General features: G+C 70.6%; 99 protein-coding genes, 3 tRNA genes, 2 pseudogenes and 1 riboswitch (1 of these 105 running past the window's edge). Of the genes and pseudogenes, 53 read left to right on the forward strand and 51 right to left on the reverse strand.

Translation table 11 applies throughout. The features are described 5' to 3' along the window. Window positions 1-173 carry the 5' portion of a chromosomal replication initiator protein DnaA gene (gene dnaA, locus C3492_RS22620; RefSeq protein WP_103813579.1) on the reverse strand. The gene continues 1,777 nt to the left of window position 1, outside the view, so 173 of the gene's 1,950 nt are visible here — the first part of the coding sequence; it begins with the start codon at window positions 171-173; its stop codon lies off the left edge, out of view. Window positions 174-570: 397 nt separating this feature from the next. On the opposite strand from dnaA, the gene rpmH reads away from it, so the two are divergent. From rpmH to C3492_RS22665, 9 genes are all read left to right on the forward strand, one after another. Further along, the gene (gene rpmH / locus C3492_RS22625) at window positions 571-708 is read left to right on the forward strand and encodes a 50S ribosomal protein L34 (protein WP_003956500.1); all 138 of its coding nucleotides are present in this window, start codon (window positions 571-573) and stop codon (window positions 706-708) included. A 21-nt stretch (window positions 709-729) separates the two neighbouring features. Continuing rightward, a complete protein-coding gene (gene rnpA, locus C3492_RS22630) occupies window positions 730-1,101 on the forward strand; it encodes a ribonuclease P protein component (RefSeq protein WP_078611778.1) in 372 nt (123 codons plus the stop codon). Then, the gene (yidD, locus tag C3492_RS22635; protein ID WP_030640154.1) at window positions 1,098-1,472 is read left to right on the forward strand and encodes a membrane protein insertion efficiency factor YidD; all 375 of its coding nucleotides are present in this window, start codon (window positions 1,098-1,100) and stop codon (window positions 1,470-1,472) included. Before rnpA ends, yidD begins: the two co-directional genes overlap by 4 nt. 3 nt (window positions 1,473-1,475) lie before the next feature. Further along, on the forward strand, window positions 1,476-2,747 hold the full coding sequence (gene yidC / locus C3492_RS22640; RefSeq protein WP_103813580.1) for a membrane protein insertase YidC: 1,272 nt from the start codon (window positions 1,476-1,478) through the stop codon (window positions 2,745-2,747). Between the two features lie 15 nt (window positions 2,748-2,762). Beyond that, window positions 2,763-3,275: a R3H domain-containing nucleic acid-binding protein gene (locus tag C3492_RS22645; RefSeq protein ID WP_103813581.1), complete on the forward strand. Its 513-nt coding sequence runs from the start codon at window positions 2,763-2,765 to the stop codon at window positions 3,273-3,275. A 118-nt stretch (window positions 3,276-3,393) separates the two neighbouring features. Then, entirely contained in the window at window positions 3,394-4,110 is a 717-nt protein-coding gene (rsmG, locus tag C3492_RS22650; RefSeq protein ID WP_030640149.1) for a 16S rRNA (guanine(527)-N(7))-methyltransferase RsmG, read from the forward strand. A 319-nt stretch (window positions 4,111-4,429) separates the two neighbouring features. Continuing rightward, complete coding sequence (locus tag C3492_RS22655) at window positions 4,430-5,503, forward strand: ParA family protein (protein WP_103813669.1); 1,074 nt, start codon at window positions 4,430-4,432, stop codon at window positions 5,501-5,503. Further along, window positions 5,500-6,600 carry a ParB/RepB/Spo0J family partition protein gene (locus C3492_RS22660; protein ID WP_103813582.1) on the forward strand — a complete coding sequence of 367 codons (1,101 nt, stop codon included), beginning with the start codon at window positions 5,500-5,502 and terminating at the stop codon, window positions 6,598-6,600. Before C3492_RS22655 ends, C3492_RS22660 begins: the two co-directional genes overlap by 4 nt. 222 nt (window positions 6,601-6,822) lie before the next feature. Beyond that, the gene (locus tag C3492_RS22665) at window positions 6,823-7,440 is read left to right on the forward strand and encodes a GNAT family N-acetyltransferase (RefSeq protein WP_103813583.1); all 618 of its coding nucleotides are present in this window, start codon (window positions 6,823-6,825) and stop codon (window positions 7,438-7,440) included. Window positions 7,441-7,507: 67 nt separating this feature from the next. Here C3492_RS22665 and trxA read toward each other — a convergent pair whose 3' ends face one another. The 7 genes from trxA to C3492_RS22700 all read right to left on the reverse strand — a co-directional run bounded on the left by trxA (window position 7,508) and on the right by C3492_RS22700 (window position 17,355). Then, on the reverse strand, window positions 7,508-7,840 hold the full coding sequence (gene trxA / locus C3492_RS22670) for a thioredoxin (RefSeq protein ID WP_103813584.1): 333 nt from the start codon (window positions 7,838-7,840) through the stop codon (window positions 7,508-7,510). A gap of 48 nt (window positions 7,841-7,888) precedes the next feature. Then, window positions 7,889-8,857, reverse strand: coding sequence for a thioredoxin-disulfide reductase (gene trxB, locus C3492_RS22675; RefSeq protein ID WP_103813585.1), 969 nt, complete (start codon window positions 8,855-8,857; stop codon window positions 7,889-7,891). 154 nt (window positions 8,858-9,011) lie between these two features. Beyond that, window positions 9,012-9,953, reverse strand: coding sequence for an anti-sigma factor (locus C3492_RS45935; protein WP_258055826.1), 942 nt, complete (start codon window positions 9,951-9,953; stop codon window positions 9,012-9,014). Beyond that, a complete protein-coding gene (sigM, locus tag C3492_RS22685) occupies window positions 9,950-10,699 on the reverse strand; it encodes an RNA polymerase sigma factor SigM (RefSeq protein ID WP_103813587.1) in 750 nt (249 codons plus the stop codon). Before sigM ends, C3492_RS45935 begins: the two co-directional genes overlap by 4 nt. Window positions 10,700-10,724: 25 nt before the next feature. Continuing rightward, window positions 10,725-12,446: a protein kinase family protein gene (locus tag C3492_RS22690; protein WP_103813588.1), complete on the reverse strand. Its 1,722-nt coding sequence runs from the start codon at window positions 12,444-12,446 to the stop codon at window positions 10,725-10,727. A 118-nt stretch (window positions 12,447-12,564) separates the two neighbouring features. Next, window positions 12,565-14,937, reverse strand: coding sequence for a murein biosynthesis integral membrane protein MurJ (murJ, locus tag C3492_RS22695; protein WP_103813589.1), 2,373 nt, complete (start codon window positions 14,935-14,937; stop codon window positions 12,565-12,567). Window positions 14,938-14,982: 45 nt separating this feature from the next. Beyond that, a complete protein-coding gene (locus C3492_RS22700; RefSeq protein ID WP_103813590.1) occupies window positions 14,983-17,355 on the reverse strand; it encodes a DUF6049 family protein in 2,373 nt (790 codons plus the stop codon). Window positions 17,356-17,611: 256 nt separating this feature from the next. On the opposite strand from C3492_RS22700, the gene C3492_RS22705 reads away from it, so the two are divergent. After that, complete coding sequence (locus C3492_RS22705; protein WP_103813591.1) at window positions 17,612-19,054, forward strand: CCA tRNA nucleotidyltransferase; 1,443 nt, start codon at window positions 17,612-17,614, stop codon at window positions 19,052-19,054. A gap of 111 nt (window positions 19,055-19,165) precedes the next feature. Here the strand turns inward: C3492_RS22705 and C3492_RS22710 are convergent, their stop codons facing one another. From C3492_RS22710 to C3492_RS22720, 3 genes are all read right to left on the reverse strand, one after another. Further along, window positions 19,166-20,428: an MFS transporter gene (locus C3492_RS22710; protein WP_103813592.1), complete on the reverse strand. Its 1,263-nt coding sequence runs from the start codon at window positions 20,426-20,428 to the stop codon at window positions 19,166-19,168. A gap of 100 nt (window positions 20,429-20,528) precedes the next feature. Continuing rightward, window positions 20,529-21,611 (reverse strand): inositol-3-phosphate synthase, encoded by a 1,083-nt coding sequence (locus C3492_RS22715; protein WP_014673757.1) that lies wholly within the window; start codon window positions 21,609-21,611, stop codon window positions 20,529-20,531. 43 nt (window positions 21,612-21,654) lie between these two features. Beyond that, window positions 21,655-22,338 (reverse strand): PadR family transcriptional regulator, encoded by a 684-nt coding sequence (locus tag C3492_RS22720; RefSeq protein ID WP_103813593.1) that lies wholly within the window; start codon window positions 22,336-22,338, stop codon window positions 21,655-21,657. Between the two features lie 783 nt (window positions 22,339-23,121). Between C3492_RS22720 and C3492_RS22725 the strand changes: the two genes are divergently transcribed. Together C3492_RS22725 and C3492_RS22730 are read left to right on the forward strand one after the other, a co-directional pair. Continuing rightward, on the forward strand, window positions 23,122-25,425 hold the full coding sequence (locus C3492_RS22725; RefSeq protein ID WP_103813594.1) for a transglycosylase domain-containing protein: 2,304 nt from the start codon (window positions 23,122-23,124) through the stop codon (window positions 25,423-25,425). Between the two features lie 129 nt (window positions 25,426-25,554). Continuing rightward, the gene (locus tag C3492_RS22730) at window positions 25,555-27,108 is read left to right on the forward strand and encodes a glycosyltransferase family 87 protein (protein ID WP_181140501.1); all 1,554 of its coding nucleotides are present in this window, start codon (window positions 25,555-25,557) and stop codon (window positions 27,106-27,108) included. 156 nt (window positions 27,109-27,264) lie between these two features. Here the strand turns inward: C3492_RS22730 and C3492_RS22735 are convergent, their stop codons facing one another. From C3492_RS22735 to C3492_RS22745, 3 genes are all read right to left on the reverse strand, one after another. Continuing rightward, complete coding sequence (locus tag C3492_RS22735; protein WP_030640115.1) at window positions 27,265-28,296, reverse strand: alanine racemase; 1,032 nt, start codon at window positions 28,294-28,296, stop codon at window positions 27,265-27,267. Between the two features lie 85 nt (window positions 28,297-28,381). After that, entirely contained in the window at window positions 28,382-29,500 is a 1,119-nt protein-coding gene (locus C3492_RS22740) for a peptidoglycan bridge formation glycyltransferase FemA/FemB family protein (RefSeq protein WP_103813596.1), read from the reverse strand. 120 nt (window positions 29,501-29,620) lie between these two features. Beyond that, window positions 29,621-29,935: a hypothetical protein gene (locus tag C3492_RS22745; RefSeq protein ID WP_103813597.1), complete on the reverse strand. Its 315-nt coding sequence runs from the start codon at window positions 29,933-29,935 to the stop codon at window positions 29,621-29,623. Between the two features lie 273 nt (window positions 29,936-30,208). On the opposite strand from C3492_RS22745, the gene rpsF reads away from it, so the two are divergent. The 4 genes from rpsF (at window position 30,209) to rplI (ending at window position 31,942) form a co-directional block, all read left to right on the forward strand. Continuing rightward, entirely contained in the window at window positions 30,209-30,499 is a 291-nt protein-coding gene (gene rpsF, locus C3492_RS22750) for a 30S ribosomal protein S6 (RefSeq protein WP_014673750.1), read from the forward strand. Window positions 30,500-30,579: 80 nt separating this feature from the next. Then, window positions 30,580-31,158 (forward strand): single-stranded DNA-binding protein, encoded by a 579-nt coding sequence (locus C3492_RS22755; protein WP_014673749.1) that lies wholly within the window; start codon window positions 30,580-30,582, stop codon window positions 31,156-31,158. An 82-nt stretch (window positions 31,159-31,240) separates the two neighbouring features. After that, window positions 31,241-31,477, forward strand: a complete 237-nt coding sequence (gene rpsR, locus C3492_RS22760) for a 30S ribosomal protein S18 (protein ID WP_003949403.1) — start codon at window positions 31,241-31,243, stop codon at window positions 31,475-31,477. An 18-nt stretch (window positions 31,478-31,495) separates the two neighbouring features. Further along, entirely contained in the window at window positions 31,496-31,942 is a 447-nt protein-coding gene (rplI, locus tag C3492_RS22765) for a 50S ribosomal protein L9 (RefSeq protein ID WP_030640106.1), read from the forward strand. A gap of 178 nt (window positions 31,943-32,120) precedes the next feature. Here rplI and C3492_RS22770 read toward each other — a convergent pair whose 3' ends face one another. Then, window positions 32,121-33,458 (reverse strand): MATE family efflux transporter, encoded by a 1,338-nt coding sequence (locus C3492_RS22770; RefSeq protein WP_103813670.1) that lies wholly within the window; start codon window positions 33,456-33,458, stop codon window positions 32,121-32,123. Between the two features lie 481 nt (window positions 33,459-33,939). Between C3492_RS22770 and dnaB the strand changes: the two genes are divergently transcribed. Next, a complete protein-coding gene (gene dnaB / locus C3492_RS22775) occupies window positions 33,940-35,418 on the forward strand; it encodes a replicative DNA helicase (RefSeq protein WP_103813598.1) in 1,479 nt (492 codons plus the stop codon). A gap of 106 nt (window positions 35,419-35,524) precedes the next feature. Then, window positions 35,525-36,910, forward strand: coding sequence for a serine hydrolase (locus tag C3492_RS22780; protein ID WP_103813599.1), 1,386 nt, complete (start codon window positions 35,525-35,527; stop codon window positions 36,908-36,910). Window positions 36,911-36,976: 66 nt separating this feature from the next. Here the strand turns inward: C3492_RS22780 and C3492_RS22785 are convergent, their stop codons facing one another. Then, a complete protein-coding gene (locus tag C3492_RS22785) occupies window positions 36,977-37,429 on the reverse strand; it encodes a GNAT family N-acetyltransferase (RefSeq protein ID WP_103813600.1) in 453 nt (150 codons plus the stop codon). Between the two features lie 9 nt (window positions 37,430-37,438). After that, window positions 37,439-37,897, reverse strand: coding sequence for a MarR family winged helix-turn-helix transcriptional regulator (locus C3492_RS22790; protein WP_014673743.1), 459 nt, complete (start codon window positions 37,895-37,897; stop codon window positions 37,439-37,441). 144 nt (window positions 37,898-38,041) lie between these two features. Here C3492_RS22790 and C3492_RS22795 point away from each other — a divergent pair, with 144 nt between their 5' ends. After that, window positions 38,042-39,250 (forward strand): MFS transporter, encoded by a 1,209-nt coding sequence (locus C3492_RS22795; protein WP_103813601.1) that lies wholly within the window; start codon window positions 38,042-38,044, stop codon window positions 39,248-39,250. 98 nt (window positions 39,251-39,348) lie between these two features. Beyond that, window positions 39,349-39,768: a heme-binding protein gene (locus tag C3492_RS22800; RefSeq protein ID WP_103813602.1), complete on the forward strand. Its 420-nt coding sequence runs from the start codon at window positions 39,349-39,351 to the stop codon at window positions 39,766-39,768. A 78-nt stretch (window positions 39,769-39,846) separates the two neighbouring features. Here the strand turns inward: C3492_RS22800 and C3492_RS22805 are convergent, their stop codons facing one another. After that, window positions 39,847-40,713 carry a GNAT family N-acetyltransferase gene (locus C3492_RS22805; protein ID WP_103813603.1) on the reverse strand — a complete coding sequence of 289 codons (867 nt, stop codon included), beginning with the start codon at window positions 40,711-40,713 and terminating at the stop codon, window positions 39,847-39,849. Between the two features lie 149 nt (window positions 40,714-40,862). Between C3492_RS22805 and C3492_RS22810 the strand changes: the two genes are divergently transcribed. Continuing rightward, window positions 40,863-41,495: an HAD family phosphatase gene (locus C3492_RS22810; RefSeq protein WP_103813604.1), complete on the forward strand. Its 633-nt coding sequence runs from the start codon at window positions 40,863-40,865 to the stop codon at window positions 41,493-41,495. A 64-nt stretch (window positions 41,496-41,559) separates the two neighbouring features. Here the strand turns inward: C3492_RS22810 and C3492_RS22815 are convergent, their stop codons facing one another. The 5 genes from C3492_RS22815 to C3492_RS22835 all read right to left on the reverse strand — a co-directional run bounded on the left by C3492_RS22815 (window position 41,560) and on the right by C3492_RS22835 (window position 45,266). Beyond that, the gene (locus C3492_RS22815) at window positions 41,560-42,042 is read right to left on the reverse strand and encodes an NUDIX domain-containing protein (protein WP_103813605.1); all 483 of its coding nucleotides are present in this window, start codon (window positions 42,040-42,042) and stop codon (window positions 41,560-41,562) included. An 87-nt stretch (window positions 42,043-42,129) separates the two neighbouring features. After that, on the reverse strand, window positions 42,130-43,035 hold the full coding sequence (locus tag C3492_RS22820; RefSeq protein WP_103813606.1) for a LysR family transcriptional regulator: 906 nt from the start codon (window positions 43,033-43,035) through the stop codon (window positions 42,130-42,132). Between the two features lie 212 nt (window positions 43,036-43,247). Beyond that, window positions 43,248-44,396, reverse strand: coding sequence for a cystathionine gamma-lyase (locus C3492_RS22825; protein WP_103813607.1), 1,149 nt, complete (start codon window positions 44,394-44,396; stop codon window positions 43,248-43,250). Next, window positions 44,393-44,884 (reverse strand): low molecular weight protein-tyrosine-phosphatase, encoded by a 492-nt coding sequence (locus C3492_RS22830; RefSeq protein ID WP_103813608.1) that lies wholly within the window; start codon window positions 44,882-44,884, stop codon window positions 44,393-44,395. Before C3492_RS22830 ends, C3492_RS22825 begins: the two co-directional genes overlap by 4 nt. A 4-nt stretch (window positions 44,885-44,888) precedes the next feature. Beyond that, window positions 44,889-45,266, reverse strand: a complete 378-nt coding sequence (locus C3492_RS22835) for a phage holin family protein (protein ID WP_103813609.1) — start codon at window positions 45,264-45,266, stop codon at window positions 44,889-44,891. Between the two features lie 103 nt (window positions 45,267-45,369). On the opposite strand from C3492_RS22835, the gene C3492_RS22840 reads away from it, so the two are divergent. The 4 genes from C3492_RS22840 (at window position 45,370) to C3492_RS22855 (ending at window position 47,719) form a co-directional block, all read left to right on the forward strand. Further along, entirely contained in the window at window positions 45,370-45,687 is a 318-nt protein-coding gene (locus C3492_RS22840) for a cupin domain-containing protein (protein WP_030640081.1), read from the forward strand. A gap of 133 nt (window positions 45,688-45,820) precedes the next feature. Continuing rightward, complete coding sequence (locus tag C3492_RS22845; RefSeq protein WP_030640080.1) at window positions 45,821-46,033, forward strand: DUF5326 family protein; 213 nt, start codon at window positions 45,821-45,823, stop codon at window positions 46,031-46,033. Between the two features lie 195 nt (window positions 46,034-46,228). Continuing rightward, window positions 46,229-47,182, forward strand: coding sequence for an IclR family transcriptional regulator (locus C3492_RS22850; RefSeq protein ID WP_258055827.1), 954 nt, complete (start codon window positions 46,229-46,231; stop codon window positions 47,180-47,182). Between the two features lie 99 nt (window positions 47,183-47,281). Continuing rightward, window positions 47,282-47,719, forward strand: a complete 438-nt coding sequence (locus C3492_RS22855; protein WP_103813611.1) for an SsgA family sporulation/cell division regulator — start codon at window positions 47,282-47,284, stop codon at window positions 47,717-47,719. 173 nt (window positions 47,720-47,892) lie between these two features. On the opposite strand, the gene C3492_RS22860 is transcribed toward C3492_RS22855, so the two are convergent. Further along, a complete protein-coding gene (locus C3492_RS22860) occupies window positions 47,893-49,308 on the reverse strand; it encodes a YibE/F family protein (RefSeq protein ID WP_103813612.1) in 1,416 nt (471 codons plus the stop codon). Between the two features lie 81 nt (window positions 49,309-49,389). Then, window positions 49,390-49,567: riboswitch (TPP riboswitch) on the forward strand. Between C3492_RS22860 and thiC the strand changes: the two genes are divergently transcribed. Both thiC and C3492_RS22870 read left to right on the forward strand, forming a co-directional pair. Further along, window positions 49,560-51,362, forward strand: coding sequence for a phosphomethylpyrimidine synthase ThiC (thiC, locus tag C3492_RS22865; RefSeq protein ID WP_103813613.1), 1,803 nt, complete (start codon window positions 49,560-49,562; stop codon window positions 51,360-51,362). Its footprint overlaps the riboswitch before it by 8 nt. A 90-nt stretch (window positions 51,363-51,452) precedes the next feature. Further along, the gene (locus C3492_RS22870) at window positions 51,453-52,835 is read left to right on the forward strand and encodes a VWA domain-containing protein (protein ID WP_103813614.1); all 1,383 of its coding nucleotides are present in this window, start codon (window positions 51,453-51,455) and stop codon (window positions 52,833-52,835) included. Between the two features lie 120 nt (window positions 52,836-52,955). Here C3492_RS22870 and C3492_RS22875 read toward each other — a convergent pair whose 3' ends face one another. The 3 genes from C3492_RS22875 to C3492_RS22885 all read right to left on the reverse strand — a co-directional run bounded on the left by C3492_RS22875 (window position 52,956) and on the right by C3492_RS22885 (window position 56,493). Beyond that, window positions 52,956-53,819: a hypothetical protein gene (locus C3492_RS22875; protein ID WP_103813615.1), complete on the reverse strand. Its 864-nt coding sequence runs from the start codon at window positions 53,817-53,819 to the stop codon at window positions 52,956-52,958. A 181-nt stretch (window positions 53,820-54,000) separates the two neighbouring features. Further along, window positions 54,001-55,080, reverse strand: a complete 1,080-nt coding sequence (locus C3492_RS22880; RefSeq protein WP_103813616.1) for a metallophosphoesterase — start codon at window positions 55,078-55,080, stop codon at window positions 54,001-54,003. Window positions 55,081-55,380: 300 nt separating this feature from the next. Then, window positions 55,381-56,493: a LacI family DNA-binding transcriptional regulator gene (locus tag C3492_RS22885; protein ID WP_103813617.1), complete on the reverse strand. Its 1,113-nt coding sequence runs from the start codon at window positions 56,491-56,493 to the stop codon at window positions 55,381-55,383. 453 nt (window positions 56,494-56,946) lie between these two features. Between C3492_RS22885 and hisC the strand changes: the two genes are divergently transcribed. The 4 genes from hisC to cydD all read left to right on the forward strand — a co-directional run bounded on the left by hisC (window position 56,947) and on the right by cydD (window position 64,681). Further along, window positions 56,947-58,026, forward strand: coding sequence for a histidinol-phosphate transaminase (gene hisC / locus C3492_RS22890; protein ID WP_103813618.1), 1,080 nt, complete (start codon window positions 56,947-56,949; stop codon window positions 58,024-58,026). 318 nt (window positions 58,027-58,344) lie between these two features. Further along, a complete protein-coding gene (locus C3492_RS22895; RefSeq protein WP_103813619.1) occupies window positions 58,345-59,853 on the forward strand; it encodes a cytochrome ubiquinol oxidase subunit I in 1,509 nt (502 codons plus the stop codon). Window positions 59,854-59,868: 15 nt separating this feature from the next. Continuing rightward, window positions 59,869-60,888, forward strand: coding sequence for a cytochrome d ubiquinol oxidase subunit II (cydB, locus tag C3492_RS22900; protein ID WP_103813620.1), 1,020 nt, complete (start codon window positions 59,869-59,871; stop codon window positions 60,886-60,888). A gap of 61 nt (window positions 60,889-60,949) precedes the next feature. Beyond that, on the forward strand, window positions 60,950-64,681 hold the full coding sequence (gene cydD / locus C3492_RS22905; protein WP_103813671.1) for a thiol reductant ABC exporter subunit CydD: 3,732 nt from the start codon (window positions 60,950-60,952) through the stop codon (window positions 64,679-64,681). A gap of 182 nt (window positions 64,682-64,863) precedes the next feature. Here cydD and C3492_RS22910 read toward each other — a convergent pair whose 3' ends face one another. The 5 genes from C3492_RS22910 to C3492_RS22930 form a co-directional block, all read right to left on the reverse strand. Further along, entirely contained in the window at window positions 64,864-65,736 is an 873-nt protein-coding gene (locus C3492_RS22910; RefSeq protein WP_181140503.1) for a Cof-type HAD-IIB family hydrolase, read from the reverse strand. Window positions 65,737-65,838: 102 nt separating this feature from the next. Beyond that, window positions 65,839-66,741: an LLM class flavin-dependent oxidoreductase gene (locus tag C3492_RS22915; RefSeq protein ID WP_103813622.1), complete on the reverse strand. Its 903-nt coding sequence runs from the start codon at window positions 66,739-66,741 to the stop codon at window positions 65,839-65,841. Window positions 66,742-66,923: 182 nt separating this feature from the next. After that, window positions 66,924-67,472 carry an RNA 2'-phosphotransferase gene (locus C3492_RS22920; protein ID WP_103813623.1) on the reverse strand — a complete coding sequence of 183 codons (549 nt, stop codon included), beginning with the start codon at window positions 67,470-67,472 and terminating at the stop codon, window positions 66,924-66,926. A 137-nt stretch (window positions 67,473-67,609) separates the two neighbouring features. Continuing rightward, a complete protein-coding gene (locus C3492_RS22925; protein WP_103813624.1) occupies window positions 67,610-69,358 on the reverse strand; it encodes an SDR family oxidoreductase in 1,749 nt (582 codons plus the stop codon). A 2-nt stretch (window positions 69,359-69,360) separates the two neighbouring features. Beyond that, the gene (locus C3492_RS22930; protein ID WP_181140504.1) at window positions 69,361-70,203 is read right to left on the reverse strand and encodes a M24 family metallopeptidase; all 843 of its coding nucleotides are present in this window, start codon (window positions 70,201-70,203) and stop codon (window positions 69,361-69,363) included. A gap of 204 nt (window positions 70,204-70,407) precedes the next feature. On the opposite strand from C3492_RS22930, the gene C3492_RS22935 reads away from it, so the two are divergent. The 6 genes from C3492_RS22935 (at window position 70,408) to C3492_RS44705 (ending at window position 74,912) form a co-directional block, all read left to right on the forward strand. Beyond that, window positions 70,408-71,367 (forward strand): ABC transporter ATP-binding protein, encoded by a 960-nt coding sequence (locus C3492_RS22935; protein WP_103813626.1) that lies wholly within the window; start codon window positions 70,408-70,410, stop codon window positions 71,365-71,367. Next, window positions 71,357-72,274 (forward strand): hypothetical protein, encoded by a 918-nt coding sequence (locus C3492_RS22940; RefSeq protein ID WP_103813627.1) that lies wholly within the window; start codon window positions 71,357-71,359, stop codon window positions 72,272-72,274. Before C3492_RS22935 ends, C3492_RS22940 begins: the two co-directional genes overlap by 11 nt. Window positions 72,275-72,326: 52 nt before the next feature. Beyond that, a complete protein-coding gene (locus tag C3492_RS22945) occupies window positions 72,327-73,238 on the forward strand; it encodes an ABC transporter ATP-binding protein (RefSeq protein ID WP_103813628.1) in 912 nt (303 codons plus the stop codon). A gap of 10 nt (window positions 73,239-73,248) precedes the next feature. Continuing rightward, window positions 73,249-73,968 carry an ABC transporter permease gene (locus C3492_RS22950; RefSeq protein WP_103813629.1) on the forward strand — a complete coding sequence of 240 codons (720 nt, stop codon included), beginning with the start codon at window positions 73,249-73,251 and terminating at the stop codon, window positions 73,966-73,968. Window positions 73,969-74,046: 78 nt separating this feature from the next. Continuing rightward, complete coding sequence (locus C3492_RS22955; RefSeq protein WP_103813630.1) at window positions 74,047-74,289, forward strand: hypothetical protein; 243 nt, start codon at window positions 74,047-74,049, stop codon at window positions 74,287-74,289. A gap of 470 nt (window positions 74,290-74,759) precedes the next feature. Then, window positions 74,760-74,912 (forward strand): hypothetical protein, encoded by a 153-nt coding sequence (locus C3492_RS44705; protein ID WP_181140505.1) that lies wholly within the window; start codon window positions 74,760-74,762, stop codon window positions 74,910-74,912. A 12-nt stretch (window positions 74,913-74,924) separates the two neighbouring features. Here C3492_RS44705 and C3492_RS22960 read toward each other — a convergent pair whose 3' ends face one another. The 9 genes from C3492_RS22960 to C3492_RS23000 form a co-directional block, all read right to left on the reverse strand. After that, window positions 74,925-75,725: an HAD family hydrolase gene (locus C3492_RS22960; protein WP_103813631.1), complete on the reverse strand. Its 801-nt coding sequence runs from the start codon at window positions 75,723-75,725 to the stop codon at window positions 74,925-74,927. After that, window positions 75,722-76,999 (reverse strand): serine--tRNA ligase, encoded by a 1,278-nt coding sequence (gene serS / locus C3492_RS22965; RefSeq protein ID WP_103813632.1) that lies wholly within the window; start codon window positions 76,997-76,999, stop codon window positions 75,722-75,724. The genes C3492_RS22960 and serS overlap by 4 nt, the downstream gene beginning before the upstream one ends. 599 nt (window positions 77,000-77,598) lie before the next feature. Then, window positions 77,599-78,531 (reverse strand): prephenate dehydratase, encoded by a 933-nt coding sequence (gene pheA / locus C3492_RS22970; RefSeq protein WP_103813633.1) that lies wholly within the window; start codon window positions 78,529-78,531, stop codon window positions 77,599-77,601. Window positions 78,532-78,636: 105 nt separating this feature from the next. Beyond that, a complete protein-coding gene (gene efeB, locus C3492_RS22975) occupies window positions 78,637-79,917 on the reverse strand; it encodes an iron uptake transporter deferrochelatase/peroxidase subunit (RefSeq protein ID WP_103813634.1) in 1,281 nt (426 codons plus the stop codon). An 8-nt stretch (window positions 79,918-79,925) separates the two neighbouring features. Beyond that, window positions 79,926-81,848 (reverse strand): copper resistance CopC/CopD family protein, encoded by a 1,923-nt coding sequence (locus C3492_RS22980; protein WP_103813635.1) that lies wholly within the window; start codon window positions 81,846-81,848, stop codon window positions 79,926-79,928. A 13-nt stretch (window positions 81,849-81,861) separates the two neighbouring features. Continuing rightward, window positions 81,862-82,326 carry a copper chaperone PCu(A)C gene (locus C3492_RS22985; RefSeq protein ID WP_103813636.1) on the reverse strand — a complete coding sequence of 155 codons (465 nt, stop codon included), beginning with the start codon at window positions 82,324-82,326 and terminating at the stop codon, window positions 81,862-81,864. Then, window positions 82,323-82,976: an SCO family protein gene (locus C3492_RS22990; RefSeq protein ID WP_103813637.1), complete on the reverse strand. Its 654-nt coding sequence runs from the start codon at window positions 82,974-82,976 to the stop codon at window positions 82,323-82,325. Before C3492_RS22990 ends, C3492_RS22985 begins: the two co-directional genes overlap by 4 nt. Before the next feature lie 103 nt (window positions 82,977-83,079). Beyond that, entirely contained in the window at window positions 83,080-83,802 is a 723-nt protein-coding gene (locus C3492_RS22995; protein WP_103813638.1) for a YcnI family protein, read from the reverse strand. A gap of 175 nt (window positions 83,803-83,977) precedes the next feature. Next, on the reverse strand, window positions 83,978-84,838 hold the full coding sequence (locus C3492_RS23000) for a hypothetical protein (RefSeq protein WP_181140506.1): 861 nt from the start codon (window positions 84,836-84,838) through the stop codon (window positions 83,978-83,980). A 186-nt stretch (window positions 84,839-85,024) separates the two neighbouring features. Here C3492_RS23000 and C3492_RS23005 point away from each other — a divergent pair, with 186 nt between their 5' ends. Beyond that, window positions 85,025-85,468 (forward strand): ATP-binding protein, encoded by a 444-nt coding sequence (locus tag C3492_RS23005; protein ID WP_103813639.1) that lies wholly within the window; start codon window positions 85,025-85,027, stop codon window positions 85,466-85,468. On the opposite strand, the gene C3492_RS23010 is transcribed toward C3492_RS23005, so the two are convergent. From C3492_RS23010 to C3492_RS23020, 3 genes are all read right to left on the reverse strand, one after another. Further along, window positions 85,458-86,855, reverse strand: coding sequence for a PLP-dependent aminotransferase family protein (locus C3492_RS23010; protein ID WP_103813640.1), 1,398 nt, complete (start codon window positions 86,853-86,855; stop codon window positions 85,458-85,460). The genes C3492_RS23005 and C3492_RS23010 overlap by 11 nt on opposite strands. Before the next feature lie 123 nt (window positions 86,856-86,978). Then, window positions 86,979-88,463 carry an aminopeptidase P family protein gene (locus C3492_RS23015; protein ID WP_103813641.1) on the reverse strand — a complete coding sequence of 495 codons (1,485 nt, stop codon included), beginning with the start codon at window positions 88,461-88,463 and terminating at the stop codon, window positions 86,979-86,981. A 157-nt stretch (window positions 88,464-88,620) separates the two neighbouring features. After that, window positions 88,621-90,006: a PP2C family protein-serine/threonine phosphatase gene (locus tag C3492_RS23020; protein ID WP_103813642.1), complete on the reverse strand. Its 1,386-nt coding sequence runs from the start codon at window positions 90,004-90,006 to the stop codon at window positions 88,621-88,623. A gap of 612 nt (window positions 90,007-90,618) precedes the next feature. On the opposite strand from C3492_RS23020, the gene C3492_RS23025 reads away from it, so the two are divergent. Continuing rightward, entirely contained in the window at window positions 90,619-91,284 is a 666-nt protein-coding gene (locus tag C3492_RS23025) for a bifunctional DNA primase/polymerase (protein WP_103813643.1), read from the forward strand. Window positions 91,285-91,456: 172 nt separating this feature from the next. After that, window positions 91,457-91,930 (forward strand): hypothetical protein, encoded by a 474-nt coding sequence (locus tag C3492_RS23030; protein ID WP_103813673.1) that lies wholly within the window; start codon window positions 91,457-91,459, stop codon window positions 91,928-91,930. A gap of 263 nt (window positions 91,931-92,193) precedes the next feature. On the opposite strand, the gene C3492_RS23035 is transcribed toward C3492_RS23030, so the two are convergent. From C3492_RS23035 to C3492_RS23045, 3 genes are all read right to left on the reverse strand, one after another. Beyond that, window positions 92,194-93,156, reverse strand: coding sequence for a DUF5926 family protein (locus tag C3492_RS23035; protein WP_103813644.1), 963 nt, complete (start codon window positions 93,154-93,156; stop codon window positions 92,194-92,196). A 145-nt stretch (window positions 93,157-93,301) separates the two neighbouring features. Further along, window positions 93,302-93,943 (reverse strand): ATP-binding protein, encoded by a 642-nt coding sequence (locus C3492_RS23040; protein ID WP_103813645.1) that lies wholly within the window; start codon window positions 93,941-93,943, stop codon window positions 93,302-93,304. Window positions 93,944-94,024: 81 nt separating this feature from the next. Then, complete coding sequence (locus C3492_RS23045) at window positions 94,025-94,852, reverse strand: glycerophosphodiester phosphodiesterase (protein WP_103813646.1); 828 nt, start codon at window positions 94,850-94,852, stop codon at window positions 94,025-94,027. Between the two features lie 240 nt (window positions 94,853-95,092). Between C3492_RS23045 and C3492_RS23055 the strand changes: the two genes are divergently transcribed. The 3 genes from C3492_RS23055 to C3492_RS23065 all read left to right on the forward strand — a co-directional run bounded on the left by C3492_RS23055 (window position 95,093) and on the right by C3492_RS23065 (window position 97,263). Beyond that, the gene (locus C3492_RS23055; protein WP_103813647.1) at window positions 95,093-96,529 is read left to right on the forward strand and encodes a S1C family serine protease; all 1,437 of its coding nucleotides are present in this window, start codon (window positions 95,093-95,095) and stop codon (window positions 96,527-96,529) included. 79 nt (window positions 96,530-96,608) lie between these two features. Continuing rightward, window positions 96,609-96,693 (forward strand) — tRNA-Ser (locus tag C3492_RS23060). 168 nt (window positions 96,694-96,861) lie between these two features. Next, complete coding sequence (locus tag C3492_RS23065; protein WP_258055828.1) at window positions 96,862-97,263, forward strand: hypothetical protein; 402 nt, start codon at window positions 96,862-96,864, stop codon at window positions 97,261-97,263. Window positions 97,264-97,286: 23 nt separating this feature from the next. On the opposite strand, the gene C3492_RS23070 is transcribed toward C3492_RS23065, so the two are convergent. Further along, window positions 97,287-98,159, reverse strand: coding sequence for a bifunctional DNA primase/polymerase (locus C3492_RS23070; RefSeq protein WP_103813648.1), 873 nt, complete (start codon window positions 98,157-98,159; stop codon window positions 97,287-97,289). 369 nt (window positions 98,160-98,528) lie between these two features. On the opposite strand from C3492_RS23070, the gene C3492_RS23075 reads away from it, so the two are divergent. From C3492_RS23075 to C3492_RS23090, 4 genes and pseudogenes are all read left to right on the forward strand, one after another. Continuing rightward, complete coding sequence (locus tag C3492_RS23075) at window positions 98,529-98,840, forward strand: hypothetical protein (protein ID WP_103813649.1); 312 nt, start codon at window positions 98,529-98,531, stop codon at window positions 98,838-98,840. Window positions 98,841-99,103: 263 nt separating this feature from the next. Then, a pseudogene (locus C3492_RS23080) lies at window positions 99,104-99,241 on the forward strand (lipid-transfer protein); the annotation flags it as partial. 147 nt (window positions 99,242-99,388) lie between these two features. Beyond that, complete coding sequence (locus C3492_RS23085) at window positions 99,389-99,946, forward strand: SigE family RNA polymerase sigma factor (protein ID WP_103813650.1); 558 nt, start codon at window positions 99,389-99,391, stop codon at window positions 99,944-99,946. 175 nt (window positions 99,947-100,121) lie between these two features. Then, complete coding sequence (locus C3492_RS23090) at window positions 100,122-101,798, forward strand: long-chain fatty acid--CoA ligase (protein ID WP_181140507.1); 1,677 nt, start codon at window positions 100,122-100,124, stop codon at window positions 101,796-101,798. 63 nt (window positions 101,799-101,861) lie between these two features. On the opposite strand, the pseudogene C3492_RS46935 reads toward C3492_RS23090, so the two are convergent. The 3 genes and pseudogenes from C3492_RS46935 to C3492_RS23100 all read right to left on the reverse strand — a co-directional run. Further along, window positions 101,862-102,758: pseudogene (locus tag C3492_RS46935) on the reverse strand (response regulator); the annotation flags it as partial. Window positions 102,759-104,199: 1,441 nt separating this feature from the next. Continuing rightward, complete coding sequence (locus tag C3492_RS46940; protein WP_374938361.1) at window positions 104,200-107,091, reverse strand: PAS domain-containing protein; 2,892 nt, start codon at window positions 107,089-107,091, stop codon at window positions 104,200-104,202. A 292-nt stretch (window positions 107,092-107,383) separates the two neighbouring features. After that, window positions 107,384-107,854 carry an SSI family serine proteinase inhibitor gene (locus tag C3492_RS23100; protein WP_103813652.1) on the reverse strand — a complete coding sequence of 157 codons (471 nt, stop codon included), beginning with the start codon at window positions 107,852-107,854 and terminating at the stop codon, window positions 107,384-107,386. 166 nt (window positions 107,855-108,020) lie between these two features. On the opposite strand from C3492_RS23100, the gene C3492_RS23105 reads away from it, so the two are divergent. The 6 genes from C3492_RS23105 (at window position 108,021) to C3492_RS23130 (ending at window position 113,895) form a co-directional block, all read left to right on the forward strand. After that, window positions 108,021-108,111, forward strand: a tRNA-Ser gene (locus C3492_RS23105). 204 nt (window positions 108,112-108,315) lie between these two features. Beyond that, window positions 108,316-108,388 (forward strand) — tRNA-Arg (locus tag C3492_RS23110). 512 nt (window positions 108,389-108,900) lie between these two features. Further along, a complete protein-coding gene (locus C3492_RS23115) occupies window positions 108,901-110,031 on the forward strand; it encodes a hypothetical protein (protein WP_181140508.1) in 1,131 nt (376 codons plus the stop codon). A 298-nt stretch (window positions 110,032-110,329) separates the two neighbouring features. After that, window positions 110,330-111,505, forward strand: coding sequence for a glutathione-independent formaldehyde dehydrogenase (locus C3492_RS23120; protein ID WP_103813654.1), 1,176 nt, complete (start codon window positions 110,330-110,332; stop codon window positions 111,503-111,505). Window positions 111,506-111,784: 279 nt separating this feature from the next. After that, window positions 111,785-112,723, forward strand: coding sequence for an SRPBCC family protein (locus C3492_RS23125; protein ID WP_103813655.1), 939 nt, complete (start codon window positions 111,785-111,787; stop codon window positions 112,721-112,723). Next, entirely contained in the window at window positions 112,720-113,895 is a 1,176-nt protein-coding gene (locus C3492_RS23130) for a zinc-dependent alcohol dehydrogenase (protein WP_103813656.1), read from the forward strand. Before C3492_RS23125 ends, C3492_RS23130 begins: the two co-directional genes overlap by 4 nt. The last annotated feature ends 457 nt before the right edge of the window (window positions 113,896-114,352 follow it).

Genomic DNA, 114,352 nt, shown 5'->3' on the forward strand with positions numbered 1-114,352 from the left:
GCGAATTCGTTCGGCACGGCGAGCAGAGCGGTGTCCGCGACCAGCGCGAGCGGTTGGCAGCGCCGGATCCAGTGCTCGTCCTTCGCCTCCACACCCTGTCCGCGGCCCTCTCCGAGGAGCTGCTCCAGTACTCGTGGCCACACTGCGGCAAGATCGGCAGGTACGTCAGCCACAGGGCACGCTCTCTCACAGGTCCCACGAACGTGTGGTTCAGGGACGGGTCGGGATGGAATCCGGGTGGGTGGACGGGGGGCAATCCCGCTCGGGTGGGGACAAGGGAACGAATCGGAGTTCAGCCACGGTAGTCAGCGCGGCGGGTACGGTTCAAGTTGTTGTCCCCAGCCTGTGGACAGTGTCCCCCGGTGACCCTCGGTTTGACCGGATGGCGCAGCCCCGCGTACCGTAACCAGGTCGAGTTGTCGATGGCTGCTGCCGCCTGCCTCCGATGGGCACAGATCACGTCAGGTGATCGGGAAGCGGTGCACTCGGGCGTGACGCGAGCTACTCGTGGGCGCACGGTGACAGCCAGGACGGCACCCCGCCACTACCGATTTCTTCTGGAGCCCCCGAGTGAGCAAGCGCACCTTCCAGCCGAACAACCGTCGTCGCGCGAAGACCCACGGCTTCCGGCTGCGTATGCGCACCCGTGCCGGCCGCGCGATTCTCGCGTCCCGCCGTAGCAAGGGTCGCGCCCGCCTGTCCGCCTGATCCCGATCAGGTCATGACGTCGTGCTGCCCACCGAGAACCGGCTGAGGCGGCGCGAGGACTTCGCGACCGCGGTACGACGAGGTCGTCGGGCCGGACGCCCGACCCTCGTCGTCCACCTTCGAAGCGGTGCCACGGACCCGCACGCGCCTGGGGAGAGCGCTCCCCCGACGCGTGCGGGTTTCGTCGTGAGCAAGGCCGTGGGTGGCGCGGTCGTGCGCAACACAGTGAAGCGCAGACTGCGTCATCTGATGCGTGACCGAGTCGCCCTGTTTCCCCCCGGTAGCCTGGTAGTCGTACGAGCGCTGCCCGGAGCGGGCGACGCAGACCACGCACAGCTGGCCCGAGACCTGGATGCCGCCCTTCAGCGGCTGCTGGGAGGGGGCGCGCGATGAAGTACCCGCTACTGGCTCTGATCAAGCTGTACCAGTGGACGATCAGTCCGCTGCTGGGGCCGGTGTGCAAGTACTACCCGTCGTGCTCCCACTACGGCTACACGGCCATCGACCGGCACGGTGCGATCAAGGGAACGGCACTCACCGCCTGGCGCATCCTCCGGTGCAATCCGTGGTCGCTCGGCGGTGTGGACCATGTTCCGCCGCGTAAGCGCCCGCGGTGGCACGAAATGCTGCGCAACGCGTGGCGCGCACGCAGGGGCGGGCCCTCCGCCGCCGAACCGGCCACCGAAGCGAAGCCCGAGAAGCCTGCTTCCGAGCTTCCTCCGAGCCCGGCCGCAGAGACCTCGTCCCATGCCCAAGGAGCATGATTAGTGGACACGATTGCCAGCCTCTTCAGCTTCATCACAACACCCGTCTCATGGGTCATCGTCCAGTTCCACACGGTCTACGGCGCCCTCTTCGGCCCTGACACCGGGTGGGCCTGGGGCCTGTCCATCGTGTCCCTGGTGATCCTGATCCGCATCTGCCTGATCCCGCTCTTCGTGAAGCAGATCAAGGCGACCCGGGCCATGCAGACGCTCCAGCCCGAGATGAAGAAGATCCAGGAGCGCTACAAGAACGACAAGCAGCGTCAGTCCGAAGAGATGATGAAGCTGTACAAGGAGTCGGGCACCAACCCGCTCTCCTCGTGCCTTCCCATCCTGGCGCAGTCCCCGTTCTTCTTCGCCCTGTACCACGTGCTCAACGGCATCGCGTCGGGCCACACCATCGGCGTCATCAACGAGTCGCTGCTGGCCAGCGCCCGTAAGGCGCACATCTTCGGGGCCCCGCTCGCCGCGAAGTTCAAGGACGGCTCCGGCACGATCCACGCCCTGGGCGCCTCGGTCACCGACGTCCGTGTCGTTACCGTGGTCATGATCGTCCTGATGTCGGCGTCGCAGTTCTACACGCAGCGCCAGCTGATGACGAAGAACGTCGACACGACGGTGAAGACGCCGTTCATGCAGCAGCAGAAGATGCTGATGTACGTCTTCCCCATCATGTTCGCCGTCTTCGGTATCAACTTCCCGGTCGGTGTCCTCGTCTACTGGCTGACCACCAACGTGTGGACCATGGGCCAGCAGATGTACGTGATCCACAACAACCCGACCCCGGGTTCCAAGGCCCAGGCCGCCTACCTGGAGCGCCTGACCAAGCACGTCACGCATCACGGCAAGGTCCGCCGCCGGAGCGAGAAGACCATCGTCAAGGCGATCGTCGCCAAGGGACGCGACCGCAACGAGTTCGAGCGCAAGTTCATCAACGCGCTGACCAAGGCCGGCCTCGCCGCCCAGAGCGACGGCACCGTGGTGAAGAGCACGGTCCACGCCGGTGCGCAGACCGAGGACGGTGCGCCCGTCGACACCACCACGGCCACCGCCGTGCGGCGCCAGCAGCCCAAGCGTCAGACCAAGGCCCAGCGCCAGTCCGGGCCCAAGCAGGCGGGCGAGCCCACCTCACTGGAGAAGTCCGGTGAGCCGCAGGACGCCAAGCCCGCCGCTGCCAAGCAGCCCCAGAAGCCCGGCTCCGGCACCCGCAGCAAGGCCCAGTCCGGCCAGCGCAAGGGTGGCCCGCAGCGGCCCAAGTCCCCGTCCAAGAAGTAAGAAGGAGCCCATCCCGTGACGGAAGGCACCACCTCCGCCGCTGCCGAGGGTGCAGACACCCTCACCCGCCTGGAGCAGGAGGGTGAGATCGCGGCGGACTACCTGGAGGGTCTGCTGGACATCGCCGACCTCGACGGCGACATCGACATGGACGTCGAGGCCGACCGCGCCTCCGTGTCGATCATCAGCGACACCGGCAGCCGCGACCTGCAGAAGCTGGTCGGCCGGGACGGCGAGGTGCTGGAGGCGCTGCAGGAGCTGACGCGCCTGGCGGTGCACCGGGAGACCGGCGACCGCAGCCGGCTGATGCTGGACATCGCGGAGTACCGGGCCAAGAAGCGGTCCGAGCTGTCCGAGCTGGGTGCCAAGGCCGCCACCGAGGTCAAGAGCACCGGCGAGCCCGTGAAGCTCAAGCCGATGACCCCGTTCGAGCGCAAGGTCGTGCACGACGCGGTCAAGGCCGCAGGGCTGCGCAGCGAGTCCGAGGGCGAGGAGCCGCAGCGCTTCGTCGTCGTGCTGCCCGCCTGATCGGCTCTCCCATTTCCACCGGCCCCGTCTGTTGAGCAGGCGGGGCCGAACTTTGTCAGCCTGGTAGTTCTGGTGGCCGGTGCGCGAAGCGCCGGCGCTGTACGGAAGGACGGTCCCCGTGACGGAGGCAGCGGAGCTTCCCCCCGCGCCCGAGCAGGCGCGCGAAGTGTTTGGTGATCGCTTCGCCGATGCGGTCCGCTATGCGGAGCTGCTCGCCGAGGCGGGCGTGCAGCGGGGCCTGATCGGCCCGCGGGAAGTGCCCCGTCTGTGGGAGCGGCACATCCTGAACTGCGCGGTGCTCTCCGAGGCGGTCCCCGAGGGAGTGACGGTCTGCGATGTCGGCTCTGGTGCCGGGCTGCCGGGCATCCCGTTGGCCCTGGTCCGCGACGACCTGAACATCACGCTGCTGGAGCCCCTCCTGCGGCGCACCAACTTCCTCACGGAGGTCGTCGAGCTGCTCGGCCTGGACCACGTCACGGTGGTGCGCGGCCGTGCCGAAGAGGTTCTGGGCAAGCTCCCGCCGGTCCATGTGGTGACCGCCCGGGCCGTGGCCCCGCTCGACCGCCTGGCCACCTGGGGCATTCCGCTGCTGCGGCCGTACGGCGAGATGCTCGCGCTCAAGGGCGACACTGCCGAGGAGGAGCTGAAGGCATCCGCTGCCGCGCTCAGCAAGCTCGGCGCGGTGGAGACGTCCATCCTCCACGTGGGTGAGGGCATCGTGGATCCGCTGTCGACGGTGGTGCGTGTCGAGGTGGGTGAGAGCCCGGGTGGTGTGCGCTTCGCCGCCAAGCGGGCGAAGGCGGCCCGGACGGGACGGACTCGCCGGCGCCGCTGATCCGTCCTGATGGCGAGACGTACTCCACACAAGCTGCCAAACCCGCGCAAGCCGGAGTGTCGCGACGGTCCGGTCGCCGCCGCTGTGCATCGTGTTTCACGTGAAACGTCGCTCACTGCTGCACGGCATCATCAGTCGTGGCCGCGCTGCGGCCGAACCTCGCGACCGGAAGCCTCTCGGTTCCCTCGGAGAGGCCCCTACCTCGCATGCTCCGGCCCCATCTCCGGCAACTTCGTCCCCCTCCGGGGGCACGGAGTTGTCCACAGAGGTGGATTTCTCCACAGAAGACCAGGCCTCACTGGTTCACGACCCCGAAGACATGGGAGGCTCTGTTCATTGCGAGCCTGAAGTCGAGGAGAGTGAATCCTTGCGGTCCGACGCCAATATCGCGGGACCGATGACCGATCCGGTCCCCGGTCCCCGCACCGAGTCGATGGGGGCGGATGTTTCACGTGAAACACCGCCTCCGATGGACGACACTCCCATCGGTCGTGCGGCCCAACTGGCGGTGGAGGCTCTCGGCCGCGCCGGCGAAGGCCTGCCCCGACCGGAGCAGACCAGAGTCATCGTGGTCGCCAACCAGAAGGGTGGCGTGGGCAAGACGACGACGACCGTCAACCTTGCCGCTTCGCTGGCTCTGCACGGTGCCCGCGTGCTGGTGATCGACCTCGACCCGCAGGGCAACGCGTCCACGGCCCTCGGGATCGACCACCACGCCGACGTCCCGTCCATCTACGATGTGTTGGTCGAGAGCAAACCTCTCGCCGAGGTCGTCCAGCCCGTCGTAGATGTCGAAGGTCTCTTCTGCGCCCCCGCCACCATCGATCTCGCCGGTGCGGAGATCGAGTTGGTGTCCCTGGTGGCCCGGGAGAGCCGGCTCCAGCGGGCCATCCAGGCGTATGAGCAGCCGTTGGACTACATCCTCATCGACTGCCCGCCCTCGCTCGGCCTGTTGACGGTCAACGCGCTGGTCGCGGGTGCCGAGGTACTCATCCCGATCCAGTGCGAGTACTACGCGCTGGAGGGCCTCGGCCAACTCCTGCGCAACGTCGACCTGGTGCGGGGGCACCTCAACCCCGCCCTGCATGTGTCGACCATCCTGCTCACCATGTACGACGGCCGGACGCGCCTTGCTTCCCAGGTCGCGGAAGAGGTGCGCAATCACTTCGGTGACGAGGTGCTACGGACGAGCATTCCCCGCTCTGTCCGTATCTCCGAGGCACCGAGTTACGGGCAGACGGTGCTGACTTACGATCCAGGATCGAGCGGCGCCCTCTCGTACCTTGAGGCCGCCCGAGAAATCGCGCTGAAGGGCATCGGCGTCAGCTACGACGCGAGCCAGGCCCATATCGGCGCGCAGAACGACCCAAGCATGGTGGAGGGGATCCAGTGAGCGAGCGACGGAGGGGTCTGGGCCGTGGTCTCGGCGCACTGATCCCTGCTGCCCCGACGGAGAAGGCACCGGCTCCGGCGGCGATGGGGGGCGGAGGATCCAGCGCCCCCGGAGCCGTTCCGGTGCTGGCGACTGACCGCGGAGTGGCCGCGGCGAAGGTGGCCACACTGCCGCCGGTTGCCCAGGAGACCGAGGCGGCTCCGGCGAGCCAGACGGCGGAGGCGCCCGCACCCCCGATGGGCGCCCACTTCGCCGAGATCCCCCTCGACGCCATCACGCCGAACCCGCGCCAGCCGCGTGAGATCTTCGACGAGGACGCGCTCCAGGAACTGGTCACCTCCATCAAGGAGGTCGGTCTGCTGCAGCCCGTCGTGGTGCGGCAGCTGGGGCCTGGCCGCTATGAGCTGATCATGGGCGAGCGGCGCTGGCGCGCCTGCCGCGAGGCCGGCCTGGAAGCCATCCCGGCCATCGTCCGGGCCACGGAGGACGAGAAGCTTCTCCTGGACGCGCTGCTGGAGAACCTGCACCGTGCGCAGCTGAACCCGATCGAAGAGGCCGCTGCCTACGATCAGCTGCTGAAGGACTTCAACTGCACGCATGACCAGCTGGCCGACCGGATCGGTCGCTCCCGTCCGCAGGTCTCCAACACTCTGCGTCTGCTGAAGCTGTCTCCGACTGTCCAGAAGCGGGTGGCGGCCGGAGTGCTCTCGGCCGGTCACGCCCGGGCGCTGCTGGCCGTCGAGGACTCTGAGGAGCAGGACCGGCTGGCGCACCGGATCGTGGCCGAGGGGTTGTCCGTCCGTTCCGTGGAAGAGATCGTGACGCTGATGGGCTCGCGGCCTCAGAAGGCTTCGCGCTCCCGGGGGCCCCGGGCCGGGTCGGTGCCCTCGCCGGCACTGAGCGAGCTGGCCACGCGGCTCTCGGACCGCTTCGAGACGCGGGTGAAGGTCGAGCTGGGCCAGAAGAAGGGCAAGATCACCGTGGAGTTCGCCTCCGCGGATGATCTGGAGAGGATCCTCAGCACGCTCGCCCCGGGCGAGAAGCTGGCCCTCCAGAAGAGCCTTCAGGAGGGCGACGGCGAGGAAACGCACGACTGACCCTTGGGCGGTGCCGCCCTGTGCAGCAGGGGAGCGGACCGTGTCCGGTGTGTACCGGAACACGGTCCGCTCTTTGCTTTGAGGCGGTATCGAGTGAATCCGATCGTGGATACGATGCGATCAGACAGGGCACATCCACCGGACAGCGTCTGCATCTGTGAGTGGAGAGACGGGGGCAGCCGCTCGCGATGCGGCGGGCGAAGGAAGCGAGGATCAGCCTTCATGGGGCGTCGGCTCGTGCCGCTCACACTGGACAACCTTCAGGATCTTCCCCACCGTTGTCGGTCGTGTGTCTTCTGGGAGCTGGACCCTGTCAGCGGCGAAGCGGCGGTGAAGGCGGGCACGGCCGCGCTGGAGAAGGAGTCCTGGATCTCCGCCGTCCTGCTGGACTGGGGGTCGTGCGGCCGGGTGGTGTACGTCGATGACGTACCGGCGGGCTTCGTCCTCTACGCTCCGCCGGCCTATGTCCCTCGCTCGACGGCCTTCCCCACGAGTCCCGTCTCGCCGGACGCCGTCCAGCTGATGACCGGCTTCGTCATGCCGGGATACCAGGGGCAGGGGTTGGGCCGGGTGCTGGTGCAGACGGTGGCGAAGGATCTGCTGCGCCGGGGCTTCAGGGCGATCGAGGCGTTCGGTGACTCCCGTTGGAAGGAGCCCGCCTGTCTGCTGCCTGCCGAGCATCTGCTGGCCGTGGGCTTCAAGACGGTCCGGCAGCACCCCACGCATCCCCGGCTGCGGCTGGAGTTGCGGTCCACGCTCTCCTGGAAGGAAGACGTGGAGATGGCGCTCGACCGGCTCCTGGGGGCGGTCCAGAAGGAGCCCGCGCTGAGGCCGCTGTAGCGGAGAAGGATCAACATGAAGGGGCCGACCCTTGCGGGTCGGCCCCCTTCATGTTTCACGTGAAACGTCACTCGGCGATGAACTCTTCGAGGTCACGGAGAAGCGCGGCCTTGGGCTTGGCGCCGACGATGGTCTTGGCAACCTCGCCGCCCTGGTAGACGTTCAGGGTCGGGATGGACATGACGCCGTACTTGGCGGCCGTGCCGGGGTTCTCGTCGATGTTGAGCTTGACGATCTCGATCTTGTCGCCGTGCTCGGCGGCGATCGCCTCCAGGGACGGGGCGATCTGACGGCACGGGCCGCACCACGCCGCCCAGAAGTCCACGAGGACGGGCTTGTCGCTCTTGAGGACCTCCTGATCGAAGGAGTCGTCGGTCACAGTCTTCAGGTTGCCGGCCACGGTGGGCTCCTTACCTTGGTCGTGCGGTGGGGTGAGGGAGAGGGAAGGTCAGACGGCGGTCTTCTCGGGCTCCGCCTTCTCCTCGTCCGCGAGGGCGGCGAGGAAGCGCTCGGCGTCCAGGGCGGCGGAGCAGCCGGTCCCGGCCGCGGTGATCGCCTGGCGGTAGGTGTGGTCCACCACGTCACCGGCGGCGAAGACACCGGTCACGTTGGTGCGGGTGGACGGGGAGTCGACCTTCACATAGCCCTCCTCGTCCAGGTCCAGCTGGCCCTTGAACAGCTCGGTGCGCGGGTCGTGGCCGATCGCGATGAACAGGCCCGTCGCGGGCAGCTCGGACAGCTCGCCGGTCTTGACGTTGCGCAGCTTCAGGCCGGAGAGCTTCTGGTCGCCCTGGATCTCGGCGACCTCGCTGTCCCAGACGAACTTGATCTTCGGGTCACCGAAGGCGCGCTCCTGCATCGCCTTGGAGGCGCGCAGGGTGTCCCGGCGGTGGACGATCGTCACGGACTTGGCGAACCGCGAGAGGAAGGTGGCCTCCTCCATCGCGGTGTCGCCACCGCCGATCACGGCGATGTCGTGGTCCTTGAAGAAGAACCCGTCACAGGTAGCACACCAGGAGACGCCACGGCCGGAGAGCGCGTCCTCGTTCGGCAGACCCAGCTTGCGGTGCTGGGAGCCGGTGGTGACGATGACGGCCTTCGCCCGGTGGACCGTGCCCGCCGTGTCGGTGACGGTCTTGATCTCACCGGTCAGGTCGACGGAGACGATGTCGTCCGGGATCAGCTCGGCACCGAATCGTTCGGCCTGGGCGCGCATGTTGTCCATGAGCTCGGGGCCCATGATGCCGTCGCGGAAGCCCGGGAAGTTCTCCACCTCGGTGGTGTTCATCAGGGCGCCTCCCGCGGTGACGGCGCCTTCGAACACCAGGGGCTTCAGCGACGCACGGGCGGTGTAGAGCGCCGCCGTGTAGCCTGCGGGCCCGGAGCCGATGATGATCACGTTACGGACGTCGCTCACGGCTTGATTCCTCGTCTCTGGTCTGCGTCAGTCGACCGGTGGGAGCCCCTTTCGGGACTCTCACCCCACCCAACGGATCCTACGGGCCCCGCATTCCCGGTGTGCCACGGCACACGCGTGCCCTGCAACGGCCGAAGGAGTGTTCCAGCCCGGCTCAGTGACGCGCGACGGACTGCTTCAGCAGAACCGTGCCGGCCGAAGCGGTCTGCTGGTGCACACAGGCCGCGTCGACCACATAGGCGGTGACCCGCTTGCTGTCGTGTGTGTCGGCCACGACGACGAGATAGGCAGCCTTACCCGCGTACGTTCCCGTCTTGGCGCCCAGGACGTCAGCGTTCTGGTTGAGTGCTTGCCGGACACAGTCGGGGACCGGAACCGCGGTCTGGAGCAGGGTGTTGGGGCCCTCCGTCGAGCCGGGCGTGTCCGACCCGCCGTCCCCGCCCAGTCGAGGCTTCGCACTGTCCGGCAGCAGACCCTTCTTGGTGGTGAGGAGGGTGTGCACCTGGTTCTGCACGCTGTCACCGGAGAAGGTGTCGACGGATGCGGTCGGCGTCCCGTGGGCGGTCGTGTGGTCGGTGGTGTCCCCGAGCGACTTCACGATCAGGCCTCCGGCCCCCAGTACCGCGGCGGTCAGAACGGCGCTCAGGACGAGCCGGCCACGGCGCCGCCCAGGCTGTGGTCCCTTGCGGCCGGGTCCGGTCCCCGCGCGCGGGCGCCCTGCGGGGCGGTCAGCAGGGTGATCAGTGGCAGGGACGATGGAGTGGGGAGCGGGGTGCGCACTGACGTGAGCAACGGGGGGTGATGTTTCACGTGAAACATCGCCTGCGGTGTCTTCGCCGCCCGCGTTCAGTGGTGTCTCGGCTGCAAGGGCGACACCGATGCGCTCGACCACATCGTCCGGCATGCGTTCCGGCGCCGGCACGGACCCCAGCAGGCCGCGGATCTCCTCCAGCGACGTATATACGTACGCGCACTCCTCGCACACGCCCAGATGGCTCCGTACGGCGGTGCTGCGGTCCGGTGGAAGGAGGCCCTCGGTGAGGTCGGAGATCTCCGCGACGTCCGGGTGCCCGGCCGTGTCTGTCGTGGAAGTCACGCTCGCCCACCTCCGCCCTTCACTACGGCTGTATCGCTCGGTCCCGCGTCCTTGGAATGTCCGCTCGGTGACCCCGTTGCCGGTGGGACGGATGACCCCTGCCCCCGGTTCCGTTCCGGGCCGGTCTCTTTCCCTCCTCCGACACCGGCCGATCGCGCCTGCGGAGTGCCTTCGGGCCGTAGATGGGTGAGCAGCGGCAGCAGTCTTGCCCTGCCCCGGGCGCACCGGCTCTTCACCGTCCCCGTGGGGACATCGAGGATCCGCGCGGCCTCCGCCACGGGGTAGCCCTGCATGTCCACCAGGACCAAAGCGGCCCGCTGCTCGGGCGGAAGGGTGCCGAGCGCTTCGAGGAGCTGGCGGTGCACGTCCTTCCGCTCGGCCGGCGCCGAGGCGGACTCGTACGGCTCCAGCAGTTGCTCCAGCCGCTCGGTGTCGTCGACCGGAGCCGTCTTCCGCGAGGCTGCCTTACGCGCCCGGTCCAGGCAGGCGTTCACCGTGATCCTGTGCAGCCACGTCGTGACGGCCGACTGTCCCCGGAAGGTGTGGGCGGCCCGGTAGGCCGACACCAGGGCGTCCTGAACGGCGTCAGCGGCCTCCTCGCGGTCCCCCAGGGTCCGCAGGGCGACCGCCCAGAGCCGGTCCCGGTGGCGCCGCACGATCTCACCGAAGGCCTCGGGGTCGCCTTCGACGTGGCGGGCGAGCAGGTCGCGGTCGCCCACTCCGTCGTATCCGGCGCCCTCCGCCATCTGCCCCTCCGGTCCGGGTGAGACGTCAGCCCGTGAACTTCACTTCGCCGATGGCCTGCTTGTAGCCGGCGCTGGCGTACAAGGTGGAGTCGTACCCCGAGTTGGGCACGGCCGTCAGCCAGACGAGAACGTACTGCGTCTTGACCGACTTGGTGACCCTCACCGTGGCCGTGGTGCCCGTCGTCGTGGCGCTGCCGATCTTCGTCATGGAATCCAGCGAGACCGGGGACAGCGAATCCGCGGCGTACAGCTCGACCGTCGTGTGGTCACCGCCGTAGCGGAGGTCGATGGTGGCCGTACGGAGCTCCTTGGCCGAGCCGAGGTCGTACACGATGCCGACGCCCGGCTTGAACGGCGCGATCGTCGGACCTTCGTTGAAGCTCTTGGTCTTCCAGTACGTCGAGGTGTCGCCGTCGTACGTCTTGGGGACGTTACCGGGACTCTGGGCGTCGCCCTTGGCGACGAACTCCTGGCCGTTCTGGATCTTTATGGGGGTCGGCTTCGGCTTCACGGCGTTCTTGTCGCCGCCGTCCGTCGTCTGGCTCTTGTTGGTGTCGTCCGACTTCCCGCCCCGGTCCATCAGAGCGTCCGCCAGTTGCCAGCTGCCCAGACCCAGGGCCGCGATGAGCAGGGCCGACACCGCCCACTTCAGGGCCTTCCCGGTGCGGCTCTGCAGCGGGGGCGGCGGGGGAGCGATCGGCTGCGTGACCCCCGGGTGCGGGGCCGGGCGGCCGTAGGTGCCCTGCTGATAGGTCGTGCGCTGGTACTCCGGCGGTGCCGTGAACGCGGGCTCGGGCGGGCGGATGCGCGGCATCTCACCGATCGCCTTCACCAGCTCCTCCGGCGTGGTGCACGGAGCCTCGTGACGGGACGCCGTGGCACCGTCGTTGACGAGGGCGCGCATGGCGAGTTCGGACAGTCCGCGGTGCACACCGGCCCGCACCTGGTCCGGAGGGATGAGGCCGATGTCCTTGGGCAGACCGGACAGACCGTAGGCGTCGCTCTCGTAGGGCCAGCGCTGGGTCAGCGCCGCGTACAGCAGGGCGCCGATCGCCTCGGTGTCGGTGCGCTGCGGTGTGTCGGAGGTGACGCCCCGCAAGGCGGCGTTCACGGCGAGACCACGGATGCGCCACTGACCGGTGGAGGCGCGCAGCACGGCGTTCGGGTTCAGCCGCAGATGGGCGAGGCCCTCCCGGTGGGCGGCGGCCATGGCGGAGGCGACCTGACTGACCATCTGGTAGGCGTCGTGCGGTTCCAGCGGGCCGCCGGCGAGCAGCGTGGACAGTTCGGTGGCGTCGGGCAGCCACTCGTGGACGACGTAGACGAGGTCGTTCTCCTCGACGGCGTCGAGGACCTGGACGAAGCGCGGATCGCCGAGGAGTGCCGAGGATCGGGCGGCGGCGAGGACGGAACGGGCCCGGGCGTGGTCCGCGGGCAGTACATGGACGCCGACGGCACGACGGAGTTTCTCGTCGACCGCACGCCAACTGCTGAATCCGTCCAGACGGGTGACGCACTCCTCCAGCCGGTAGCGTCTGGCGAGCTTGTGACCGCTGTGCAACTCCGGAGGCGATGCCTTCCGTCCGGGACCTTCGGTTCCGCCGCTCCCCTGTGCCTCCACGCTGTCCGTGTCCCGCTCCGGGTTCTTGGCCACCCCGTCGGCCGTGGACTGGTCCGCCTTGGCGGTCAGCGGTTGCTCACCGCTGTTGTCTGCCACGTCGACGGCAGCCGTGCTCCGTTCCGCCACCGTCGTCCCTGCCTCCCCATCCGTTGCACGCTGTCCGACGCCGAAACCAATTGTGCCCACAGTCCGCCGCTATGCACGACACACAGCAGCGGACGATGGTTGTGCGCCTACCCCCGCCTCAACGCCCCAGACGCCCGCGCACCATACCGACGAGCGAGTTGAGTTCCTCGATGCGCATCCGGCGGGCGGCGACGAAGAAGACGCCGAAGAGAACGGCACCGCCGGCGAGCAGCGCGGCGAAGGAGCCCACGACGCCCAGGCCGAGGGTGTGTCCGATGCCGTAGCAGGCCGCGCCGCTGAGGAGGGCCGCCGGAACCGAGGCGATACCCAGTCGCGCGTAGGTGCGCAGCACTCGGGAGCCGTCCAGGTCGCCACCCAGCCGCTGGCGCAGCCGGCGCCAGGCGACGCCCACCCCGATGGCGTAGGCGAGGCCGTAGGAGGCTGCCATGCCGGCGACGGCCCAGCGCGCCGGCAGCAGGAAGTAGCAGAGGGCCGAGGCTCCGGCGTTGACCGCGGCCACCATGACCGTGTTGTAGAAGGGGGTGCGGGTGTCCTCGTAGGCGTAGAAGGCGCGCAGGACGACGTACTGCACGGAGTAGGGGATCAGACCGAGGGCGAAGGCCATCAGCATGTAACCCATGTTGGTGGCCGCGCCGGTGCCGGCGGAGCCGAAGATCAGCGTGCACATCGGGACGCCGAGCGAGACGAACCCGAAGGCGATCGGCACGATGGCGACCGCGGTGGTGCGCAGACCCTGGGAGATGTCGTCGCGGACGGCACCCGCGTCGCCCTCGGCGGCCGAACGCGAGATGCGCGGCAGCAGGGCGGCCATCAGGGAGACGGTGATGATGGCCTGCGGCAGGCCCCAGATCAGCTGGGCGTTGGCGTAGGCGGCGAATCCGGCGCCCTTGACCCCGGAGTCCTTGCCGGCGGCGGTGGACAGCTGGGTCACGACCATGGCGCCCGCCTGGTTGGCGAGGACGAACAGGACCGTCCACTTGGCGAGCATCGCGGCCTTGCCCAGGCCGTGGCCCTTCCAGTCGAAGCGCAGCCGGACCCGGAAGCCGGTCTCGCGCAGGTAGGGGATCATCGCCAGGGCCTGGACGACCAGGCCGAGCAGCACTCCGACGCCGAGCAGACGCTGGCCCTCCGGCGGGATGTTCTGGACCGTCATGTGCGAGTTCGCGGCGGTGCCGTAGACCCAGATGAACATGCCGAGCGTCACGATGATGACGATGTTGTTCAGGACCGGGGTCCACATCATCGCGCCGAACTTGCCGCGGGCGTTGAGGATCTGACCCATCACCACGTGGATGCCCATGAAGAAGATCGAGGGCAGGAAGTAACGGGTGAAGGTGACCGCGACCTCGTTCGCCGCCGGGTCGTTGGCCACCGGGGCGGCCAGCAGGCGCACCAGCAGCGGTGCGGCGAACATCGCGAGCCCGGTGAGTGCGGCGAGGGCCACCATCACGAGGGTCAGCAGCCGGTTGGCGAAGGCCTCGCCGCCGTCCTCGTCTTCCTTCATGGAACGCACCAGTTGGGGCACGAACACGGAGTTCAGGCCGCCGCCGACGGTGAGGATGTAGATCATCGTCGGCAGTTGGTAGGCCACCTGGAAGGAGTCGGCGAGGAAGCCGAGGCCCAGCGCGGCGGCGATCAGCGCGGAGCGGATGAAGCCGGTGAGCCGGGAGACCATCGTGCCCGCCGCCATGACCGCACTGGACTTCAGCAGCCCGCCGGCCCGCCCGCCCTTCTTGGCGGGAGCGGCCGTGTCACCGGCCGTGGTGGCTTCCGGCTCGCTGAGCCCCGGACCCGCGGGGCCCGGAGCGGCGGCCGGGGCGGGCACCTGGGACTGTGCCGCGTACCCGGTGGCGGACGGACCGGCCGGGTATCCGGCGCCGGTGTACGGGTGGCCCTGCTGCGGGCCGTGAGCGTGCGGCGGCGGGTACTGGCCGGCGGGGCCGTACCCACCGCCAGGTGCCGCGGCAGGTCCCGGAACGGCCGGGGGATCCATGGGCGCGTGGGCGCCGCCCTGCTGCTGGTCCTTGAAGAGGTGCGCGAAGGCGTCCGGCTCGTGGTACTCCTCGCCGGAGTGCGAGACCAGATCGTCCACGCCCACGAACTGGGTCGTGCGCGGGTCTTCGCCGTACGGCAGGTACGGGGACGCGCTCCCCGGCTCCGGTGCCGGGGTCTGCGCCCACACGTTCGGGTCGGGCGCGTAGGGCGACTGGGCGGGAGGGGCGTACAGCGGCTGCTGCTGGTCGTACGTGCCCGGGGGCGGCGGCGGGTGCGCGGCACGGTCGTACAGCGCCTCGGCGACCGGGTCCTGGGCGGCCAGGTCGTGTGCCCGGTAGGGGTCCTGCTCGTAGGCGTCCTGGAGATACATGTCCGCCGCGTGCTGCGGCGGTACCTGGCCGGGCTCGGGCGGCGGCTCGGGGTAGCCCGAGCCGGCCGCGCCCTGACCGCGGTCACCGTCGTACGGCGCGTTCATGCTTACCCCACCTCATCGTCCCGGGCCCACCGGCCACGACATCGCTCAACGGTCCACTCTCTCACCCGTCCCGGACGGGTCGGCGCTTTCCGGTGCGGTGTCCGGCGCAGGGTCACTCGGCTGCTCCGGGTCGTCTGCCCCGGAGGTGGAGTCGGACTCTTCCGGGAGACGGTCGCCGGGCGCTTCCGGGTTCCCGGGCTCGCCCGTGTTCTCCCCCGCCGTGCCGGGGCCGTCCTCGTCGGCCTGCCGGGCGGCCGCGCGCTTGCGCTGGGTGTACATGCGGAAGCCGGCGAGCACCAGGAGCAGGACGCCGCCCCCGATGACCAGCATCACGGTGGGCGTGACCTCGGTGACCTTCACATCGAAGCTGACGGCGTCACCGTAGGGCTTGCCGTCCTCGGTGTACAGCTGGGCGAGGACCGTCACCCGGCCGTTGGCGTTGGCGGAGGTGGTGAACTTCACCGACTGGCTGTGCCCGCCGGAGACCTCCACAGGCTGCTCGTCATAGGCCTTGCCGTGGATCTTCAGACGGGTCGGCATGGTGGAGGTGAGGCGCAGCACCAGGTGACCCACGGGCTGGACCAGGTTGTTCTGAACGGTCACCGGGATGGTGGCGCTCCGCCCCGAAAGCTTCGTCTCGGACTTGTCGATCAGCTTGACCTGTTGGGTCAGGTCGTCGATCCATGCCTCCACGCCATCGCGATAGCTGACCGCCTCGCCGCGCCTGCCCCGCCAGGACGTGGACATCTCGCGGTTTATGGCCCGCCCGAAGGGCGTGACCACGCGGGACTGGTCGGAGAGGATCACCCGGAAGTTGTCGAGCTTGTCCTGAGTGCGGGCGATCTGGTCGAAGACCGCCCGCGGCAGTTCCTGCCGGCGCAGCGAGGACGGGTAGGCGTACGTCGACGGGATGCGCGTGGTGGCGCCCGGGTCGGGCTTGTCCTTTGCCGCCGCGGAGAGGTCCTGGAACTGCGACCAGGTGCCGCCCTGGAGTGCCTTCAGCGCCACCGCCATCGCCTGCGCCTGGCTCGCCGTGGGCATGCGCTGCGGGGCGACGACGATGCTGCGCTGCTTGTCCGTCTGCGCGTTCAGCGCCAGGCTCTGGGCCAGGAACCGCTGGACGGCGAGGGTGGCCGAGCCCGCCTTCGTGAGGTCGCCCTCGAACGCCTTGGACAGCCGGGCGTCGGCGACCACCGCCGTGGTGCCTCCCCCGACCGGACGGGCGGCGGACGGCGTGTACGGCAGTCCGCCGGTCTCCTGGAGGCTGTCGCTGCGGGCGATCACCCGGTCGGCGCCGGCGGAGGTCGCGACCTTCATGATCGACGGGTCCACGGCACCGTTCACCGGCCAGGCGAAGTCGGTGCTCGGTGTGACATGGAGCACGGTCTTCACGGTGATCGCAGCGACGTCGGTGGCGTCCTTGAGGTGGCTGAGCGATCCGGTGACGCTGGTGCCGTTGTGTGCCAGGGAGGCCAGGTCCGGGTCGGCGAACGGCAGGGCGACGACCTCCTTGCCGGCCACCGCCTTCTGCAGGGCCGCCAGCCACTGCTTGGCGATCGCCTGGTGTTCCCGTGGACCGGGCGTGCTGGTGCCGTCGGCGCCCTGGAGCCGGTAGTTGCCCGCGGCCATCGCGTCGACCGAGGCGAGGAGGTCGGGATCGATCACCCAGGTGACGTCGAGGTCCTTGCCCAGGTCCACCATCTGGGCCAGCCGGCCGCCGGGGGCCAGCTCCTTGGCCAGGTCGTCGTCGAGGAACTCCGGCGTCTGCAGCTCGCCCGCGCCCGTCTTGGCCGTCATGTGGACCGTGGAGATCAGCGGCCACAGGAACGACGTCTTGGTCTTGGTGTCGGCCTCTGACGGCTGCCATGGCAGGAACGTCCGCTGGATGCCGAGCACCTGGTCCCAGGCCTGGGCGGAGGTCTGGCCGGACAGGGCGACCCCGAACTCGTAGACCCCGTCGTCCCCGAGGTCGAGCTTGTCCACGGGGACGGAGATCGTGAAGTGCTCGGCGACCCCGGGGGCGAGCTTGTCGAACTTCTCCTCGTACTTGTCGCCGACCTCCGTGCCGGTGCTGCCCTGAGGCTCGTCGGAGTGCCGGGCGACGGAATCGATCTCCGAGCGGCTGGTCAGCTCGGGGCCCACCCGCAGACCCACATGGGCGTCGGTGACGGTTTGCTTGCCGTTGTTGGTCACCGTGCCCGACACGGTCAACGTGTCGCCGTCCGTGGGGGCGCTGGGGCTGAGCGAGTCCACGGAGACGGACACCGTGCCGGACGAGGCGGCCTGAGCGGGCCCGGCGGCGGGCAGCTGGAGCACACCCGCCAGCAGTGGGGCCCCGGCGAGCAGTGCTCCGGCGCGCCGCAGCCACCGGCGGGCAGGTGAGGCACTGGTCCCCTGGAAGTCAGCCGCCTCGGCCACGCGCTCGCCCGTCCCTCGTCGTCGTCAGTGGTCGTCGGAATGTGCGTCCACGCATGGTAACGATGCGCGCTGAGGGGAAGTGCCGCGGTCTCCTCCACAAGATCGAAGGACAACCGTGACCCGTCCCCTATATCCAGTATCGAGGGGAGAGCGGCCGTACGCCGCAAGAGCAGCGCTTGCACGGGTATGCCGGGAGCTGTCCGTAGCGCGTTATGGGGGCGCCTCTGGCCACGCGGGGCACGTACCCTCTTCTGTTGTGCCGAACCCGAACGAAGACACTCCCTCTGCCCTGAGCCAGGCGCAGCAGCGCGCGGTCGCCGAGCTGCTGCGGGTGGCCCCGGTCGCCGACGACCTCGCCCGCCGATTCCAGGAAGCGGGCTTCTCACTCGCCCTGGTCGGCGGATCGGTCCGCGACGCGTTGCTCGGCCGGCTCGGCAACGATCTGGACTTCACCACCGACGCCCGCCCCGAGGACGTACTGAAGATCGTCCGGCCCTGGGCGGACGCCGTCTGGGAGGTGGGCATCGCCTTCGGTACGGTCGGCGCGCACAAGGGCGGCTACCAGATCGAGATCACCACCTACCGTTCCGAGGCCTACGACCGCACCTCGCGCAAGCCGGAGGTGTCGTACGGCGACTCCATCGAGGAGGACCTGGTCCGCCGCGACTTCACCGTCAACGCCATGGCCGTGGCGCTGCCGGCGAAGGAGTTCATCGACCCGCATGGCGGACTGGAGGATCTCGCGGCCCGTGTCCTGCGGACGCCCGGCACGCCCGAGGAGTCGTTCTCGGACGATCCCCTGCGCATGATGCGGGCCGCCCGGTTCGCCGCCCAGCTGGACTTCGAGGTCGCCCCCGAGGTCGTCACCGCCATGACGGAGATGGCCCGGCGGATCGAGATCGTCTCGGCCGAGCGGGTCCGGGACGAGTTGAACAAGCTCATCCTCTCCGCGCACCCGCGCAAGGGGCTGAGCCTGCTCGTCGACACCGGGCTCGCCGCACATGTCCTGCCCGAGCTGCCGGCGCTGCGGCTGGAGAGGGACGAGCACCACCGGCACAAGGACGTCTACGAGCACACGTTGATCGTTCTGGAGCAGGCGATCGCGTTGGAGGAGGACGGCCCGGACCTCACCCTGCGCCTGGCCGCGCTGCTGCATGACATCGGTAAGCCGCGCACCCGCCGTTTCGAGCAGGACGGCCGGGTCTCGTTCCACCACCACGAGGTGGTCGGCGCCAAGATGACCAAGAAGCGCATGACCGCCTTGAAGTACTCCAACGAGCTGGTGAAGGACGTCTCGCGGCTGGTCGAACTTCACCTGCGCTTCCATGGCTACGGAACCGGGGAGTGGACGGACTCGGCGGTCCGCCGGTATGTCCGTGACGCGGGCCCGCTGCTGGATCGTCTGCACAAGCTGACCCGTTCCGACTGCACCACCCGCAACAAGCGCAAGGCGGTGGCACTGTCCCGGGCCTACGACGGTCTGGAGGAGCGCATCGCCCAGCTCCAGGAGCAGGAGGAGCTCGACGCGATCCGCCCCGACCTGGACGGCAACCAGATCATGGAGATCCTGGGGATCGGCCCCGGCCCGGCTGTCGGCAAGGCGTACAAGCACATGCTGGAGCTGCGTCTGGAGAACGGGCCGATGGAGCACGACACCGCGGTGACGGCCCTCAAGGAGTGGTGGGCCGAGCAGGGCTGAGTCGGTCCGGGCGATGTTTCACGTGAAACAGTCGCCGGAGACGGAGGCGGAGACGGAGACGGAGACACCGAGGGGCGATGTTTCACGTGAAACATCGCCCCTCACTCTGTCCTAGCGGCGCGCGAAGCGAGCCAGCCCGACGGTGATCACGCCATAGAGGACGGCGACGAGGGTCACCAGCACTGTCGAGCGGCCGTCCGGCGGAAGCATCAGGGCCGCCACTCCCGCGGCGCCGACGAAAGCGATGTTGAAGAGCACGTCGTACACGGAGAAGACCCGGCCGCGGAAGCCGTCCTCGACGGAGGACTGGACGATCGTGTCCGTGGCGATCTTGGCGCCCTGGGTGATCAGGCCCAGAACGAAGGCCGCGACCATGAGTGGTGCGGTGGCGAAGGGCAGGCCAAGGGCGGGTTCCAGCACCATGGCCGCGCCGGAGCACACCATGATCCAGCGGATGGGGCCTAGCAGTCCTGCCGCCCACGGCGTCACCACGGCCGCCGCGAAGAATCCCGCGCCGGACAACGCCAGCGCAGGCCCGAGGAGCCGCAGCCCTTCCTCGGGAGTGTCGGCCAAGGCGTAGCGGCAGAGCATGAGCAGCAGGACGAGGAGGGCGCCGTAGCAGAAGCGCATCAGTGTCATCGCGCCCAGAGCCCAGGCCGCTTCTCTGCGCCTCGGTGCGGCCAGGTGTCCCATGGCCGCCAGCAGCTCGCGCGCCGTCGTGGCGAGCGCCGTGCCGAGGCGGGGCCGGGCCGGGTGTCGGTCGGGGCCGAGCAGGTCGGGTGCCAGGCGCATGGACGCGAGGCTCGCGCACAGGTACAGGAAGGCGCCGAGCAGTACCACCGCCGCGTCGGAATCCGATGCCACGATCCGCACACTGAAGGCCAGGGCTCCGCCGACGGTCGCGGCGAGGGTGCCGGCGGTCGGGGACAGGGAGTTGGCCAGCACCAGGCGCTCGGTGTCGACGACCCGGGGCAGGGCGGCGGACAGCCCGGCGAGGACGAAGCGGTTGACGGCCGTGACACACAGCGCGGACACGTAGAAGAGCCAGTCGGGAGCATGGCCGAGCATCAGCGCGGCGGTGGCCACGGCCAGCACGGCGCGCAGCAGGTTGCCGTACACGAAGACCTGCCGGCGGCGCCAGCGGTCCAGCAGGACACCGGCGAAGGGCCCGACCAGTGAGTAGGGGAGCAGTAGGACCGCCATCGCCGAGGCGATCGCGGCGGCCGAGGTCTGTTTCTCCGGGGAGAAGACGACGTACGCGGCGAGCGCGACCTGGTAGACGCCGTCCGCGCCCTGGGACAGGAGGCGGACGCACAGCAGGCGCCGGAAGTTCTCCAGGCGCAGCAGGACGCGCAGGTCACGGACGACGGGCATGGATCACACCCTCACACATGCGGAAGGTCCCCGGGTCGCGGGACCCGGGGACCTTCACAGCCCTGGCAGGAGCGTTCTCGTGCGAGCGGCGCCGGGCGCCTTAGCGCTCGACCTCGCCGCGGATGAACTTCTCGACGTTCTCGCGGGCCTCGTCGTCGAAGTACTGGACCGGCGGGGACTTCATGAAGTACGAGGAAGCGGAGAGGATCGGGCCACCGATGCCGCGGTCCTTGGCGATCTTCGCGGCGCGCAGCGCGTCGATGATGACACCGGCTGAGTTCGGGGAGTCCCAGACCTCCAGCTTGTACTCCAGGTTCAGCGGGACGTCACCGAAGGCGCGCCCCTCCAGGCGGACGTAGGCCCACTTGCGGTCGTCCAGCCAGGCCACGTAGTCGGACGGGCCGATGTGGACGTTCTTCTCGCCGAGGTCCCGGTCGGGGATCTGGGAGGTGACGGCCTGCGTCTTGGAGATCTTCTTGGACTCCAGGCGCTCGCGTTCGAGCATGTTCTTGAAGTCCATGTTGCCGCCGACGTTCAGCTGCATCGTGCGGTCGAGGATGACACCGCGGTCCTCGAACAGCTTCGCCATGACGCGGTGCGTGATGGTGGCACCGACCTGGGACTTGATGTCGTCACCGACGATCGGCACACCGGCCTCGGTGAACTTGTCCGCCCACTCCTTGGTGCCGGCGATGAAGACCGGGAGGGCGTTGACGAAGGCGACCTTGGCGTCGATGGCGCACTGGGCGTAGAACTTCGCCGCGTCCTCGGAACCGACGGGCAGGTAGCAGACCAGGACGTCGACCTGCTTGTCCTTCAGGACCTGGACGACGTCGACCGGCTCGGCGTCCGACTCCTCGATGGTGGCGCGGTAGTACTTGCCGAGGCCGTCGAGGGTGTGGCCGCGCTGGACGGTGACACCGGTGGTGGGCACGTCGCAGATCTTGATCGTGTTGTTCTCGGAGGCGCCGATGGCGTCCGCGAGGTCAAGGCCGACCTTCTTGGCGTCGACGTCGAACGCGGCGACGAACTCGACGTCGCGGACGTGGTAGTCACCGAACTGCACGTGCATCAGGCCGGGGACCTTGGACGCCGGGTCGGCGTCCTTGTAGTACTCGACTCCCTGCACCAGCGACGCGGCGCAGTTGCCCACGCCGACGATGGCTACGCGAACCGAACCCATTCCGGTTGCTCCCTGTGTGTACGAGTGAGGCCCTGACTGGGACTCACGTGGCGGTGTCGTCGGGCGTATCCGTCCGGGGAGTGTCCCCGGGACGGGGCAGGCCGCCCGTCGATCCAGTGGTGGTGTCCTGCTGAGCGGACCCCCCGGACGCGGAACCCCTCAGGTCCCGCCCGGCCCGCTCGCTTTCGATGAGCTCGTTCAGCCAGCGCACTTCGCGCTCCACGGACTCCATCCCGTGGCGCTGGAGCTCAAGTGTGTAGTCGTCGAGGCGCTCCCGGGTGCGCGCCAGGGAGGCGCGCATCTTCTCCAGGCGCTCCTCCAGGCGGCTGCGCCGGCCCTCCAGGACGCGCATGCGCACATCGCGCGAGGTCTGCCCGAAGAAGGCGAACCGTGCGGCGAAGTGCTCGTCCTCGTACGCGTCGGGACCGGCCTGCGAGAGCAGTTCCTCGAAGTGCTCCTTGCCTTCCGCGGTCAGCCGGTAAACGATCTTGGCGCGGCGTCCGGCCAGGGGAGCGGCGAGGGCGTCGTCGTGGTTGTTCCCGGGTTCCTCGATGAGCCAGCCGTTGGCGACCAGCGTCTTGAGGCAGGGGTACAGCGTCCCGTAGCTGAACGCGCGGAACACACCCAGTGACGTGTTGAGGCGTTTACGCAGCTCGTAGCCGTGCATCGGGGACTCCCGGAGCAGGCCGAGCACGGCGAACTCAAGGATGCCGGAGCGCCGGCTCATCGTCGCCTCCTCCCGGTCCCGCAGGTCCGTCCCGCAGGTCTCGCACCGCCTGGCAGCGTCTTTATCTCGTGCTGATGTATCGACTCGATACATCAGCACGATAGAACGGCCTACCGCACGCGACAAGAGGGACGGTGGTGAACGGGATCACATCACTGTTTCGTTGGAGGCAACTTGCCTGATTTGGGGTGAACTTCGGAGCTCGGCGCGTTTTGGTGGTGCGTAGTCTGTGCGGCATGCACACCACCGGGAACCGCGTGATGCCTGGGGAGCGTCGTCGTCCCCGGTGCAGTACGGGTGAATGCAGGACCGACCACATCCGTATTTCGGGGGGACCGGAAATCAGCCGCCGTTCCAGGCGCGCACGGGTGCGCCTGCCCGAGGAGTAATCGTTCGATGAGCGAGCACCGTCGCAAACCGCCGCAGCCGCAGGGAGGCGGACGTGCCGCTGCCCGACGCGGCCAGTCCGGTCCGTCCTCCGGCCGCCGTGCGGCACCGCGAGGCGCCACCGGGTCCCCTGCCGACTCCTATGGGTCAGGTTCCCCGGGGTCGGAGTCCACTGACCCGGGAAGTGAGGAGCGTTCCTACGGCGGCCGTGCCGAGGCCCGCCGTGCCGCGCAGAGAGGTGGCCGACGCAGAGCGGCCGACAACGCCGGCGGCCGACGCGGCGGCCCGGGCGGGCCGACCGGTCCCGGGCGCGGCGGCGGCCGCGCGACGACCGCACCCGGCAAGAAGCGGTTCATCGACTACCCGAGGGCCGGCAAGTACGGCTGGCGACGCTGGGTGCCGTCCTGGAAGCTGGTGAGCGGGCTGTTCATCGGCTTCGTCGGCAGCCTGGTGGTGATGGTCGGTGTCGGCTACGCGATGGTCTCGATCCCGAACGAGAACGACGCGGCCAAGTCCCAGAACAACGTCTACTACTGGGCCGACGGCAGCCAGATGGTGGCGACGGGCACCGGGGTGAACCGGCAGAACGTCACCATCGACAAGATCCCCGAGGCCATGCAGTGGGCCGTGATCTCGGCGGAGAACAAGAGCTTCTACGACGACTCGGGCGTCGATCCCATGGGTATCGCCCGCGCCCTGGCGAACATGGCCCGGGGCGGTCAGACGCAGGGTGGCTCGACGATCACCCAGCAGTTCGTGAAGAACACCTACCTGAGCCAGGAACAGACGGTCACCCGGAAGTTCAAGGAGATGTTCATCTCCATAAAGGTGGGCACGAAGCTCGACAAGAAGCAGATCCTGCAGGGCTACCTGAACACCTCGTACTACGGTCGCGGCGCCTACGGCATCCAGGCCGCCGCGCGGACCTACTACGGCAAGGACGCGCTCGACCTCGAACCGAGCGAGTGCGCCTTCCTGGCGGCGCTGCTGAAGGGTCCGACGTACTACGACCCGGCCGGCAACGCGGACCTCGACCCGTCGGCGAACGCGAAGGACAACCGGGAGCGTTCCGAGAAGCGCTGGGCCTGGATCCTCAGCGAGATGCACAAGGACAAGCACCTCACGGACGACCAGTACCAGCTGGCCAAGAGAAAGTACCCCGAGCCCCAGGACCGCAAGGCGACCAAGGGTATGACCGGCCAGATCAGCTACCTCGTCGACACGGCCAAGAAGTACGTCCTGAACCACTCCGACATTACCGAGGCGCAGTTCGACCAGGGCGGCTACCAGATCTACACGACCTTCGACAAGAAGAGCGTCAACGCCCTGAGCGCGGCCGTGAAGAAGGTCCAGAGGGAACACCTCGACCCGAAGCACCGTGATCTGGACAAGTACGTCCAGTTCGGCGCGGCATCGGTGGTGCCGAAGGACGGTGCGATCGTCGCGCTCTACGGCGGTGACGGGTACGAGAACGGACACTTCACCAACAACGCCGACACCTCCGGTGTCCCCGTCGGTTCGACGTGGAAGCCGTTCGTGCTGGCCGCGGCGATGGAGTACGGCACCTACAAGTCCGACGGTGAGGGCATCTCGCCGCTGAGCAAGTACAACGGCAACGACAAACTCAAGGTGAGGAACCAGGACGGAAGCTACGTCCTGAAGAAGGACGGCTCGGTCTTCTACCAGCGCAACGAGGGTCCCAAGCCCTGGGGCTACATCACGCTGCGCAAGGCCATGGAGCAGTCCATCAACACGCCGTTCGTGCAGCTCGGGATGGACGTGGGGATGACGAAGGTCCGAGACGTCGCGAAGGCCTCCGGCATCCTCGACGCAAGCTTCGCCGACCTCAACCCGTCCTTCGCGATCGGCACCTCGACGCCGAGCGCGATCCGTATGGCCGACGCTTACGCGACGTTCGCCGCGTCCGGCCAGCACACGGATCCGTACTCGGTGACGAGCGTCAAGAAGGACGGCCAGGAGCTGCGGGGCTTCACCAAACCCAAGCGGACGCAGGCGATGCCGGAGAACGTGGCCAACAACGTCACGGACACCCTGGAGAACGTGATCCAGAACGGTACGGGCCAGAACGCCAAGGCCCTGGGACGTACCGCCGCCGGCAAGACCGGTACCACCGACAGCAACAAGTCGGCCTGGTTCGTCGGCTACACCCAGCAGCTGTCGACCTCGGTCGCGATGTTCCGCGAGAACCCCAAGGACCATGAGCTGCTGTCCATGAACGGAACGGCGGGTGTGGACTCCATCCACGGTGGTGACATCCCGACGCAGGTGTGGACCGAGTACATGAAGGAAGCGCTCAAGGGCAAGAACGACCCGGGCTTCCCGGACCCCACCGAGATCGGCAAGGTCCAGGACGAGGTGGGCGCTCCCTCCCCGACCCCGAGCGTCACCATCACGCCCAGCCCGACGCCGAGCGACTCGCCGAGCCCGACGCCGAGCAAGACGACCACCTCACCGTCACCGACGCCGAGCCAGTCCTGCCAGCTCGGCTGGGACCCGAACTGCAACGGCAACGGCAATGGAACCGGCGGAGGCAACGGCAATGGCGCCGGAGGCGTGGACACGGGTGGTGTCGACGGGGGCGGAGGCGAGTCGCCGTCACCCACGGTCACGGACACGACCGGCACCGGTACCACCCGAGGAAACGGCAACGGGGGCTTCTTCGGGGGCCAGACCGGCTAGCCCGGTGATCTGACCGGTTGGCGGCCATATCGCCCGCCGAGGGTGTTTCACGTGAAACATGGGCCGCCGCACCCACCAGGTGCGGCGGCCCTCGGTGTTTTCCCACCCAGGTACGGCAGGATGTGCCCCATGCCCAGTGCAGAGATGACGCCCGCGAGCATGCACGAGCCCGAGTCCGTGCGGTCCGTCGCGGCCGAGCCGGTGCAGCCGACCAGGGAGGACGAGGTCGCCGCCGCCGGCAGTGAGCTGATCGGCGGCCCTCTGGGGCGGCACGCCCTGCTGGGGGCCTCCTGGTGGACCCCCGTGCGGGTCGTGGCGCTCGTGGCGATCGGCATGTTCGCCCTCGGCCTGGTCCAGAAGGCGCCCTGCTACCACAGTGGCTGGTTCTTCGGAGCGAGCAGTCAGTACACGCACGCCTGCTACTCGGACATCCCGCACCTCTACCAGGGTCGCGGGTTCGCCGACCATCTCGTGCCGTACTTCGACAAGCTCCCCGGCGACATGGACTACCTCGAATACCCGGTGCTCACCGGCCTGTTCATGGAAGTGGCCTCCTGGCTCACCCCGCACAGCGGCAGCATCCAGCACCAGGAGCAGTGGTACTGGTTCGTCAACGCCGGGATGCTGATGGTGTGCGCCGCCGTCATCGCCGTGTGCGTGGCCCGTACCCACCGCCGGCGCCCCTGGGACGGTCTGCTGGTCGCCCTGGCACCCGCCCTTGCGCTGACCGCGACCATCAACTGGGACCTGCTGGCCGTGGCGCTGACGGCCGCCGCGATGCTGATGTGGTCCCGGGGCCGCGCCGTCGCCTTCGGTGTCCTCCTGGGGCTCGCCACGGCCGCCAAGCTGTATCCCGTGCTGCTGCTGGGGCCGCTGCTGGTGCTGTGCTGGCGGGCGGGCGCGTGGCGCGCGTTCTTCCAGGCCGTGTGCGGAGCGGTGGTCGCCTGGCTCGTGGTGAACCTGCCCGTGATGATCACGCACGACGCGACGGGCTTCCACATCCGTGAGGGCTGGGCGAAGTTCTACACCTTCAGCAAGGAGCGCGGCGTCGACTTCGGCTCCTTCTGGCTGATCTGGGCGCAGAACTCCAGCAGTCCGCCCACCACCGAGTTCGTCAACACCGCCGCCACGGTGCTCGTGGTGCTGTGCTTCCTCGGCATCGCCGCGCTGACGTTCACCGCCCCGCGCCGACCGCGCTTCGCCCAGCTGGCCTTCCTGATGGTGGCTGCCTTCGTCCTCACCAACAAGGTCTACTCCCCCCAGTACGTCCTGTGGCTGGTGCCGCTGGTGGTCCTCGCCCGGCCCAAGTGGCGGGACTTCCTGATCTGGCAGGCGTGCGAGGTGGCGTACTTCCTGGGCATCTGGCTGTACCTCGCCTACACGACCAGCGGAGACGCCCACAAGGGCCTGCCCACGCAGGGCTACCACTGGGCGATCGTCGTGCACCTGCTGGGCACGCTGTACCTGTGCGCCATGGTCGTACGGGACATCCTCATGCCGGAGCGGGACGTGGTGCGCCGGTCCGGCGACGACGATCCGTCGGGCGGCGTGCTCGACGGCGCAGAGGACGTGTTCGTGCTCGGCGCGGCATCCCATCCGCCGCGCCACGCCACCGACTTCGAGGGGCCTCAGGTGGACTGGGGTCGGCCGGAGACGCTGGCCCACGACGAACGTTCGCTCTGAGCGAACACGCTCCAGGCCTCATCGGCACACCACAGGCCACACGCCCCACACCGCATCGGCACACGGCACGGCGAGCGTGCGTCCCGCGGGGGCGGTGCACACAGAAGGCCGTATCCGGGAGCACCGGATACGGCCTTCTCGGCGTTCTGGACGGGCTCAGCGGTCCACGAGACGGTCGAACTGGGTCGTGGTGTGCCGCAGATGGGCCACCAGTTCGTCGCCGACCTTCGGCTCGGGGGCGTCCGAGGGCACGAACAGGATCGACACCTGCATGTGCGGCGGCTCGGCGAACCAGCGCTGCTTGCCGCCCCAGACGAACGGGGAGAGGTTCCGGTTGACCGTGGCGAGCCCGGCCCGGGCGACGCCCTTGGCGCGCGGCATGACGCCGTGCAGGGCCTTCGGAGCCTCCAGACCCACCCCGTGCGACGTTCCGCCCGCCACGACCACCAGGAAGCCGTCCGAGGCCGCCTTCTGCTGCCGGTAGCCGAACCGGTCGCCCTTCGCCACGCGCGTGACGTCCAGGACGGCACCGCGGTACTCCGTGGCGTCGTGGTCCCCCAGCCACAGCCGCGTGCCGATGCGGGCGCGGAACCGGGTCTGCGGGAACTGCTGCTGGAGCCGTGCCAGGTCGTCCGCCTTGAGGTGGCTGACGAACATCGTGTGCAGCGGCAGCCGCGCCGCGCGCAGCCGGTCCATCCAGCCGATGACCTCCTCGACGGCGTCCGAACCGTCGGTGCGGTCCAGCGGCAGATGGATGGCGAAGCCCTCCAGCCGGACGTTCTCTATGGCCTGGTGCAGCTGGGGCAGGTCGTGCTCGCTGATGCCGTGCCGCTTCATCGAGGACATCACCTCGATGACGACACGGGCGCCCACGAGGCCGTACACGCCGTCGATCGAAGAGACCGAGCGGACGACCCGGTCGGGCAGCGGGACCGGCTCCTCACCACGCCGGTACGGCGTGAGCACCAGCAGGTCACCGCTGAAGAAGTCCTTGATGCGTGCGGCCTCGTAGGTGGTGCCGACGGCGAGCAGGTCGGCACCGAGCCGTGTGGCCTCCTCCGACAGCCGTTCGTGCCCGAAGCCGTAGCCGTTGCCCTTGCAGACCGGGACGAGTCCCGGGAACTGCTCCTGCACGTGCTTGTGGTGCGCCCGCCAGCGCGCGGTGTCGACGTAGAGCGTGAGCGCCATGGCCGGACCCGGAACCTTTCTCGTGGCTGCGGTGGATCAGAGGTGTGAGAGCTGTGAAGGCAATGGAATCAAACGCCCGCGCGGCTCAGCGGCGCGACATGTAGATGTCGAGCGCCTTGTGGAGCAGCTTGTTCAGCGGGAAGTCCCACTCGCCGAGGTACTCGGCGGCCTGGCCGCCGGTGCCGACCTTGAACTGGATGAGGCCGAAGAGGTGGTCGGTCTCGTCCAGCGAGTCGGAGATGCCGCGCAGGTCGTAGACGGTGGCGCCGAGCGCGTAGGCGTCGCGCAGCATCCGCCACTGCATGGCGTTGGACGGCCGGACCTCGCGGCCGATGTTGTCGGAGGCGCCGTAGGAGTACCAGACGTGCCCGCCGACGATCAGCATCGTCGCTGCCGAGAGGTTCACCCCGTTGTGGCGGGCGAAGTACAGCCGCATCCGGTTGGGGTCCTCGGTGTTGAGGGCCGTCCACATGCGCTGGAAGTACGACAGCGGGCGGGGCCGGAAGTGGTCGCGGACGGCCGTGATCTCGTACAGCCGCTGCCACTCGGGCAGGTCCTGGTAGCCGCCCTGGACGACCTCGACGCCGGCCTTCTCGGCCTTCTTGATGTTGCGGCGCCACAGCTGGTTGAAGTTCTTGTGGACCTCTTCCAGGGAGCGGTTGGCCAGCGGCACCTGGTAGACGTAGCGGGGCTGCACGTCGCCGAAGCCGGCGCCGCCGTCCTCACCCTGCTGCCAGCCCATGCGGCGCAGCTTGTCGGCCACCTCGAAGGCGCGCGGCTCGATGAAGTCGGCCTCCAGGTCGCGCAGACGCTTGACGTCCGGGTCCTGGATGCCCTTCTTGATCGTGTCGGCGTTCCAGCGGCGGATGATCACCGGCGGGCCCATCTTCACGGAGAAGGCACCCTGCTGCTTCAGGTGCGCCAGCATCGGCTGGATCCAGTCGTCCAGGTTCGGCGCGTACCAGTTGATGACCGGGCCCTCGGGCAGGTAGGCGAGGTAGCGCTTGATCTTGGGCAGCTGGCGGTAGAGGACCAGGCCCACGCCGACCAGCTGGCCGCTCCTGTCGAACCAGCCGAGGTTCTCCGAACGCCACTCCGCCTTCACATCTGCCCAGGCCGGGACCTGCATGTGGCTCGCCGCCGGCAGGCTCTGGATGAAGGCCAGATGCTGCTCGCGACTGATGGTCCTCAGGGTCAGGCTCATTCGGGGCGCTCCTCGGGCTGGTGTGTCCCCATGGGTACAGGGGCTCCGGCTCTCGCGCCGAAGCCTACTGCGCCTTGCGAGCGCCCCGACTGGGCGTACGGGGCTTTGAGCCCGGTGGGGTCAGCTGATGACCCCGCCGAACAGGCCGCCATGGGCCATGCCGATCAGGAAACCGACTCCGGCGGCGCCGAGACCCAGGATCAGACCGAACCGCTGCCGCGTGGTCACCGAGATCCACTGTCCGTACACGCCCGTGGCCAGTGCCACCAGGCCTGTCCACGAGGTCAGCAGGTGAAGGCTGTGGAAGAAGGACGTGATGAAGGACAGCAGGCCCAGGACGAACGTCACCGCCATCAGGGTGTCCTGAAGCGGATGGGGCTTGCCGTCCGTGGCGAAGAGGGAACCGGCGGTGTTGGGTCGCAATGCCTGTGCCATGGGCACCTCCTGCGGAAGGCGGCGCATCGTAGCGCCGTACACACCCGATGTGTACAGATTGTCGGGGTCGACGGCCGGATTTCAACCGGAAGCGTGTGTGCGGGTAGTCTGTACCGTCTGCACTGGTGTCTGCCCAGACCTGCCCAGGTCACACTGCCGGCTTCCCTGAAGGAACCCCGATTGTCAGTGGTGGCCGATACCGTTGCGTACGCATCACAACCCTCCTGCCACGGAACGACCGTGGCCGCTGAGTCCAAAGGAGGTGGGTTCCACATGCGTCACTACGAGGTGATGGTCATCCTCGACCCCGATCTCGAGGAGCGCGCTGTCTCCCCGCTGATCGAGAACTTCCTGTCCGTCGTCCGTGACGGCGGCGGCAAGGTTGAGAAGGTCGACACCTGGGGCCGTCGTCGTCTCGCCTACGAGATCAAGAAGAAGCCCGAGGGCATCTACTCGGTCATCGACCTGCAGGCCGAGCCTGCGGTCGTCAAGGAGCTCGACCGCCAGATGAACCTGAACGAGTCGGTCCTCCGGACCAAGGTCCTCCGCCCCGAGACCCACTGAGCTTTCCCGCTCAGCTGATCTCGGGATTCGAGTAGCAGCAACAAGCAGCCAGAGCAGCAAACCCGCCGAGAGGTTCCCCCATGGCAGGCGAGACCGTCATCACGGTCATCGGCAATCTTGTCGACGACCCCGAGCTGCGCTTCACCCCGTCCGGTGCGGCGGTCGCGAAGTTCCGCGTCGCGTCCACTCCCCGCACCTTCGACCGCCAGACGAACGAGTGGAAGGACGGCGAAAGCCTCTTCCTGACCTGCTCGGTCTGGCGCCAGGCGGCGGAGAACGTCGCCGAGTCGCTCCAGCGAGGCATGCGCGTCATCGTGCAGGGCCGGCTGAAGCAGCGGTCCTACGAGGACCGTGAGGGCGTCAAGCGCACGGTCTACGAGCTGGACGTCGAGGAAGTCGGCCCCAGCCTGCGCAACGCCACGGCCAAGGTCACCAAGACCGCCGGTGGCGCTCGCGGTGGCCAGGGCGGTTACGGCGGCGGTGGCGGCCAGGGTGGCGGCGGCTGGGGCGGTGGCCCCGGTGGCGGCCAGCAGGGCGGCGGCGCTCCGGCCGACGACCCTTGGGCGACCGGCGCTCCCGCCGGTGGCAACCAGGGTGGCGGCGGCTGGGGCGGAGGCTCCGGCGGCGGTGGCGGCTACTCGGACGAGCCCCCCTTCTAAGCCCTCGGGCCAGGCCCTTCCGGGCCGGTCCGGGTCGAGGGCGGGTCGTATCCCAACTTCTTGATCACACAGGAGAAACACCATGGCGAAGCCGCCTGTGCGCAAGCCGAAGAAGAAGGTCTGCGCTTTCTGCAAGGACAAGGTCACGTACGTGGACTACAAGGACACGAACATGCTGCGGAAGTTCATTTCCGACCGCGGCAAGATCCGTGCCCGCCGCGTGACCGGCAACTGCACGCAGCACCAGCGTGACGTCGCCACGGCCGTCAAGAACAGCCGTGAGATGGCGCTGCTGCCCTACACGTCCACCGCTCGCTAAGGGAAGGGTGACCGACTCATGAAGATCATCCTCACCCACGAGGTCTCCGGCCTCGGTGCCGCGGGCGACGTCGTCGACGTCAAGGACGGTTACGCTCGCAACTACCTGATCCCGCGGAAGTTCGCTATCCGCTGGACCAAGGGTGGCGAGAAGGACGTCGAGCAGATCCGCCGCGCTCGCAAGATCCACGAGATCCAGACCATCGAGCAGGCCAACCAGGTCAAGGCTCAGCTGGAAGGCGTGAAGGTCCGTCTGGCCGTCCGCTCCGGCGACGCCGGCCGTCTCTTCGGTTCCGTCACCCCGGCCGACATCGCGTCCGCGATCAAGGCTTCCGGTGGCCCCGAGGTCGACAAGCGCCGCATCGAGCTGTCCGCTCCCATCAAGACCCTGGGCGCCCACGAGACGTCCGTGCGTCTGCACCCCGAGGTTGCCGCCAAGGTCAACGTCGAGGTCGTCGCGGCCTGATCGCCGCGTGATCGCCGTGCTCGCTTGAGCCGGTGAACGGGGCCGCATCCTTCATTGGGTGCGGCCCCTTTCCCGTGGACGTGGCCAGCATGGACGTGGCCCGCATGGGTGTGGATCTCAAGGCCTTCCATGACCGGGCTGCCGTCAACGGGATGGCAGCGTGTTTCACGTGAAACGGTCAGCGGGTCGCGCCGGTCACGATCCAGCGGCCCGAGCGGGTCCGTAGCCACAGGGTCAGCATCCGGACTGCCATCATCAACGTCATCGCGCCCCACAGGGCGGTGAGTCCGCCGCCGAACGTGGGAACAAGCAGGGCCGCCGGAGCGAACACCAACAGGGTGACGACCATGGCCCAGGCCAGATAGGGGCCGTCCCCCGCGCCCATGAGGACCCCGTCGAGGACGAAGACGACGCCGCAGATGGGCTGCGACAGCGCCACGAGCAGCAAGGCCGGCAGAGCGGCGTCCTTCACCAGGGAGTCGCCGGTGAACAGCGGCAGGAAGAGCGGTCGTGCGGCCACCACGAGGAGACCGAGCACAACTCCGGTCGCGACGCCCCACTGGACCATGCGGCGGCAGGCTTCCCGGGCTCCCTGAGCGTCGTCCGCTCCGAGGTAGCGGCCGATGATGGCCTGTCCCGCGATCGCTATCGCGTCGAGTGCGAAGGACAACAGGCTCCACAGGGACAGCACGATCTGATGCGCGGCGATGTCGGCGTCACCGAGACGGGCCGCCACCGCCGTGGCGATCATGAGAATCGCCCGCAGGGACAGCGTGCGGACCAGCAGAGGGACGCCGGCCTGAGCCGAGGCCCGGATACCGGCGGCGTCCGGCCGGAGAGAAGCGCCGTGTCGGCGGGCCCCACGGACGACGACGGTCAGATAGACGGCCGCCATGCCGCACTGGGCGATGACCGTGCCCCAGGCAGAACCGGCTATACCGAGCCCGGCGCCGTAGACGAGCCCCGCGTTGAGGACGGCGTTGGCAATGAATCCCGCGACAGCGACGTAGAGCGGGGTCCGAGTGTCCTGCAGGCCGCGCAGCACTCCGGTTGCGGCCAGGACGATGAGCATGGCCGGGATGCCCAGCGCGGAGATGCGCAGATAGGTAATGGCGTAGGGGGCCGCGGTCGGGGACGCGCCGAAGAGGTCCACGATGCCGGGCGCGAGGGGCAGCACGACAGCGATGACGGCGAGACCGAGCAGCAACGCCAGCCAGATGCCGTCCATGCCCTGACGGATGGCTGCCGGGAGATCACCGGCGCCGACGCGGCGGGCCACGCCGGCCGTGGTGGCGTAGGCGAGGAAGACGAAGACACTCACGGCGGTGGTGAGGAGCGCCGAGGCGACGGCGAGACCGGCGAGCTGAGCGGTCCCGAGATGGCCGACGATCGCACTGTCCGCCATGACGAAGAGAGGCTCGGCGACGAGGGCGCCGAAGGCCGGGACGGCCAGCGCGACGATCTCTCGGTCGTGCCGACGCAGGGCGGCCTTGGGGATCTCTGGAGCCTGTGTCATGAGCATCAATGTAATCGTCCACAGGTAAGCGATGCAACCGGCGAGTGGCCCTTACTTTGAATCGCGGGTCGTGTCCTTTCGGGTGCCGTTCGAAGCGATCTTGGCCCGACTGGGGAAGTTTTTTCTCTGCACAGCCGGTGGATCGTAAATGTGCAGGTCAGAGGCTTGGTTTCGGTGGGATCGAGGGCTTGTTCACAGGGCTTTCCACCGGGTCGTGCACAGGTTTCGCCGAGTTCTCCACAGCATCCGGGCCGTCGTCCACATGGCCTGTGGATAACCAGATTGGCTGACGGTGCCGACGGGCCTACGGTGGTCCGGCGCCCGCTCCCTCACCGGGCTCCGAAGGTGTCCTTCTTCGGGCCGGGGAACCGTCACAAACCCGACGCGCATGAACCGGAGTTGGGCGTCTTATTTGTCAGTGTCGTGCCGTACAACAGAGGACACGGCGAGGTCCGCCGTGCGGACGGGAGGAGGTGGCTCGGTGAGCATTTCCGAGCCCTTGGACGATCCGTGGGCCGACAGTGGGCCCAGTGATCGTCTGCCGGCCTCCCGTCGGCGCGGTGACGTCGGCCGGGGTCGTGACGAGCAGCACGACCGGGGCCGGGAGAACGGCACCTGGGACGGCGGGGGTTCGTCCTTCGAGCGGGTGCCGCCACAGGATCTGGACGCCGAGCAGTCCGTGCTGGGCGGCATGCTGCTGTCCAAGGACGCCATCGCAGATGTCGTCGAGATCCTCAAGGGCCACGACTTCTACAAGCCCGCGCACGAGACGATCTACCAGGCCATCCTGGACGTCTACGCCAAGGGTGAGCCGGCCGACCCGATCACCATCGCCGCCGAACTCACCAAACGTGGTGAGATCAACAAGGTCGGCGGCGCCGCGTATCTGCACAGCCTCGTCCAGACCGTGCCGACGGCGGCCAACGCCGAGTACTACGCCGAGATCGTCCATGAGCGGGCCGTTCTGCGCCGCCTGGTCGAGGCAGGTACGCGCATCACGCAGATGGGATACGCGGCCGACGGAGACGTGGACGAGATCGTCAACCGCGCCCAGGCCGAGATCTACGCCGTCACCGAGCAGCGCACCAGTGAGGACTACCTCCCGCTCGGCGACATCATGGAAGGCGCTCTCGACGAGATCGAGGCGATCGGCTCGCGCAGCGGCGAGATGACGGGTGTGCCCACGGGGTTCACGGACTTCGACTCGCTGACGAACGGGCTGCACCCGGGCCAGATGATCGTCATCGCGGCCCGTCCCGCCATGGGTAAGTCGACCCTCGCCCTGGACTTCGCGCGGGCCGCCTCCATCAAGCACAACCTGCCGAGCGTCATCTTCTCGCTCGAAATGGGCCGCAACGAGATCGCCATGCGTCTGCTGTCCGCCGAGGCCAGGGTCGCCCTGCACCACATGCGGTCCGGCACGATGACCGACGAGGACTGGACGCGACTCGCCCGCCGCATGCCGGACGTGTCGGCCGCGCCGCTGTACATCGACGACTCCCCGAACCTGTCGATGATGGAGATCCGCGCCAAGTGCCGGCGCCTGAAGCAGCGCAACGACCTGAAACTGGTCGTCATCGACTACCTCCAGCTGATGCAGTCCGGTGGCTCCAAGCGCGCCGAGAGCCGTCAGCAGGAGGTCTCGGACATGTCCCGTAACCTCAAGCTGCTCGCGAAGGAGCTGGAGATCCCGGTCATCGCGCTCTCGCAGCTCAACCGTGGTCCCGAGCAGCGCACCGACAAGAAGCCGATGGTCTCCGACCTGCGTGAGTCCGGCTCCATCGAGCAGGACGCCGACATGGTCATCCTGCTGCACCGTGAGGATGCCTACGAGAAGGAGTCCCCGCGCGCGGGCGAGGCTGACCTGATCGTCGCCAAGCACCGAAACGGTCCGACGGCCACCATCACGGTCGCTTTCCAGGGCCACTACTCGCGTTTCGTGGACATGGCCCAGACCTGACCCACCGGACACGTCCGCGGCTATGGGCGGGGGTGCCGGCGGGCCCGGCCGGGGGAGCACGGCAAATGCATTCGACGCCTGCCTCCGCACCAGGTGGACTGGGCCCATGACGAGAACTCAGGAAGTGCTCCTCCCCGCCACCCGCAGGGCCTTGCTCCACCGGATCGCCGTCGCGCAGGCCGAAGGACGGGCTCCGTCATTGGTCGCCGCGGTGGTACGGGACGGGCAGGCCGTCTGGCACGGGGCACGGACCTCGGTGGACGGGCACGGACCGGACGAGACCGTGCAGTACCGGATCGGATCCATCACCAAGACCTTCACCGCCGTGCTGGTGATGCGGCTGCGGGACGAGGGCGTCCTCGATCTCGGCGACCCGCTGGAGAAACATCTGCCGGGCACCGGCGCGGGGGAGGCGACGATCGCGGAACTGCTCGCGCACACCGCGGGGTTGGCGGCCGAATCGCCCGCGCCCTGGTGGGAACGGACGCCCGGTTCCCTGCGGCCCGAACTGAGCGATGTGCTCGGAGAACAGCCCCACCTGCATCCCGTCGGCCGACGGCACCACTACTCCAACCCCGGCTACACGCTTCTCGGCGCCCTGGTGGAAGAGTTGCGCGGCGCCCCCTGGGAGGAGGTGCTGCGCGCGGAGATCCTGGAGCCGCTGGGCCTGCACAGGACGAGCACGCAGCCGGAACCCCCGCATGCGGGCGGATGGGCGGTGCACCCGTGGGCCGACGCGATGCTTCCCGAGCCGGCGGAGGACCTGGGCCGGATGGCACCGGCCGGCCAGCTCTGGTCGACCACCGGGGACCTGGCACGGTTCGCCGCCTTTCTGGCCCGGGGAGACGAGCGGGTCCTGAGTGCGGAGTCCGTCCGGGAGATGCGCACTCCGGCGGCGCCCGCCGAGGCCGCGGATGTGGTGGACGGGGCCACCTATGGGCTGGGCATGCAGATCCAGTGCCGTGACGGCCGGCTGCTCGTCGGGCACTCCGGTTCCCTGCCGGGTTTTCTGGCGAACCTCACGATCAGCGTGGAGGACGACGTGGCCGCGGTGGTACTCGCCAATTGCACCAGCGGTCCGCTGCTGGGCGCCGTGGGAGCGGACCTCGTCCGGATTGTCGCGGAGGCGGAGCCGCGCATCCCCGAGCCCTGGCGGCCGCTGAGGGAGGTCGACCCGGCCATGCTGGAGCTCGTGGGTCAGTGGTACTGGGGCACCCATGCCTTCGGCCTGCGTGCGACCGCCGACGGCCTGCTCGCGCTGGCGCCACTGGCGGGTGGCGGACGGAGGGCCCGCTTCCGTGCGAACGACGACGGCACCTGGACGGGCCTGGAGGGCTACTACGCCGGTGAGCTGCTGCGGCCCGAACGGCGCCCGGACGGGTCGGTGAGCCATCTGGATCTCGGCTCATTCGTGTTCACCCGTCAGCCGTACCACCCCGAGGCCCCGGTGCCCGGTGGCGTGGCGCCGGAGGGGTGGCGGGGCATCGGCTAGCCCCGATCCGCACAAGGGGTGTGTTTCACGTGAAACACCCCCCTTGTTCCGTTCTTCGGGCCATCGTCAAAGGCGCAGCTTGAAGCCCTCGTGTGAGGCGGTGAAGCCCAGCCTCTCGTAGAAACGGTGCGCATCGGTCCGCGTCTTGTCGGACGTGAGCTGGACCATCTGGCAGTCGAGCCGTCGCGAGGTGTCGATCGCCCACTCGATCAGCCGGCTGCCCAGCCCGCTGCCCCGCTCATCGGCGTGGATGCGCACGGCCTCGATGAGCGCACGAGTGGCCCCCTTGTGCGAAAGCCCGGGGATGATCGTCAGCTGGAGAGTCCCGATCACACGGCCTTCGCGTACGGCGACGACGACATGCTGGTTGGGGTCGGCGGTGAGGAGTTCCAGCGCTTTCCGGTACGGCGTGAGATCGCCGGGCGACTCGCGCTGGGCCCCGAGCGGGTCGTCGGCGAGCATCGCCACGATCGCCGGGAGGTCGTCGGCGGTCGCGGCACGTATCTCAAGATCGTCCATGGGCGCACCCTACGCGGGCACGTTCAGGGACTCCACCACCCGCACCAGCGGCGCCAGTTCGGGGCTCTGGGCGGCGCTGTCCAGGGCCTCGCGCAAGGCGGCGTCATTGGTGGGCCGTGCCTCCTCCAGCAGCCGCAGACCCGCCGGGGTGACGTTGGTGTAGATGCCGCGCCGGTCGGTGGGGCACAGGTAGCGCTCCAGCAGTCCGCGGTCCTCCAGCCGGGTCACCAGGCGGGTGGTGGCGCTCTGGCTGAGCACGACCGCGTCGGCGACCTGCTTCATCTGCAGGTGCCCACCCTCGCCTTCGTGCTGTCTGCTGAGGACGTCCAGCAGTGAGTACTCACGGACGCTCAGGTCGTGCTTGGCCTGCAGAGCGCGCTCGATGTGCGCCTCGATCCGTCCGTGCAGCGCAGAAAGGGCGCACCAGCCCTGCGCGAGGGCGGTGAGCGCGGGGTCCGTCGCTGTCATTGGCGTTTTCCTCCGTCCCGGAGTGACTCCATCAAGAGTAGAGCACTGTCGCAATAGACGTCGCTTGCATTTAGCCCGCGTCTGCAACTATTGTGAACGAACGCAACGCGCTCCTGCAATCGTCTCGGAAGGTGTACCCCTCTCATGCCTCTCGCGCTTCTGGCCCTCGCGATCGGGGCCTTCGGAATCGGAACGACCGAGTTCGTGATCATGGGCTTGCTGCCTGAGGTCGCGGGCGACTTCGGGGTCTCCATCCCCACGGCGGGCCTGCTCGTGACCGGCTACGCGCTCGGCGTGGTCATCGGCGCCCCGCTGATGACCGTGCTCGGCACCAAGGTCCCGCGCAAGCGGATGCTCATGCTGCTCATGGGCCTGTTCATCGCCGGGAACCTGCTCTCGGCCGTCGCCCCGGTCTTCGCGGTCATGCTGATCGGACGCGTGGTGGCCTCGCTCGCCCACGGTGCCTTCTTCGGCATCGGCTCGGTCGTCGCCGCCGACCTGGTGGCGCCCGACAAGAAGGCCGGCGCCATCGCCATGATGTTCACCGGTCTGACCATCGCCAACGTCGTCGGCGTCCCGCTGGGCACGTTCATCGGGCAGAGCGCCGGCTGGCGCGTCACCTTCGGGATCGTCGCGGCCCTCGGTGTCGTCGGCCTCGCCGGTATCGCCAAGCTCGTTCCCGAGCTGCCGCGGCCCGAGGGCGTCCACCTGCGCCATGAGCTGGCCGCCTTCAAGAACGCCCAGGTCCTGCTGGCCATGGCGATGACCGTCCTCGGCTTCGGTGGTGTCTTCGCGGCCATCACCTACATCGCCCCGATGATGACCCACATCGCCGGCTTCGCCGACGGCTCGGTCACCTGGCTGCTGGTCTTGTTCGGCCTCGGCATGGTGGGCGGAAACCTCATCGGCGGCAAGTTCGCCGACCGCGCCCTGATGCCGATGCTGTACGTCTCCCTGGGCGCCCTGGCCGTCGTTCTGGCGCTCTTCACTCTCACCGCCCACAACAAGATCGCGGCCGCGGTGACCATCGCCCTGATCGGCGCCCTCGGCTTCGCCACCGTGCCGCCGCTGCAGAAGCGCGTCCTCGACCAGGCGCACGGCGCCCCGACGCTCGCCTCGGCCGTGAACATCGGCGCCTTCAACCTGGGCAACGCCCTGTCCGCCTGGCTCGGCGGCCTCGTGATCGCGGCCGGTTTCGGCTACACGTCCCCCAACTGGGTCGGCGCTGCCCTCGCCGCTGCCGCTCTGGTCCTCGCCTTCCTCTCGGCGGCCCTGGAGCGCCGTGATGGCGCCCGCGGGACCGTGACCGCTTCCGGCACAGTGGCGGAGCAGCGGACGCCCGTCCACCACTGAGCGCCCGCAGTCCGGGCGCCTCACCCCACAGACCTCCGTACCGGGGCTCTCCCGGTACGGCAAGCACCCACCACAGCCCCACCCGAGGAGACACCTCCATGACCACCACCGCCGTCGCCCCGCTCACCATCGAGGACGCCGAGCTGCTGGTCGCCACCGCCCGCCGGGCGGCCGAGGACACCGGAGTCGCCGTCAGCGTCACGGTCCTGGACGCCGGCGGCCACCTGCTCGCCTTCCGCCGGGACGACCGTGCCGTGCTGATCTCCGGCGAGACCAGCACCCGCAAGGCCTACACGGCTCTTCAGCTGAACGCGCCCACCGCCGACCTCGTCGACGCCGTCCAGCCCGGCGGCCTCTTCCACACCCTCCCCACGGCGCTCGACCGGCCCCTGCTCTTCATCGCGGGCGGCATCCCGGTCCACCGTGACGGCCGGCTGGTCGGCGCGATCGGTGTCGGCGGCGGTGCTCCCGACCAGGACCATGGCTTCGCCGCCGCGGCCGTGCAGGCGCTCGCCTGAGCCACAGAGACAGCCCGGACCTCATGACACCGGCCCCGCCGCTTCGAGCGGCGGGGCCGGCCCGCGTCGTACGAGGACTCAGCCCGCGGCGACCGTCAGCGGTGCGAACCGCCGGGTCCAGTCCCCCGGCAGTTCGGTGATGCCACAGGCCATCACCGAGTTGAAGGCCACGGAGGCTAGGCCGCGCTCCTTCGCCCAGGTCAGCAGCTCTTCATGGCGCACATCGATGTCGGTCCGCAGCGGACGGTCCGTGTTGGCCGCCAGCGAGGCGATCAGTGCCTTGGCGGTCTCCGTGTCCCGGGCGATCAGCGGACCGACGACATGGGTGTCCATGTTGGGCCACGCGGCGGTGTAGCCAATAAGGCGGCCGCCCTCCTCGGCCACCCGGAGCTGATCGGCGAAGGCGGGCAGGCGCGTGATGAGAGAGGTGCGGTCGGCGCCGAACACCTCCTCGTCGAGGCGCAGGATCGCCGGGAGATCCTCTGCGGTGGCGGCGCGGGTGGCGACCTCGGGATCCCCGCCGCCGGGGGTGAAGTGGCCCATCAGCATCTCCGCCCGGGCCGTCACCTTGAAGCCCAGCTCCTCGTACAGAGGACGGCCGTACGGCGTGGCGTGCAGAGTCAGGGGAGTCGTCCCCATGCTGGACACGACATGCCGCATCAGACGGCGCCCAACGCCCCGGCGGGCGTGACGTTCGGCCACCAGAACCATGCCGATGGCGGCGAGATCCGGCCGCCCCCACGCGCCGTACTCCGTGACCACGCACGCGGCGACGAGGCCGCCCTCGGGGTCGTCGATGCCGAAGCCCTTCCCGGCTGTGAGAAGGAAGCCCCACTTGTGTTCCTCGCGTGGCCACCCCCGGTCTTCGGACAGGTCGGCGCAGGCGGTGAGATCGCGAAGCGTCAGACGGCGAATGGGTAGAGCGGTGAGGGAAGGAGTTGGCACGCAGGTCAGGCTGTCCGACCGGCACCCCCGCCGTCCACCCGTTTCGACGGTGACGTACGTGCTTTTGGCCATCTCGTGGCCCCGTGCATAGCCCGTGGACAGCTCTGCGTGTTTCACGTGAAACATCGGCAACCCACTAGCCTCGGGTCATGGCGAGACTTCATCTCTTCGATCTCGACGGCACCTTGCTGCACGGAACCACCGCTCCAGTGGAGATTTCACGCCAGTTGGGCTTGGAGACAGAGACGGTGGCACTGGACCGTGCGATCGCAGAGGGCCGGATCGGTCCGCCGCAGTACGCGGCCGAGGTGTACGACCTGTGGGCGGACCTGACCGAGGAGCATGTGCGGGCCGCGTTCGAGGCGGCTCCCTGGCTGGCCCGTATCCGTGAAGTCTGGGCAGCGATCAGAAGCGCGGGCGAGTACTGCGCGGTGGTGTCTCTCTCACCCTCCTTCTTCGTGGAACGCCTCCTCGACTGGGGTGCCCACGCGGCGCATGGGTCGCGTTTCCCGGCCGTGCCGTTCACCGAGCCCGTCGACCCCTCCGGGGCGCTCAGCGCAGCGGCCAAGGTGACCATTGCGAACCGGCTCTGCGCGGAGTTCGGGGTGGCACGAGCCGACTGTGTGGCGTACGGCGACTCGTCGTCGGACAAGGAGTTGTTCGCTGCCGTACCTGTTTCCGTGGCGGTCAACGCCGATGCGCACCTGGCCGGACTGGCGACCCACTCGTACAGGGGACGGGATCTGTGGGATGCCTATGAATTGGCCGGACCGGCCCGGTAATGGACCGACGTCGCCGCTCAGCTCAGCCCCGTTGTTCGAGGCGAGGGCACACCATGGAAATGGCCTAGCCGAGGTCAGGGGCGTGCATGGCCCGTACCCCTTCGATGTTCCCGTCCAGGTAGTGGCGCAGGGACAGCGGGACGAGGTGAACGGAGGCGATGCCGACGCGGGTGAACGGGATGCGGACGATCTCGTACTCACCGGTCGGCTCGTCCACTTCGGGGCCGTGACGCAGGGAGGGGTCCATGGACTCCAGCCGGCAGACGAAGAAGTGCTGCACCTTCACCCCGGTCGCGCCGCCGTCCTCACCGATGTGCTCGACCGTGTCCACGAAACACGGCACCACGTCGGTGATCTTGGCGCCGAGTTCCTCCTCGACCTCGCGGTGGAGGGCATCCACGACGGTCGAGTCCCCGGGTTCGACTCCGCCACCGGGGGTGACCCAGTAGGGATCGACACCAGGCTTGGTGCGCTTGATCAGGATCAGGTCGTCACCGTCCAGAAGAACGGCACGGGCGGTGCGCTTGACCACGGGTCGGACGGTCATGGGAGAAATGTGGCCCGGCTGGTTCCACGTGAAACATCGCAAAGTGCCACGACATGACCGCAGTGCGTGCACCCCGTGCGGGCGGTGTCAGCCCCAAGCCGTGGCGGCGCGCTGGAGCTCCTCATGGGCCCGGGCGATATGGGGCAGGGCGAGCGTGCCGGTCCGCACCACCAGGAAGTACGTACGCAGTGGCGGGACCACCGGATCGTGCAGGGTGACGACCGTGCCGTCCTCCAGCGCCAGGGCACACAGGTAGCGGGGCAGCACCGCCAGTCCGGCCCCGGCGACGACGCAGGAGAGCACGGCCCGCAGATCCGGGACGATGACCGTGCCCGTGGCGGCCGGGCGGGAGTCGAAGACGGAGGCCCAGTAGCGTGAGACGAACGGCAGCGACTCGTGGACCTCGACGAGGGGCAGGTCTTCCAGGGCCGGGGCGCCCTTCAGTCGCAGGGCGTCCGAGCCGATCCGCTCCGCCCAGCGTGGGGCGGCGACCAGCACATGCTCCTCGTCGCAGAGCGGAGTGGCGGTGAGCAGCGCCCCGCGCGGCCACGCCGTGCTGATGGCCAGATCATGAAGGCCGCAGGCCAGCCCCTCCAGTACTTCCTCGGTCGTCCCGAAGGAGGCCCGTAGCGTGAAGCTCCGGCTGTCGTCGCCGGTCGGCTCGCTGAGCGCCGGCAGAGCGCGTTCGGCGGTGAACTCCGGAGGCCCGGCCAGATGCAGCGTCCGTGACGAGGACTCGTCGTCCAGGCCGCTCTCCGCTATCTCCACCAAGGCGTCGAGATGCGGTGCGGCCCTGTGCGCGAGTTCGTCGCCGACGGTCGTCGGGGTCACTCCGCGCGCCTGGCGGAGGAACAGCGGTCTGCCGAGCTGCCGCTCCAGCGTGCGTATCTGCGAGGTGACGGCAGGCTGGGAGAGGCCGAGCAGAGCGGCGGCGCGGGTGAAGGAGCCGGCTCTGTGCACGGCGACGAAGGTCCGCAGCAAGGCCAGATCCATGGCACGCCCTCCCCTGTCGCTGCCTCCTCCGGCCCCCAGGCAGGCACCAACTATAAATAAGTCGATAGGTCTCTGTCGTTAGCGTGATTGGACACTGACGCAGAGTCAACTAGCCTGGTTCGCACGGTCTTTCCCAGGAAAGCCGCAGGCGGTCCGAGCCACGAGGGGGGAGGCTCGGACCGTCCTGACGACAGCGACGGGAGACGCGGACGCTACTCGGCGGACTCGTCCAGGGCGCGCAGCACGTCTGCCACCAGGTCCTCGGGGTCCTCCGCGCCGACGGACATGCGGATGAAGCCCTCCGAGACGGCGTCTCCGCCCCAGCGGCGGCGGCGTTCGGCCGTGGACCGCACCCCGCCGAAACTCGTAGCGTCCTCCACCAGCCGCAGGGCAGCCAGAAAACGCTCGGCACGCGTGCGCGTGGGCAGGGTGAAGGAGACGACGGAGCCGTAGCGGCGCATCTGCTGCGCGGCGATCTTGTGCGAGGGGTCGTCGGGCAGGCCCGGGTAGCGCAGGTCGGAGACCTCGGGCCGCTGCCGCAGCGCCTCCGCGACGGCGAGGGCGGTGGCGTTCTGCCGGTCGACGCGCAGCTGGAGCGTGGCGACGGACCGGTGTGCGAGCCACGCCTCCATGGGCCCGGAGATCGCGCCGACGATCTTGCGCCAGCGGCGCACGGCGGCCATCGCCTCGGGGTCGCGGCCGGTGACGTAACCCAGCAGGACATCGCCATGGCCGGTGAGCTGCTTGGTACCGCTGGCCACGGAGAAGTCGGCGCCCAGTTCCAGCGGGCGCTGGCCGAGCGGGGTGGCGAGGGTGTTGTCGACGGCCACCAGGGCACCACGCGCGTGGGCCGCCCCGGCCAGGCGCCGGATGTCGCAGACATCGAGTCCGGGGTTGGACGGCGACTCGATCCACAGCAGCCGCGCCCCGTCGAGCACCTCCAGCTGGGCGTCCCCGCCGGTCGGCGCGGTGCGCACCTCGACGCCGTACGCCTCCAGCTGGGCGCCGACCAGCGGCAGCACCTGGTAGCCGTCGGACGGCAGCACGACCGCGTCCCCGGCGCGCAGCTGCGAGAACAGCACGGCGGAGATCGCCGCCATGCCGGAGGCGAAGACCAGCGTCTCGGCGTCCTCCCGTCCGGGTGCCTCCAGCTCGCTGACGGCCCGCTCCAGCAGCGTCCAGGTCGGGTTGTCGTCACGGCCGTACGCATACGGTCCCGAGACCTCGCCGGGCAGGTGGAAGTGGGCCGCGAACACCGGTCCGGGCAGGGTCGGCTCGTTCTTGGCGGGCTCCGGCAGTCCCGCCCGTACCGCGCGCGTGCCGTCGCCGACGCGGCCCTCGTTGTTCGTGGCGTCGCTCATGCGGCCCGTCCTTCCAGTTCGTCCCGTACGGCGGCGAGCAGACCGGTGCTCGCCCCCTCCACCATCTCAAGGCACTCCTCGAAGCCGTCCCGGCCCCCGTAGTACGGGTCCGGCACGTCGAGGTCGTCACCGGCGGTGGGGTCGTAGGAGCGAAGCAGGCGTATCTTGCGCGCGTCCTCCTCGGTGGGCGCGAGGCGGCGCAGGGCCTTGAGATGGCCGGTGTCGAGGGCTATCACCAGGTCGAGACGGGCGAACCACGACGGCAGGAACTGGCGGGCGACGTGCTCGCTGTCGTAGCCGTGCTCCTCCAGGACGGAGACGGTACGCGGGTCGGCGGGCTCACCCTCGTGCCAGCCGCCGGTGCCGGCGCTGTCGACCGTCACCAGGTCCTCCAGCCCGGCCTCCGCCACGCGCGCGCGGAAGACGGACTCGGCCATCGGGGAGCGGCAGATGTTACCGGTGCAGACGAAACAGACGCGGTAGGCCATGCGCTCAGTCCTCGTCGGGCAGGACGACGTGCAGCGCCCAGGAGACCACGGAGACGATCAGACCGCCGACGACGGCCGTCCAGAAGCCCTCCACATGGAAACTCAGGTCGAGCTTGCCACACACCCAGGAGGTCAGCAGCAGCATCAGCGCGTTCACGACCAGGGTGATCAGGCCCAGTGTCAGGATGAACAGCGGGAAGGTGAGCACCTTCACGACCGGCTTGACCAACCAGTTCACCAGGCCGAAGATCAACGCGACGACGATCAGCGTGCCGGCCTTCTTGGCGGTGCTGTCACCCGTCAGGGTGATCTTGTCGAGCAGCCATACCGCGACCGCCAGAGCGCCCGCGTTGGCGATCGTCTTGACTACGAAATTCTTCATGTGTCTGATCGTGGCAGACCGGGCGGACCCTGGCCGGACGGACGGCGAGCGGTGCGACGGCGGGCAGCGAACAGCGAGCAGTGAGGCGAGGGCGGCAGCGGCGATGAAGGCATTCCGGCTGGACGATCTGGAGGCGGAACGCGCCGCCAACGAAGGCGCCTACCTGCAGTTCCTGCGCGAGCGGAACATGTCGGTCGGGCTGTACGCCCTCAACGCGGGCGAGCACGACCCGCAGAAGCCGCACGGGCAGGACGAGGTGTACTTCGTGGTCAGCGGCCGGGCGTCGATCACCGTCGGTCTGGAGACGACCCAGGTGGCGCGGGGCAGCGTCGTGTACGTGCCCGCCGGGGTCGCCCACAAGTTCCACCACATCAGCGAGGACCTCAGGGTGCTCGTCGTGTTCTCTCCGCCCGAGGCGTGACCCCGGAGCCCGGGTTCCCTAGGGGACGGGTCAGGGGAGGACAAGGGATGCGAGGCCCCCGTGAGGGCCCTCCGCGGCCCTAGCATCGAGTGCGGAACATCGACAACGCACGAGAACGCAAAGGACGAGGGCGATGCGAGAGATCTTCGCGGGGCTGCCGTGGTGGGTGAAGTGGGTCGCGGTGCCGGTCATCGCCCTGGTCGTGTTCGGCGGCCTGATAGCGACGGTGGTCGGGTTCGTGATCGGCCTGCTCTTCAAGGCGCTGGTCTTCGTCGCCCTGGTCGGCGGACTGATCTACATCGTCCGCAAGTTCATGGGGAACTCCTCGTCCCGCAGCGACTGGTGAGGTGCCCGGGAGCCGGTCACCCGTGACGGAGGGCCGGTTCCCTCGGGGGAGGGAAGTTTCCCCCGGGAGCCGTCGGCGGGCGGTGGCGGGCCGTTAAAGTCCGGAACTCCCACGGGGTCCGGCCCCGTGGGCGGCGCAGACCCCCCTCCGTGCTCTTCCTCGCACGGGCTGCCCCTCGCGCTCCGGGAGTGACCCTTGGCCACGGTTGACACCGCACCGGCAGAACCCCACGCACCCCCCGCCCCACCGCGCTCCTGCGCGGCCCCCGTCCAGCGACCGGTGCCCCTGGCCGTGCCGGGCCAGCCCCAGGCAGGGGACATCCCCGGACCCCCCTGTGCCGGGGACCGCTCCGGACCACCGCCCTCCGCCGGCCGACCGGGACCACCGGCCGCCCCCACGCCCACCGCCACGCTCATCGGGTCCGTCCAGCGCGCCATGCGTCTGCTGGAGACCGTCGCCGCGCACGCGTACGGCGCCCCCGCCAAACAACTCGCCCGTGAGACCGGCCTCGCGCTGCCCACGGCGTACCACCTGCTGCGCACCCTGGTCCACGAGGGCTATCTGCGCCGTGAGAAGGGGCTGTTCTTCCTCGGTGACGCGGCGGAGCGACTGGGCCGCAGTGGAGCGCAGCAGAAACGTCGCAGCATGGTGGCGGACACGCTCGCGCACTGGCGCGATTCCATCGGAGTGCCGGTGTACTACGCGATGTACCGGGACGGTGAGATCGAGGTCATGTGCGTCTCCGCCTCCCGTCAGGCACCCGCGGTGGAGGAGTGGGCGGACTTCCGTGAGACCGGCCATGCGCACGCGATCGGGCAGTGCCTGCTCTCCCAGCTGGACGAGGACGCGCGACGCGACCACCTCGCCCGGTATCCGGTGCGGCCCATCACGCCGTACACGGTGCGGGACAACGACGCGCTGCTGCGGCGGCTGGTCCGGATGCGGCGCATGGAACCGGTGGTGGAGCGCCAGGAGTACGCGGTCGGCACCGTCTGCGCGGCGGTCCCGATCACGGTCGGCACCACCGCGGCCACCATGGCCATCTCGCTGCCCGTCCATCAGGCCGACCGGCTGATGCCCGCCGCACAGCGGCTGCAGGCGGAGATCGGTCGGCACCTGGGATCGCTCACTCTCTCTATCAGTATCTGAAAACTCACTCCTTGTGATCTCTCGTGTACTTTCAGCAAGATTTGACCACGGTCAGAGGGATCAATCCCGGCCAGTCGATGTCATATGACGGGATAGGCGATGCGCGAGTCCGTACAGGCAGAAGTCATGATGAGCTTTCTCGTGTCGGAGGAGCTCTCCTTCCGCATCCCGGTGGAGTTGCGCTACGAGACCTGTGATCCGTATGCCGTACGCCTCACCTTCCATCTGCCCGGTGATGCTCCGGTCACCTGGGCCTTCGGGCGGGAACTGCTGATCGACGGGGTCGGCCGCCCGTGCGGTGAGGGGGACGTGCACATCGCCCCCGTCGATTCCGAGGTGCTGGGTGAGGTGCTGATCCGGCTCCAGGTCGGCGGCGACCAGGCCCTGTTCCGCTCGTCGGCGCCGCCGCTCGTGGCCTTCCTCGACCGTACGGACAAGCTCGTGCCGCTCGGTCAGGAGGGTGCACTCGCCGATTTCGACGCTCATCTGGACGAGGCCCTGGACCGCATCCTGGCCGAGGAACAGAGCGCCGGCTGAAGCGTCGCGGCAACGGTGACGGGCGATCCGCCGTGCCCGTGCGGAACTGTGCAGGAACGCTTCTGCGGCGGGGTCCCGTTCCAGCGGGCCCACCCCGCCGCGGTGCTCACCCCTCCCCGGTGCTCATCCTCCCCCTGCTGACCGCTTCGCTTCCGGCGTCAGCCCTCCCTGCGTCATCGCTTCCGGCGTCGGCCCCGGCCGCCGCGTGCCGGTGCGGGCCGCGCCCCGGCGAGCGCCGTCGCACCGGGCCCGGTCCGGTCGGCCGACACGACGAGCGCGGCCAGCGCGGTGGTGACGGGGACCGAGGCGACCAGACCGATCGAGCCCACCAGCGTGCGCACGATCTCCTCGGCCACCAGCTCGCTGTTGGCCACGGTGCCGACGCTGCTCTGAGCGATCGAGAACAGCAGCAGCAACGGCAGTGCGGCACCGGCGTAGGCGAGCACGAGGGTGTTGACCACGGACGCGATGTGGTCGCGGCCGATCCGGATGCCCGCCCGGTACAGCCCCCGCCAGCCCATCGACGGGTTGGCCTCGTGCAGCTCCCAGACGGCCGAGGTCTGCGTCACCGTCACGTCGTCCAGGACGCCGAGCGAACCGATGATGACGCCGGCCAGCAGCAGACCGCTCATGTCGATCGACGGATACAGGCCGTGGATCAGGCCGGTGTTGTCGTCCGTGTTGCCGGTCAGCGCCGCCCAGCCGATGAACAGTGAGCCGAGCACGCCGATCAGGCAGAGGGAGATCAGCGTGCCGAGTACGGCCACCGACGTACGCGCCGACAGACCGTGGCACATGTACAGGGCGATCAGCATGATGGCGCTCGACCCCACCACGGCGACCAGCAGCGGGTTCGCCCCCTCCAGGATCGCCGGCAGGATGAACAGCGTCAGCACGAGGAAACTCACGGCCAGTGCGACCAGCGCCATGACCCCGCGCAGCCGGCCCACCACCACGACGGCCACCGCGAAGATCCCCGCGAGCAGTGTCATGGGGAACTTGCGGTTCACATCGGTCACCGAGTACTGCAGGTCCTTGGGGGCCGAGGGCTCGTAGGCGACCACGACCTTCTCGCCCTGGTGCAGTTGCCGCGACTGGTCCGGCTGCACGATCTCGGTGAAGGTACGACCCTCGTCCTTGCCGGTGTCGACCCGGATGGTGGCCTTCTTGCAGGTTCCGTCGGGCCCCGCCTCCGCCGACGTGCCCTCGGCGGTGGAGGTGTCGCCGGCCGGAGTGCTGCCGCCCGCGTTCACCGACTTGCAGCTGACCTCGACGACCCGGGTGACCGTGGCCTGCTGGGTCTGCCGGTCGAAGCCGACGCCGGTGCGCTTGTGGGAGGGGGCTTGCCCGGGCCAGAGCACCACGAGGCCGACCAGGACCGCCGCGGTGAAGGGGACCAGGATCGCCGCGATGACCTTGCGCAGGTGCTGGGAGACGGGGGCAGCCGGGCCGTGGTTGTGGCTGTGGCCGTGCGCGTGGCTGTCGCCGTGCGGGTGACCGTGGCCGCGTGGACCGTGGCCGTGTCCGTCGCCCTCTTCCGGGCCGTCTCGGCGGGGCGGCTCGGGCGGCTGGTAGGGGTACTGCTCCATCCTGGTCACCGCCCGATCATCGCAAGAACGGGCGGGGGCCCACTGTTCACCGCGCCACACATGACGCTAGCGTGGAGGCACCTTTGCACACGCGGGAGCTCGGAGCACCGGGCTGAGAGGGCGCTGACCTCCGTACACGCGATGTTTCACGTGGAACAAGAGGTGTTCCACAAGAGACGTCGGCAGACGGAAACCGCTGCGTCGACCGCCGAACCTGTTACCGGGTAATGCCGGCGTAGGGAGTAGGTCTCATGGCCAACAAGGACGCACGCACGCCTGCCTCCGTCCAGGACGAGAAGTCCCCGGAGGCCGGGAAGTCCATCGGCTGGCACAAGGCGTATGTCGAGGGCTCGCGCCCCGATCTGCGCGTGCCGGTCCGTCAGGTGCACCTCACCAACGGGCAGTCGGTCACGCTGTACGACACGTCGGGCCCGTACACCGATCCACTCGTCGACACGGACGTCCGCCGTGGCCTGCCGCCGCTGCGGGAGAACTGGATCATCGCCCGTGGCGACACCGAGGAGTACGCGGGCCGTCCGGTCCGTCCCGAGGACGACGGGATCAAGCACACCTCGCCGCGCGGCGGGCTGCGGAACCTGGACGCGGTCTTCCCCGGACGCCCGCGCCAGCCGCGGCGGGGCCGCAACGGCCAGGCGGTGACGCAGCTCGCGTACGCCCGTCGCGGCGAGATCACGCCGGAGATGGAGTTCGTGGCCCTCCGGGAGAATGTTTCCCCCGAGGTGGTCCGCGAGGAGATCGCGGCGGGCCGGGCCGTGCTGCCGGCCAACGTCAACCACCCGGAGATCGAGCCGATGATCATCGGCAAGCGGTTCCTGGTGAAGGTGAACGCCAACATCGGAAACTCCGCGGTGACGTCCTCCATCGAGGAGGAGGTCGAGAAGATGACCTGGGCGACCCGGTGGGGTGCCGACACGGTCATGGACCTGTCCACCGGCCGCAACATCCACACCACCCGTGAGTGGGTCCTGCGCAACTCCCCCGTCCCCATCGGCACCGTGCCGCTCTACCAGGCGCTGGAGAAGGTCGACGGCAGGGCCGAGGAACTGACCTGGGAGATCTACAAGGACACGGTCATCGAGCAGGCCGAGCAGGGCGTGGACTACATGACGGTCCACGCCGGCGTCCGGCTGCCGTACGTCCCGCTCACCGCCAACCGCAAGACCGGCATCGTCTCGCGCGGCGGCTCGATCATGGCCGCGTGGTGTCTGGCGCACCACAAGGAATCGTTCCTGTACGAGAACTTCGAGGAGCTGTGCGAGATCCTCGCTGCCTACGACGTCACGTACTCGCTGGGTGACGGCCTGCGGCCGGGGTCGATCGCGGACGCCAACGACGAGGCGCAGTTCGCGGAGTTGAGGACGCTCGGGGAACTCAACCGGATCGCCAAGCGTTTCAACGTACAGACCATGATCGAGGGCCCGGGACACGTCCCGATGCACAAGATCAAGGAGAACATCGACCTTCAGCAGGAGATCTGCGATGAAGCGCCGTTCTATACGCTCGGCCCGCTGACCACGGACGTCGCGCCCGCGTACGACCACATCACCTCCGGCATCGGTGCCGCGATGATCGCCTGGTGGGGCACGGCGATGCTCTGCTACGTGACGCCCAAGGAGCACCTCGGCCTGCCCAACCGGGACGACGTCAAGACCGGCGTCATCACCTACAAGATCGCCGCACACGCGGCGGACCTCGCCAAGGGGCATCCCGGGGCTCAGGAGTGGGACGACGCACTGTCCGACGCCCGCTTCGAGTTCCGGTGGGAGGACCAGTTCAACCTCGCGCTGGACCCGGACACGGCACGGGAGTTCCATGACGAGACCCTGCCGGCCGAGCCCGCCAAGACGGCGCACTTCTGCTCCATGTGCGGCCCGAAGTTCTGCAGCATGAAGATCAGTCAAAGCATCACACAGCGGTTCGGTGGTGCGGCGGCTGAAGGAGCCTCACCTGAGGAGATCGCCGAGGGGATGCTCCAGAAGTCGAAGGAGTTCGCCGCCGGCGGGAACCGGGTGTACCTGCCGTTGGCCGACTGACGGAGCAGGGAGCGATGGTTCGGCGGCCGAATCATCGCTCCCTGCGACGTGGAGGTGGTGTCCCGACCATGCCCGCCCCAGACTTGCCGCATGACAGCGAGATCAATGAGCAAGGGCGCCAACCTTCCGATCGGTTCTCGGGCAGTGCGCGCTGAGCTCGCTTGGTCCGAGACACCTGGAGCGCCGGACGTCGATGCCTCGGCGCTGCTGCTCACTGGTGCCGGACGGGTTCGCAGCGACGGTGACTTCGTCTTCTACAACCAGCCGCAGCATGCGTCAGGCTCCGTAAGGCACCTGGGGAAGCAGAGGGGTTCTGGTGTCACGACGGACACGGTCGAGGTGGACCTGCGTGCGGTGGAACCGGATGTCGAAAGGGTTGTGCTGTGTGCGTCCACCGATGACGGGACGTTCGGGCAGATATCGGGACTGACGCTGAGACTGCTCGACGCAGGTACGCAGGGAGAACTGGCCCGATTCGACATGGAGGCCACGACGGAGACGGCGTTCATCGGTGGCGAGCTCTATCTGCGAGGCGGCCAGTGGAAGTTCCGTGCGGTCGGGCAGGGATATGCTTCCGGGCTTGCCGGGCTCGCCACCGACTTCGGGATCACCGTTGATGACGACCCCCCGGCCACGGTCGTGCCCCTTCTGCCGCCGGCGCCTGCGCCGGAACCGCCTGCCCCGTCCGCGCCGACAGTCGCCTCGCGCCTCAGCAAGGGCGAGGAACAACTACCCGTGGACATGCGCAAGAGGCTGTCCCTGCGCAAGGAGCAGGTGGCGGTCAGTCTGGAAAAGCACGGTGCCGCCGGTGTCACGGCGCGAGTCGTCCTGGTACTCGATGCTTCCGGTTCCATGTCCTTCCTGTACTCGAAGGGCGTCGTGGCCGATGTGGTGGAACGCATGGCCGCGGTCGCGGCGCAGTTGGACGACGACGGTGAGATGCAGGCCTGGACATTCGCCTCGCACGCGGCCCGACTGCCTGATCTCCACCTGGGGGACCTCCCCGAATGGCTCCGGCTCCACGTCCGGGTAGGTGAGCTGAGCCTCTTCGGCCGGAGCAGGAAACCCAGGAAGGGACTTCGAGCCGGTCAGGTGGACATGCGGGCGGTCGGTATCCAGAACGAGGAACAGAAAGCCATCGCTCAAGTTCGTCAGTACGTTCGCGATCACCCAGCCACCGCCCCCACGCTCGTGCTGTTCTTCTCCGACGGAGGCGTCTACCGCAACGCGGAGATTGAGCGGGAGCTTCGTGAAGCCGTCGAAGAACCGATCTTCTGGCAGTTCGTGGGTATGGGACGGGCCAACTACGGCGTGCTGGAGCGCTTCGGCACCCTACCGGGTCGGCGGGTCGACAACGTCGGCTTCTTCGCCGTTGACGACATCAGCAAGGTCTCCGACCCGGAACTGTATGACCGACTCCTGTCCGAGTTCCCAGCTTGGATGACTGCCGCCAGTCAAGCCGGCATCCTCTGAATCGAACCTATTGAGCCTATTGAGCCTTTCAGGGGCGCAGTTGTCCCGCATGAAGATCTCGCAGGACATCCGGCCTGAGCACGGTGGCAGCCGCGCCGAGGCCGGGGAGGGCCGGTCGGATCACTCGGGCTGGTGGTCCGGGCCGCCGAAGTCCGGGCTCGTGTAGTCGGGGCTGGTGAAGCTCGGGCGGCCGGTCGCGGTGCCGTCGTCGGGGCTGCTGAAGCCGGGGCGGTCGTAGCCGAGGCGGGGTATGCGGCCGGTCGGTGCCGGTGGGGTCGAGGGGTGCCCGGCGGTCGTGCCGGGCTCGGCGAGTGCCTCCCGGAGGAAGGGCAGGATGCCGCGCTCCAGCAGGGCGTTCCGCCACGCCTCCTTGGCCCTGGCCAGCTCCTCGTGGGCCGCGTCCCGCGCCCGGTCGTCCGCCGGTGTGCTGTTGCGCAGAGCGGTGAGCAGCAGTCCGACCGCGGCGACCAGGACCGCCGCCGCGGTGATGGCGCCGAACACCCAGCCGGCGGTGAGCATGGTCCGGGCGAAGGTCTGGCCGGGGTCGAGCATCTTCAGGATGTAGCCGACGAGCAGGAAGATCACCGCCGCGGTCCCGGAGAGGACGGGAGCCAGGACGGCGATGACCGCGATGGCGCCCGCGCCGGTGCTGTCGGCGGCTTCGCCGAGAGTGGTGGCGAGGCCCGTGGCGGTCGGACCCGGGCCCGCTTCCTCGGAGTCGCCGACGGCCGGCGGACCGGACAGCGCCGGGTGACGCAGTTCGTCGCGCAGCTTGACGTAGTGCTGGTACTCGGCCGCCGCGGCTGCCGTGATCAGGGCGGAGGCGTTGAGTGCCATAGTGCGCAGTTGTTCGGAGTTGAGCCGCTGTCCGACGGCGGCCAGTTCCGGTCGGTGCGGTGCGGAGCGCAGCGCCTCACCGAGGAGCCGCTCGAATTCCTGGCGGTCCTCGCTCTGCAGGTGCTGCGGAACGCTGTTCATGTGCATCCCCCGATGCTCCGTAGGGCTTGGGGCTCGCACGCCGGCGAGCCGTCGGGCAGAAACGGAGGGGAGCCTGCTACGGATAAGCCGATGGTAGAGCCGTGACGGCGCGCGGTGACAGGGGATTGCCGGAAATTGCGGTCCGGCCTGCGCGTACGCGGCTGAGGAATGCCTGTCCGAAGAACGGTCAGCTGCTCAGGGGCAGTTGCTGGACCAGCAGTTTTCCGGCCATGGTCACTCCGCCGTCCATGGCGATGGCGAGTCCGTCGGCGTAGACGTGCGGTCCCTCGACGATCGGGCCGGTGCTCTCCTCGCCGTCCTCGGAGCCGACCTGGCCGAGGAGGTACGGAATGGGGCTGTGCCCGTGAACGACCCGGGTGCCGCCGTACGTATCGAGGAGGGAGCGTACGGCGTCGGCGCCGCCCTCGTCGCGGAAGGAGAAGCGCTTGGTGAACTTGCGGAACAGGTCCCAGACCTCGTCGGCGTCGTTGCGGGTCAGCGCCTCGCGGACGGTGTCGTTGACCGCCTCGATGGAGTCGCCGTAGTCGAGGTAGGCGGTGGTGTCGGAGTGGAGGAGCAGATAGCCGTCGACCTCCTCGACGGCGTCGAGGCGGGCCATCCACTGCAGGTGGTGGTCCTGGAGGCGGTCCATGTCGGTCTTCTGGCCGCCGTTGAGCAGCCAGGCCGCCTGGAAGGTGGCGGTGCCCGCGCCGGAGTTGACGGGGGTGTCGCCGAACCGTTTGGCCCCGAGGAGCAGCAGTTCGTGGTTGCCCATGAGGGCCTTGCAGTAGCCGCCGGCCGCCGCGGCCTCGGCGGACAGCCGCATGACCAGGTCGATGACCCCGATGCCGTCCGGGCCGCGGTCGGTGAAGTCGCCGAGGAACCACAGCCGGGCGGTGCCGGCGCACCACTGGCCCGAGGCGTCGATCAGGCCCTGCTCCTGGAGGGCCGCCACCAGCTCGTCCAGGTAGCCGTGGACGTCACCGACGACATAGAGCGGGCCGGGCCCGGTCGCGGGCTGCGGGGCCGGGGCGGCCGGTGCGGGCTCGACGGGGACCTGGAGGGTGTCGCCGCGGTTGATGACGGGCAGGTCGCGCTGGGTGGGGGTGTAGCCCTCGGGGTACGCCTCGTCGGCGGGCGGCACGACGTCGCCGGGGTGGACGTGCTGGACGTACGGACCGGTCTCGTGGACGTACGCGGGTACCCGGAAGTCGCGCAGCGTCGCCGTCCGCTCCGCCTCGGGTCCCTGACCGGCCCCCTGAGTCATCAGACCCCTCCACCATCGCGCCGCATCTGCACCGCTTCGGACTGCCTGGTCGCAGCGGTCCGCGGTGTCGTGGGCCCATCATAGGAACGCGCGTCGCGCCGTGTGATGACCCAGGGGTGGTGAATCGGAACAAGACTCCAGTTCACTGCGGCTTTCGCCCCGTTTGGGCAGATGTTCGACCGGCTGTCGGCCGGCCGGGCCCTCGGTCCACCGGCTCCGTCCCCGCCCCCCGCGGCGCGCCGACGGGTCCCTCTGTGCCGCACCGGCCGGGACCCGCGCGGGTCGGTGCGGCGGGCGGTGCTACTTGTCGTCCGGTGTCCGTGGCGGGCTGACCGTCGTGCGCGGGGACCGCCGCTGGGAGGAGGTGCGCACGATCAGCTCGGTCGGTATCACCTGCTCGACCGGCTGGTCCGACTCGACGCCCTCGATGGCGTCGATGAGGAGCTGGACGACGGCGGTGCCGATGCGGCGCGGCTTCAGGGACAGGGTGGTGATGGGCGGCTCGGTGCTGGCGTACACGGTGGACTCGCTGCAGCACACCAGCAGCAGGTCGTCGGGGACGCGCAGGCCGTAGCGGCGGGCGGCGGCGAGCAGGTCGGTGCCGTTGGGGTCGAACAGCCCGTAGACCGCGTCGGGCCGGTCGGGGCGGGCGAGCAGCCGGTCCGCGGCGACGGCGCCCGCGCACGGGTCGTGTGCCGGATAGGCCTCGTAGACCGGATCCTGGCCGACCCGTTCGCACCAGCGCAGGTACGCGGTGGTCGACAGGTGGGTGTACGTGTCCGTCGTGGTGCCCGTGAGCAGGCCGATGCGGCGGGCGCCGGCGGCGGCGAGGTGGTCGAGGATGCCGAGTACGGCGGCCTCGTGGTCGTTGTCGACCCAGGCGGTGACGGGGAGCGCGCCGGCCGGGCGGCCGTCCGAGACGACCGGCAGTCCCTGCCGGACCAGCTCGCTGACCACGGGGTCCTGGTCGGAGGGGTCGATGACGACCGTGCCGTCCAGGGCGACGTTGGACCAGACGTCGTGGCGGGAGGTGGCGGGCAGGATGACCAGGGCGTAGCCGCGGGCGAGCGCGGCCGAGGTCGCGGCCCGTGCCATCTCGGCGAAGTAGGCGAACTCGGTGAAGGTGAAAGGTTCATCCCCGTATGTCGTCACGGTCAGGCCGATCAGACCCGACTTGCCGGTACGGAGGGTGCGGGCGGCGGCCGAGGGCCGGTACCCCAGCCGGTCGGCGACCTCGCGGACATGGCGCCGGGTGGCATCCGGGAGCCGGCCCTTGCCGTTGAGGGCGTCGGACACGGTCGTGATGGAGACCCCGGCGGCGGCGGCGACGTCTCTGATGCCCGCCCGACCCGGCCGGCTGCCTCGACGTGAGGTTTCCGCGCGGCTCACCTGGTGCTTCCCTGCTGCTGTCATGGCGAGCCGATAGTAGGGCTCATGCGGTGGGGTAGTGCGGACGCATATGCACGCGTTGACAGGCACGTTTCTGCATGGTCATTGGGTGTCAACTTCCTTGGAAACCAAGGTCGTTGATCGATCCAATAGTAAGACGTGACTTGTCGACGCGGATGGACCTACCAAGTCCCCGATGTCTCGAAGAGGTCTCAACTCACCTTCACGGGGGACGCGCGCCACGGCGCAAGCTACCGGCGCATAGATATATGTACGGCGCGCCCCCCGAAACGTACGCCTTCGTACGAGGATGCCCTTGATGCCCGGGGAAGACGTGAGCTTCGCCTCTTTCCGCGGCGGCGGCCGGACCGCTGGGCGTTCCGCACCTGTTCGCAGCGGGGCCGAATCCTCTTAAGGTGAGGAGTATTGGATGCCGGGGGTGTCGACGGGCCGCCGGTGGTCGCGAGGAGGACTGCGGTGAGCGAGACGAGCCCCAAGCTGCGCGCCGAGCTGGAGGGTATCCCCACCTACAAGCCGGGCAAGCCGGCCGCGGCCGGCGGACCGGTCGCCTACAAGCTGTCCTCCAACGAGAACCCGTACCCGCCGCTGCCCGGCGTGCTGGAGAGCGTGAGTGCGGCGGCCTGCGACTTCAACCGCTACCCGGACATGGCCTGCACCGGCCTGATGAACGAGCTGTCCGATCGCTTCGGTGTGCCGCTCTCCGACCTGGCCACCGGCACCGGCTCGGTGGGTGTCGCCCAGCAACTGATCCAGGCCACCAGCGGCCCCGGTGACGAGGTGATCTACGCCTGGCGGTCGTTCGAGGCGTACCCGATCATCACGCAGATCAGCGGTGCCCGCTCGGTGCAGGTGCCGCTGACGTCGGGCGACGTGCACGATCTGGACGCGATGGCGGACGCGATCACCGACCGGACGCGGCTGATCTTCGTCTGCAACCCCAACAACCCGACCGGTACGGTGGTGCGACGGGCCGAGCTGGAGCGGTTCCTCGACCGGGTGCCCGCCGATGTGCTGGTGGTGCTGGACGAGGCCTACCGGGAGTTCATCCGCGACCCCGAGGTGCCCGACGGTGTCGAGCTGTACCGGAAGCGGCCCAACGTCTGCGTCCTGCGGACCTTCTCCAAGGCGTACGGGCTGGCCGGGCTGCGCGTCGGTTTCGCGATCGCCCACGAGCCGGTGGCGGCGGCGCTGCGCAAGACGGCCGTTCCGTTCGGGGTGAGCCAGCTGGCTCAGGAGGCTGCGATCGCTTCGCTGCGGGCCGAGGACGAGCTGCTGGGCCGGGTGGGCTCGCTGGTGTGCGAGCGCACGCGCGTGGTCGACGCACTGCGGGCCCAGGGCTGGACGGTGCCGGAGACGCAGGCCAACTTCGTGTGGCTGCGGCTGGGGGAGAGTACGGTCCCGTTCGCACAGGTCTGCGAGGAACACGGAGTGGTGATCCGGCCGTTCCCGGGCGAGGGTGTTCGGGTGACGATCGGGGAGGCCGAGGCGAACGACATCTTCCTGAAGGCGGCGGAGGGGTTCCGCAAGGAGCTGTAGTCCTGAGGCAGCTCCCACACGGGGTGCGGACGCGAGAGACGGCACCTCTTCGTCCTGCGAGTCCGCACCCGCCTCCAGGAACGGGCGGGTGTCCGTTTCCCGTGAAACCGAGGCGGTTGCGCCGAAACGCGCCTCCATCTCTGTCATGTCCTTGACATAACTGCCCGCGAGGGACCCCCCTGCGCAGTCCGAAAATCAGTACGTCATAATGGCTTGTGAATGTGAACGCGTTCACAAGCGCGTCTCGTTTGTTCCGTATGTGTGCAACAAAAGGGGCAAACCGCCGCTGCACCACGCCGCAGTAAGGAGAGTGACGACGTGGACCTGGCTTTGGCGCCGGAGACACTGGCGCGCTGGCAGTTCGGCATCACCACCGTCTACCACTTCCTGTTCGTTCCGCTGACGATCTCCCTGGCTGCGCTCACAGCCGGGCTGCAGACGGCCTGGGTGCGTACGGAGAAGGAGAAGTACCTCAGGGCGACGAAGTTCTGGGGCAAGCTCTTCCTGATCAACATCGCGATGGGTGTCGTCACCGGCATCGTGCAGGAGTTCCAGTTCGGCATGAACTGGTCCGACTACTCGCGCTTCGTCGGTGACATCTTCGGCGCCCCGCTCGCCTTCGAGGCGCTGATCGCCTTCTTCTTCGAGTCCACCTTCATCGGCCTGTGGATCTTCGGCTGGGACAAGCTGCCCAAGAAGATCCACCTGGCCTGCATCTGGATGGTGTCGATCGGCACGGTCCTGTCGGCGTACTTCATCCTCGCGGCGAACTCCTGGATGCAGCACCCGGTCGGTTACAAGATCGACAAGGCCAGGGGGCGGGCCGAGCTGACCGACTTCTGGGCCGTGCTGACCCAGAACACCGCCCTCAGCCAGGCCTTCCACACCCTGTCCGCGGCCTTCCTCACCGGTGGCGCCTTCATGGTGGGCATCTCCGCCTACCACCTGGCCCGCAAGAAGCACATCCGCGAGATGAAGACCTCGCTGCGGCTCGGCCTGGTCACCGTGGTCATCGCCGGCCTGCTCACCGCGATCAGCGGCGACACCCTCGGCAAGGTGATGTTCAAGCAGCAGCCGATGAAGATGGCTGCCGCCGAGGCACTGTGGGACGGACAGAAGCCGGCGCCGTTCTCGATCTTCGCCTATGGCGACGTGGACAAGGGCCACAACTCCGTGGCGATCGAGATCCCGGGTCTGCTGTCCTTCCTCGCTGACGACAGCTTCACCTCGTACGTGCCCGGCATCAACGACGTGAACAAGGCCGAGCAGCAGAAGTTCGGGCCCGGTGACTACCGGCCCAACATCCCCGTCGCCTTCTGGGGCTTCCGCTGGATGATCGGCTTCGGTATGGCCTCCTTCGCCATCGGGCTGGCCGGGCTCTGGCTGACCCGCAAGAAGTTCATGCTGCCGCAAGCCCTGAGGGTCGGCGAGGACGAGGTGCCGCACCTGGTGCTGTTCAAGAACAAGGCGCTCAGCCCGAAGCTCACCCCCTGGTACTGGCGCATCGCGACGTGGACGCTCGCCTTCCCGCTGATCGCCAACTCGTGGGGCTGGATCTTCACCGAGATGGGCCGCCAGCCGTGGGTCGTCTACGGCGTCCTGCAGACCCGGGACGCGGTCTCCCCCGGTGTCTCGCAGGGTGAGGTCCTCACCTCGATGACCGTCTTCACCGCGCTGTACGCCATTCTCGCCGTGGTCGAGGTCAAGCTGCTCGCGAAGTACGTCAAGGCCGGCCCGCCCGAGCTGACCGAGGCCGACCTCAACCCGCCCACGAAGATCGGCGGCGACACCCGTGACGCCGACAAGCCGATGGCCTTCTCGTACTAGGCCGAGGGAACAGTCATGGAACTTCACGACGTCTGGTTCGTCCTGATCGCCGTCCTGTGGACCGGCTACTTCTTCCTGGAGGGCTTCGACTTCGGGGTCGGTATCCTCACCAAGCTGCTGGCCCGCACCCGGCCCGAGCGCCGGGTGCTGATCAACACCATCGGACCGGTCTGGGACGGCAACGAGGTGTGGCTGCTCACCGCGGGCGGCGCGACCTTCGCCGCGTTCCCCGAGTGGTACGCCACCCTCTTCTCCGGCTTCTATCTGCCCCTGCTGCTCATCCTGGTCTGCCTGATCGTCCGGGGAGTCGCCTTCGAGTACCGGGCCAAGCGGCCGGAGGAGAACTGGCAGCGCAACTGGGAGACGGCGATCTTCTGGACCTCGCTGCTGCCGGCGTTCCTGTGGGGAGTGGCCTTCGGAAACATCGTGCGGGGGGTGAAGCTCGACCGGAACTTCGAGTACGTCGGCAACGTCTGGGACCTGCTCAACCCCTACGCCCTGCTCGGTGGCCTGGTGACGCTCACGCTGTTCACGTTCCACGGAGCGGTGTTCACCGCGCTCAAGACGGTCGGGGAGATCCGGGTGCGGGCCCGGAGGCTGGCCCGGTGGGTGGGTCTGATCGCGGCCGTCGTGGCGCTCGCCTTCCTGCTGTGGACGCAGGCCGACAGCGGTGACGGCAAGAGTCTGGTGGCTCTGATCGTGGCCGTCGTCGCCCTGACGGCGGCTCTCGTGACCAATCAGGCCGGGCGGGAGGGGTGGTCGTTCGCGCTGTCCGGCCTCACCATCGTGGCGGCCGTGGCGATGCTCTTCCTGTCGCTCTTCCCGAACGTCATGCCGTCCACCCTGAACGGGGACTGGAACCTGACGGTCACCAACGCCTCGTCGAGCCCGTACACCCTGAAGATCATGACGTGGTGCGCGGCGATCGCCACACCGCTCGTCCTGCTCTACCAGGGCTGGACCTACTGGGTTTTCCGTCAGCGGATCGGCACGCAGCACATCGCTCCTGACCCTGCGGTCGGCGCCGCGCACTGAGTTTGCCGAGGGTGCTGTTTCACGTGAAACAGCACCCTCGGTACCGAAGGGCATGTTTCACGTGAAACCAATCGATCCCCGCCTTCTGCGGTACGCCCGCGCCACCCGTCTCTTCCTCGTCGCGGTCATCGGCCTGGGCGCCGTCGGTGCCGGACTGGTCATCGCACAGGCCATGCTCGTCGCCGAGATCGTCGTCGGAGCGTTCCAGCACGGACAGTCGGTCGCCGAACTGCGCACTCCCCTGCTGCTGTTGGCCGCCGTGGCCGTGGGGCGATCGATGGTCGCGTGGCTCACCGAACTCGCGGCCCATCGTGCGAGCGCGGCCGTGAAGTCGGAGCTGCGCGGGCGGCTGCTCGACCGGGCGGCGGCGCTCGGTCCGGGGTGGCTGAGCGGTCAGCGGACCGGCTCGCTGGTCACCCTGGCCACGCGCGGGGTCGACGCCCTGGACGACTACTTCTCGCGCTACCTGCCGCAGTTGGGGCTCGCCGTGGTCGTGCCCGTGGCGGTGCTGGCCCGGATCGTCACCGAGGACTGGGTGTCGGCGGCGATCATCGTCTGCACCCTGCCGCTGATCCCGGTCTTCATGATGCTGATCGGCTGGGCGACCCAGTCCCGGATGGAGCGGCAGTGGCGGTTGCTCTCCCGGCTGTCCGGCCACTTCCTGGACGTGGTCGCGGGACTGCCCACGCTGAAGGTGTTCGGCCGGGCCAAGGCGCAGGCGGAGTCCATCCGGCGGATCACCGGCGAGTACCGGCAGGCCACCCTGCGGACGCTGCGGATCGCCTTCCTGTCCTCGTTCGCGCTGGAGCTGCTGGCCACGCTGTCGGTCGCGCTGGTCGCCGTGACGATCGGGATGCGGCTCGTCCACGGAGACATGGATCTCTACATCGGTCTGGTGATCCTGGTGCTGGCGCCCGAGGCCTATCTGCCGCTGCGGCAGGTGGGTGCGCAGTACCACGCGGCGGCGGAGGGGCTCGCGGCGGCGGAGGAGATCTTCAGCGTGCTGGAGACGGTGGTGCCGGAGTCGGGTACCGGTGCGGTGCCGGCGGGGCCGGTGGGTGGTGTGGCCTTCGAGGGGGTCAGCGTTCGGTATCCGGGGCGGTCCTCGGACGCGGTGACCGGTGTGTCGTTCACCGTCGAGCCCGGCGAGACCGTCGCGCTGGTCGGGCCGAGCGGGGTGGGCAAGTCGACGCTGCTGAGCGTGTTGCTGGGGTTCGTACGGCCCACCGAGGGGCGGGTGCGGATCGGGGGCGCGGATCTCGCCGGACTGGATCTGGCGGAGTGGCGGTCGCGGGTCGCTTGGGTGCCGCAGAGGCCGCATCTGTACGCCGGGACGATCGCGGAGAACGTGCGGCTGGCTCGGCCTGACGCCGATGACGGTGCCGTGCGGCGGGCGCTGCGGGACGCGGGGGCGTGGGAGTTCGTGGCGGCGCTGCCGGAGGGGGTCGACACCGTGCTCGGGGAGGACGGGGCGGGGTTGTCGGCGGGGCAGCGGCAGCGGTTGGCGTTGGCTCGGGCGTTTCTCGCTGATCGGCCTGTGCTGTTGCTGGATGAGCCGACGGCTGCGTTGGACGGGGGGACCGAGGGGGAGGTCGTTGCCGCGGTGCGGAGGCTTGCCGCTGGGCGGACCGTGGTGCTTGTCGTGCATCGGCCCGCGTTGTTGGGGGTGGCTGACCGGGTGGTACGGCTGGGGGGTGCGGCTTCTGTGCCGTCCCCGGGTTGTGGTGGGCCCACCAGGGGGCTCCGCCCCCTGGACCCCCGCCCTCGCCCACCCGCCACCCGACTCGGTCGGCTGGAAGGCGAGCCGGCGGAGGCCCGGCTCGGTGGGCCGGTGGGGGCTGGGCTCGGTCGGCTGGATGGTGGGCCGGTGGGGGATCGGCTCGGTGGGCTGGAGGGTGAGCCGACGGGGGTCCGGCTCGGTGGGCTGGTGCGGGCTGGGCTCGGTCGGCTCGGAGGTGGGCCGACGGGGGCTCGGGACGGTGGGCTGGAGGCGCGGCCGGTCGGGGGGCGGGTCGGGCGGCTGGAGGGTGGGTCGGAGGAGCGGGTCGGGGGTGGCGTGCTGCGGCGGGTCCGGGGGATGGGTGGGAACAGGCGGGGGCGGTTGGCCGGGGCCCTGGGGCTGGGGAGCCTTGCCCTGGGGAGTGCCGTGGGGCTCATGGCCACCTCCGGCTGGCTCATCTCGCGGGCCTCTCAGCAGCCCCCGGTGCTGTACCTGATGGTGGCCGTGACCGCGACCCGCGCGTTCGGGATCGGGCGCGCCGTCTTCCGGTATGCCGAGCGGCTGGTGTCGCACGACGCCGTGCTGCGGATGCTGGCCGACACCCGGGTCGCGGTGTACCGGCGGCTGGAGCGCCTGGCCCCCGCCGGACTGCGCGGCGCCCGGCGCGGTGATCTGCTCACCCGGCTGGTCGCCGACGTGGACGCGTTGCAGGACTACTGGCTGCGCTGGCTGCTGCCCGCCGGAGTGGCCCTCACCGTGTCCGCCGCCTCCGTCGGCTTCACGGCCTGGCTGCTGCCCGAGGCCGGTGCCGTCCTCGCGGCGGGCCTGCTGGCCGCCGGTGCCGGTGTCCCCCTGCTGACCGCGACCGCGGCGCGGCGGACCGAGCGGCGGCTGGCGCCCGCCCGGGGAGTGCTCGCGACCCGTGTGGCCGACCTGCTCACTGGCACGGCCGAGCTGACCGTCGCCGGTGCGCTGCCGGCCCGTACGGACGCGGCCCGGCGGGCCGACGGCACCCTGACGCGGATCGCCGCGCGCACAGCCGCCGTCACCGGGCTCGGGGACGGGCTCACCGCACTCGTCTCCGGGCTGACCGTCACGGCCACCGCGGCGTTCGGCGCCCAGGCGGTGGCGGCCGGCCGGCTGAGCGGCGTGGCGATGGCCGTGGTCGTCCTGACCCCCCTGGCCGCCTTCGAGGCCGTACTGGGACTGCCGCTCGCCGCGCGGTACCGGCAGCGGGTGCGGCGCAGCGCGGAGCGGGTGTACGAGGTCCTGGACGCGCCCGTGCGCGAGCCCGTCTCACCCCGGGAGGCGCCCGCCTCGCCGTTCCCGGTGGTCGTCAAGGGCGTGGGCGCGCGGTACGCGGGGCAGCGGCGGGAGGCGCTCGCCGGGCTGGACCTGACGCTGGAGGAGGGGCGCCGGGTCGCGGTGGTGGGGGCGTCCGGTTCCGGGAAGACGACCCTCGCCCAGGTGCTGCTGCGGTTCCTCGACCCGGCGGCGGGCTCGTACACGCTCGCCGGTGTGGACGCCTGCGCGCTGGACGGTGACGACGTACGGCGGTTCGTCGGGCTGTGCGCGCAGGACGCGCATCTCTTCGACAGCTCGGTGCGCGAGAACCTGCTCCTCGCCAGGAAGGACGCCGACGAGGCCGAGCTGCGCGGGGCACTGGGCCGGGCCCGGCTGCTGGACTGGGTGGACGCGCTGCCCGACGGCCTGGACACGCTCGTCGGCGAACACGGGGCGCGGCTGTCCGGCGGACAACGGCAGCGGCTGGCGCTGGCACGCGCGCTGCTTGCCGGTTTCCCCGTGCTGGTCCTGGACGAGCCTGCCGAGCACCTCGATCTGCCGACGGCGGATGCGCTCACCGCCGATCTGCTGGCCGCGACGGAGGGCCGTACGACGCTGCTGATCACCCACCGGCTGGCGGGACTCGACGCGGTGGACGAGGTGATCGTGCTCGACGCCGGCCGGGTGGTGCAGCGAGGGCCGTACGAGCGGCTGATCACCGAGGACGGGCCGCTGCGGGAGATGGCACGCCGGGAGGCCGAGGCGGAGTCGCTGGTGGGGGTGGGCTGAGCGCTCGTCGACGGCGCCGCCCCGCGGGCCCGGGCGGGGCACCGGCGCCCCGGCCGCTCCGACCGGCCCACCAGCGTGGCGGGGTCTCGGGGCCCGACCCGCCGCTCCAGAGAGCCCCTGCCACAGGGAGACGTTCGGCCGGGGCCACCGGTGTGGCAGGCCACCGTGACCCGCGCGGAGCGCTACCGCACCCGGTCGGCGAGCAGGTGCTCGATCACCACCGCCACGCCGTCGTCGTTGTTGGCGACCGTGCGGCCCGACGCGGCGGCGATGACGTCGGGGTGGGCGTTGCCCATCGCGTAGGACTGGCCGGCCCAGGTCAGCATCTCGACGTCGTTGGGCATGTCCCCGAAGGCCACGACCTCCTCGTGCGAGATGCCGCGTTCGGCGCAGCACAGCGCGAGGGTGCTGGCCTTGGAGACGCCAGGGCCGCTGAGTTCCAGCAGGGCGCTGGGGCTGGAACGGGTGACGTTGGCGTGCTCGCCGACGGCCAGCCGGGCGAGGGTGAGGAACGCGTCGGGGTCGAGGGACGGGTGGTAGGCGAGGATCTTGAGCACGGGCTGGTCGGCGTCGGGACCGTCGGGTGCGAGCAGCTTCTCGGCGGGCAGGAGGTGGTCGGGTATCTCCATGTGCAGCTTGGGATAGTCCGGCTCCTGGTGGAAGCCGTACGTCTGCTCGACCGCGAACACCGTGCCCGGCGCTGCCTCGCGCAGCAGCTGTACGGCCTTCAGGGCGTTGTCCCGGGCCAGCTCGCGGACCTTCACGAACCGGTGGGCGCCGGGGCCGCCGTGCAGGTCGACCACGGCGGCGCCGTTGCCGCAGATCGCCAGGCCGTGGCCGTGGACGTGGTCGCTGACCACGTCCATCCAGCGGGCCGGCCGGCCCGTGACGAAGAAGACCTCGATCCCGGCCTCCTCGGCGGCGGCCAGCGCGGCGACGGTCCGTGGGGAGACCGACTTGTCGTCGCGCAGCAGAGTGCCGTCCAGGTCGGTGGCGATCAGCCGCGGTGGCAGGGCGGCGGCAGGGGTCCCGGGCTGTCTGGTCGCAGAGGTCACCGGGCCATTCTCACCCAGGCCTCCGCACGGCCGTGCGGGAGTCCGCACAGATGAGACGCAGGCGACGCTCGGCGCGGCCGGTGCGGAGGGCTGGTTCCGGGGTCAGTCCAGCTGGGCGAGGGCTTCCATGGCGATCCGCTCGAAGACCTTCTCATCGGCGGCGAAAACGGAGTCCGGGATCGGCCAGTGGATCACGATCTCGGTGAAGCCCAGTTCCTGGTGACGGCCGGCGAAGTCCACGAAGGCGTCCAGGGACGCGAGCGGCCGGCCGCGGTCCGGGGTGAAGCCGGTGAGCAGGACCTTGTCCAGTTCGGCGATGTCCCGCCCGGCGGCCGCGCACGCCTCGGTCAGCTTGCCGATCTGGCCGCGCAGGGCAGCGACGGACTGCTCCGGCGTACCCGTCTCGTACAGCTTCGGGTCGCCGGTGGTCACCCACGCCTGGCCGTACCGCGCGGCGAGCCTCAGGCCGCGTGGGCCGGTGGCCGCCACCGCGAACGGCAGCCGGGGCCGCTGCACACAGCCCGGGATGTTCCGGGCCTCGTGCGCCGAGTAGAAGCGGCCCTCGGAGGACACCGCGTCCTCGGTGAGGAGCCGGTCGAGCAGGGGCACGAACTCGGCGAACCGGTCGGCGCGCTCGCGCGGGCTCCACGGTTCCTGGCCGAGGGCGGTGGCGTCGAACCCGGTGCCGCCCGCGCCGATGCCGAGGGTGACCCGGCCGCCGGAGATGTCGTCCAGCGAGACGAGTTCCTTGGCGAGGGTCACCGGGTGGCGGAAGTTCGGCGACGTGACCAGCGTGCCGAGGCGAAGCCGGTCGGTGGCCGCCGCGGCCGCCGTCAGCGTCGGGATCGCACCGAACCAGGGGCCGTCACGGAAGCTGCGCCAGGACAGGTGGTCGTAGGTGTACGCCGTGTGGAAGCCGAGCTGCTCGGCGCGTACCCAGGCCGAACGGCCACCCTCGTGCCAGCGGCGGTACGGCAGGATCACGGTGCTCAGACGCAGACTCATGCGTCCGAGCGTAAGCGGCCCCCTCGGCAACGGACGAAACGGTCACCGTGTGCGGTCCGGCGGCCACGGAGTGGTCACCGAGTGGTCACCGAGTGGTGGGACCCATGTGCCGGCCGGCCACTGGGTGTTCTCTGTGCTGGCCGGCCACCGTGTGTTCCCGGTGTCCGCCCGCCGCGCAGTGCTCAGTGCGGGCCGGGGAAGCGCAGGTAGCGCGGCGGGACGGTCGCGGTCAGCCAGACGCCGTTGGCGCTGATGTGGAACACATGGCCGTCGCGGTGCATCGCGCCGGAGTCCACGGACAGCACCACGGGCCTGCCCCGGCGGGCGCCGACACGGGTCGCGGTCTCCCGGTCGGCGGAGAGGTGCACGGCGTGCCGGTTCATGGGACGCAGGCCCTCCGCGCGAATCGCGTCCAGGTGGCGGGCGACCGTGCCGTGGTACAGGTACGGCGGTGGGGCCACCGGGGGCAGACCGAGGTCGACCTCGATGCTGTGACCCTGACTGGCGCGGATCCTGCCGTTCTCGACGGCGAAACGCCGTTTGTCGTTGGCGGCGACGACGTGATCGAGCTCCGCGCGGCTGAACGGGAACCCGTGGGCGGCGGCCGCGGCGATCAGTGTGTCGATCTCCACCCAGCCGCCGGGGTCCGGCGTGAGCCCGATCCTCCCGGGCTGGTGCCGCAGGTGTCTGGAGAGGTACTTCGACACCTTCACGGTGCGGCGTTCGTCCATGGGTCCAGCGTGCGGGAGAGACACGGATCACGCAGCTTGTTTTCACTCCGAGGTTTGATCCACAACCAAGTGCGGTTATCCACAGGCGGATTGATTGAAGATGTGGACAACTGCCGTGCGCTGTGCGGCCTTTCGCGTCACAACCTCGGTTCCACCCGCGCGATCCTCCTCAGCAGCCCCGGCGCGAAGCGTGACAGCAGGTGGGCGCCGCGGGCCTCCGGGGTCACCGGCGCCACCGCCCTGTTGCCGGCCACCGCGTCCAGGATCGCGTCGGCCACCTTCTCCGGTGGGTAGTTGCGCAGGCCGTACAGACGGGCCGTCCGCTGCCGGCGGCGGCGTTCCTCCTCCTCGTCGACACCGGTGAAGCGGGCCGTGGAGGTGATGCCGGTGTTGACGAAGCCCGGGCAGACCGCTGTGACGCCGATGCCCTGTGCGGCGAGCTCGGCGCGCAGGCACTCGGAGAGCATCAGGACCGCCGCCTTGGAGGTGCCGTAGGCGGGTAGCACGCGCGAGGGCTGGTAGGCGGCGGCCGACGCGACGTTGACGATGTGGCCGCCCTGACCGCGCTCGGCCATCCGCGCGCCGAAGAGCCGGCAGCCGTGGATCACGCCCCACAGGTTCACGTCCAGCACCTTGCGCCAGTCGTCGGTCGTCGTGGCGAAGAAGGAGCCCGACAGACCGATGCCCGCGTTGTTGACGAGCACGTCCAGCACGCCGTACTCGTGGTGGACCTTCTCCGCGAGCTTCTCCATGGCCTGCTCGTCGGAGACGTCGGCCGGCTCCGCCCAGGTCTCGGGCGCGCCGGCCAGCCGGGAGAGCTCGGCGGTGCGGGCGGCGGCCTCGGCGTCGCGGTCGACGGCGATCACGCGCGCCCCGGCCTCGGCGAAGGCGAACGCCGTGGCCCGGCCGATCCCGCTGCCCGCGCCGGTGACCAGCACCAGCTGTCCGGCGAACCGGTCGGCGTGGCGCCCGGTGGGCCGCGGGGCGGGACGGCCGCCCTCGACGGACGTCGCGAACTCCTCGATCCAGGCGGCCACCTGGTCGGGGCGCGTGCGCGGGACCCAGTGCCCGGCCGGGAGCGTGCGGCGCGTCAGCCGGGGCGCCCACCGCTCCAGGTCGTCGTACAGCCGCTCGGAGAGGAACGCGTCGCCCTGGGGCGTGATGAGCTGCACGGGCGCGTGGGCGAACGCGTCGGGGCGCGGCCTGCGCAGCCGCGCGCGGACGTTGTCCCGGTACAGCCAGGCGCCGTGCGCCGCGTCGGTGGGGAGCGAGGTGGTCGGGTAGTCGCCGCCGGGGACCCGCTCGGCCCGCTCCAGGATCTTCGGCCAGCGCTTGCCGAGCGGACCGCGCCAGGCCAGCTCCGGCAGGACAGGCGTGTGCAGCAGGTACACGTACCAGGACTTGGCGCCCTGGCCGAGGAGCTGGCCCACCCGGCGGGGCGTGGGGCGCTTCACGCGCGCGTTGATCCAGTGCCCGAAGTGGTCGAGGGACGGCCCCGAGATCGAGGTGAAGGAGGCGATACGGCCCTCCGTACGGCCCACCGTGACGAACTCCCAGGACTGCACCGAGCCCCAGTCGTGTCCGACGAGGTGCACCGGCCGGTCCGGGCTGACCGCGTCCACGACGGCCAGGAAGTCGTCGGTGAGCTTGGCCAGGGTGAAGCCGCCGCGCAGCGGCCGGGGTGCCGTGGAGCGGCCGTGGCCCCGGACGTCGTAGAGGACGACGTGGAAGCGGCCGGCGAGCCGGACGGCGACCTCCGACCAGACCTCCTTGCTGTCCGGGTAGCCGTGCACCAGCACCACCGTCGGCCGGCCGGGGTCGCCCAGCTCGGCGACGCACAGCTCGACCCCGCCCGTGCGCACCCGGCGCTCGCGTGCACCCTCCAAGGTCACTCCTCCTCCGCCCGGCGCCGCGTGTGCGGCAGATCGTCGTCCAGCCAGAACGCGCTCTCCTCGGGGTCCCGGGAGTCGGTGACCACCAGGATCTCCTCGAACTTCGCGCCCGTCCCCCGGAACCCGAGGTGGGGTTCGACCGCCCAGAGGCCCGGCCGCGGGGGGTGGTCCGAGAAGCGGTACGGCGACCACAGCGGCGACCAGCCCTCGCGGTGGCCGTGCAGCGCGTCGGCGGCGAGGCCCTTCAGGGACTGGGTGCCGAACCCGAACAGATGGGGTGACCAGCGGCGCTGCCGCACCCGGTCCACCTTGTGGGCGATCACCCCGAAGGGGTAGGCGCGGTGCCGGTTGGCGTAGCCCTGGCGGACCATGAGCCGGTCCACGTCCTGGTAGATCTCCCGCAGCGGGCGCCGCTCGCGCACCTCGCGCAGGATCAGCTCGCGGTGTGCCTCCAGGTCGGCCATCAGCCGGTCCTGCACCGGGTTCGCGCCCAGCGAGCCCGAGTAGCCGATGTCCGCCGTGTACCCCTCGTACACCGGCGCCAGGTCGAGGATGAACGGCATCCCGGGCTCCAGCGCGCGGCCGGTGGGGAAGAACTGCAGCGGCACGCGGAAGCCCACGAACGCCGTGCGGTCCCCGAACCAGGCGAAGGGCAGGTGGAACCAGTCCCGCACCCCGCGCTCGCGCAGCCACTCGCGCTGCATCCGGGCCGCCTCGCGCTCGGTCACGCCCGGCTCCAGGCGGGCCGCGACCGCCTCCGCGCAGTCGTAGGCGAGGCGCTGCACGGTCCGGAACCCCCGCAGCTCCGCCGAGCGCTCCCGGGTCGACGTCGTCGCCATGCCACTCCGTCCCACCATCGCGGTACGTGCCCGTAACTTGACACCGCCGAATCTCGCACTTGTTAGACCGGACGTCAACAGGGGGCCCGTACCTCTCAAGGAGGGGCTCCCTTACGGAACCCCTACATCTGGAGTCTGACGCGAAGACTGCTCTTCGGTCTGACGACGGACGTGGTCCGCGTCACTACTGTCGACGACGTGACTGTGATCGCGACCGAAAGCCTGAGCAAACGGTTCCCCCGGGTGACCGCGCTCGACCGGCTGTCCGTGGACATCGGACCCGGTGTGACCGGACTCGTCGGGGCCAACGGCGCCGGCAAGTCCACCCTGATCAAGATACTGCTGGGCCTGTCCCCCGCCACGGAGGGCCGTGCCGAGGTGCTCGGCCTCGACGTCGCCACCAAGGGCGCCGCCATCCGCGAGCGCGTCGGGTACATGCCGGAGCACGACTGCCTGCCGCCGGACGTCTCGGCCACCGAGTTCGTCGTCCACATGGCCCGCATGTCCGGCCTGCCGCCCGCCGCCGCCCGCGAGCGCACCGCCGACACCCTGCGCCATGTCGGGCTGTACGAGGAGCGGTACCGCCCCATCGGCGGCTACTCGACCGGCATGAAGCAGCGGGTGAAGCTCGCCCAGGCGCTGGTGCACGACCCCCAGCTGGTCTTCCTGGACGAGCCGACCAACGGCCTCGACCCGGTCGGCCGCGACGAGATGCTCGGCCTGATCCGCCGCATCCACACCGACTTCGGCATCTCGGTCCTGGTCACCTCGCACCTGCTGGGCGAGCTGGAACGCACCTGCGACCACGTCGTCGTCATCGACGGCGGCAAGCTCCTGCGCTCCAGCTCCACCACCGACTTCACCCAGACCACGACCACGCTCGCCGTCGAGGTCACCGACACCGACGAGCACCCCGACGGCACGCGCGCGATGCGCGAGGCGCTGCACGCGCGCGGGGTGAGGGTCGAGGCCGGCAGCGGCCTGCCGGGCGCCGGCCACATCCTGCTCCTGACGGCGCAGGGCGAGGAGACGTACGACCTGGTCCGTGACGTCGTCGCCGACCTGGGCCTCGGGCTGGTGCGCATGGAGCAGCGCCGGCACCACATCTCGGAGGTCTTCACCGAGGACGAGCAGCGGAAGGAGGCGGCCGTCCATGGCAGTTGAGCAGCCCCTGCCGGCATCCGCCGCGACCCCGGGTGACCAGACCCGCATCCACAACATCGGCTACCGCAACTACGACGGCCCCCGCCTCGGCCGCTCCTACGCCACCCGCTCCCTGTACTCGCAGTCCCTGCGCGGCGCCTACGGCCTCGGCCGCTCGGTCAAGTCCAAGGTGCTGCCGATGCTGCTGTTCGTGGTGATGTGCGTGCCCGCGGCCATCATGGTCGCCGTCGCGATCGCCACCAAGGCCAGGGAACTGCCCGTCGACTACACGCGCTACGCGATCATCATGCAGGCCGTCATCAGCCTGTACGTCGCCTCGCAGGCGCCCCAGTCCGTCTCGCGCGACCTGCGTTTCAAGACCGTCCCGCTGTACTTCTCGCGGCCGATCGAGACCGCCGACTACGTCCGCGCGAAGTACGCGGCGCTGGCCTCCGCGCTGTTCGTCCTCACGGCGGCCCCGCTGATCGTGCTCTACGTGGGCGCGCTGCTGGCCAAGCTGGACTTCGCCGACCAGACCAAGGGATTCGCACAGGGACTCGTCTCCGTGGCACTGCTCTCACTGCTCTTCGCCGGCATCGGCCTGGTCATCGCCTCGGTCACCCCGCGGCGCGGCTTCGGCATCGCGGCCGTCATCGCCGTACTGACCATCTCCTACGGCGCCGTCTCCACGCTCCAGGCCATCGCCGACGCGCAGAACAGCACCGGCGCCATCCCCTGGATCGGGCTGTTCTCGCCCGTCACACTCATCGACGGCGTCCAGTCCGCCTTCCTCGGCGCGAGTTCGGCGTTCCCCGGCGCGGCCGGCCCCGGCAACGGCGAGGGCGCGGTGTACGTCCTGGTCGTCCTGGGCCTGATCGCCGCCAGCTACGGCCTCCTGATGCGCCGCTACAAGAAGGTGGGACTGTGACCGCGCCCAGCCCGTCTCCCGCCACCACCCTTCCAAGGAACGGGCTGCGCCCATGAGCACTCTCACCATCGACCACGTCTCCCGCTGGTTCGGCAACGTGGTCGCCGTCAACGACATCACCATGACCATCGGCCCCGGTGTCACCGGTCTGCTCGGCCCCAACGGCGCCGGCAAGTCCACCCTCATCAACATGATGGGCGGCTTCCTCGCCCCCTCCACCGGCACCGTCACCCTCGACGGGCAGCAGGTCTGGCGCAACGAGGCGATCTACCGGCACATCGGCATCGTCCCCGAGCGGGAGGCGATGTACGACTTCCTCACCGGCCGTGAATTCGTCGTCGCCAACGCCGAACTGCACGGCCTCGGCGACAAGGCCGCCCAGCGCGCCCTCGCCACGGTCGAGATGGAGTACGCCCAGGACCGGAAGATCTCCACGTACTCCAAGGGCATGCGCCAGCGCGTGAAGATGGCGTCCGCCCTGGTCCACGACCCCTCGCTGCTCCTGCTGGACGAGCCGTTCAACGGCATGGACCCGCGCCAGCGCATGCAGCTCATGGACCTGCTGCGGAAGATGGGCGACGAGGGCCGCACGGTGCTGTTCTCGTCCCACATCCTCGAAGAGGTCGAGCAGCTCGCCTGGCACATCGAGGTCGTGGTCGCCGGACGGCACGCGGCCAGCGGCGACTTCCGCAAGATCCGCCGTCTGATGACCGACCGCCCGCACCGCTACCTGGTCCGCTCCAGCGACGACCGCGCCCTCGCGGCCGCGTTGATCGCCGACCCGTCGACGGCGGGCATCGAGGTCGACCACGCCGAGGGCGCCCTGCGCATCCAGGCCGTCGACTTCGGCCGCTTCACCGCCCTGCTGCCGAAGGTCGCCAGGGACCACGGCATCCGGCTCCTCACGGTCTCGCCGTCCGACGAGTCCCTGGAGTCCGTCTTCTCGTACCTGGTCGCGGCGTAGGAGGCCGAAGATGTACGACCCCACCGTCGCCCGGCTCACCTACCGGGCCCTGCTCGGCCGCCGCCGGGCCCTCATCCTCGGCGCGCTGCCGCTGCTGCTCATCGTGATCTCCGTGGCCGTCCGCGCCCTGACCGGAGCCGACGACCAGACGGCCTCGGACGTTCTCGGCGGCTTCGCGCTCGCCACCATGGTGCCGATCATCGGTGTCATCGCCGGCACCGGTGCGATCGGCCCGGAGATCGACGACGGCTCCGTCGTCTACCTGCTGTCCAAGCCGCTCAAGCGGCCCACGATCATCTTCACCAAGCTGATCGTCGCCATCGCCGTGACCATGGTCTTCTCGGCGGTGCCGACCCTGATCGCCGGCCTGATCCTGAACGGCAACGGCCAGCAGATCGCCGTCGCCTACACGGTCGCCGCGCTCGTCTCCTCCATCGCCTACTCGGCGCTGTTCCTGCTGCTGGGCACGGTCTCCCGGCACGCGGTGGTCTTCGGGCTCGTCTACGCCCTGGTCTGGGAGGCGTTGTTCGGCTCCCTGGTGCCGGGCGCGCGCACCCTGAGCGTCCAGCAGTGGTCGCTGGCCGTCGCCCACAAGATGGCCGGAGGGGATCTGGTGACCTCCGAGGTGGGCCTGCCGACGGCCACCGTGCTGCTGGTGGCGGTCACCGTCCTGGCCACCTGGTACGCCGGCCAGAAGCTGCGGTCGCTGACGCTCGCGGGCGAGGAGTGACGGGTCCCGGCCTTGACGGGGGCTTCACCCCGGCCCGGGCACACTGGGCTCAGCGGACGTACGGCTAGGAGGCCGGAGATGGCTGAGGAGACGCCGCAGCACGAAGCGCGGGAGCGGACCGGCGAGGACAGGTGGGACGACGTCGTCCTGGACGAGACGTTCGTCCGGGCGGCCGGGACCTCCGAACCGTCGGCCCGGGCCCGGATGCTCGCCGCGCGCTGGCGGGCCGAGGCACCCGAGCCGCAGCCGTGGCGCTCCGACGAGCCGCCGGCCGGCTGGTTCTTCAGCAAGGTGCGGCGCCGCAGATGGCGTCGCCGCTAGCGGTCGTCCGTCTGTTCGTCTTATTCGGTGGCGTCCGACTCCGGCGCGGGGCACAGTGGTTGTGCCCCATCTGCCGGGATCGTCCCGGCGTCACCGACTGGGAGCGGAGGTGGGCGACGCCCATGCACGGCAGTACGCCCAGCTCCCGACAGGGCAGCCCGAGGCCGGCTCCGGAGTGATGTGCCACCCCTCCGTGGAGCCACGGGGACTGCCCGGGCGGCCGCTTCGAGCACGCGATGTCGCTCTCGCGTGGGCCGCCCACCCAGCCGCGGCCACGGGGGCTCGGCCGCCCCTGGCGGTCAAGTCCCCCTGGCGTCGGCGATCTTGTCGGTCCTCGGCGGCTGTCGGCCCGCGCCGGTGCCCTGGCCGCCGCGGCGTTCGACGGCGACGACACGTCGCTCCCGGCGGCAGCAGCCGGTTCGCGCCGGCCCGGCTCAACGCCGACGGCTCCCTGGACACCGGTTTCGACGGTGACGGCAAGGTGGTCACCGGCTCCCCCCGGGGTCGTCGGCCACGCGTGCGACGGCGTGATCCAGGCCGACGGCGTGATCCAGGCCGACGGCGGGATCGCGGCCGCCGGGGACGCCGAGACCTACCTGGCCCTGGCCCGCTGCCTGCCCTGACGCGGCGGCCCGCTAGCCGAGCAGGCGCTCCAGTACGACCGCGATCCCGTCCTCCTCGTTGGAGGACGTGATCTCGTCGGCCACCGCCCGCAGTTCGGCGTGGGCGTTGGCCATCGCCACGCCGCGGGCCGCCCAGGCGAACATCGGGATGTCGTTGGGCATGTCGCCGAAGGCGATCGTGTCGGCGGCCTTCAGGCCCAGGCGGCGGGCCGCCAGGGACAGGCCCGTGGCCTTGGACAGGCCGAGCGGGAGCAGCTCCACGATGCCCTCGCCCGCCATGGCCACCGTGACGAAGCCGCCGGCCGCCTGCCGGGCGGCCTCGGCCAGCTCGTCGTCGCCCATCGTCGGATGTTGTATGTAGATCTTGTTCAGCGGTGCCGTCCAGAGGTCGGAGGCGTCCGTGAACGGGGTGGCGGGCAGCTTGCCGGTGACCGCGTAGCCCGGGCCCACCAGCACCTCGCCGTCCAGGCCGTCCCGGCTGGCCGCCAGGTACAGCGGACCCACCTCCGCCTCGATCTTGGCGAGGGCCACGCCCGCGAGCTGCCGGTCCAGGGTGACCGAGGTCAGCAGACGGTGGGAGCCGGCGTCGTACACCTGGGCGCCCTGACCGCAGACGGCGAGGCCGTCGTAACCGAGGTCGTCCAGGATGTGCCTGGTCCAGGGGACCGCGCGGCCGGTGACGACGATGTGCGCGGCGCCCGCCGCGGTGGCCGCGGCGAGCGCGTCACGGGTGCGCCGCGAGACCGACTCGTCGGAGCGCAGGAGCGTCCCGTCGAGATCGGTGGCGATCAGCCGGTACGGGAAGCCGGTCACTTGGCGACCGGCTCCAGGACCTCACGGCCGCCCAGGTAGGGGCGCAGCACCTCGGGGACCCGGACGGAGCCGTCGGCCTGCTGGTGGTTCTCCAGGATCGCCACGATGGTGCGCGGTACGGCGCACAGCGTGCCGTTGAGGGTGGCGAGCGGCTTGACCTGCTTGCCGTCGCGGACCCGGATGGACAGCCGGCGGGACTGGAACTCGGTGCAGTCCGAGGTCGAGGTCAGCTCGCGGTACTTGCCCTGGGTCGGGATCCACGCCTCGCAGTCGAACTTGCGGGCGGCCGAGGAGCCGAGGTCACCGGAGGCCACGTCGATGACGCGGAACGGCAGCTCCAGCGAGGTCAGCCACTGCTTCTCCCACTCCAGCAGGCGCTGGTGCTCGGCCTGCGAGTCCTCGGGGGCGACGTACGAGAACATCTCGACCTTGTCGAACTGGTGCACGCGGAAGATGCCCCGGGTGTCCTTGCCGTGCGAACCCGCCTCGCGACGGAAGCACGGGGAGAAGCCCGCGTACCGCAGCGGCAGCCGGTCCGCGTCGATGATCTCGTCCATGTGGTAAGCCGCCAGCGGGACCTCGGAGGTGCCGACCAGGTAGAGGTCGTCCTTGTCGAGGTGGTAGACGTCCTGGGCGGCCTGGCCGAGGAAGCCGGTGCCGGCCATGGACTGCGGGCGGACCAGCGCCGGGGTGAGCATCGGCGTGAAGCCGGCGGCGGTGGCCTGGGCGATCGCCGCGTTCACCAGAGCCAGCTCCAGCAGGGCGCCGACACCGGTGAGGAAGTAGAAGCGGGAGCCGGAGACCTTGGCGCCGCGCTCGACGTCGATCGCGCCGAGCAGCTGGCCGAGCTCCAGGTGGTCCTTGGGCTCGAAGCCCTCGGCGCCGAAGTCGCGGATCGTGCCGTGCGTCTCCAGCGTGACGAAGTCCTCCTCGCCGCCGACGGGCACGTCGGGGTGGACGAGGTTGCCGAGCTTGAGCAGCAGCTCCTGGGTCTCGGCGTCGGCGGCGTCGCGCTCGGCGTCGGCGGTCTTCACGTCCGCCTTCAGCTGCTCGGCGCGCCCCAGCAGCTCGGCCTTCTCCTCGGCGGTGGCCTTGGGGATCAGCTTGCCGAGCTGCTTCTGCTCGGCGCGCAGCTCGTCGAAGCGGACGCCGGAGGACCTGCGCCGCTCGTCGGCAGACAGGAGGGCGTCGACGAGCGCGACGTCCTCTCCACGGGCGCGCTGGGACGCGCGCACACGGTCGGGGTCCTCACGGAGCAGGCGAAGGTCAATCACGAGGGCAAGGCTACCGGTGCGGGGTCGCGGCTCACGAATCACCGATCCGGGGAGTTCTGATTCGCGGCATACGTTCCGTTATGCGGTAATTGCCGGGCGTGTTCCGCTCTGTCGTCCGTACGCCATGCCGAGCGTCAAGGGGAAAGTGTCTCACTCCCTGGGACGGGCCACGTCCCGGGCGCCGGGTTGACCCGACTTCCTTGTGGAGAACGGGATTTGGCAGGCCGGTTGTCCACAGCGGTCCACACCCTCCGAAGAGTTATCCACAGGCTGTGTGGAAGATCTGTGGACTTCGGAATTGATCACTCCGGAAAGCGCGAACGGACTGAAGAATTCCCGGGTCAAACCGCATCGACACCCACCTTCGGGTGGCAAACGGTCGCCCCAAAAGATGAACCAAAGGAAACGCGTGGACGAAGGGTAGGTCAGGCGCCGGTGGCCCCGGCCGGGGCTTCCAGGGCGATTTGTCGACCGGACGGCACCGCTGTGTCGACTTGTCCCCAGGTCGAGAAGGGAACCTGTGGATAACTTCTGTGGATAACCTTCGTCCGCAGGTACGACCGGTCGGCGTCCGCACGTGCGACGGGCTGAACCGGACGTCAGAACCGGCCGTCCTGGCAGCGCGCCACCCAGTCCGCGGCCGCCATGAACTCCTCGTCGGACGTGCCCGGCAGCGTCGGCCTGGCCCCGCCCGGCGCGATGTCCGCGCGCGGATAGGAGCCGAGGAAGCGCACCTGGAGACAGATCCGCCGCAGCCCCATCAGCGCCTCCGCCATCCGCCGGTCGGCGATGTGCCCCTCGGCGTCGATGCAGAAGCAGTAGTTGCCGATCCCGGCACCGGTCGGCCGGGACTGGAGCAGCATGAGGTTGATGCCGCGCGAGGCGAACTCGCCGAGCAGGTCGCGCAGGGCGCCGGGGTGGTCGTCCCGCTGCCACAGCACCACGGAGGTCTTGTCGGCACCGCTGGGCGCGGCCGGCCGGGCCGGACGGCCGACCAGTACGAACCGGGTCTGCGCGTTCTCCGCGTCGTGGATCCCGGTCTCCAGCGCTTCGAGGCCGTAGCGGGCGGCCGCGAACTCGCCGGCGAAGGCGGCGTCGTAGCGGCCCTCCTGGACCAGGCGGGCGGCGTCCGCGTTGGAGGCCGCCGACTCCCAGGTGGCCTCCGGGAGGTTCGCGCGCAACCAGTTGCGCACCTGGGGCTGGGCCGCCGGGTGGGCGGAGACCGTCTTGATGTCCGCGAGCTTCGTGCCGGGGCGGACCAGCAGCGCGAAGGTGATCGACAGCAGCACCTCGCGGTAGATCATCAGGGGCTCACCCGCGACCAGCTCGTCCAGGGTGGTGGTGATGCCGCCCTCGACGGAGTTCTCGATCGGCACGAACGCGGCCTCGGCCTCGCCGGCCCGGACCGCGTCCAGCGCGGACTGCACCGAGACGTACGGGATCAGCTCCCGGGTGGCCGCCTCCGGAAGCGTGCGCAGGGCGACCTCCGTGAAGGTGCCCTCCGGGCCGAGATAGGCATAGCTCGCTGGCATGTCCTCACCCTAATGGCCGCAGGCCCGGTCGGCTGAGGCATCTCACGACAACCACTCGACCAGGTGGTTTGAACCCGGTCCACCCCATACCGCCGGCGCCCGGGGTCACCCCTCCAGCAGCCGCTGCCCCACGTATTCTCCCGGCGCCGCACCGCCCGGCACCGCGAACAGGCCGCTCGCCTCGTGCCGGATGTACTTCGACAGCGCGTCACCCCGGTCGAGCTTGCGCTGCACCGGGACGAATCCGCGCAACGGGTCCGCCTGCCAGCAGATGAAGAGGAGTCCGGCGTCGGGCGTGCCGTCCGCGTCGATGCCGTCGTGATAGGAGAACGGGCGCCGCAGCATGGCCGCGCCGCCGTTCTTGTCGGGCCGGGTGATCCGGGCGTGCGCGTTGAGCGGGACGACGTAGTCGCCGTGCGCGTCGGTCTTCTCCAGGTCCATCGGGGTCGTCTCGTCGCCGCCGGACAGCGGCGCCCCATCGGCCTTGCGGCGGCCGATGACCCGCTCCTGGGCGGCGAGGGGCAGCTTCTCCCAGTCGTCCAGGAGCATGCGGATACGGCGGACGACCGCGTAGGAACCGCCTGCCATCCACGCGGGCTCGCCCGAGGCCGGCACGAAGATCCGCTGGTCGAAGTCGGTGTCGGTGGGCTTGGGGTTGCGGGTGCCGTCGAGCTGGCCCATGAGGTTGCGGGCCGTCATGGGGTGGGCGGTGGCGCCCGGGCTGCGGTTGAAGCCGTTCATCTGCCAGCGCACCCGTGCGGCCGACCCCGCGTCCTTCTGGATCGCGCGCAGCGCGTGGAAGGCGACCAGGGCGTCGTTCGCGCCGATCTGCACCCACAGATCGCCGTCGCTGCGGGACTTGTCGAGGTGGTCGGAGGAGAAGTCCGGCAGCGGGTCGAGCGCGCCGGGCCGCTGCTTCTCCAGGCCCGTCCTGGCGAAGAAGCTGTATCCGAAGCCGAAGGTGAGGGTCAGTGAGGACGGCCCCGCGTCCCGGGCCACATCGGTGTCGCCGTGCGGGGCCGCCTCGCCCGCCATCAGCCGCTCGGCGGTCGTGGACCAGCGGCGCAGCAGGGCCGCCGCCTCCCTGCGTCCCGCCCCCGCCGCCAGGTCGAAGGCCACGAGATGGCCGCGCGCCTGGAGGCCCTCGGTGATACCGGGCTGATGTTTCCCGTGAAACATCGCCCGCCCCGCGCCCACCGAGGTGAGCGGGGTGGCCTCGGCGGGCGCGGAGGCGTAGCCCACGGCCCCGCCGGCCGCGCCGAGCACCAGCCCGGTGGCGCCGGCGGTGCCGAGCAGGGCGCGCCGCGAGATGCCGCTCGCCCCGGACACGGGCTCCGCCACCGGAGCGTCGGGCGTACGGGCATGGGGGATGGACTGGTCGGGCATGGTGTGGTTCAGCCGATCTGCGCGTTCTTGGAGACGGTCACCTGGTCGATGTCGGAGGTGCGGACCGTGACGGAGATCTTCCAGTCGCCGGCCATGGGGATCTGCACTCCGTTCGCCGACCAGTGGCCGGTGGCGATGTGGTCGGGGTTCACGGGAAGCGGGCCGATCTTCTTCGCCTCCAGGGTGAAGGAGACCTTCACCTCCGAGACGTCGAAGGCCCGGCCGTTGGGGCGCTGGACGTAGACGTGCATCTCGTTGCCGCCCACGCGCGCGGGGTCGAGGTCGATGCTGGCGACGCCCTTGCCGTCGGTGCCGCCGGTGTCGAACGGCATGTCCAGGGTGAGCGCGCCGGACGCCGCCGAGGTGCCGGAGCCCGCCGACGCGGAGGTGGCCGCCTTGGCCTCCTGCTCGGTGCGGCCCGGCTCGGTCTGGGTCAGCGCGGTGGTGACGGCGAGCAGCACGATGGCGACGCCGGCCTCGGTGAGCACCGAGCGGCGCAGGCCGAAGCGGTTCGGGTCGCCGTCCCGCAGCCGTTTGCGCCGGGCGGCGTCGACGGCCGCGCGCTGCCGGGCGAGCTGGGCGGCGCGCCGGGTGTCACGGGAACCGGCGCCGGTGCCCTTGCCGTCACCGGTCGCCTTCGAGACGGCGACCTGCTCCTTGCGGGCCTGGGTCTTCTCCGCCTTCCCGGCGCGGACGGCCGGGTCCGTGAGCCGCCCCGTCCACCGCCGGGACACGGCCGCGATGCCGACCAGCACCGCCACCAGCCCGATCTTGACCAGCAGCAGCTGTCCGTACCGGGTCTCGGTGAACGCCGACCAGGAGCCGAGCTGTCGCCAGGACTGGTAGACGCCGGTGACGACGAGGGCGAGGACGCTGCCGAAGGCCACCCGGGAGAAGCGCTGTACGGCGGCGGCCTCGACCGGGGTCTCGGCGGGTGCCCGGTACAGCGCGGTCAGCAGGGCGGTGAGGCCGCCGAGCCAGGCGGCGACGGCCAGCAGGTGGACGACGTCGACCGGCATGGCGATGCCCGGCTGGAGTCCGGTCGAGGCGTGCTCGGCCATGGCCCAGCTGGTGGCGAGCCCGGCGGCGACGACCACCCCGCCGACGGCGAGCCCGAAGGTCAGGTCGCGCTTCTCCTCGCCCTCGTCGCGCCGGGTGTAGGCGCCGAAGAGGACGGCGACGAACAGCGCGGCGGCGGCGAGCAGCAGCAGCCGGGAGACGAGCGCGGCACCGGTCTTCGTCTGCAGCACCTGGCCGAGCAGGTCGAGGTCGAAGACGTCGGCGAGCTTTCCGGAGGTGGTGTACGCGCCGCGCAGGAGCAGCAGCCACAGGGTGGCCGCCGTCAGCGCGACCCAGCCGCCGACGACCAGCCGCTGGAGGGGCCGTACACCCGCGCCGGGCCGCCAGCAGGCGAGCACGAAGGCCGCGCCGCCGGCGAGCACGATGAAACCGGCGTACGACACGTACCGACCGAACGCGTAGAGCCCGCCCACGACCCCGCCGCCCGCGGCCGGACCGGTGCCGGAGACGACGGTCCGCGAGGGCGCCCCGACCGAGAAGGTGTAGGCACCGGCGACGGGGTGGCTGTCCGCGGAGACGACCTGGTAGGTGACGGTGTACGTGCCGTCGGCCAGGCCGCTCTTGAGCCGCACGGCGTACGTCGTCCCGCTCACGTTGGCCGGGCTGCCGGTCTGGACCGGCTTGCCCTTCGGGTCGAGGACGCGCAGAGAGTCGTCGTTCAGCGCGACCTTCTCGGAGAAGGTGAGCGACACCTGGGTGGGTGCCTTGTCGGCCACCACCCCCTGCGCGGGGTCGCTGCCGGTCAGCGCCGCATGGGCGGAGGCCGGTCCGGCGCCCGCCAGCAGCGCGCCGGTGACGGCGATGAACAGCAGCACCAGGATCCGCACGCGGGGGGCGATGGTCCGGGTCACGGTGATCCCTCCCTCAGTGGCCGGTCGACGGGTTGTACGTGGCGGACTTGACGGGCATCTCGACGGTGAGCGGCCCGGACCTGCTGAAGGTGAGCTTCACCGTGACCGTCTGGCCCTGCTTCGGCGCGCGCTTCAACCGCTCGAACATCAGATGGTTGCCCCCGCTTCTGAAGACGAGCCGTCCGTGGGCCGGTATCGCGAAGGAGGACTTCTCCGTCATGGCCCCGCCGACCGTGCTGTGCATGGTCACCTCGCCGGCGACGTCACTGGTGACCGAGGTCAGCTCGTCCCCGGCCCCGCCCTTGTTGGTGATCGTCAGGAACCCGGCGGCCATGTCGGCGGAGACGGGCTGGGGCATGTACGAGGAGCCGACGGACAGCTCCGCCTTGTCCGAGCCCGTGCCGGACCCGGAGCAGCCGGCGAGGGCCAGGGCCCCGGCGAGCGCGCCCGCGGTCAGGACGGCGGCACGGCGCCTCACGGGTTGGCTCCCTTGACGAGCTTGGGCAGGTCCTTGGTGTAGTCGTCGACCGTGGCGTCCTCGCCGTAGAGGACGTATCCGGCGTCGGTCTTCGGCGAGAAGGCGACGACCTGGGTGCCGTGGACGGAGACGAGCTTGCCGTCCTTGTCCTTCGTCGTCGGCTCCACGGAGATGCCGACGGACCGGGCGCCGGCCTGGATCCTGGCGAAGTCGCCGGTCAGGCCGACGAACTGCGGGTCGATGCCCTTGAGCCACTTGCCCAGCTCGGCCGGGGTGTCGCGGCCGGGGTCGGTGGTGACGAACACGACCCGGAGGTCGTTCTGCTCGGCCTTGGGCAGTGCCTTCTTGGCGACGGCGATATTGCTCATCGTCGTCGGGCAGATGTCGGGGCAGTGCGTGTAGCCGAAGTAGACCAGGGTCGGGTGGCCCTCGGTCTCCTTGCGGAGGTCGTACTTCTTGCCGTGGGTGTCGGTGAGGACCAGGTCCGGCTTGTCGAACGGCTGGTCCAGCACGGTGGCGACCTTGCCCGCGTCCGATCCTCCCGAGACCACGGCGACCGGCGACTTGCTGTCGTCGCCGCTGCCGCAGGCGGAGAGGGTCAGGGTGGCGGCGGCGAGCAGCACGGCCGCGGTGAACGTCTTCTTGCGCATAGAAAAATGTCCCAGATGTGTGAACTCCGGCGCGCACCGGGGTCGTACGACGGTCCGGGTGCCGGGGTCGTGCGGCACCCGGTGCGCGCTGCGGAACAAAGGCTCAGGCGGCGGTCCGGCGGCGGCCCGCGAGGACGCCGTAGGCCACGCCCGCGACGCCGACGACGATGCCGACCACGCCGAGCACGCGCGCGGTGGTGTCACTGTCGTCGCCGGAGTCCTCGGCGGCGGCCGTCCTCCCGGTCTTCTCGGCGGTGTTCTCGGTGCTCGCCGTGCCGTGGTGGTCGTCGGTGGCGGCGGACAGCTCCAGGACCGGGGCCGGGTTCTCCGGCTCGTCCTGGCCCTCCTGCGGCACCTCGATCCAGCGCACGACCTCCTTGTTGGAGTACGTCTGGATCGCCTTGAACACCAGCTGGTCGGTGTTCTCGGGCAGCGCGCCCAGGGAGAGCGGGAACTTCTGGAAGTAGCCGGGCTCGATGCCCTTGCCGTCGGCGGTCCAGGTGACCTTGGTGACGGCCTCGTCGATCTTCTCGCCGTGCATGGTCAGCGGCTTGGCCAGCTTGGACTTGGTGATGTCGATCTTCCAGCCCGGGATCGCCTCCGGCATCACCGAGGCGATCGGGTGGTCGGCCGGGAAGTTCACCTCGACCTTGGTCGTCGAGGCGTTGTCACGCTCGTTCGGGACCTTGAAGTCCACGACGGCGTAACCGCCCTTGGCCGCGGGGCCCTCCGGCTGCACGGAGACGTGCGCGAAGGCGGGGGCGGACAGGGCGAGGACGGCCGTGCCCGCGACAGCGGCGGCGGCGGCGATACGAGAAGCCTTCATGGAAGGAAGCACTCCACTCTGAGTCAGGACCGGTGATGAAGAGGGATACGCGCGCGTGACCTGTGTTGCGGCAGGACGGCACGGAAATCGGCCGTACGGCTCGGGAGAACGCGCACGCGCGCGGTGCCGCGCGTCGGCGGCGCACCGGGTCCGTGTCGGGGGAGCGGTGGCCGCGTCAGGCGGCGAGGAGGAAGGCGGCGGCGGGCGGGCCGCGCCGGATCACCGTGTGCTGGAGTACGGCGGTGTGCGGGGCCGGCGCCTCGTCCCGGTCGGGGCGCGGGCCGCGCGGACCGGGCCCGGTGGCGGGCAGCAGGCCGGCGAACAGGGCACACGTCAGCGCGAGGGCAGCGCGCAGGGATCGTACGAGCGCCCCCTCCGCGACTCCATGCGCCGACAGCTCGATCAGCCGCAGCACCGCGAGGTCCCCGCGGCGCAGCAGCCAGCCGGCGGCGACGGCCGCGAGCACATGGCCGAGCAGCATGGGCAGCGAGGGCAGCAGACCGGCCGAGGCACCGGTGGCGTCGTGGACGTGCTCGACGGTGCCCAGGCCGGACGTCGGCCGGCCGGCTCGGTCGATGAGACGCGCGTCGAGCAGCAGGCGGAAGGCGTGTCCCGGAGTGAGGGACGCGGCGGTCGAGCCGCACACGAGCCGCGCGGCCCGTTCGACCAGCGCGCTGTCGCTCAGCACGGCGCCCGTCGGCCCGCCGGCCGCCGACCCCTCGAAGCCCATCGACATCCCGGTGGAGGCCATCGTCGCCCCGTGCTGGCCCAGCCCGAACAGCGTGTGCAGCACGGTCTGGCCGAGGGCGAGGAGCACGGCGATGCCCGGCAGCGAGCGGGACCGCCCGGCGAGCGGTGCCACGAGCAGCAGGGCGCCGAGGAAGCCCGCGCCGAGCGTCCACAGCGGCACGCGCGCGCAGGAGGCCAGGGAGTGCCCGCCCGCGGCCAGCGCGACGCAGACCGCGGCGAACACCGCGGCCCGCAGGATCCGGAGCCCGGCTCCGGAGTGCGCCGTGCTTGTGTGGGGGGCAGTCATGGCGGGGTCATCATCGCACTGCCCTTACCGCTCGCATACGGCAGGGCGCCTGAGGCGTCCCTCATACACCGATTCCTCCCCCGGCGCATCGGCCGGATGGGCGCAGACACGTCAACGGAGTGCTTACGGCCGCCTACGGGCGGCAATACGTAACGGTATGTCGAGCCGCGGCCAGGAGGCTGGAGCATGAGCATCTGGTGGTCACTCCATCTGCGGCGCGAGGCCGCCAGCGTGCCGCTCGCCCGGCGGCTGCTGATCGGCACGATGGAGACGGCGGGGGTCGACCCGGAGATCTCCTACGACCTGTCCGTCGCCCTGAGCGAGGCCTGCGCGAACGCCGTCGAGCACGGCGGGGACGCCGCCCGCGGTGCCTCGGAGGCGTACCGGGTGACCGCCTATCTCGACGGCGAGAAGTGCCGTATCGAAGTGACCGATTCCGGTCCCGGCTTCGCGCGTCCGCAGGACCCCCGGCCGGCCCGCCCCGACGCCGAGCACGGCCGCGGCCTCTGTCTGATCCGCGAACTGGCCGACCACGTCCACATCGGCCCGAAGCCCGGCCGGGGCGGGACGGTGGTCAGCTTCGACAAGATCCTCAAATGGCGGAAGGACCCGTCCCTCCTCACGGCCTAGCGGACGCCCTGCCGGTGCCGCCGAGCTGTCCGAGGACCTTCGCCAGGGTCTCCAGGGCCTCCGGGTACAGCCGCTCCCTGGGAGTGCCGTAGCCGACGACCAGGCCCTGGGGCCGGCCGGGGCCCGGGGTGTGCCAGTGGTCGCCGAGCGCGCCCAGCGCCAGGCCCTCTGCCGCCGCGCGGTCCAGGACGGCGGCCTCGTCCGGCACCTCGATCAGCGCGTGCAGCCCGGCCGCGATCCCGCGCACGCTGCGGCGCGCCCCCAGCCGGTCCAGCAGCTGGTCCCGGCGCCGCCGGTAGCGCAGCCGGCACGCGCGCACATGGCGGTCGTACGCGTGGCTGTCGATCAGCTCCGCGAGCGCGAGCTGGCCGATGGTCTCGGTGTGGTGGTCGCTGTGCAGCTTGGCGTCGGCGACCGCGTCGACCAGGTGCGGTGGCAGCACCATCCAGCCGAGCCGCAGCGCCGGGCCCAGGGTCTTGGAGGCGGTGCCCAGGTACACCACCTGGCCCGGTGCCATGCCCTGGACCGCGCCCACGGGCTGGCGGTCGTAGCGGAACTCGCCGTCGTAGTCGTCCTCCACGATCAGTCCGCCGCGCGCGCGTGCCCAGTCGGTGAGCGCCCGGCGCCGCTCGGGGTGCAGGGTGACCCCGGTCGGGTACTGGTGGGCCGGCGTGACCACCACGGCCGCCGCCCCGCCCAGCTCCTCGGGGCGTACCCCGCGCGCGTCGACCGGCACCGGCAGGACCGTTCCGCCGTTGTGCCGCACCACCTCCCGGTGGAAGGGCAGCCCCGGGTCCTCCATGGCGACGGCGGCGCCGTCCAGCACCCGCGTGAGCAGCGCCAGGCCCTGCACGTAGCCGGAGGTGATCACGATCCGCTCCGGCGGCGCCAGCACCCCGCGCGCCCGCCCCAGATAGCCGGAGAGCGCGGTGCGCAGCTCGATCCGGCCGCGCGGGTCGCCGTAGTCGTACGCCAGCGAGGGCGCCGTCGCGATGGCGCGGCGCAGCGCGCGCAGCCAGGCCGCCGCCGGGAACGCGCCGACGTCCGGGCTGCCGGGACGCAGGTCGAGACGCGGCGCACGCGCGCGCGTGTCCGTCCCCGGCTCCTCCGCCTGCACGGCCGGCAGCTCGGCGACCCGCGTGCCCGAGCCCTGCCGTGCCGTCAGATACCCCTCGGCGACGAGCTGGTCGTAGGCGGCCTTCGCGGTGCCGCGCGAGATCCCGAGGTCGGCCGCGAGCCGCCGGGTGGCGGGCAGCCGGGTACCGGGCGCGAGCCGCCCGTCCCGTACGGCGTCCCTGAGGGCCCGTTCGAGCCCCACCCGCCGCCCGTCGGCCGAGTCCGGTTCGAGATGCAGGTCCACACCGACGCCCGCCCAGAAGTCGTCCACGTCTCCACCCCCGTCACTGCACGCGCCCCGACGGGGGCGCGGAAAACTGCGCGACCGGCCACGGCTCCACCCGCAGACGACATGGCCGGGCACCTCTGCGGTGCCCGGCCATTCAAACGCAGATCAGCCCTTCAGAGAGGCCATCCACGATTCGACCTCGTCCGACTGCCGGGGCAGCGCGGCGCTCAGGTTCCGGTTGCCGTCCTCGGTCACGAGGATGTCGTCCTCGATCCGGACGCCGATGCCCCGGTACTCCTCCGGCACGGTCAGGTCGTCGGCCTGGAAGTACAGCCCCGGCTCGACGGTGAGCACCATGCCCGGCTCCAGCGTGCCGTCCACGTACGTCTCGGTCCGCGCGGCGGCGCAGTCGTGGACGTCCATGCCGAGCATGTGCCCCGTGCCGTGCAGGGTCCAGCGGCGCTGGAGGCCCAGCTCCAGGACCCGCTCGACCGGGCCCTCGACCAGGCCCCACTCGACGAGCCTCTCGGCCAGCACGCGCTGCGCGGCGTCGTGGAAGTCGCGGTACTTGGCGCCCGGCTTCACGGCCGCGATACCGGCCTCCTGGGCCTCGTACACGGCGTCGTAGATCTTCTTCTGGATCTCGCTGTACGTGCCGTTGACCGGCAGCGTGCGCGTGACGTCGGCGGTGTAGAGGGTGTGGGTCTCCACGCCCGCGTCCAGCAGCAGCAGGTCGCCGGAGCGGACGGGGCCGTCGTTGCGGACCCAGTGCAGGGTGCAGGCGTGCGGGCCGGCCGCGCAGATGGAGCCGTAGCCGACGTCGTTGCCCTCCACGCGCGCGCGGAGGAAGAACGTGCCCTCGATGTAGCGCTCGCTCGTCGCCTCGGCCTTGTCGAGGACCTTGACGACGTCCTCGAAACCGCGGACCGTCGAGTCGACGGCCTTCTGCAGCTCGCCGATCTCGAACTCGTCCTTGACGAGACGGGCCTCGGAGAGGAAGACGCGCAGCTCCTCGTCGCGCTCGGCGGTGACCTTGTCGGTCAGGGCCGCCTCGATGCCGGCGTCGTGGCCGCGCACCACCCGGACCGGGCCGGTGGCCTCGCGGAGCTTGTCGGCCAGCTCGCGCACGTCGGCGGCCGGGATGCCGTACAGCGCCTCGGACTCGGTGAGGGAGTGCCGGCGGCCGACCCACAGCTCGCCCTGGCCGGAGAGCCAGAACTCGCCGTTCTCGCGGTCGGAGCGCGGCAGCAGGTAGAGGGTGGCCTCGTGGCCGTCGCCCCTGGGCTCCAGCACCAGGACGCCGTCCTCGGTCTGGTTGCCGGTGAGGTACGCGTACTCGACGGAGGCGCGGAAGGGGTACTCGGTGTCGTTCGAGCGGGTCTTCAGGTTGCCCGCCGGGATCACCAGGCGCTCGCCCGGGAAGCGGGCGGAGAGCGCGGCACGGCGGCGCGCGGTCTCGGCGGCCTGCGGGATCGGCTCCAGGTCACGCAGCTCCGTGTCGGCCCAGCCGGACTTCATGTTCTCGGCAAGCTCGTCGGAGACGCCCGGGTACAGGCCGTTCTTCCGCTGCTTGACGGTCTCCTCGGCCTCGGTCTCCGGGCCCTCCGCGGTAGCGGAGTCGGGGACAGCCGGGTTGAGCTCGTCGGACACGTGATCCTCCTCGATACGCCAGTGATCTCCCCCGGGGCCCGCGACGCTCCTGCTTGTGGCCGAGCGGGGACCACCATCATCGTACGGTCGTACCGGGAGCGGGCGGGGGCGGATGACCTGTTATGCCCGGTCATGCCAGCCGCGCGGAGCGTGCGGCTCAGTCGAAGCGGGCCGCCAGCAGGACCACGTCCTCCTCGCTGTCGGCCGCGTCCAGGCCGTCCGGCAGGACCGCCCGCAGGACGTGGTCGGCGACGGCCCCCGGATCCTGCCGCACCGCGCGCGGGACGCCCGCGGCGGCGGCGTGCAGCCGGGCGAAGGCCCGGTCCATCGGGTCGCCGGTACGGTGCAGCAGCCCGTCGGTGTAGAGCAGGACCGTCTCCCCGGCCTCCGCCTGGATCTCCACGCTGGGCGCCTCCCAGCAGGCGAGCATGCCGAGCGGCGCGGAGACGGAGGTCTCGGCGAACTCGGTGCGCCGCTCGCCGGTCAGCAGCGGCGGACTGTGCCCGGCACCGGCCAGGGTGACCTTGCGTACGGCCGGCTCGCAGTAGGCGAACAGGGCGGTGGCCGAGCGGGCCGGCTCGGTCAGCCGCAGCAGCAGTTCCAGGTCGGACAGGACGGCGACCGGGTCCTCGCCCTCCATCACGGCGTACGCGCGCAGGGAGGCGCGCAGCCGCCCCATGGCGGCCACCGCGCTCGGCCCGCAGCCGGTGACCGAGCCGACCGAGAGGCCGAGGGCGGCCTCCGGCAGCGGCAGGGCGTCGTACCAGTCACCGCCGCCGCGCGGGCCCGCGCGGTGCCGGGCGGCGAGCTGGACGCCGGCCACCCGGGGCAGCCGGGCGGGCAGCAGTTCCTCGGTGAGGGTCGCCACGCACGCGCGCGTGCGCTCCACCTCCAGCAGCCGGGCGAGGTGCTCGGTGGCGTGCCGGACGTACAGGCCCACGAGGTGGCGCCGGCGCTCGTGCGGCTCGGCCGGTTCGTCGTAGAGCCAGACGACGGCGCCGAGGCGGCCCGCGGACTCGGTGGCGAGCGGGAGGGCGTAGCTGGCGGCGTAGCCGAGGCGGGCGGCCACCTCGCGGTGGCGCGGGTCCAGGCCCTCCTCGGCGAACAGGTCCGGGTGGACGATCTCGGCGGCGCCGCGGGTGTCGTACGGCAGGGCGCCGCGCGGCACGGTCTCGATGTGGCCGAGGTCGGCGCGGCCGAGACCGAGGCCGAGGGTGGTGCGGGGCCCGTCGCCGTCGGCGGGCTCCAGGACGACCAGGCCGCGGCGGGCGCCGACCAGGGCGGCGCCCGCGCGCAGGAGTTCGTGCAGGGCGGCGTCGAGGGCGCTGGTGCGGGAGAGGCGCTCGGTGAGCTCGTGGAGGGTCGTGAGATCGGAGACCCAGCCGGCCAGCCGGTCCTGGAGCAGGGTGCCGGGGGCCGGGCTGTGCGGCGCGGGGACCGCGGGAGCGGGGCCGGAGGTGGGGGAGGCGGGTGCGGCAGTGTGGGCGGCTGTGGTGACAGTGGGATCGATTCCAGCCACTTTCGGAGGGTGCGGGGCGTTCATGGCGTCCGGCCTTCAGACCGGTGCGTATTGCTGAAAAGCATCGCAAACCCCCATGTCATTCTGCGCCGCTAGCAGTGTCTCCACATGTACACGTACTCGTGAGGGGATGTCCAGCATTGTCCTGCGGGGATTCCTGGTGTCCATGAGGTTGGTGAGGGTTTTCCTCGAACCCCTTGCCTTACTGCCAAGTTGGCTCAAAACTGCCTTAGGTATCGGTTCATTGCGGTCGACTGGCCTTGCTCCACGGAGCGTCACAGCGGTCGTGATGGGTACGTACTCGGAGAAGGCCAGGGGTGGTTGGGGGCCACCCGGAACCTGGCGACGGACCCGGGCGTCATAGCCACCGACGGCCGAGCCCCATCCTCCCGTGGCGGAGGCGGAGAGAAATACGCGCGACGGCAAAACGCCAGACTTCGCCACCCCCACGCCGCAGCCGTGCTTTTGATAGACGCACTATGGACGCGGACGCGGCCAACGCTCGACCCCCTGGGGTTCCCCCTGCCGTGCGCGGGGGTGTGATGCGCCAACAGGTACGCCCAGTGAAGTGATCGACACATGGTGTGATGTGGCCCACGGTGTTGCCAGCGGTGCAACGGAAAGGAACGAGCGCTCATGCGCGAGATCCTCGGAAGGCGACGCAGGCTTCTGTCCAGGCGGAACGACGGGAGGCCTGAACTGATCGGCGCGGCCCTGACCTTCGCGACGCAATGGCAGTGGCCGGTGCTCCCCGGTGTGGCGCCGGACCCGCAGGGGCGGGCCCGCTGCGCCTGCCCCGATCCCGAGTGCACGGTGCCCGGTGCGCACCCCTTCGACCCCGGACTGCTCGCCGCCACCACCGACGCGCGCATGGTGCGCTGGTGGTGGACCAACCGGCCGGCCGCCCCGGTCATCCTGGCCACCGGAGGCAAGGCGCCCTGCGCGGTCAGCCTGCCGGCGCTCGCCGCCTCCCGCGCCCTCGCCCTGCTCGACCGGCGCGGCATGAGGCTCGGACCGGTGATCGCCTCGCCCACCCGCTGGGCACTGCTCGTCAAGCCGTACTCCATGGAGCAACTCGGCGAACTGCTCTACGCCAAGGACTTCGTCCCCGGCTCCCTGCGCTTCCACGGCGAGGGCGGTTATCTCGCGCTGCCCCCGTCCGAGACCGGCCAGGGCGCCGTCCGCTGGGAGCGTGCGCCGCTGCCCGGCTCCGCCGCGCCCTGGGTGCCCGATGTGGAGGCCGTCGTGGACGCCGTGGTCGACGCCCTCACTCGTACGGGTGTGAGCGCGCCCGAGTTGTAGGGGTGTCGGGCGCGGGCGGGGCGCGTGAGCCCCGCTCGCTCGTTATCGTCCGCATATGCAGCGTCAACCCGGCGGCCACCGCGCCCCACGGCCGCACCGCGGCCGGCGGAACCACCGAAAGCCCGACCCCCGCCAGCTCCGTCTGCTCGCCCTGGCGGGCTTCGTGGCGGCCATGGTCGCGCTGCCGCTGGCCGTGGCCTCCGCACGGCAGGCGGGCGACGCCGGCCGGGCCGCAGTACCGGCCGCCCCCCGCGGTGACGCCACGACCCGCCCGGACACCCGCAGCCGCTCCCCCCACCTGCTCGGTCTCGGGCTCGCCACCGCCGCCCGCTGCGGCCCCGAACTCACCTCGCCCGACGGCATCGAGGCGCAGACCTGTGTGCTGACGCAGGGCGAGGACACCTGGGCGCGCGCCTACTACCGCAACGCCACCGGCCGGTCGCTGGACTCCGTGCTGAGCCTGATGGGCCCGGGCGACCGGACCGTGCAGATCCGCTGTGCCACCGGGACCGACGACGAGCCCGCCACCTGTGAGACCCCGCGCGAGCGCAGCCGGGGCGGACCGGACGCCTACACGGCCGTCTCCGAGTTCGCCGAGCGCGGCCCTGACGGGGCGCTGCTGCTCCGCTCCGGCAGCAACTCCTGAGCGTCCGGGCAGAGTTGGCGACCCGCTGCGCGCAGCCCGCCGTACGCGGGCATGGAAAGACCCGGTTGCTGGCGACGGGGGATGCACCAGCAACCGGGCTACTGGAACGGTAACAAGAGATCGGCGGTTCGCAAATTCCGGGTTGGCTATTCGGACACCGATTGCCCTGTCGAAACCGGGAGTTGTGACGCGAGTCACCTGCCGCGCGGTCCGCTGTTCACGGCTGACCGACCGGTCAGCCGTGAACATCCGCGCGGGGGGCGTCAGCTCAGCGTGACCTGCCGGTTGGTCAGGCCGCCGCGCGCCCGGCGCTCCTCCGGAGTCAGCGGCTCCTCGACGGCGAGGGCGGCGGCGAGGCGCTCGGCGAACTCGGCGGCCGGCTTCTCCACGTCCTCCGCGGTGACCCCGGTCGGCAGGTCCCAGACCGGCACGATGAGGCCGTGAGCACGGAAGGAGCCCACGAGCCGGGTGCCCTCGCCGAGGCTGGACCTGCCCGCCGCGTGCAACCGCGCGAGGGCGTCCAGAAGCTGCTCCTCCGGGTGGGGCATGACCCAGCGCAGGTGGTTCTTCTCCGGGGTCTGGCACCAGTAGGCGGCGTCCACACCGGACAGCTTCACGGTCGGGATGGCGGCGGCGTTGGCCCGCTCCAGGGAGGCGGCCACCTCCGGCGTGGCGTTCTCCGCGTCCGGCACCCAGAACTCGAAGCCGCTGTGCACGACCGGTTCGAACGCGCCCTCCGGGTCGAGCAGATCCTGCAGGCGCGGCCCCTCGGCGGGGGCCCGGCGGCCCTGCACCGGGGTGCCGGGCGCGGCCTCCAGCGCGCGCAGCAGCGTGTCGGCGAGGTCACGGCTGATGTCGCCGGAGGCCGTGTCGTTCTGCAGGCCGATCAGCACCGAGCCGTCGTCGCGGCGCAGCGCGGGCCAGGCCATCGGCAGCACGGTGGCCAGGGTGACCGACGGAACGCCCTCGGGCAGGCCGCCGCGCAGGGGCAGCCCTGCCGTCGCGGCCGGGACCAGCTCGCGCAGCGCGACCCAGTCGCACTCGCCGGGCAGTCCCTCGAACGGGCGCTGCACCAGCTCGGTCGCGGCGTGCGCGGCCGCCCGGCCGTGGCAGGCCTTGTAGCGCCGGCCGCTGCCGCAGGGGCAGGGTTCGCGGGCGCCGACAACCGGGATCTCCCCGTCGATCAGCTGCGGCTTGGCCTTCGTCTGGGGTCGCTTTTTGGCCATGGTGGGTGTCTCCCGGTTACGGCTCTTCTCGTACGTCCGGAGCCTAGCCGTTCGGACCATGACCGACGGGAACCTGTGGACAACGCACGCGCGCTCGACGCCGGTGGGTGAATCCACGGGCGGTGAACGGGGACGCCGCCCTGGTTCAGTCCAGGTCGTCGAACACGTCGGCGAAGTCGAGCCCGGACAGCTCGGGCAGCGGCGCGGAGCGGGTGACGCGCGTAGCGAAACCCTCGCGGCGGCACCCGGCGTCGGGATCGTGGACGTCCTCGTGGACCAGCGCCCAGACCGTCACCTCGCCCTGGACGTCGTCCCGGACGCCCCAGTCGTCGGCGAGGGCCGTGATGATGTTCAGCCCGCGGCCGCCGTGCGCGGTCACCGAGGGCGTGGCCGGCGCCGGGCGGGTCGGGCCGCCGCCGTCCGTGACCTCCACGACGAGCCGCCCGCGCGCGTCGACCCGCCAGGCGGCGCGGACGTCCCCGTCCCCGGCCGGCGCGTCCCCCAGGGGCCGCCCGTGCTTGCAGGCGTTGCTCAACAGTTCGGAAAGGATCAGTACGGCGTCGTCGATGACCGATTCGGATACGCCACCGCTGCGCAGCTGCGCCCGCATCCGGTGCCGCGCCTTCCCCACGCCCGCAGGGCCATGGGGTACGGCCATGCTCGACGACGTGGGCACCTCCTGTGCCACCACCAACGCCACCCCCGAGACCTCCTTCGCCCCACGCCATGGGGTGGATGCCCTCTCGGCCTGTACCGGAAACCGGCCAATCCCCTTCCGGTGACGCATTCGACACAGGTGGACACGCAGCGAACGCGCCGGAGCACACCCAGTGACGGGCCCGCACGGGCGTGGCGGGCACGGGCCGGCTCAGCGGCCCAGTTGCCGCAGCACCGCGCGCGGGCGGTTGGTGATGATGGCGTCGACGCCCAGCCCGACACAGAGATCGACGTCCTCAGGCTCGTTCACGGTCCACACGTGGACCTGGTGACCGGCCCGCTTCAGCCGCTCCACGTAGGCGGGGTGACTGCGCACGATACGGATCGAGGGCCCCGCGATGCCGACGCCCACGGGCAGCCGTCCGTCGCGCAGCCGGGGCGAGACGAACTGCATCAGGTACACCGTCGGCAGTGTCGGCGCCACGGCCCGCACCCGGTGCAGCGAACGCGCCGAGAAGCTCATGACCCGGACCGGCGACTCGGCGGCTGACGCCGGCGCGTCCAGTCCGAACCGTTTCAGCAGGGCCAGCAGCCGCTCCTCGACCTGCCCCGCCCAGCGCGTGGGGTGCTTGGTCTCGATGGCCAGCTCCACCCGCCGCCCGGCGTCCGCGACCAGCTCCAGCAGCCGCTCCAGGGTGAGCACGGAGGTCTCCTCGCGGTCCTCCGGCCGGTGCTCCCAGTCGGGTTCCTCGTCCCGTCCGCGCCAGGCCTCGCGCGTCTTCCAGGAGCCGAAGTCGAGGGCGGCCAGATCGGCCAGTTCCAGCGCGGACACCGCGCCGCGGCCGTTGGAGGTACGGTTCACCCGCCGGTCGTGGACGCAGACCAGATGGCCGTCCGCGGTCAGCCGTACGTCGCACTCCAGGGCGTCCGCGCCGTCCTCGATGGCCTTCCGGTAGGCGGCGAGGGTGTGTTCGGGTGCGTCCTCCGAGGCGCCGCGGTGGGCGACGACCTGGAGGGAGTGCTGTCGTGCGTGGGTCACCGCGTCATGGTGCCACCGTCGCCGGGTGCACGGGGCCGGTGCGGGTCCGTCCCTGCGACGAACGGGGGGCATGCGGCATGCACGTTACAAAACCTTTGCTCGAAAGATCCTATATAAACCTATATAAAGACGGCTGCCGGACCCACAGCCACCGCTTATGGTGCTCTGACGGCCCGTGGGAAAAGCTGACTGCAGACCAGTGCGACCGACGACACCAGGCGTGGATCGAGGAGAAGACCTGTGAGCACCGAGAACGAGGGCAACACGGTACCCCCGGCGCCGTCCGCACCTCCCGTGCCGATGGCCTCTCCCGCCGCTTCCCCGCAGGGCCCCGCGCCCGAGGGGAACGCGCCGACGGCCCCGCTCCCGCCCGTGCCCCACGAGGCCCCGGCGGCCTCCGCCACGGCGGACCACGGCACGGCGCACCAGCCCGGCCCGGCCCCCGACGGCTCCTGGCCGCCCCCGCCGCCGACCACCCCGGCCTACGCCGACGGCGGCTCCGGCGCCGCGGGCACCGGCTGGGGAAGCACCTACCAGCAGCCCGCCCCCCAGCCGCGCGGCGGACGCGGCGGGCTGGTCGCGGCGGTCCTGGTGGCCGCGCTGGTGGCGGGCGGCCTGGGCGGCGGCCTCGGCTACACCCTGGCCAAGGACCGGGACGACCGCGGCTCCACCACCGTCTCCGCGTCCGACAGCGGCGCCACGCAGGTCAAGCGCGCGCCGGGGACGATCGCCAACGTGGCCGCCAAGGCGCTGCCCAGCACGGTGACCATCGAGGCGGAGAGCACCAACGGCGAGGGCGGGGTGGGCACCGGGTTCGTCTTCGACACCCAGGGTCACATCGTCACCAACAACCACGTGGTGGCGGACGCGGTGGACGGCGGCAAGCTGACGGCCACCTTCCCGAACGGCAAGAAGTACGACGCCGAGATCGTCGGCCACGCAGAGGGCTACGACGTCGCGGTCATCAAGCTGAAGAACGCCCCCTCCGACCTCAAGCCGCTCCCCCTCGGTGACTCCGACAAGGTGGCCGTCGGTGACGAGACCATCGCCATCGGCGCGCCCTTCCGCCTGTCCAACACGGTCACGACGGGCATCATCAGCGCCAAGAACCGCCCGGTGGCCTCCAGCGACGGCAGCTCCAGCAGCAAGGCGTCGTACATGAGCGCCCTGCAGACCGACGCGTCCATCAACCCCGGCAACTCCGGCGGCCCGCTGCTGGACGCCTCCGGCGCGGTCATCGGCATCAACTCCGCGATCCAGTCCACCGGCAGCGGCGGCTTCGGCACCGGCCAGTCCGGCTCGATCGGCCTGGGCTTCGCCATCCCGATCAACCAGGCCAAGTACGTCGCCCAGCAACTGATCAAGACCGGCAAGCCGGTGTACGCGCGCATCGGCGCGTCCGTGTCCCTGCAGGACTCCAGTGACGGCGCGCAGATCACCGACCAGGGCACGGGCGGCTCCGCCGCGGTGGAGACGGGCGGTCCGGCGGACAAGGCCGGCCTCAAGCCCGGTGACGTCATCACCAAGCTCGACGACCACGTGATCGACAGCGGACCGACCCTCATCGGCGAGATCTGGACCCACAAGCCGGGCGACAAGGTGACGGTCACCTACAAGCGGGGCGGCCAGGAGCACACGGTGGAACTGACACTGGGTTCCCGGGTGGGCGACAACTGACCCACGGGGGCCGTGCCCCCACACCCCGGCCCGCGCCCGGTACGCTGTACCCGCTCCGCCCCAGGTGGGACGGGGACGAGGTGGGTTGCCCGAGCGGCCTAAGGGAACGGTCTTGAAAACCGTCGTGGCGCGAGCCACCGTGGGTTCAAATCCCACACCCACCGCGCAGGTGGACGGCCCCTGACCGGGTGAAACGGTCGGGGGCCGATCCCGTCGGCACATCCATTCGGGCGGGACGGGGGTGAGGGCTCGACGAGACAGCGGCCGCCGTGCCGGGTCCGGCCACCGCTACGACCGTGCTCGTACGTTCCGCCTCAGGAGGAGCCCCGATCATGCACGCCCATCTGACCACGGAAGCCTGGTGGCTCATCGCGGTCGGCGTCACCGTCGTCTACCTGGCCGCGATGTACTGGTGCATGCCGACGCCGAAGGCGAAGCGGCGCATGCTCGTAGCCCCGCTGGCCGGCTGGGTGTTCCTGCTGCCCAACGCCGCGGTGAAGGGCTACTCCGTCTCTCACACCCTGTACTTCTACAGCTGTGCCCTGGTGATGTTCGTCGTCATGCTGGTGCCGGTGGCGAAAAGGGTCGCGTCCGACATCGCGGAACAGGAGGAGAAGCCCTGGGTCAAGGTGCCCCTCAACACCTTCTCCTTGTACTGGATGGCCGGGTCGGCCACGGGGTGCATCGCGGGAGTGGTCTACCTCTGGCCGTTGCTCGCCCAGCCGGTGGGGTGAAGGTCTTGCCGGCGCCGCCCGTCTCACGGCCGGTGCCCGGTCAGCCGGGCCGCTGACGCGATCGTGGCGCGGGCCTCACGTTCGGTCAGGCCGGTGTCGCGGGCGGCGGCCACGAGGGAGTCGGCCAGGACGGCCCCGATGCCGTTCTCGTAGGCGCGGCAGGCGGCCCAGAACAGGCGGGTGTTGCGCTGCCCCTCGTGCGCGGCCAGCACGAACTGGACCAGCCCCTGTCCGTGGCCGCCCACCGCCGGACGGGTGGGGTGGGGTGCGCGGGGCGGGGGGAGCAGGAGCCGCAGGAGGGACGGCGGGCAGGAGGCCGGGGCGAGGTCGGCGGTGCCGGGCGCGGCGGTGTAGACGCCGTGGTCGGTGCGGGAACCGGGGCCGACGAGGTAGCCGCCGGCGCCCCGGATGTCGATGCCGGGGGCGAGCCGGCCGGCCGAGTTCGGTACGACGGTGTCGGGCGGGCCGGTCAGCCAGAGGTGGCGGCCGCCGCTCGGGGTGAGGACGACGACCGTCTCCGGGATCGTGAACAGATGGCGCAGGGCCAGTTCCCGCAGGGCGGCCGAGGAGTCCGTGCCGGACTTCGTGTCCAGGTCGACGCCGATCAGGTGGTACGGAGGCAGCCCGCAGGCGATGCCGTAGCCGGTGGCCCGGGGAGCGGCGGCGAAGAGCTCGCGGATGCGGACGGGATCGGTGGAGGCGTCGTACACGCCATGGCCGAAGCGGCCGCACTCGCCGTGGCAGGGGCGCCCCACCGGGTTCGGGTCGTCGCGGTGCGGGGAGCGCAGGGCCGGGAGTTTCGTCCGGGACAGGGGGATCACGGCCAGTCCGCGTTCCGCGGCTGACAGCGCGTGTGCGAGGGCCAGCGTCGTGGCCTGCCGGTCGATGGTGGCCATGGCTCCATGTTCGTACACCCGTTCGAAAATAGGAAGGGGTGGGTAGTCGGGATGCGCCGGTACGGGGCGGATCGGCCGGAATGGTGGCGGAACGATTCATCCCTTGCACGGCTTGGGGGCGCGATGTCAGGTGAGGCGTGGATCCGGGGTGAATGCGATCAAAGATGGCGATAGGGGTTTATCGACTTGTCATCACGCTTGCGTGCGAATCGCGGCTTCCAGGACGGTTCGCCGGGGATCCGGTGGGCAACTCTGGAGGCGCGACGTCGTCCACGACAGTCAAGGCGGTCGGCCAACTGCCTCGACACCAGCCGTAGTTCACGTACCACCGGCCTCAGGGCCGCAGAGTGCTTGGTTCTGGAGGAACACATGGCAAGCATCCGTACCGCCCGCGTTCTCGCCGCCGTATCCGCTCTCCCACTCGCAGCCGCCCTCTTCGCCGGCGTCGCGACGGCGGACAACGGCGCCCTCGCGGACGACGGATCGAACTCGGGCGTGGCGGCCGTCCTCGGCAGCGGGGTCGGCGACGACAACAACGGCAACTCGTCCACCACGAACCAGAACGCGGCCGGCTCCGGTGCCTCGAACCAGAGCAACACCGCCCAGGTCAACGGCTCCGCGTTCACGGCCATCCGGCAGGGCAACGAGAACATCGACGTCAACTTCACCCAGCTCTGGTGAGCCGGGGGCGAGGGTCCTCCTGAGGAGGGCGCTCGCGGGGTGTGCTTCGGGGTCGCAACACGTCGGCGCGGCGGTGCTTCGGTGCCGCCGCGTCGGCGTTCCCCGGTCCGGTCGGGCGGCCGCCGGCCTTGACGCCCCACGCAGTCTGACGGGCAGTCAGGAGAACACGCGGCCCGTTGTGGCCGGGTGGCGAGATCGCCTTCGACACGGTCATCGAGCACGTGTCCGCCCGTGAGACGACCAAGCCGGGCACGGGCTGCTCCGGCATGAACGGCAGCGCGGAGGCGGTGCGCCAGCTGCGGGAAACGGCCGTGAACCAGGTCCTGGGGGCGGCTCGCACCCTGGTGACGGCCGGCGCCGGGGTGCCGGTGTCCGGGCTGGTCCTGACGGGGGACGGCTGACCTCCTCAGGGTCGTACCCGCAGACCGGGCACACCCGTACTCCACCTTCAGGAGGTGGAGGCAGCCCCACCCCTACAACCTGAGGGGGACTCGCCTTCGGGACCTGCGGCCGATCCGCGCCGTGTGCCGCACTCCTAGCGTGGAGTCATGACCACACCCGTCTGCACCAGCGCCTCGGCCGCCGCCGCACCCGGGCGGCGGACTCCCGCCTACCCGTCGTTCGCGTCGTACGTGCGGGCCCGTCAGCCGGTCCTGCTGCGCACCGCGCGCTCGCTGACCGCGAACCCGAGCGACGCCGAGGACCTGCTGCAGACCGCGCTCGCCAAGACCTATGTGGCCTGGGAGCGGATCGAGGACCAGCGGGCGCTCGACGGCTATGTGCGCCGGGCGCTGCTGAACACCCGGACCTCGCAGTGGCGCAAGCGCAGAGTGGACGAGTTCTCCTGCGACGAGCTGCCCGAGCCGGAGCCCGCGACCGGCGGCGACGACCCGGCCGAACGGCAGGCGCTGCGCGACGCGATGTGGCGGGCCGTCCTGCGGCTGCCGGCCCGGCAGCGGGCGATGGTGGTCCTGCGGTACTACGAGGACCTCAGCGAGGCCCAGACCGCCGAGGTGCTCGGCGTGTCGGTGGGCACGGTGAAGTCGGCGGTGTCCCGCGCGCTGGGCAAGCTGCGCGAGGACCCCGAACTGGAGCTGGCCCGCTAGCCCTTGCCCGGGCACCGGCGCCCGGCCGGACTCCTGCTCCCCCGCCGCAGCCCCCCGGGCCGCGCTTTCCCCTTCCGCCGACCGGGATTTCCTCCCCCTCAGTGACACACCCCCTAGTGACATACCGCGTGGTATGTGCGCAGAATCAGCGCACCCCCCTACTACCGCGTAGGCAATGTCGCCCGGGAGGAACGCCGTGCTGGCCACCATGCAGGACGTACCGCTGCTGATTTCCAGGATCCTGACCCACGGGTCGACGGTCCACGGCTCGTCGCGGGTGACCACCTGGACCGGGGAACCCGAGCCCCACCGGCGCACCTTCGCCGAGATCGGGACCCGCGCCGCCCAGTTGGCACACGCCCTGCGGGACGAGCTGGGCGTGACCGGCGACGACCGGGTCGCCACGCTCATGTGGAACAACGCCGAGCACGTCGAGGCGTACTTCGCGATCCCGTCCATGGGCGCGGTGCTGCACACGCTCAACCTGCGCCTGCCTGCCGAGCAGTTGGTGTGGATCGTCAACCACGCGGCCGACAAGGTCGTCCTCGTCAACGGCTCCCTGATCCCGCTGCTCGCACCGCTGCTGCCCAAGCTGCCCACCGTCGAGCACATCGTCGTGTCCGGGCCCGGCGACCGCTCCCCGCTCCAGGGCGCCACCGCCCGGGTGCACGAGTACGAGGAACTGCTCGCCGGCCGCCCGACCGGTTACGACTGGCCCGAGCTGGACGAACGCCGGGCCGCCGCCATGTGCTACACCTCCGGCACGACCGGCGACCCCAAGGGCGTGGTCTACAGCCACCGTTCCATCTACCTGCACTCCATGCAGGTCAACATGGCCCAGTCGATGGGCCTGACCGACCAGGACACCTCTCTCGTGGTCGTCCCGCAGTTCCACGTCAACGCCTGGGGCCTGCCGCACGCCACCTTCATGACCGGCGTCAACATGCTGATGCCGGACCGCTTCCTGCAGCCCGCCCCGCTCGCCGAGATGATCGAGCGTGAACGGCCCACCCACGCGGCGGCCGTCCCGACCATCTGGCAGGGCCTCCTCGGCGAGCTGCACGCCACACCCCGTGACATCTCCTCCCTCACCCAGGTCACCATCGGCGGCTCGGCCTGCCCGCCCTCCCTGATGGCGGCCTTCGACGAGCTGGGCATGCGGGTCTGCCACGCCTGGGGCATGACGGAGACCTCCCCGCTCGGCACGGTCGCCCGCCCGCCGGCCCACGCGGCGGGCACCGACGAGGAGTTCGCCTACCGCCTCACCCAGGGCCGCTTCCCGGCCGGCGTCGAGGCCCGCCTCACCGGCCCCGGCGGCGAACGCCTGCCCTGGGACGGCGCGTCGGCGGGCGAGCTGGAGGTGCGCGGCCCCTGGATCGCGGGCGCCTACTACAACGGCCCCGACGCCGAACCCCTGCGCCCCACCGACAAGTTCAGTGAGGACGGCTGGCTGAAGACCGGTGACGTCGGCACCATCTCCCCCGACGGCTTCCTCACCCTCACCGACCGCGCCAAGGACGTCATCAAGTCCGGCGGCGAATGGATCTCCTCCGTCGAGCTGGAGAACGCGCTGATGTCCCACCCGGACGTCGCCGAGGCCGCCGTGGTCGCCGTGCCGGACGAGAGGTGGGGCGAGCGCCCGCTGGCCACGGTCGTCCTGCGGCCGGGCGCGACAGCCGACTTCGAGACCCTGCGCGCCTTCCTCGCCGAGGAGGGCCGCATCGCCAAGTGGCAGCTCCCCGAACGCTGGACGGTCGTCGAGTCGGTGCCGAAGACGAGCGTGGGCAAGTTCGACAAGAAGGTGCTGCGCCGGCAGTACGCCGACGGGCGGCTGGACGTCACCCGGCTCTGAAGACCCCCGCGGGCCGCCCCCAGGAGGGAGGCGGCCCGCGACCGCTCGTCGGAAACAGGGGCGCTAGTTCGTGCCGATCCGGGCCAGCAGGTCCACGATCCGCGACTGCACCTCACCGCTGGTCGACCGCTCGGCGAGGAACAGCACGGTCTCGCCGGAGGCGAGCCGGGGCAGGTCGGCCGGGTCGACGGCGGCGGTGTAGACGACCAGCGGGGTGCGGTTGAGCTGCCCGTTCGCCCGCAGCCAGTCCACGATCCCGGCCCGTCGGCGGTGCACCTGCATCAGGTCCATCACCACCAGGTTCGGCCGGAACTGCCCCGCCAGCGTCACCGCGTCGTTGTCGTTCGCGGCCCGCGCCACCTGCATCCCGCGCCGCTCCAGCGTCGCGGTCAGCGCCAGCGCGATCTCCGCGTGCTCCTCGATGAGCAGCACCCGCGGAGGATGCTGCTCGCTGTCCCGGGGAGCCAGCGCCTTCAGCAGTACGGCGGGGTCGGCACCGTACGCCGCCTCGCGCGTCGCCTGCCCCAGCCCGGCCGTGACCAGTACCGGGACCTCGGCGGCCACGGCGGCCTGACGCAGCGACTGCAACGCCGTCCGCGTGATCGGTCCGGTCAGCGGGTCCACGAACAACGCGGCGGGGAAGGCCGCGATCTGGGCGTCGACCTCCTCGCGCGAGTGCACGATCACCGGCCGGTAGCCACGGTCGCTCAGCGCCTGCTGGGTCGTCACGTCCGGCGCGGGCCACACCAGCAGCCGGCGCGGGTTGTCCAGCGGCTCCGGGGGCAGCTCGTCGTCCAGCGGCTGCGGACGCGGGGTGTCCGCCACCTCCACGGCCCCACCGGGACCGTCCAGCGGCTCCGGCCCCTCGGCGGCATCGGGCCCCGGGGCGCCTATGGCGTACGACCGCCCGCCCCCCTCGGTGCCCTGCGCCGGCCGCGCCTGCCCACCGAGCGAGGGCTGCGGCACGGGTGCCGGGGCGGTGGGCGAGGGGTGCGGCGGGGTCGGCTGCCCGGCGAGCGAGTCCTGGCCGCCGAGTGACGGTTGTCCGCTCGGCGTGGGGTGCGCGGGCGCGGGCTCGGCGGACGGGTGCGGCCGGGCCGTCTGGTCCGGCCGGGACTCCTGGCCGGTGGGCGCCGGGTCGGGACGCGTGCCCAGCTTGCGCCGCCGGCCCGAACCGCCCGGCGCGTGCGGCGGCGGGGTCGCCGTCGGCTGCTGGACCTGGGCGGCCTGCCGCGCGAACGGCACGCCCTGCCCGAGCGTACGGACGCTGATCGCCCGCCCCTGCGTCGAGTCCGGGTCGACGGGGGTGCCACCGACGGCCTCGGCGGGCAACGGCATCGCGACCCGCGGCGGCCGGCCACCGGCGGGGACCCCGGCACCGGAGGTGTCCCCTGAGCCGGGCCATTGCTGTGGGACGCCGGCGGTGGGGGTGCCGGGGGCCGGGCTTGGGGTCCCCGTGCCGGAGGTGTCGCCGGAGCCGGGCCACTGCTGCGGGACGCCGGCGGCGGGGGCGCCCGGAGCCGGTGAGTGGGTCCCCGTGCCGGAGGTGTCGTCGGCGCCCGGCCACTGCTGCGGGACGCCGGGCGGCACAGGCGCGGCTTGGGCTCCCTGCGCCCCAGCGGGCACCTGACCCGCGGCTGCCTCGGCGGGCAGCGGCAGCGCACCCGGGGACGCCACCGGAGTACCGGCGGCCGGGGTGCCCGGCTGCGCGACAGCGAGGTGGGGGGCGGTGCCCTGGCCCTGCGGAGCCTGGCCGGACGTGCCGTGGGCTGGCGTGGCCGGGGCGGGTGCGGGCTGACCAGCGGGGACAGGGGCGGGCGTGCCGTGGGCGGGGCGGGGTGGCCCGGCGTGCCCGGGGCCGGTGCGTCCGGTCGGCCCGGGGCGGTGGCACCGGGCTGGGCGCCGGGGCCCGCAGGCACGGCACCCTGCGCCTGGGCGGCGGGCTGCCCGGCCGGGGCGGCGGTACCGGCCTGGACGGGGCTGCCCTGCCCGGCCGTCCCCTGTGCCGGAACGCTGTGCGCCGGGGTCCCCTGACCGGGGGCCGGCGGTACGGCCGTACCCTGTGGGACCTGGCCGGAAGCGGCCGACGCCGGAAGGGGCTGCGGCGGTGTCTGCCCGGTCGCGGGCGCCATCGCCCGGGCGGCCTCGGCGGGCTGGGCCACAGCCCGGCGGCGTCGGCCGGTCGGCGCGCTGGTGGGATGCGGCTGCGGCGGGGTGTGGTCCTCGGCCTGGTCGAGCGGTACGGCGTCGTGCCGGCCGTCATCACCAGGGATGCCCTCGACGGACACCGGCATCTGAGCGGGAACCTGCACCTGTCCGGGCAACGGCCCGGCACCGGCCACCGGACCGGGGACGCCGGGCCGACCGCCGACGGCGGGACCCGCACCGGGAACGGCGGGGGCTACGGCACCCGGAGCCACGGGTGCGCCGGCGTCGGTGCCGGAGGCCGTAGGCGCACCGGCACCTGGGGCGACGGGAATCCCGGCACCGGGAGCGACGGGGCCACCGGCGGGAACGCCGGCACCGGCAGCCTCGGGGCCACCAGCAGGGACACCGGCGTGCGGGCTGACAGGAGCACCGGCATCAGGGGCAGCGGGAACTCCGGCGCCCGGAGCCACAGGGACCCCCGTCCCCGGAGCCAGCTGGCCCCCGGCCCCGGAGCCACCGGCATTCCGGCGCCCGGAGCCACCGGCATTCCGGCGCCCGGAGCCACCGGCATTCCGGCCCCCGGAGCCACAGGGACCGCCGTCCCCGGAGCCACCTGGCCCCCGGCCCCCGGAGTCACCGGAACCCCGGCACCCGGAGCCACAGGGACCCCCGTACCCGGCCCCGCAGCCGCGCCGCCACCGGGTGGCACCGGCACAGCCACACCCGTGCCGACGCCCGTGCCCATGGCTTCGGCCGTGCCACCCTCCGGGCCCGGGGTGTCCGGGGACCGGTCCGCCTCGGCCGGCGGCAGGGCGAAGACCGTACGCGCGCCGCCCGCCGCCTCCTGCGCCGCGGCCCGCTCCGCCGCCGCGGCCAGCGCCCGTCGGCGCCGTCCCGTCGGCTGCGCGCCCTCGGCCGGAACCGCCTCGCCACCCTGCGCCGGCACCACGGAGGCACCCTCGGCCGGCACCGCCCGCGCGCCCGGCTCGCCGCCCGCCGCCGCAAGCGCCGGAGGCAGCGCGGCCTGCGGGGCACCGGAGTCACGGCGGGCGCGTCGGCCCGTCGGCACGGGCACGCCCTGCGGAGGCACGGTGCCACCGAGTCCCGTACCGGAGGCGGCGGCCCCCGCGCCCTGCTCGGCCGAGGTCACCACGGACCCCTCGGACACGCCCTCGGCGTTGCCCTCACCAGCAGCAGCACCGGCACCGGCACCGGCGTTGTCCGCAGGCCGGCCGCGGCGCCGTCCGGTCCCGCCGGATGCGGTCTCCGCGCCCTCGGCCGGGACCTCGGCACCCTCGTCGGCGGGCGCGGCGGCACGCCGCCGGCGCCGTCCGGTCGGCGCGGGCGCCTCCGTGTCACCGGCGTCACCCGCGCCGGCCACGTCACTGTCCAGGAAGGCGTCCGTGGAGGCCCGCCGGGCCCGCCGCCGGCCACCAACGGGGCCCTGCCCCGCCGTACCGGCGTCGTCCGCGCCGCCCTCACCGCCGTCCGGCACCCGCACCGCGACCGACGCCTCGGCGGCACCGGCAGCCCCTGCGGCGACCGCGCCCGCCCCGCCGCCGAGCGGTACTTCGAGCACGTACGCGCTGCCGCTCATGCCCGGCACCTCGTGCGTCTGGAGCACACCGCCGTGGGCCCGTACGATCCCGCGCACGATCGGCTCGTGCACCGGGTCCCCGCCGGCGTACGGGCCGCGCACCTCGATCCGCGCGACCTCACCGCGCTGCGCGGCGGCCACGACGACGGTGTTGTCCAGGTAACCGCCCGCCGAGACGGGCGTGTTGCCGGTGGCGTCGACCCCGGCGACGTCCGCCACCAGGTGCGCGAGCGCGGTGGCGAGCCGCTGCGGGTCGACCTCGGCCTCGATGGGCGGAGCGTGGACGGCGAACTGCACGCGCCCCGGCCCGATCAGCTCGACGGCCCCGTCCACACCGGCGGCGACGACGGCGTCCAGCATGACCTTCGTACGGGTGATGTCCTCGGCGCCCGCGTCCAGCCGCTGGTACCCGAGGACGTTGTCGATGAGGGTCGTGATGCGGGAGTAGCCGGCCGAGAGGTGGTGGAGCACCTGGTTGGCCTCGGGCCACAGCTGCCCCGCGTCGTCGGCGGCGAGCGCGGACAGCTCGCGGCGCAGCTCGTCCAGCGGTCCGCGCAGCGACTGCCCGAGCAGCGTCAGCAACTGTTCGTGCCGTCCGGCGAGGGCCTCGTACCGGTCCTTCTCCCGCTCGGCGAGCGCCGCGTACCGCTCCTCGCCCGCCGCCAGCTCCTCCGTGTGCTTCTCGCGCAGCTCCTCGACCTCGGTGACGTGCTGCTGGCGCAGCGCGGTCAGGTCGGAGGCGTGTTCCTCGGAGAGCCGTTCCAGCTCCTCGGCGTGCGCCTTCTCCAGCGCGGCCTTCTCCTCCACCAGGGCGTCGTACGGCCGCCGGTCGGTGAAGGTCATCACGGCGCCGACGAGCTGGTCGCCGTCGCGCACCGGCGCGGTGGTCAGGTCGACCGGCACCTTCTGGTCGCCCTTGGACCACAGCACCTGCCCGCGCACCCGGTGCTTGCGGCCGGAGCGCAGGGTGTCGGCGAGCGGCGACTCGTCGTACGGGAAGGGCGAGCCGTCGGCGCGGGAGTGCAGCACCAGCGTGTGCAGCTCCTTGCCGCCCAGCTCACCGGCCCGGTACCCCAGTATCTGGGCGGCGGCCGGGTTGACGAGCACGATCCGTCCGTCGGTGTCGGTGCCCACGACACCTTCCGCCGCCGCCCGCAGGATCATCTCGGTCTGCCGCTGCGACCGGGCCAGCTCGGCCTCGGTGTCCACGGTCCCGGACAGGTCCCGGACCACGATCATCAGCAGCTCGTCGCCGGTGTAGCCGTAACCGTCGTACGCCTGCTGCCCGTTCTCCAGGTTCGCGCTGGTGACCTCGACCGGGAACTCGGTCCCGTCGGTCCGCCGCGCGACCATCCGGGTCGGTTTGGTCCGTCCCGTGGGATCCATGTGATCGGGCCGCCGCATGGAGCCGGGGATGAGCCGGGAGTCGAACTCGGGCAGCAGATCGAGCAGCCCGCGCCCCACGAGAGCCGTACCGGGCGTCTCGAAGGCCTCCAGCGCGATGGTGTTGGCGTTGACGACGGTTCCGTTGGCGTTGACCAGGACCAACGCGTCCGGCAGCGCGTCGAGTATGGCTGCGAGGCGAGCAGCGCCTCGGGATGGCCTGCTGCTCACGAGACGCCTTCCTCCCTGTTACCGCACCTTGCCGACCGCTCGGGCCATCTTGCCAACCGGCCCGCGACGTGTCACGCGAGGGAGTCTAAGGGCACGGGTCGCGCTCGGGGCGCCGGATGAGAGGGAGGTCCCACGAGGAAGTGACGGCGAACGCGTGACCGTATGCGCCGGCTCCCCGAGTCCTCCCCGGGACCTTTACGGAACCAATGCGTCCGCCCACCGCCCGCTACGCCGGCCCGCCCATGCGCGGCAGCATGGGGACCATCCGGTCCCACCGCCCGATCTCACACCCGTCGCCGCGGTCGTACGAGGCGTCCACCGGGCGTCCGGCCCAGGTCCCGGTGACCCGGGCGGTGGCCGGGCCGCCGTAGAGCATCGTGCAGGTGGTGCCGTCAGGGACCGGCGCGAAGGGATCACGCCCCCACCGCGTGTGCGCGTCGAGCACCCGGCACGCCTCGGCGACGTCCGGATGCCGACCGGCACTGGGGTGGCAGCGCACCTCGTACGTCCCGTCCCGGCCCGCCCCGGCGTGCCGGACCACGATGGTGAGGTGATCACCCTGGTCATCCGGCCGGACGGGCGGCGGCACGGCGCCGGCCGCGGCGGCGGACACGGCGGTGAGGGGGACGAGGGAAGCGGCGGCGCAGAGCGACGCGAGCAGAAGGCGCCGTCCGGCGCCCGGCAGCACGGAGTCCATACCCCTTCCAACGCGCCCCCGCCCCGGACGTTGCGCCCCGCCGGGGGAGAAGCCCTTTGCTCTGCGGCCCAGGTGCCTAGTACCGTGGGGGGCGATTGGTGACGCGGTGCTCGACTGTGTCATCATCTGCACGCACCACTCGCGCGCTCGCGTGAGCGGTTGTGCTGGAGGCGTCGCCTAGTCCGGTCTATGGCGCCGCACTGCTAATGCGGTTTGGGCCTTAAAGCCCATCGAGGGTTCAAATCCCTCCGCCTCCGCCCCCATCCCGAAGCCCCGGTCCCCAGGACCGGGGCTTCGGCGTTTCCCGACCTCTGCCGCCTCCTCGCCCCCTGCCGACGTTTTCGCAGGTCACAAGGGGTATGCGGATCGGATTTCACATGACGGCGGCAGTCATGTAATGTTCTTCCTGTCGCCGCGAGCGGGCCGAAAGGACCGGGAGCGGGGGCAGAACAAAAGAACAAGCACTCGTAGCTTAACGGATAGAGCATCTGACTACGGATCAGAAGGTTGCAGGTTCGAATCCTGCCGAGTGCGCACAGATGAGAGACCCCGGAGAGATCCGGGGTCTCTTGCGTTTCAGTGGCGTACAGCAGCAAAGTACAGCAACGGCATCAGCCGGCCCCGCCCATTGCATCGGAGAGCTTGCCGAGCGCGGCCCGCGCCTCTTCCTCCCTGGCTTCGGCGTAGATCTCGAGGAGTGAGCTGCGCGTGGGGCGCGTGTTCCGGAGGGGATCACCCGGAGGCCGACGCGCGGGCGCGCAGGGCGAGATCGACTTCCAAGTCAGGCCCGGGACCTCGAGGAGCCGCTCGCCGGCGTCTTGTTCCCGTCCGGCGCCCGAAGCACTCCCAGGGCGTCAAGCCCGGATGAACCCCGGCCGTGAACGGTTCTTGATTGGGCCTCACCCCCGTTCCCCCGCCCCAGGATGAAGCAGCGGTCCGTCTGCCGGCCGGCGGCGGGCAAGCGTGTCAGGGGGCGCCGACGGTATCTCGGGAGCATCCTGGGGGCACTGGTGAGCGCCGGGGCAGCCGACGAGAAGGGTCCGGTCATGCGCGAGTCGTCGCAGGGCGTCACGGTCGTGGCTCTCCTGGCGGATCCGGACGCGCCGACGCAGATCGCGCGGCGCATCGCCCGGGTCCTCCCTGATCGGCTCGCCGACAAGTCGGGCCGGGGGCGGCGGTTCGACGTCGAGGTGGTCAGTGAGCCCTTCACCGCAGGGACCGAGGATCTGTCCACGTTGACGCGCCGGATCATGGACCGCGCGCGTGCGGAACATTGGGACGTCGTCGTGGCCCTCACCGACCTTCCGCTGCACTCGCACGGGCGCAAGCTCGTCGTGGATCTGAGTCATGAACACGGCCTGGCGCTGCTGTCCCTTCCGTCGCTGGGGGGCCTGCGACTTCAGGGAAGGGCCCTGCGGGCGGTCGAAGAAGCCGTGCTCAGCTTGGCGACTCCGCGGGCCACCGGGGAAGAGGAACCGTCGCGGCGTCATTCGCTCGGACGTTTTGCCAGTCGTCTTGCGCCTATTCACCCGGGGCCGATCGATGAGGAGGAGACCGCCGATCTGCGGTACGTCGTCAGCGGGCCGGGCGGTTACCTGAGGGTGCTCAGCGGTATGGTCCGCGCCAACCAGCCGTGGCGGCTGGTGCCGGGTCTGTCCAAGGCCCTGGCGGCCGCCCTCGCCACGGGAGCGGTCGCCACCGTGAACTCCACCATCTGGAGCCTGGCCACCTCCCTGAGCACGCCACGCCTGGTGATCGCCACGGTCGGGTCTGTCGCTCTCATGATCGGCTGGTTGATCGTGGACGCGAACCTGTGGCATCGATCGACGGATGCCTCGCCGGAGGAGAGGAAGAGGACGGCCCTCTACAACGCCTCGACGGTCGTGACCTTGGGCATCGGCGTGGTCGTCTGTTACGCGGGTCTGATGGTCATCAACTTGGTGTGGGCGCTCTTCATCCTCAACGACAAAGCCTTCGTCTCGATGACACGGACCCCGCTGCACGCCACGGAGTACTGGACGCTGTCCTGGTTCGTCGCTTCGGTCGCCACGGTGGGCGGCGCGCTGGGATCCGGTTTGGAGAGCGACGAGGCGATCCGGGCAGCCGCCTATTCCAAGCGCGAACAGGAACGTCGCCGCATGCTGGCGGACGACCACGACGACCAGCCGGTGACCTGAGTCGGAGACGCTGCCTGGGACCGGTGGCCGTCCGAGTACGGAATATCCGCTGATCGGTCGTTGAAGGGTCGTTTCGCGTCGTATGCCGACGGGGACCCGCACCGCACGCCGTCGGAGTGCCGAAGCTTCGCCGAGCAGGCCGGCGGCGGAACCACCGTTCCACCTGACCCGGGTGAACGGCCCGCAGAGGCGTGCCGGAGCCACGGACCCCGTCACAGCAACTTCCGAGAGTCGGGCTCTCTGCGCCGTCTCGTCGTCGCCGTGCCGCGGTCATGCCGCGACACCGAGGGAAGTCATCATGAAGGCAGCGGTATATGAAGGACCGCGAACGGTCACAGTGAAGGACGTACCGGACGCGAAGATCGAACACCCCTGCGACATCATCGTCAAGATCACCACCACCAACATCTGCGGTTCGGACCTGCACATGTACGAGGGCCGCACCTCGTTCGAGTCCGGCCGCACCCTCGGGCACGAGAACATGGGCCAGGTCGTGGAGGTCGGCCCGGCCGTCCGCAAGGTCCAGGTCGGCGAGTACGTGGTCCTGCCCTTCAACATCGCCTGCGGCTTCTGCAAGCAGTGCGAGCAGGGCCTGACCAACTACTGCCTGACCATGCAGCCGGAACCGGCCCTCGCGGGAGCCGCCTACGGATTCGCCGACATGGGCCCCTACCAGGGCGGCCAGGCGGAGCTGCTGCGTGTGCCCTACGGCGACTTCAACGCCCTGCGTCTGGGCGAGGACGCCGCCGAGCGGCAGACCGACTACGTGATGCTCGCCGACATCTTCCCCACCGGCTACCACGCCACCGAGATGGCCCACGTCAAGCCGGGCGACCAGACCATCGTCTTCGGCGCAGGTCCCGTCGGGCTGATGGCGACCTACTCCGCCCTCCTCAAGGGTGCGGGCCGCGTCTGGACGGTCGACCACCAGCCCGACCGGCTGCGCAAGGCGGAGGAGATCGGGGCCATCCCGATCAACACCGCCGAGCAGAATCCGTCGGAGGTCGTCAAGGAGGCCACCCTCGGTCTGGGCGCCGACAACGGCTGCGAATGCGTCGGCTACCAGGCACACGACCCCCAGGGGCACGAGGATGCCAGCCTCACGCTCAACGGCCTGATCGACTCGGTCAGGTTCACCGGCGACATCGGCGTGGTGGGCGTGTTCCTGCCCCAGGACCCCGGCGGCGCGGAGGCCCAGGGTGAGCTGGAGGCACAGGGCAAGGTCCCGATCGACTTCGGCATGATGTGGTTCAAGGGCCAGCACATGGGGACCGGGCAGGCACCGGTGAAGAAGTACAACCGGGCGCTGCGCGATCTGATCGCCGGCGGGAAGGCGAAGCCGAGCTTCGTCGTCTCCCACGAGCTCGGCCTGGACGAGGCCCCCACCGCCTACGAGCACTTCGACGCCCGCGACGAGGGCTGGACCAAGGTCGTCCTGCACCCCGACGGACACGGCAACGGCCACAAGCGGTAGGGAGCACAGGGCCGCCGCCCGCCTGCGGACCGGGCCGGCCGACGAGCGGTGTCCAACCCCGGCTCCGGCCGGGGTTGGACGGGCGACTGTCGCCTGCGCCGCCGTCGTACCTGGCAGCGGCGATCAACCGTGTCCGGTTCACCACCGCGACGCCGGTGGGTGACGGAAGCCGAGGATTGGTGGCGGCCACGCGGAAACTCCGCCGTTGTCCACTCTGCGCTTTTCGCCTCGCTCAAGTGGCCGCCCTTCCGTTCACCTCACCGCACGTGGGGAGCACTCATGAAGACAGACATCCGTTCCACCTCCCGCCGCCAGCGCGATCCGCTCGTCCGCGGCCTCGGCTGGGCCAGTGCGCTCCTGGGCGTGCCGCAGGTCGTCGCCCCGGCGGGCTTCGCCCGGGTCCTGGGCGTGGGTGACGCCCCCCGGCACCGCTCCGCCACGACCGCCGTCGGCGTGCGCGAGCTGGCGGCGGCGACCGGGCTGCTGGGGCGGCCGCACCCGGCCTGGCTCTGGGGCCGGGTCGGCGGCGACCTCATGGACCTGACGATGCTGAGCCGGGCCCTGAAGAACCACAACGGTCGCGGCCTGGGCCGCACCGTCGCCGCGACCGTCGCGGTCACCGCCCTCACGGTCACGGACGTCTACGCGGCCGTGACCCGCACCCGTAGGAGCACTCCCATGGAACTGACCGCGACCACCACCGTCAGCCGGCCCCCGGACGAGGTCTACGCGCTCTGGAGGGACCTGGAGCGGCTGCCGGACTTCATGGCGCACCTGGAGGAGGTGCGCGTCACCGGCCCGCGCACCAGTCACTGGCGGGCCAGTGCGCCGTTCGGCAAGGCGGTCGAATGGGACGCCGAGACCACGGAGGAAGTCGCCGGCCGGCTGATCGCCTGGCGGTCGGTGGACGGCGCCGGCATCGACAACTCCGGCGAGGTCCGCTTCGAGCCCGCCCCCGGCGGCCGGGGCACGGAGATCCGGGTGACCCTGCGCTACGACCTGCCCGGCGGGGCGCTGGGCCAGGCCGCGGCGCGCTACTTCGGCGAGGAACCGCACCAGCAGCTGGACGACGACCTGCGCCGCTTCAAGCAGATCGCGGAGACCGGGGAGGTCGTCCGCTCCGAGGGCGCACCCGGCGGCAAGCGGGCCCGCGGCGAGTTCCCGCAGCACCCGGCCCGACCGCTGACCGAGGACGAACTGAAGGAGGCCCTGGCATGAAGGCGAACTGCTGGACGGGACGCAACTCGGTCGAGGTGCAGGACGTTCCCGAACCGTCGATCCTGAACAGCCGCGACGCCATCGTGAAGATCACCGCGACGGCGATCTGCGGCTCCGACCTCCACCTGCTCGACGGCTATGTCCCCACCATGCAAAAGGGCGACATCATGGGCCACGAGTTCATGGGGGAGGTCGTCGAGGTCGGCCCCGGCATCACCGAGGGCACACTGCGCGTCGGGGACCGGGTCGTCGTGCCCTTCCCCATCGCATGCGGCGCCTGCGCATCCTGCCGCGCGGAGCTGTACTCGTGCTGCGAGAACACCAACCCCAACGCCGGCATCTCGGAGAAGTTCTTCGGCCACCCCACCGCCGGCATCTACGGCTACTCCCACCTCACCGGCGGCTTCGCCGGCGGCCAGGCCGAGTACGCCCGCGTGGTGCTCGCCGACGTCAACGCCCTCAAGATGGAGTCCGACCTCACCGACGAGCAGGTGCTGTTCCTGTCCGACATCCTGCCGACCGGGTTCATGGGCGCCGACATGTGCGACATCCAGGAAGGCGACGTCGTCGCCGTCTGGGGCGCCGGTCCGGTCGGCCAGTTCGCCATGGACAGCGCCCGGGTGCTGGGCGCGGAGAAGGTCATCGCGATCGACAAGGAGACCTACCGGCTCGACATGGCCGCCGCCCAGGGCTACACCACCATCGACTTCGAGGACACCGACGTACGGTCCGCCCTGCTCGAACTGACCGGAGGCCGGGGCCCCGACAAGTGCATCGACGCGGTCGGCCTGGAGGCCACACACGGCGCCTCCCACGTCCACCTCTACGACCGCGCCAAGCAGGCGGTCCGCTCCGAAACCGACCGGCCGCACGCCCTGCGCCAGGCCATCCTGTCCTGCCGCAGCGGAGGCGTGGTGTCGGTCATCGGCGTCTACGGCGGACTGATCGACAAGTTCCCGGCGGGTGCCTGGATGAACAGGTCCCTGACCCTGCGCACCGGGCAGTGCCACGTGCACAAGTACATGAAACCGCTGCTGGGCATGATCGAGCAGGGCAAGATCGACCCCACCCGGATCATCACCCACCGGCTGCCCCTGACCGAGGCACCGACCGGCTACGACCTGTTCAAGAACAAGAAGGACCACTGCGAGAAGGTCGTCCTCACGCCGTGAGGACAGCACCGATGAGCTCCGCCACCACCTCTCGTTGACGCCGGCGAGCGACCCTGAAGGCAACGACGGCACACAGAGACACACGACCGTCAGCAATCAGCCGGGAGGAAGGCGGAGCCGCCGCCCAGCAGTCCGCCCGATCCTACGGATCAGAAGGTTGCAGGGTCGCATCCTGCCCAGTGCGCACAGGTGAGAGGCCCCGAATTGCTCCGGGGCCTCTGGCTTCGGCGTAGACCTCCGTCGTCATGGCGACCTGTGAGTCCCGCAGGATCCGCTGATCTGCCCCAACTGACCATCAGGCCTGGTCAGGGGCCGTTCTCACTGCTCATCGCGCGGTGGGTGCGGGATTCGAACCCACGGTGACTCGCGCCACGACGGCTTTCGAGATCGTTCAGGAGGGTCCCCGCGTGGTCCCCTCTGGAACGTTCGGAGCCCAGGACGGTCCGGGCGTCAGATC

It is taken from the genome of Streptomyces sp. Ru62 (genome assembly GCF_002920615.1).
In the GTDB taxonomy this organism is placed as follows: domain Bacteria; phylum Actinomycetota; class Actinomycetes; order Streptomycetales; family Streptomycetaceae; genus Streptomyces.

Bases quoted from the DNA above. Each gene is read 5' to 3' on its own strand.
- yidD (WP_030640154.1), top strand. From the start codon at position 1,098: ATGAAGTACCCGCTACTGGCTCTGATCAAGCTGTACCAGTGGACGATC.
- C3492_RS22655 (WP_103813669.1), top strand. From the start codon at position 4,430: ATGGGAGGCTCTGTTCATTGCGAGCCTGAAGTCGAGGAGAGTGAATCC.
- C3492_RS22665 (WP_103813583.1), top strand. From the start codon at position 6,823: ATGGGGCGTCGGCTCGTGCCGCTCACACTGGACAACCTTCAGGATCTT.
- sigM (WP_103813587.1), bottom strand. From the start codon at position 10,699: ATGGCGGAGGGCGCCGGATACGACGGAGTGGGCGACCGCGACCTGCTC.
- murJ (WP_103813589.1), bottom strand. From the start codon at position 14,937: ATGAACGCGCCGTACGACGGTGACCGCGGTCAGGGCGCGGCCGGCTCG.
- C3492_RS22710 (WP_103813592.1), bottom strand. From the start codon at position 20,428: ATGCCCGTCGTCCGTGACCTGCGCGTCCTGCTGCGCCTGGAGAACTTC.
- C3492_RS22715 (WP_014673757.1), bottom strand. From the start codon at position 21,611: ATGGGTTCGGTTCGCGTAGCCATCGTCGGCGTGGGCAACTGCGCCGCG.
- C3492_RS22720 (WP_103813593.1), bottom strand. From the start codon at position 22,338: ATGAGCCGGCGCTCCGGCATCCTTGAGTTCGCCGTGCTCGGCCTGCTC.
- C3492_RS22730 (WP_181140501.1), top strand. From the start codon at position 25,555: ATGCCCAGTGCAGAGATGACGCCCGCGAGCATGCACGAGCCCGAGTCC.
- C3492_RS22735 (WP_030640115.1), bottom strand. From the start codon at position 28,296: ATGGCGCTCACGCTCTACGTCGACACCGCGCGCTGGCGGGCGCACCAC.
- C3492_RS22740 (WP_103813596.1), bottom strand. From the start codon at position 29,500: ATGAGCCTGACCCTGAGGACCATCAGTCGCGAGCAGCATCTGGCCTTC.
- C3492_RS22745 (WP_103813597.1), bottom strand. From the start codon at position 29,935: ATGGCACAGGCATTGCGACCCAACACCGCCGGTTCCCTCTTCGCCACG.
- rpsF (WP_014673750.1), top strand. From the start codon at position 30,209: ATGCGTCACTACGAGGTGATGGTCATCCTCGACCCCGATCTCGAGGAG.
- C3492_RS22755 (WP_014673749.1), top strand. From the start codon at position 30,580: ATGGCAGGCGAGACCGTCATCACGGTCATCGGCAATCTTGTCGACGAC.
- rpsR (WP_003949403.1), top strand. From the start codon at position 31,241: ATGGCGAAGCCGCCTGTGCGCAAGCCGAAGAAGAAGGTCTGCGCTTTC.
- rplI (WP_030640106.1), top strand. From the start codon at position 31,496: ATGAAGATCATCCTCACCCACGAGGTCTCCGGCCTCGGTGCCGCGGGC.
- C3492_RS22770 (WP_103813670.1), bottom strand. From the start codon at position 33,458: ATGACACAGGCTCCAGAGATCCCCAAGGCCGCCCTGCGTCGGCACGAC.
- C3492_RS22780 (WP_103813599.1), top strand. From the start codon at position 35,525: ATGACGAGAACTCAGGAAGTGCTCCTCCCCGCCACCCGCAGGGCCTTG.
- C3492_RS22785 (WP_103813600.1), bottom strand. From the start codon at position 37,429: ATGGACGATCTTGAGATACGTGCCGCGACCGCCGACGACCTCCCGGCG.
- C3492_RS22790 (WP_014673743.1), bottom strand. From the start codon at position 37,897: ATGACAGCGACGGACCCCGCGCTCACCGCCCTCGCGCAGGGCTGGTGC.
- C3492_RS22795 (WP_103813601.1), top strand. From the start codon at position 38,042: ATGCCTCTCGCGCTTCTGGCCCTCGCGATCGGGGCCTTCGGAATCGGA.
- C3492_RS22800 (WP_103813602.1), top strand. From the start codon at position 39,349: ATGACCACCACCGCCGTCGCCCCGCTCACCATCGAGGACGCCGAGCTG.
- C3492_RS22810 (WP_103813604.1), top strand. From the start codon at position 40,863: ATGGCGAGACTTCATCTCTTCGATCTCGACGGCACCTTGCTGCACGGA.
- C3492_RS22815 (WP_103813605.1), bottom strand. From the start codon at position 42,042: ATGACCGTCCGACCCGTGGTCAAGCGCACCGCCCGTGCCGTTCTTCTG.
- C3492_RS22820 (WP_103813606.1), bottom strand. From the start codon at position 43,035: ATGGATCTGGCCTTGCTGCGGACCTTCGTCGCCGTGCACAGAGCCGGC.
- C3492_RS22825 (WP_103813607.1), bottom strand. From the start codon at position 44,396: ATGAGCGACGCCACGAACAACGAGGGCCGCGTCGGCGACGGCACGCGC.
- C3492_RS22830 (WP_103813608.1), bottom strand. From the start codon at position 44,884: ATGGCCTACCGCGTCTGTTTCGTCTGCACCGGTAACATCTGCCGCTCC.
- C3492_RS22835 (WP_103813609.1), bottom strand. From the start codon at position 45,266: ATGAAGAATTTCGTAGTCAAGACGATCGCCAACGCGGGCGCTCTGGCG.
- C3492_RS22840 (WP_030640081.1), top strand. From the start codon at position 45,370: ATGAAGGCATTCCGGCTGGACGATCTGGAGGCGGAACGCGCCGCCAAC.
- C3492_RS22845 (WP_030640080.1), top strand. From the start codon at position 45,821: ATGCGAGAGATCTTCGCGGGGCTGCCGTGGTGGGTGAAGTGGGTCGCG.
- C3492_RS22855 (WP_103813611.1), top strand. From the start codon at position 47,282: ATGCGCGAGTCCGTACAGGCAGAAGTCATGATGAGCTTTCTCGTGTCG.
- C3492_RS22860 (WP_103813612.1), bottom strand. From the start codon at position 49,308: ATGGAGCAGTACCCCTACCAGCCGCCCGAGCCGCCCCGCCGAGACGGC.
- thiC (WP_103813613.1), top strand. From the start codon at position 49,560: ATGGCCAACAAGGACGCACGCACGCCTGCCTCCGTCCAGGACGAGAAG.
- C3492_RS22870 (WP_103813614.1), top strand. From the start codon at position 51,453: ATGACAGCGAGATCAATGAGCAAGGGCGCCAACCTTCCGATCGGTTCT.
- C3492_RS22875 (WP_103813615.1), bottom strand. From the start codon at position 53,819: ATGCACATGAACAGCGTTCCGCAGCACCTGCAGAGCGAGGACCGCCAG.
- C3492_RS22880 (WP_103813616.1), bottom strand. From the start codon at position 55,080: ATGACTCAGGGGGCCGGTCAGGGACCCGAGGCGGAGCGGACGGCGACG.
- C3492_RS22885 (WP_103813617.1), bottom strand. From the start codon at position 56,493: ATGACAGCAGCAGGGAAGCACCAGGTGAGCCGCGCGGAAACCTCACGT.
- cydB (WP_103813620.1), top strand. From the start codon at position 59,869: ATGGAACTTCACGACGTCTGGTTCGTCCTGATCGCCGTCCTGTGGACC.
- C3492_RS22915 (WP_103813622.1), bottom strand. From the start codon at position 66,741: ATGAGTCTGCGTCTGAGCACCGTGATCCTGCCGTACCGCCGCTGGCAC.
- C3492_RS22920 (WP_103813623.1), bottom strand. From the start codon at position 67,472: ATGGACGAACGCCGCACCGTGAAGGTGTCGAAGTACCTCTCCAGACAC.
- C3492_RS22930 (WP_181140504.1), bottom strand. From the start codon at position 70,203: ATGGCGACGACGTCGACCCGGGAGCGCTCGGCGGAGCTGCGGGGGTTC.
- C3492_RS22940 (WP_103813627.1), top strand. From the start codon at position 71,357: ATGGCAGTTGAGCAGCCCCTGCCGGCATCCGCCGCGACCCCGGGTGAC.
- C3492_RS22945 (WP_103813628.1), top strand. From the start codon at position 72,327: ATGAGCACTCTCACCATCGACCACGTCTCCCGCTGGTTCGGCAACGTG.
- C3492_RS22950 (WP_103813629.1), top strand. From the start codon at position 73,249: ATGTACGACCCCACCGTCGCCCGGCTCACCTACCGGGCCCTGCTCGGC.
- C3492_RS22955 (WP_103813630.1), top strand. From the start codon at position 74,047: ATGGCTGAGGAGACGCCGCAGCACGAAGCGCGGGAGCGGACCGGCGAG.
- pheA (WP_103813633.1), bottom strand. From the start codon at position 78,531: ATGCCAGCGAGCTATGCCTATCTCGGCCCGGAGGGCACCTTCACGGAG.
- efeB (WP_103813634.1), bottom strand. From the start codon at position 79,917: ATGCCCGACCAGTCCATCCCCCATGCCCGTACGCCCGACGCTCCGGTG.
- C3492_RS22990 (WP_103813637.1), bottom strand. From the start codon at position 82,976: ATGCGCAAGAAGACGTTCACCGCGGCCGTGCTGCTCGCCGCCGCCACC.
- C3492_RS22995 (WP_103813638.1), bottom strand. From the start codon at position 83,802: ATGAAGGCTTCTCGTATCGCCGCCGCCGCCGCTGTCGCGGGCACGGCC.
- C3492_RS23000 (WP_181140506.1), bottom strand. From the start codon at position 84,838: ATGACTGCCCCCCACACAAGCACGGCGCACTCCGGAGCCGGGCTCCGG.
- C3492_RS23005 (WP_103813639.1), top strand. From the start codon at position 85,025: ATGAGCATCTGGTGGTCACTCCATCTGCGGCGCGAGGCCGCCAGCGTG.
- C3492_RS23020 (WP_103813642.1), bottom strand. From the start codon at position 90,006: ATGAACGCCCCGCACCCTCCGAAAGTGGCTGGAATCGATCCCACTGTC.
- C3492_RS23025 (WP_103813643.1), top strand. From the start codon at position 90,619: ATGCGCGAGATCCTCGGAAGGCGACGCAGGCTTCTGTCCAGGCGGAAC.
- C3492_RS23030 (WP_103813673.1), top strand. From the start codon at position 91,457: ATGGTCGCGCTGCCGCTGGCCGTGGCCTCCGCACGGCAGGCGGGCGAC.
- C3492_RS23035 (WP_103813644.1), bottom strand. From the start codon at position 93,156: ATGGCCAAAAAGCGACCCCAGACGAAGGCCAAGCCGCAGCTGATCGAC.
- C3492_RS23040 (WP_103813645.1), bottom strand. From the start codon at position 93,943: ATGCGTCACCGGAAGGGGATTGGCCGGTTTCCGGTACAGGCCGAGAGG.
- C3492_RS23065 (WP_258055828.1), top strand. From the start codon at position 96,862: ATGCACGCCCATCTGACCACGGAAGCCTGGTGGCTCATCGCGGTCGGC.
- C3492_RS23070 (WP_103813648.1), bottom strand. From the start codon at position 98,159: ATGGCCACCATCGACCGGCAGGCCACGACGCTGGCCCTCGCACACGCG.
- C3492_RS23075 (WP_103813649.1), top strand. From the start codon at position 98,529: ATGGCAAGCATCCGTACCGCCCGCGTTCTCGCCGCCGTATCCGCTCTC.
- C3492_RS23085 (WP_103813650.1), top strand. From the start codon at position 99,389: ATGACCACACCCGTCTGCACCAGCGCCTCGGCCGCCGCCGCACCCGGG.
- C3492_RS23090 (WP_181140507.1), top strand. From the start codon at position 100,122: ATGTCGCCCGGGAGGAACGCCGTGCTGGCCACCATGCAGGACGTACCG.
- C3492_RS23100 (WP_103813652.1), bottom strand. From the start codon at position 107,854: ATGGACTCCGTGCTGCCGGGCGCCGGACGGCGCCTTCTGCTCGCGTCG.
- C3492_RS23115 (WP_181140508.1), top strand. From the start codon at position 108,901: ATGCGCGAGTCGTCGCAGGGCGTCACGGTCGTGGCTCTCCTGGCGGAT.
- C3492_RS23120 (WP_103813654.1), top strand. From the start codon at position 110,330: ATGAAGGCAGCGGTATATGAAGGACCGCGAACGGTCACAGTGAAGGAC.
- C3492_RS23125 (WP_103813655.1), top strand. From the start codon at position 111,785: ATGAAGACAGACATCCGTTCCACCTCCCGCCGCCAGCGCGATCCGCTC.
- C3492_RS23130 (WP_103813656.1), top strand. From the start codon at position 112,720: ATGAAGGCGAACTGCTGGACGGGACGCAACTCGGTCGAGGTGCAGGAC.